The sequence below is a fragment of the Panacagrimonas perspica genome (assembly GCF_004364935.1).
Taxonomy (GTDB): Bacteria; Pseudomonadota; Gammaproteobacteria; order Nevskiales; family Nevskiaceae; genus Panacagrimonas; species Panacagrimonas perspica.
Genome location: NZ_SOBT01000008.1, coordinates 1600150 through 1714172 on the forward strand (window position 1 = coordinate 1600150; position 114023 = coordinate 1714172).

Below are 114023 nucleotides of genomic sequence, written 5' to 3' on the forward strand. Positions count from 1 at the left end.
CTGTTCGAGCGCGGCCTGATTTCCGCCGCGGATCGCGATTCCGTGCGCGCCGCGCAGGAACTCGACGAGGCCTCGCTGCGGCTGGCGCGGGCACAGGCCGCCAAGACCGTGCTGGTCGCACCGTTCGCCGGCAATGCCGGCCTGCGCGGCGCGGCCGTCGGCGATTACGTGAATCCCGGGCAGGACCTGGTTGTGCTCGAGGACCTGGACCGGGTGAAGCTCGAGTTCCGCCTGCCGGAACTGGCGATGCCGGACATCGAGGTCGGCCAGTCGGTGGAGGTCAATCTGGACGCCTACCCCGGCGAGACGTTCAAGGCCCAGCTCTACGCGCTGGACTCGCGCGTGGCCGACGACACGCGCTCGATCGGCGCAAGGGCGCTGCTCGACAACCCGGACGGACGCCTGCGGCCCGGCATGTTCGCGCGCGTGAACCTGGTGGTGTCGCGCAAGGAGAACGCACTGCTGATTCCCGAGCAGGCGCTGCTGGCGCGCGGCGGGAAATCCTTCGTCTACACGATCGACCAGGGCAAGGCGGTGGAGACCGAGGTGCAGCTCGGCCAGCGCCAGCCCGGCCAGGTGGAGATCCTGAAGGGCCTGAGCGCCGGGCAGGTGATCGTCACCAGCGGATTGCAGCGCATCGGCAACGGGGCGGCTGTCAAAACGGCCCCGAAAGCACAGGACGCGGCCCGCGAAAGCGCGAAGCCGCCGGCTGCGGCATCCTGACGGCCACCCGTCCAGCCCCGGCCACCAATGAACCGCAGCTTCGCTGCCCTGTTGTGTGCGGGAATCACCTGTAGCGGAACGCTCGCGCTGGCCAAGGCGCCGCCGGAGCGCGCGGCGGAACTGGGCACGACGCTCACGCCGATGGGCAGCGAGGCCGCCGGCAATGCGGACGGTTCGATCCCGGCCTGGAAGCCGCTGACCGATACCAAATTCAAGCGCGGCGACAATCCTTACGCGGCCGACAAGCCGATCGCGACGATCACCGCGAAGAACGTCGGCGAGTACGAGCCCTTCCTCACCGAGGGGCACAAGGCGCTGTTCAAGACCTTCCCCGACACCTATCGCATCAAGCTCTACCCGAGCCACCGCGGCGCGGCGTATCCGCAATGGTTCCTCGACGCCACCAAGGCCAATGCCTCGACGGTCGAGCTGACCAATTCCGGCCACGGTTTCTGCTGCGCGGCGCAGGGCTTCCCGTTCCCGATTCCGGGCAACGGCACCGAGGTGATGTGGAATCACATCGTGCGTTACAACACGCAGGGCTATCGCGGATACGTGGCGGCTGCGGCCACGACCAGCGCAGGCGACTACGTGGTCGAGCGTTCCTACCTCGAGCTGAGCTACGTCTACAACAGCCCCAAGGCGACGCCCGCGACGCTGAACAACCAGAACCTCTACGTGATGAGCAAGACGGTGGCGCCGGTCAGCAAGGCGGGCACCTCCTACCTGCTGCACGTGCCGCTCGACCGCATCAAGCAGTCGACCGGTGTCTGGTCCTTCATCTCCGGCGGACGCACGTTGCGCATCGGCGAAGTCGGCTACGACAACCCGGCGTTCGAAGGCCTGATGACGCAGGACCAGATCGACATGTTCAACGGCCCGCTGGATCGCTACACGATCAAGCTGGTGGGCAAGCGCGAGATGATCGTCCCCTACGACAGCTACCGGCTGTACGACCCCGACCTGAAGTACAAGGACATCATCACCAAGGGCCACATCAACCAGGACGAGGCCCGCTACGAGAAGCACCGCGTCTGGATCATCGAGGCGACGGTCCGCGAGGGCATCTCGCACCGTTACAAGAAGCGCGTGTTCTACCTCGACGAGGACTCCTGGATCGTCATCGCCCAGGACATCTACGACGAGCGCGACCAGTTCTGGCGCTTCGCCGAGTCGCACTCCATCAACTTCCCGAACGTGCCCGTGATGGTCAACGGCGTGCAGGTCCACTACGACCTGCAGTCGCGCCGCTACGTGATCCTCAATCTCACCAACGAGGAGAAGGAACTGATCGAGTACGACTGGAAGGCGGAACCCTCGTACTTCACACCGGCCAATCTCAAGCGCTTCACGTCGAACCGGCGCTAGCGGCCCGTAGCCCGGACGAAGTCCGGGAGTTTTCCTCCCGTCGGAGTGATATCCCGGACTGCGTCCGGGCTACGGGGGAAACCCTCTGCAAGGCACGCGAAATGCTTAAGGGGCAATTCATGTCATCGGCCCTAGTGTTCGCTCCAGAGTCAGTCCAACTGGGGATCTGACCGACGGAGATTCCGATGAACAAGCTGGCCCTTCCTCTGATGATTGCCGCCGTGAGCCTGGCCGCGACGCAGGCCGAGGCCGGTTCGCGGTACCGCTATGCCGACAACGATCGCAGCGACCGCTGGGAAGAACCCAGCCGCACGCAGTACGAGTATGCGGAGGTCGTGTCGGCCAACCCCATCTACCGCACGGTGCGCGTCGAGCAGCCGCGCCGCGAGTGCTGGGACGAGCGCGTTGTCTACAACGAGCGCCAGGACCGTGACTACTGGATGGACAACGGCACGGCCGGTGGCCTGGTCGGTGCGATCGCCGGTGGCGTGGTCGGCCACCAGTTCGGCAAGGGTCGCGGCAACAAGGCGGCCACCGCGCTGGGTGCCGTGATCGGCGCCGGCATCGGTCAGCGCGCGGCGGTGCAGAACAGCCGCGAGCGCAGCGGCAGCTACGAGCGCGTCGGCTACGAAGAGCGTTGCGAGACGAAGACCGACTACCGCACCGAACAGCGCATCGACGGCTACGACGTGGCCTATCGCTACGGCGGCCGGGTCTACAACACGACCATGCCGTACGACCCGGGCGCCCGCATCCCGGTGGACGTCAACGTCCGCCCGGTGCGGGATTGATCACACTTTGCTCCGCGGCTCGGGCCGCGGTTCCCACTAGAATCCGGCAATGCGAATCCAGGGACTGATGGTGCTGATGATCGTGGCAGGGGGGCTTGCGCTGAGCGAGCCCGCCTTCGCCCGCGATCGCGGCTTCTTCGGGACCGGCCTCGAAGGCCAGGGACGCGATGCCAGTCTGGTCGATCGGCGCGCTTCGCGGATGACCGCGGCACAGGCGGCCCGCGAAGCGCAGCATCGCTATGGCGGCGGCAAGGTGCTCAGCGTGGACCCGGCCAGTGACGGATTTCACGTGAAGCTGCTCAGGGACGGCGATGTTCGGGTTGTATTCATCGCGGATCACTGAGAGTCGCTGCACCGTCTTCGCGGTTCCGTGTCGACGCTTTTTCCAGCACCCGGGCGAACCGGTACAAGGCGAGTTCGCGACCGCGCTGCCACGCGGCGTTTGAGATCCGACGGACCCGCGGTGCCACGCTTCCCTATCGTTAATTTTCAGTTTTCCCCCGAGGTTGACCCAATATGCGCGCTCTAGTGATCGAGGATGACCCGCACCTTCGCGGGCAAGTCACCCAGATGTTTTCGGACGAGGGCTTTGCCGTGGATCAGGCAGCCGACGGCGAGAACGGCCTCTACATGGCGACGGAATATCCGGTCGACATCGCGATCGTCGATCTGGGCCTGCCCGGCACCAGCGGCATCGACATCATCCGCAAGGCACGCAAGGCCGGCCGCAGCTTCCCGATCCTGATCCTGACGGCGCGCGACGGTTGGCAGAGCAAGGTCGAAGGCCTGGAAGCCGGCGCCGACGACTACCTCGTCAAGCCCTTCCACCGCGAAGAGCTGCTGGCACGTGCACGCGCGCTGCTGCGTCGTTCCGGCGGCTGGGCCCAGCCGCAGCTCACCTGCGGCCCGGTCACCGTCGACACGACGGCCAAGACCGTCACCGTCAACGAGCGTCCGGTGGAACTCACCGCGTATGAGTTCAAGGTGCTCGAATACCTGATCCTGCACGCGGGCGAAGTGGTGTCGAAGTCGACGCTCACCGAGCACCTTTACGCCGAGGAAGACGAGCGCGACAGCAACGTCATCGAAGTCTTCATCCGTCGCCTGCGCACGAAGATCGACCCGGACGGCACGCTGGCGCCGATCACGACCTTGCGCGGCAGCGGCTATCGCTGGGACCTTCCGCGAAGCTGAGGGATGCGCCGCAGGCAGACCGGAGCGCTGCTGCCCGGCCTGTCCTGCGGCTTGCGATTTCACATCGGGAATAATGGGCCGTCTTGCGCCGCTTTCCGCGACGGGGCTGGCCACCGGAGGGCGTGCCTCTGAAACTGCGTTTCATGACGTCTCTTCGCGCCCGCCTGCTGGCAGCCGCCTCGGCGGTGCTGGCCGCATTCTTCGTGCTGACCGCCGCCGTGCTCGATGGCGCGTTTCGCGACAGCACCTTGCAGGCGCAGCGCGACAAGCTCGAAGGCCTGGTCTATTCGCTGCTCGCCGCCGCGCGCACGGATGCCAACGGCAATCTCACGGTCGAACCCAACGACATCTCCGACCGCCGCCTCGTGCAGCCCGCGAGCGGCCTGCAGGCGGCGCTGTTCGACGAACAGGCGCGCCTGGTCTGGACCTCCGCGGAATTCCTCGAAGTCCCCCCGCCGCAGATGCCCGGCGTCGGTCAGTGGGCCTTCCACCAGCTGCGCAAGCCGCCGGTGTTCTCGCTGAGCTACGGCCTGCGCTGGATCGACCTGCAGGACGACCCGAAGCGCTACACCTTCGTCGTCCTCGAAGACGCCAGCAGCTACGAGCGGCAGCTGCGCACCTACCGGCGCGAACTCTGGCTGTGGCTGGCGGCCGCCGCGGGAGGCCTGCTGCTGGTGCAGTACCTTGTGCTGCGCTGGGGCCTGGCGCCGGTGCGGCGGCTGGTCAACGAACTCAACGCGGTCGAGCGTGGCGAGCGCGCCGAGATCCACGGCAGCTACCCCGACGAGCTGGTGTCGCTGACGCAGGGCCTCAACGCGATGATCCGCAGCGAGCGCAACCAGCAGACGCGTTATCGCAACGCGCTGGGCGATCTCGCGCACAGCCTGAAGACGCCGCTGGCGGTGCTGTTCGGCATGTCCGAGGAACCGCGCGTTCCCGAAGAGCTGCGCAATCCCCTGCGCGAGCAGGTGGGCCACATGCAGCAGATCACCGACTACCAGCTGCGCAAGGCGGCGACCGCCGGCCGCCGCACGCTGGCCGAACCGATCGCACCGGCGCCGATCGCGGCCAAGATCACGCAGGCGCTGACCAAGGTCTACGCGGATCGTGGCGTGAAATTCGAACTGATCGCACCGCCCCAGTTCCGCATGCGCGCCGACAACGGCGATCTCTTCGAGCTGTTCGGCAACCTGCTCGACAACGCCTGCAAGTACGGCGGCGGACGCATCCGCGTCCGCATCTCGCGTGACGATCAGGACAACGTCATCGAAGTCGACGATGACGGGCCCGGCTTTCCGCAGGATGCGCAGGAACTGCTGCAGCGAGGCGTGCGCGCGGATACGCAGAATCCCGGCCAGGGCATCGGTCTGGCGGCGGTCTACGAGATCGTGAAGGCCTACGAAGGCCGCATCCTGCTCGACCGTTCGGAATGGGGCGGCGGACGCGTGACGGTGCGGCTGCCGATCTGATCTCGAACTGCGGAGTCGCCCCCGTAGCCCGGACGAAGTCCGGGGCTGTGTCCCGACGTCATCCCCGGACTTCGTCCGGGCTACGGGGGCGTTACAACGAATTGAGGAACGCCAGCAGCGCTTCGCGATCCGCCTTCGGCATCTCGACGAACTGCTTCTGCGCAGCGGCCGCCTCACCGCCATGCCAGAGAATCGCTTCCGCCGGCCCGCGCGCGCGACCGTCGTGCAGCAGCAGGTCGTGTCCGTTGACGGCGTGGATCAGGCCCAGACCCCACAGCGGGCTGGTGCGCCATTCGCGGCCATCGGCGTCGAAATCCGGACGACCATCCGCCAGGCCCTCGCCCATGTCGTGCAGCAGCAGATCCGTGAACGGATGGATGACCTGGTGGGCGACCTGCGCCAGCTCGTGCTCGCCCGTCACCACGCGCGGCGTGTGGCACGCCGCGCAGCCGCTCTGCATGAACAGCGCTTCGCCGCGCTGCACCTGCGGATCGTCGACGTTGCGACGGTTGGGCACCGCCAGCGTGCGCGAGTACAGCACCAGCTTGGCGAGGAACTCGTCGCTCATCTCCGGCTCGCCGCCGTTCGGCGAAGCCTTGCAGGCCTTCTGCGGCGGCATGCAGGCATCGTGCGCGAACACGCTGTTGGTGATGCCGATGTCGCCCGCCGCCGCTCCCGCCACCTGCTGACGGATGCTCGGCTGGTTCGACTTCCAGCCGAAACGGCCGATCGCCATCCCCTGCGCGGCGACGTCGTAGACCCGGTTCACGCGGCCCGAAATGCCGTCGCCATTGGCGTCGTCGGGATCGGCCATCGCGAGCAGCGTCGCTTCGGGAATGGCCTCGAGCAGACCCAGGCCGATCATCCCCTGCGCCACGCGCGGCGACATCAGCAGGTCCTTGCCCAGCTTGCCGTAGGCGGGATCGCGCAACTCGATCTTCGGCTTGCGCAGCGAGTAGGCCTCGCCGTCCGCATAGCGGCCGCCGGCCTCGTCCCAGGTCAGCACGACCTTGGCCTCCGGCTTCACGCCGGGTATCGCCCGATCCTGGATCTGGTCGCCGTACACCGGGTGCGGAAGGATGCCGCCGTGATTGTCGCGGCCCGGTTTCGAGATGCGGATCAGCATCGATTCCATCGGCTCGCCCGGCTCGGGCGGACGCCCTCGCCCGTCGCGCACGTGACATCCCGAACAGGACACGCGGTTGAACAGCGGGCCCAGGCCGTCGAACGACGCGGTGGAGCTGCCCGCCTGCACCCAGTTGGTGTTGAACAGGCGATTGCCGAACGCGAAGTCGCGCAGCTGGCGCGCATCCAGGTTCGGCGCCGGCATCGCGAACGCCGTCTGGCCGAACGCCGGACGTCCGGCGTCGCCGCCGAGACGCTCGCCGATCGCGGTCGGGGACGCCGAAGCAACCGGCGTGTCTGCTTCAGCAGCAGGCTGCTGGGCCGATGCCGTGCCCAGCGCGAGCGCCAACCCGAGGGCGACGCAGCAGAGCGTCCCCCCGGTGCGTGAATGAAGACTCATCCCGTAGCCGTCTCCAGTCCGGGAACGATCACCAGCACGCCCAGCCGCTTGCCGACCTTGGCCAGCTGCACGCCCAGCGCCTGGAACGCAGCGACCGCTGCCTCGGCGCGCTGCCGCGGCGGGCTGCCGTTGGGCGCGCGCAGGATCGAGTCGAACGGAACATCCATCAGCGTGACGGCGGCCAGTGCCTGCGTGAACAGGGCATCGGTGCGCGAAGCCAGCGCCGGATCGATGGACATCGTCAGCGCGCGAAGGCTGTCCGGCGCCATCGTCTCGGCGCTGCCGCCGAGCCAGACGTTGTAGGCGCCGCGCAGGTCGTAGAGATGGTCCTGGTGCGTGGTGTCCGAAAAACAGCTGTGCTCGTCTTCCTGGTCGCCGCTGTCGAGGGCCACCGACAGGCGTTCGGTCGCCAGTTCGTGGCCGACCAGGTTGGCCATGCCATTGATTACGCGGCCCAGCGCCTCGCGCGGTTCGAGCGCGAGGAATTTCCTGCGGTAGTTGTCGGCGTCCGGCGCCCACTGGACCTCGAGGCTGCGCAGGTCGTCGACGAGCATGTCGGTGATCGTCGAGAGATAAAGGCGACGGCGATCGTTGCTGGCCTTGCCGGCGACGTAATCCGTGAAGGGACGGTTGCCTGGACCCTTGATGTCCAGGTCCTGTCCCCACAGCAGGAATTCGATGGCATGCCAGCCGGTGGTCACGTCGGATTCGTCGCTGACCTGGTCGCGCGCCAGGATCGACTCGCGCGTGAGCGCCACCTTGGCGTCGCCGATGATCCCGGAGCGCGGCTGTCCCTTCACGTAGTCGATGAAGGCTTCGTTCACCGGCCAGGCATTGATGTGCGGCTCGGGACCGGTCTCGCCGTCGGGGCGCACGTCGATCGGGCCGTCGTAGAAGCGGAACGCCTCGGTGACGATGTAGGCCGGCCGCGCCTCGACCCAGGCCGCGCGCGCAGCGGCCAGCGTCTCGGCGCTGGGCTTCGCGAGCATCGCCTTGATCGCCGTGCGCATGCGATCGGCACCGTTGGCCGACGCCGCGTAGCTCGACTGCACGAGCTTGGCGTAGGCCTGAACCTGCGGACGAACGTCGAACGCGTAGGCCTGCGGATCGTTCGACAGCAGCTTGTACGACGAGGGACGATCTTCTTCCGAACCCTCGCCGCCCTGCGCCAGCATCATCGGCGCGTGGCTGTCGTCGAACACCGTCGCAGCGGTCGCCGAGCCGGCGGCGGCAACGCTCAGAAAGGTGCCGAAGCCCGTCCAGAGCCTGATATGTTTCACCGCCATCGCAGCCTCACCATCCTCGGAATGTTCACGTGAATATTTGTCTGGCCGGCGTCCTGGACGCCGATGCGCTCCAGGCCGTTCGCGCCGCGTTGATGCACGCCAGCTTCGCCGACGGCGCCAGTACAGCGGGATGGCACGCGTCGAAGGTCAAGCACAATCTGCAGGCCACGCACGACGCCGCAGCGCAACGCGTTCACCAGGCTCTGATGCGCCATCCGCTGTTTCGTTCCGCGGTGCTGCCGTCGAAACTGCGTACGCCGCTGTTCTCGCGCTACCTGCCGGGAATGTCCTATGGGCGCCACGTCGACGACGCGATGATGGGCGGCGCCATGCCGTTGCGCACCGACATCGCCATCACCGTCTTCCTGTCCGATCCGGCCAGCTACGACGGCGGCGAACTGATCATCGAAAGCCATTCCGGCGACACCCGCTACAAGCTCGACGCCGGGCAGGCCATCGTCTATCCCGCCACGACGATCCATCAGGTCGCCCCGGTCACGCGGGGCGAACGCCTGGCCGCCGTGCTGTGGGTGCAGAGCCTGGTTCGGGAGCCCTCGCGGCGTGAAATCCTGTTCGACATCGACACCGCCCGCCGGATGCTTTGGGAAAAGGCCGGGAAGCAGGCGACGCCAGAGTTCGACCTGCTGTCGAAGAGCTACGCCAACCTGGTGCGATCCTGGTCCGAGCCCTGAAATCCGCGCTCCCACCCACGCGAGTCCGCCGTCCCGGATGGCGAATGTCGGCTCGCCGGCGGGCGCAGGGGTTGGGGCTCGATTCACGGCCGCCACCTTATTGAGAGCGTTTCGCGTTTGCAAGGAATCAGCGATGCGCGCTACCCACCCCCTTTTCCATCACCCCCGGACCCCGATCCCATGAACCCCAATCCCCTCGCCGTCTGGCACCACGCCGTGAAGACCCGTGATCCCTCCGGCCTCGGCGCGGTGATGGCCGACGATGCGGTCTTCCACTCGCCGGTCGTGCACACGCCGCAGGTGGGCAAGGCGATCATGCACAGGTACCTCTCGGCAGCGCTGGGCTGCCTGATCGACGACTCGTTCCGCTACGTGCGCGAAGTCGTGTCGGGCCGCGATGCGGTGCTGGAGTTCGAGGTCGAGCTCGACGGCATCCGCGTCAACGGCGTCGACATGATCTCGTGGAACGACGCAGGGAAGATCACCGACTTCAAGGTCATGATCCGGCCGCTGAAGGCGATCAACGTCGTCCACCAGCGCATGGGCGCGATGCTGCAGAAGGCGGCGGGCTGAGACCCGTAGCCCGGACGAAGTCCGGGGTTCCCCTCGCATACGGAGCGCAACCCCGGGCTTCGCCCGGGCTACGTTACGGCTTCCCGAATTCCTGGCGGATCACGCGGCGCAGCACCTTGCCGGTTTCGTTGTACGGCAGCGCGTCGCGAAACACGATGGTCTGCGGCACGCGTGAAGAGCGCAGCCGCGTCTTCACGAGTTCCTGCAACTCCTGCGCCGAGGCCCGGGCGTCCGGCTTGAGCACGACGGCCGCGCCCACCCCTTCGCCCCACTGCTCGTCCGGCACCGCGACGACCGCGGCGTCCGCGACGGCGGGATGGCCGAGCAGCACGTCCTCGATCTCGCCCGGCGAAATGTTCTCGCCACCGCGCACGATGACGTCGTCGGCGCGACCATCGAGAAACAGGTAACCCTCGACGTCGAGCCATCCACGATCCCGCGTGGAGAACCAGCCTTCGCCGTCGAGCAGGCTGCCCTGCTGCAGGTACTCGCCGGACACCTGGCCGCCGCGCACGTAGACCAGGCCCGCGGTGTTGGGCGGCACCGCGCGTCCGTCGTCGTCGCGGATCTCGATCTCGACGGCGCCGGTCGCGCGACCTACCGAGATCAAGCGGCGCTGCACATCGGCGTCCTCGCTGGACGCGGCCGCGCGATGATCGTCGGGGCCGAGCACGGCGATCGTCGAACTGGTTTCGGTCAGCCCGTAGGCGTTCGTGAAGTCCACTGCGGGAAACAGGCGCATCGCGCTGACGATGGTGGTCTGCGGCATCTTGCCGCCGCCGTAGGCGAGCGAGCGCAGCTTCGGCAGCCGCGACGCACTGCCGGATTCGCCCAGGTGCTCGACGATGCGCGACAGCATCGTCGGCACGACGAAGGCGTTGCTCACCTGCTCGCGTTCGGCCGACTCGATCCACGATGCCGCGTCGAAGTTCTCGATCTGCACCATGCGGCGACAGGCGTAGGTCGACGACAGCACCGCCGAGATGCCGGCGACGTGGTACGGCGGCACCGAGACCAGCACCGCGTCGTCTTCCTCGGCACAGGCGAACTCCACCGTGCCGACGATGTACGACATCAGGTTCTCGTGGCGCAGGATCGCGGCCTTGGGCTTGCCGGTGGTGCCGCTGGTGAAGAGCTGGACCGCCACGGCGCGCGGATCCTCGTCCGGCTGCGGCGGCTCGGCGCTGTCGTCGACCGGCAACGCGAGGAAGGCCTCGCGGCTCATCACCTGCACGTCGGCGCGCGCATCCAGGCGTGCACGCGTCTCCTCGTTGGCGATCAGCAGCGCCGGCGCCACGCGCTCGACGAGTTCGTTGATCTCGTCACGCGTCAGCCGGTAGTTGATCGGCACGTACGGAATGCCGGCGTACGCCGCGGCGAAGACGGCAATCGGCGCGGCCGGGCTGTTGACGTCGAGCAGCGCGAGGTACTTCGCGTCGCTGTCGCGCAGTACCCGCGCGGCGGCATGGGCCTTCTGGCGCAGCTCGGCGTAGGTCAGCCTCGAATCGCCGGCGATCACGGCCGTGCGATCGCCGAAGGCCTCGGCCGCCATGTCGAGAATCGTCGAGATGTTCATGCGATGCAGGGAAAGAAGAGGCGGGCCGCTCAGCCGAAGCGATAACGCAGGAAGCCGGGCCAGGCCCAGGGACGCAGCCCGACCGCGAGCAGTAGCGGCATCTGGTCGAAGAACACCCATCGCTCGGCGCCCAGCCCGTCGCGCAGCGTGAAGCGATCGACCGCGTGAACGCGCAGCCCGCCGCGACGCACGGGGAACACCAGCGTCCACTCGATGAACACGCGGTCGGCCGAACCCTCGGCCTCGAAATCCTCGCCGTGCAGCTCCGGCAGCCACCGCAGCATCCGCGCCAGCTCGGCGCGTGCGGCATCGCGTCCGTGGATGGCGGACCGGTGCGGTTGCCGCAGGACCACGTCCGGCGTCAGCAGCGCGACCAGCCCGTCCGCGGTCGGCTTCGACCAGGCCTCGGCGAACGCGCGTGCAAAAGGATGGTCGAGCGCCACGGCCGGATCAGTCGGACGACGGCAGCTGCTTGGCCTGCTTGACCTCGAGCGGCGTGCCGTCGAACGTGAGCGTGCCCTTGCCGCCCTTGGTGCAGAGCAGTTCCAGCGACTCGTCGGCGTTGACGTAACGCTTGCCGATCAGCGTGCCGTCCGACAGCGCGCTGTCGAGCGTGCCGGCAGCGGCCGCGGTCGGCGCGATCATGTCGGCGCCGCCGCAAGCCAGCGAGTACTCGCCCGCCGGCGCCTTGATGACCATGACCTGGGCATCGCACACCGCGCTCTTGAAACGGCCGCCTGCTTTCAGGGCGATCTTCGACATCCGGACCTCCAGGGTTCTCGATGGGGCAAGGATGACAGGGCGCCGGGAGGCGGGCCTCACTGTTTTGGGTTAGCTGCCGCAGGAAGTGACGGCGCCCCCAAACAGACCATGTGCCGTCCACCGCCCAGCCCGCATAATCGACTGGAGGCCAACAAAGACGAACACGGGGAGCGATCGTGAAAACCAAGCGCCTGAGTCCGATGGACGCGTCCTGGCTGTACGTGGAGTCGCACCAGACCCCGATGCACGTCGGCGGCCTGATGACGTTCGAACTGCCCAAGGATGCGCCCGCCGATTTCTTCCAGCAGCTCATCGCGGACTTCCGCGAGCACCGCGAATTCCACGCGCCGTGGAACCGCCGGCTCAAGTCGACCAGTCTCAAGGCGCTGGCGCCCGTCTGGGTCGAGGACCAGGACCTGGATCTCGACTATCACCTGCGCCTGTCCGCCCTGCCCTGGCCCGGCGGCGAGCGCGAACTGGGCGTGCTGATCGCGCGCCTGCACAGCCATCCGCTGGACTTCCGCCGCCCGCCCTGGGAGTGCCACATCATCCAGGGGCTGGAGGACGACAAGTTCGCGCTGTACGTGAAGGTCCACCACGCGCTGATCGACGGCGTCAGCGCGATGCGCGAACTCGTGCGCGTGCTCTCCAAGGATCCGGACGATGGCGAACGCCCGCCGTTCTGGGCCGTGCCGCGCGAGAAACGCCCGGTGAACGCCGCGCCCGTGCCGACCACCGAAGCGGCGGTCGGTCAGGCGCTGGCGGCGGTGCCCAAGCAGCCGGGCAGCGCACCGACCTTGATCAAGGCCCTGGTGGAACTGGTGAAGGCCTCGCGCCGCAAGGACGACCCGATGGGCGTGCCGTTCAAGGCGCCCAAGTCGCTGCTCAACGGCCGCATCACCGGCCAGCGCCGCTTCGCCACGCAGAGCTATTCGATCGACCGCATCAAGAAGATCGCGAAGGCCGGCGACGCCACGCTCAACGACGTCGTGCTCGCGGTCTGCGGCGGCGCCTTGCGGCGCTTCCTGAAGGAGGCCAATGCCCTGCCCGCCACGTCGCTGACCGCCGGCATTCCGGTTTCGGTGCGGCCCAAGGACGACCAGGAAACCGGCAACGCGATCAGCTTCATCATCTCGACGCTGGCCACCGACATCGCCGATCCGGTGCTGCGCCTGCAGGCGATCCGGGCCTCGACCAAGCGCGCCAAGGAGCACCTGCAGAGCCTGCCGAAGAACGTCATCGAGGGATACACGATGGCCTTCATGGGGCCGTACATGGTGCAGTTGATGACCGGCCTGGGCGGACGCACGCGGCCGGTGTTCAACATCACGATCTCGAACGTCCCCGGCCCCGATCACGCGCTGTACCTGCGCGGCGCGCGCATGGTCGCGCACTACCCGGTGTCGCTGATCACGCACGGACAGGCGCTCAACATCACCTGCAACGGCTACGCCGACACCTTGAACTTCGGGTTCATCGGATGCCGCACGTCGCTGCCGCACATGCAGCGCATCGCGGTGTACGCGGGTGAGGCGCTGGAGGAGCTGGAGGCGGCGGTGGTCAAGAGCGGGCGCGAGAAGAAGGCGCGGAACACCGCGTAAGACCGTAGCCCGGGTGAAACCCGGGAGCTTTTTCTCCGCCGACGAACCGGGACCCCGGGTTTCACCCGGGCTACGGGGTGCTTCGCGCCCATTCCGCGAGCCGATCGAACAGATCGACTCTCGACGCGAACAGGAAGTGGCTGTGCCCCGCGCCCGCGAACACCTCGAGCCTCACCTGCGGACTCGCCGTGAACGCGCGCGGCGCCTCCGCCGGCGGCCCCGCCATGTCGCGCTCGCCCAGGCCGAGGAACACCGGCACATCGATCTGCGCCGCTTCCAGCGCGACGTTGCCCGGAATCATCGACAGGAACGCCGGCACCGGCAGCAGGCTGTCGGTCGCCGCCTTGAGTGCCGCGACACCCCGCGGATCGGCGGCATCGCTGCCGTAGAGTTCGGCGTTGTTGCCGCCCGAGGAGCGGATGCGTGGGTACGGCACGACGAACAGGCGGCGCGCGAACTCGACGAGGCGCGCGCGCACCGCGACCGGATCGCTTGCGAGCACACGCACATCCTCTGGCACGAACTTCGGCAGCCCGCGCGTCGAGAAGCCCAGCAGCGCGATGCCCGCGTGCCGTCGCGCCTGCGCCTGCTGCAAGGTCGTGAGCATCGCGCCCATCGAGTGGCCGACGCCGAGACTGCGTAGCGCCGGCATCGGCGGCAGGTCCGGCGCAAGCCGACCTTCGCGAAGTCGCGCCAACACGTCCGCCGTGGCGTGAGCGTTGGCGCGTGCGAGCACGTCCGGCGTCAGCGCGTAACCGTCTTGCGGCCGGCTGCTGTCGCCCAGTCCGAGATGATCGATCGTCACGACGATGAAGCCGCGCGCCGTCATCTGCGCGGCGAAGCTGAAACTGTCGTCGCCTTCCGTTTGAAGATCGAAGTAGCGGCGATTCATGTTGCCGCCCGCGAGGCAGACGAGCGCCGTCGATGCGGAGTCGTGGTCGGCCGGCAGGAATACCGTGGCGGCCGAGTGCAGCGCCGGCTCGCCGTCGAGGCGAACGTTCGACGGAATGACCAGATCGATGACCCGCATTCGCGTCACGTCGCCTTGGGAATCCCGCCCCCGTAGCCCGGACGAAGTCCGGGATTCCCCTCGCCCATCGAGGAAAAGCCCCGGACTTCGTCCGGGCTACGGGGGACTTGGAATCTCACGCGCGGCCCAAAACCGCGCCCGCCATTCCCGACGACACGAGCACATTCTCCACGCTGCGCTTCGTCACCTGATTCGCCGACGTTCCACGCAACTGCCGCACACCCTCGATCATGCTGTTCATGCCGTGGATGTAGGCCTCGCCCGACAGGCCGCCGTTCGTGTTCGTCGGCAGCGCGCCGTCCAGCGCCATGCCGCCCGACTTCACGAATCCGGCGCCCTCGCCTGGCTTGCAGAAGCCGAAGGCTTCCAGCTGCAACAGCACGTGCGGCGTGAACGCGTCGTAGATCATCGCGGCCTGCATGTCCTGCGGACCCAGGCCCGTCATCTCCCACAGACGCTTCGCGACGCCCTTGGCCTCGGGCATCTCGGTGAGATCGTCGTGGTAGTAGTTGGAGATGACTTCGGTGTTGTACGGAATGCACTGCGTCGCGCCGAGGATCTTCACCGGCTTCTGACGCATGTCGCGCGCACGATCGAGACTGGTCACGAGAATCGCGACGCCGCCATCGCTCTCCTGGCAGCAGTCGAGCAAGCGCAGCCAGGGCTCCTGGATCCACTTCGAGTTCTGGTGATCCTCGAGCGTGATCGGCTTGCCGAAGAACCAGGCGTCGGGATTGGTCGCGGCGTACGCGCGCTGCTGCACCGACACGTAGCCGAGGTCACGGTTGGTGACGCCGTACTTGTGCATGTAGCGCGCGGCCTGCAGCGCACCCCAGCTCGCAGGCGTCATCGCACCATAAGGCACGCACCAGAGCAGCGAGCCGGTGCCGTTACCGGACTGGAACGCCATCATCTGCTGGTTCGGGTTCTGGCCGAAGCGATACTGGCTGCGCTCGTTCATCGCGCGCCAGATCAGCACGTGCTTGCACAGGCCGGCGTTCACCATCGCCATCGCCTGGTAGATCGTCGCAGCCGCTGCGGCGCCGCCGCCGGGAATGCGCGTGGTGTACGCGAGATCCTTCACGCCCAGGCAGCGCGCGAGCATGACCTCGTCGCTGTTGTCGATCGTGAACGTGATCATGCCGTCGATGTCGTGCGGGCTGATGCCGGCATCGTCGCAGGCGGCCTTGGCGCACTCGGCAGCAAGCTGCAGCTCGCTGCGTCCGGAAGCCTTCGAATACTCGGTGTGTCCGATGCCGGCGATCGCGGCATCCGTGAACTGGCGGGTCATGTCGGTCTCAAGCCTTCTTCGAACGAGGCCGGAACACCGGCACCTTGTGATTGCCCATCGTCGGCTCGAAGAAGACTTCGACCTCCATGTCCTGCTTCACGTCCTCGTAGGCGACGCCGACGAGATTCGAGACCATGCGTGTGCCTTCCTGGAGTTCCACGATGATGACGATCGGCGCTTCCTTGAATCCGAACGGCGGCGGGTGACGCGGAATCGTCCAGCCGTGCACGGTGCCGTAGCCCGAGAGCTTCACTTCCTCGCGCTTGAGGCTGTGGCAGTGCGGGCACATCGGCCGCGGCGGGAAGCGGAACTGCTGGCAGTCGCCGCACTTCTCGCCGAGGAATTCCTCCTTGTCCGAGGCGTCCCAGAAGAACTTGGCGTCGTGCTGGATGATCGGCGCGATGCGCGTGGGCTTGGGCGGCGGCGTGGGGGCGTCGGGGGTCTGGGTCATCGGTCTGGGTTGATCCCTGGATTCTCGTGTCGGTGACGATAGCGGCGCTGGGCGCGCAGCGTCCTGCCGCAAACGGGTGAGCGGGTCAGACGACCGTAGCCCGGGTGCAGCCCGGGGCGCGTACCGCTCGACGGAGCGGCGCATCCCGGGTTGCACCCGGGCTACGGTTTCCTCATCCCAACAGAGGACGCCGCCGCGGCGCGCGCTGAAGATCATGCGCCCGTACCCCACCGCGAGGAGAACGAGAACATGGCACACCCCATCCTGGGCAAGGGCGCCACCGTGGTATTCGGTGGCAGCGGCGGCATCGGCCAGGAAGTGGCCAAGAGTTTCGGCGCCGCGGGCTCCGATGTGGCGGTGATGTATCGCTCGAAGCAGGACGTCGCCGAACGCGTCGCCGGCCAGATCCGCGAGAAGGGACAGAAGGCCACGCTGCACGCGGCCGACGTGACGGACGCCGAGCAGGTGAAGTCGGCCATCGCCGATGTCATCGCCGCGCACGGTCGCATCCACACCGTGGTCTGGGGCGCCGGCCCGGTCGTCGAGCAGGTCCACATCGCCGACACCACGCAGGAGCTGTGGAAGCGCTCGATCGACATCGAGGTGCATGGCTTCTTCAACGCGGTGCAGGCCACGTTGCCGCATCTGCGCGCAGGAGGCGGCGGGTCCTACGTGCACCTGGGTTCGGCGGGCCACGTGTGGTGGCCGGCGAAGGACGGATTGTCGGTTGCGCCCAAGGCGGCCAACGAGGCGCTGGTGAAGGGCATCGCGAAGGAGGAAGGCCGCAACAACGTGCGCGCCAACTCGATCCTGGTCGGCGTCATCGAGGCCGGCATGTTCCTGGAACTGCTCAAGCGCGGCGTGTTCGACGACGTCTGGACCGCCGAAGTGCAGAAGATGCTGGCAATCAAGCGCTGGGGGAAGCCGGAAGAGATCGGATCGGCCGCGCTGTTCCTCGCCACCAACGGTTACGTGACGGGACAGCAGATCAACGTGTCGGGCGGGTTTGGGGTCTGACGTGGCCCGGGTGAAACCCGGGGTTCCCCTCGCCTACGGAGCGCAACCCCGGGTTTCACCCGGGCTACGGGTTACGAGCCCCGGACTTCGTCCTGGCTACTTGAACAATCCGACGAAGCGCACGATGCCGTCGATCAGCTTCACCATCCACGGCGCCAGCGGCTTGCCGTCGATGAGCTGGCCCAGCTGCTTCTTGTACTTGTCCGTGAGCGGCGGAAACATCGAGCGCGGTTCGATCACCGGCGGGCCTTCCTCGACGATCGCGCGGCCGTTCGAGCACTCGTTGAACGTGGCGAAGCCGACCATGCGGCCGATGCCACTGGAATTCACGCCGCCGAACGGCAGCAGCGGGTTGGTCCCGGACTGCACGACGTTGTGGTTGACGACCAGGCTGCCCGACGTCGTGTGCGCGATGTACCAGTCGATCTCGGTGCGGTCCTTGGCGAAGACGTAGGCCGCCAGCGGCTTGGGCCGTGAGCCGATCTCGCGAATCACATCCTCGCGCGTGCGGAACGGAATCACCGCGATCACCGGCCCGAAGATTTCTTCCTGCATGAGCTTCATCGAGCCGGTGACGTTCGTCACCACGGTCGGCGCGATGTAGCGCTCGTCGGCCTTGTACTCGCCACCGCAGACGATCGTCGCACCTTGCGCGCGCGCGTCCTCGACCAGCGCGCGGATGCGCTCGAAGTGCCGCGTGTTGACGATGCGCGGGTACTCGGGATTCTTGTCGTAGCCCTCGCCCTTGGGGTCGTACATGGCCTTGATCTCGCGCACCAGCGTCGAGACGTAGTGATCGATCACCGACTCGTGCACCAGCACGTAGTCCGGCGCGATGCAGGCCTGCCCCGCATTGCACATGCGGCCCCACGAGGTCTTCAACGCCGCGTCCTCGACATCCGCGCTCTTGTCGACGATCGACGGATTCTTGCCGCCCATCTCCAGCGTCACCGACGCGAAATGATCCGCCGCCGCCTTCATGACGATGCGGCCGACGTGGTTGTTGCCGATGTAGAAGATGTGATGGAACGGCTGCGCCAGCAGCGCCTGCGCGGTCTCGGCGCCACCCTCGATGACGATGACTTCGCCGTCCGGGAACGCCTCGCGAACGATGCGCGCGACCAGCTTCGACGAGTGCGGCGAGAGTTCCGAGGGCTTCAGGATCACCGCATTGCCGGCGGCGATCGCGCCCAGCGTCGGCAGCAGGCCGATCACGTACGGCGCGTTCCAGCTCGGCAGCACCAGCACCATGCCCTTGGGCTCGTAGCGCACGTAGCACTTCTTGCCGAGCGTCATCAGCGAATTGGGCGCGCGCTTGGGCGTCATCCAGTCTTCGAGATGCCGCGCGATGTAGTCCGCCTCGAACTTGAGCATCACCAGTTCGCCGTCCATGTCCGGCGGCGACAATCCACGCTCGAGCTTCCCGGTCTCGTAGATCTCGGCGCGGTACTTGAGCACCGTCGCCATCAGACGGCGCACCTTGGCGATGCGTTGCGCCGCCGTGGTGTCGACCAGGTTCGGGGCGATGGCCGCGACCTGCCGGAACAGGGTCGAGACATCGGCCATCGGCGGCGTTTCGATGAGGGGAGCGTTCATGGACACGATGCGACCTAGGGTAGCGAGTGCCGGAATGGTCCGGTCAACGCCACGCCGCGGCATCCCCCAAAGCAAGTACCCCGCAGGCGCCGCCAAGCCCACATCAGCCGGAGGCCAGCCACACGTCCTCAGCGGCTGAACGAGAAGCCCGGGCGCGAACGCCCGGGCTTCGACGCGGGACGGCTACCCGATGCGGCGACACACTTCCTGTGTGGTGGTGCCGCTCTCGACGCGATTCTTGTTCACCTGCTGGCCCGCGATCGCGCCGCCCGCGGCACCGACGCCGGTCGCGATGTCCTTGCCGCTGCCACCGCCGATCTGGTTGCCGACGACACCGCCGATCACCGCGCCGACCACGGGCCCCGCGATCGGATGATTGCCCTTGGTCTGGACCGTCTGCGTCGTGCACTCCATCCGGTTTCCGTCCGAGTCGGTGTAGACCCGCGCCATCGCGCTGGACATCACGGTGCCGAGCACCGCCGCCGTCACCAGACCGCCCAGCATTCGCTTGTTCATCGCTTGCTCCTTGATGCAGGTTTTTGACGATTCCACCATCACCTGCAGGACTGAACTGGCGGTGAACCCTGCGCCGGTCGCGGGATCAATCGTTGCGCTTGCCCTGGCGGCGGACCTCTTCCGGGTTGTCGGTGTCGGTGGCCCAGATGCCGCGCCGCGCTTTCTTGGCTTCCTTCTGCGCATCGGCGTAAGCGCCGTCGCTTTCCGACTTCAGATCCGTCGCCCAGCCCTCGCGCACGAGCAGGGTGTTCAGGTTCTTGCCGTCCGCGCTGCAGTTGGCGCCGGCGTTGCTGCCGTCCTTGCCCGTCACCGCCTCGCAGCTGACGGTCTTGCCATCGATGTGATGACGCAGCGCGGTGGCCGCGGCCTCGCCGCACTTCCAGGGCTTGGCGTCGCGCAGGCAGACCTGGTCGTCGTCCGGCGCCTCGATGCCGTGCAGGCGCACCTTCTTGCCCTGGATCTTCAGCGTGCCGGCATCGACGACCGTCGCGGTTCCGGAGATCGTGTCGGCCGACCTCGCGTTCATCGACGTGAAACTTGCGCCGATTCCCAGCAGCAGGATCGGCAGCAGCAGGGAGCGGGAACCGGAGGGGTGAACCTGGGACGGACGGGTCATGGCACGGACTCTTGGGAGGGTTCCGGGAGAGTCTGCCTTGCCGCCTGAATGCAGACTGTAGAAACCCGCGCCCGGCCTCCGGATCAGCCCAGCCGGTGGACCTCGACGGCCGTCGATATCGAGTGGCCATCGATATCCAGATAGAGCTGTCCCTCCGTGAACGACACCGACAGCTTCGAGCGGCGTTGCAGCCGTTTGGACGCGTCCGCCATGAAATCGCGCGCGAACGCGTGAACCGGGATCTCCTCGGCGCGATGGATGCGCGCACCCGCGTACTGGGCCAGCAGCGGCTCGATCTGGCGATGCGTGTATAGCGCCGCCCGCCCGGCGAGCTTCATCCCGCGGTGCAGGCGATCGGCGTCCGGCGCGCCGACCTCGAACCAGCCGGTGATGCGGCCCGTCAGGTCCCGGACCAGCACGGCCGGTTGGTCGACCGCAGCAACGCCCTCGGTCAGTTCGATGCCCTCGCCGTATTCCAGGCAGTAGGCCAGCAACCGCACCAGCATGAATTCGGCGGTCTCCGACGGCTGCTGCGCGACGCGCAGCTCGAAGTCCGTATAGGTGCCGCGATCCATGTTGGCGAGCTGGATCGTGAAACTGTGCATCGTTGCAGTCAGGGCCATGGCGCTCGGCGTTCCGAAGAGACCGACAGGATACGGATTCGCCACCGCCGCCTGCCCGCCTCCCGAATGGCATCGAACTTGCGGCATGGGGGCATAGGCCGGAGACCTCGATGGACGGTGGAGGAAGCAGCGTTACGAAAGGGAAGGCATCGGGTCCGCAGACGGCGCCCAGGCCGATGACGGGGCTGGTGCTGACGGCCGGCGGCTCGCGCGGCGCCTACCAGGCCGGCGTGCTCAAGCGCATCGGCGAATTGCCCTCGTTGCGCAACAAGCCCTCGCCGTTTCCGATCATCGCCGGAGCGTCCGCCGGCGCCATCAACGGTGCAGCGATCGCCTCGTACGCGTCCAACTTCGGGGAAGGTACGGCGCGACTTGCCCAGATCTGGGCACAGCTGAGCGTCACCGACGTGATGCGCACCGACTTTCGCGCGCTGCTGGGCAACGCGGGACGGCTGACGCTCGATCTGGCGCTGGGTGGCATGATCGGCGCCGGGCGCGTCGAGTCGCTGTTCGATTCCTCTCCGCTGCGCCAGTTCCTGGCGCGGCACCTGCCGATCGCCGGCATCGGCGAAGCGATCGCCCGGCGGCATATCTACGCGGTCGCCATCACGGCGACCGGCTATCACTCCGGCAAGGCTTTCACGTTCATCCAGGGCCATCGCGGTCATCCGATGTGGAACAAGAGCCGGCGCGTGGCGCTCAAGGCAACGCTCGGTATCGATCACGTCCTGGCCTCGTCGTCGATTCCACTGGTCTTTCCTCCGGTCGCACTGAAGACCACCGGACCGAAGGCCTACTTCGGCGACGGCGCGCTGCGTCTGGTGACGCCGCTGTCGCCAGCGATCCGCCTGGGCGCCGATCGCCTGTTCGCCATCGGCGTGCGCTGCCAGGACGCGGCCGACGATCTGGTGCGCTCCGAGCTGTCGGACGATACCGGCGGCGCAGCGCTCAACCGTCCGCCGCTGTCGCAGATCTGCGGCGTGTTCCTCAACGCGATCTTCCTGGATCACCTCAACGCGGACGTCGATCACCTGCTGCGGATGAATGCCCTGGTCGCCGCGTACCAGGCCGCACAGGCCCGGCTGCCGACGTCACCGCAGGTCAGCGAGCCGATGCGGGTCATCGAGCCGCTGGTGGTCTCGCCGTCCGAAGACATCGCGATCATCGCCAAGACGATGGCCCACCGGATGCCGCGCAGCATCCGCTACCTGATGGATGGGCTCGGTACGCCCGACGCCCAGAGCGCCGACCTGATGAGCTACCTGCTGTTCGACGGCGCGTTCTCGCGCGAGCTGATCCAGCTCGGCTATCGCGACGCGCAACAGCGCATCGACGAGATCGAGGATTTCCTGGTGGCGAAGTCGGGTGCCGGTCGCAAGCGCCGGGCGGCGGCTTAGGGCGGCTCGTATTCGGGCCGGGGAAGGAGAAATACGAAGGGACCCGATGCAGCGCGTCCCTAGTCCCTGCTCCGCGCCATGCAGAACGCGCGGAACGCGTCGGGATCGATCGCCGGCGACGTGAGGTGCCCCTGGTAGAGATCGCACTCCCAGTCGCGCAGCAGCGCGAGCTGGCGCTTGTTCTCGACGCCCTCGGCCACGAACAGCAGGCCCAGGCTGTGCGTCATGCCGATGACCGCCTTCACCAGCCGCGCACTGTCGCGATCCTCCACCAGATCGACGACGAAGCTGTGATCGATCTTGATCGAGTTGACCGGAAACCGCTTGAGATAGCCGAGCGACGAATAGCCGGTCCCGAAATCGTCGAGCGACACCGTGATGCCGCGCGCGCGCAGCGTCGTGAGAACCGACACCGCGTGATCCGGCGTCGTCATCAGCGCGCTTTCCGTGATCTCCAGATCCAGATGGGACGCCGGCGTGGAAGAGCCGTCGAGGATCTCCAGGAAGGAACGAAGGAAGTTCTCGTCGAGGAACTGGTTGGCCGACACGTTCACCGAGATGCGCGGCGACTCGAAGCCCTGTGACTTCCAGGTGGCGATCTGCGCCAGCACGCGCATCAGCACCCACCGCCCCAGCGGCACGATCAGCCCGGACTCCTCCGCCACCGGGATGAATTCTCCGGGCGACACCTGGGAGCCGTCCGGCCGCTTCCAGCGCAACAAGGCCTCCGCGCCATCGACCGTGTGTCCGTCCATCTGCAGCTTGGGCTGGTAGTGCACCGACAACTCGTTCTCGTCGATGGCCACGCGCAGCCAGTCTTCGAGTTGCTTGCGCCGGCTCACGGCCTCGCTCATCGCCGCGTCGAACATCGTCACCTGCGCCCGCCCCCCGCGCTTGGCCACGTACATCGCGATGTCGGCATTGCGCTGGGCCTCCGCCAGATCGGCGCCGTGGGCGGGCAGCATGACCACGCCGATCGAGGCGCTGAGCTGGAAGCGGAACTGGTTGTAGCGATACGGCTGCGACAGCGTTTCGAGGATGCGTTGCGCCTGCTCCTGCGCGTCCGAGGTCTTGAGCACGAAGGTCAGGATGACGGCGAACTCGTCACCGCCCAGCCGCGCGGCCACGCAGTCCGCGGCCACCGCGGCCTTCAGACGCTGCGCGAGTTCGGTCAGCAGCGCGTCGCCCTGCGGATGCCCGAAATTGTCGTTGAAGTCCTTGAAGCGATCGAGATCGATGAACAGCAGCGCGGCGCGCGTGCCCTGGTTCGCGCAGTCGTCGATGATCTCGCGCAGGCGCACGTCGAACTGCGTGCGATTGGGCAGGCCGGTCAGCGGATCGTGCTGCGCCTGGTGTTCCAGCGGCAGCATGACCTTGCGGCGCAGCGCGAACACCGTCAGGGCGACCGAGCAGAGCGCCGCCAATAGTCCCAGCAGGCACAGCATGAACAGGTGCGGGTCCGCGGCGTTCATCGCAGGCCGCGTATGGCAGCGCAGGTAGACCCGCCAGGTCCCGTCCGAACGCTGGACGTCGAACGCCACGTCGGAGACGCCATCCTGGTGCTCGATCCGGGTACCCGGCCCCGCCAGTTCCTCGAAATCGAAATCGACGAAGCCGGCCTCCGCGGCGACGTCGCCCCCCTCGGCGCGGATCACGATGCCGAGCAGCAGCGGACGATGCCGGACCTGGTCGGCCGCCACCCGCGGCGGGCCGGTCTGCAGCAGCGCATCGATGCGCGAGGCTTCTTCGCGGATCACGCCCGCGACCTGCTGGTGACGCGACTGCATCAGCAGCGGCACGAAGACGACGGCCTGCACGGCCAGCAGGCCGCACAGCACCGTCAGCACCAGCGACTTTCCGATGCGCGAGCGCCAGATCTTGCGCGCATCGAGCAGGAGCTCCCTCGTATTCACCCCGGCTCTCTCCAGGACGGCGTGGATGGGCGCGTCCTCGTGGTGCGGTACGTCGCCAATATTGTGAGGCGGCCGCAGCGCCGTGGGTACCTGCCTGCGATGTCAGTGCAAGCACCGCGCATGACGTTACCATCGCTCACTGTCACGATCAGAGCCCAGCCAATGCCAGCTCCCGCCCTCACCTTCACCGCTGCCGACCTCGATGGCTTTCGCGAGGTCCAGCGTCTTGCGTACCGGTGTGCGGAGACCATCGCAGCCGAGATGGAACCCGGCATGACGGAGCGCGAAGTCGCCGCCCGGATGAAGGATTTCCTGATGTCCGAAGGCGCCGACGACTGCTTCCACCAGCCGTTCGCGTGGTTCGGCGATCGCACCGCGTTCCGCGGCTTCATCGGCTTCAAGCACCTGGCCGGATTCAACCCCGCGTTCTATCCGAGCAATCGTCGGCTCGAGCGCAACATGCCCTTCATCCTGGACTGCGCGCCGACGCGCAACGGCCACACCGCCGACATCGGCTACTGCGGCGTCGTCGGCGAGAACCGCGCGCTCGATCGCCTGATGGATGACCTGATGGAGTACCGCTTCCTGATCGTCGATCTGGTGCGCCAGCGCCAGTCGCTGGCCGAAGTCAGCCAGGCGGTGGATCGTCTCTGCCTGAAGCACGGCTACGAGCCGCGCCACAAGGCCTACCCGTTCGAAGTGCTCGCGCACCGCGTCGAGAAGCTGCAGGACGACGGGCGACCCCAGCACCTGTCGCTCGCCCGCTTCGGCGTGCGCAATGTCACCGAACTGCTCAAGGATCGCGTCCGCGGCGCGCGCGAGGGCTGGTCGCCGCTGTGGAACAGCAAGGCCGGCTCCGACCACGCACCGACGCCGGGCCTGTGGGCGGTCGAACCTCACCTGGGCTTCCGCGGCGTCGGCGCCAAGTGGGAAGAGCTGCTGGTGATCACCGAAGACGATGCGTTCTGGCTCGATGACGACGTGCCACAGGTGCGTCGCTGGAAGGAACGCGGACTCTGGCCCGCGGACACGGCGCGCAAAGCGGCGTAGCGTCAGCGGCATCAGGGCGGCCCGACCGGGCCGGACAACAGATTCGCTGCGCCGGACCTCGCGCGCAGACGAGGAGGAGAACACGATGAACCCTTCCGAGACCGTGCAGTCGGGCGACCTGTCGCTCGCCGTCTACACCTGGGGCACGCCGGCGCCCGGCAAGCCCAACGTCGTGCTGGTGCACGGCTACCCGGATGCCGCGAGCGTCTGGACGCGGACCGCGGAGATCCTCGCGGAGCGCTACTACGTCATCGCCTACGACGTTCGCGGTGCGGGCCGATCCGATGTGCCGGATCACACCAAGGCCTTCGAACTGGAGCATCTGGTCGAGGACCTCGCGCAGGTCGTCGAGGCCACCAGCCCGGATCAGCCGGTCCACCTGGTCTGCCATGACTGGGGCTCGATCCAGTCCTGGGAAGCGGTGACCACCGATCGCATGGCCGGGCGCATCGCGTCGTACACGTCGATCTCGGGCCCGAGCATCGACCACGCGGCGTACTGGATCATGAGCCGCCTGCGCAGCGGCTCCACGCAGGAGATGGCCACCGTCGCGCGCCAGCTCTCGCACTCCTGGTACATCGGCGCGTTCCAGCTGCCGCTGTTCGGACCGGCGATCTGGAAGCTGGGCATGGACAAGCTGTGGCCGAGCATCCTGTCGAAGGTCGAGGGCGTCCAGGCCGAGGCGAGCCCCACGCAGACCAAGGACGGCAGCATCGGCGTGAACCTGTATCGCGCCAACTTCGTGCAGCGCCTGCTCAAGCCGCAGGAGCGCCGCACCGATCTCCCGGTGCAGGTCATCGTCGCCAAGCGTGACCGCTTCATGCTGCCCGAGGTGCTCGACGATCTGCCGCAGTGGGTGCCCAATCTCTGGCAGCGCGAGATCGACGCCGGTCACTGGGTGCAGATCAGCCATCCGGAACGCGTCGCGGCGATGGCCAGCGAGTTCATCGACTTCGTCGCTGGAGGTGCCGAGACCACCGCGTTGCGCCGTGCGCGCCGCCGTGGCGTGCGCAAACCAATGACGGGCAAGCTCGTCGTCGTCACCGGTGGCGGCGCCGGCATCGGCCGCGAAACGCTGCTCGCCTTCGCCGAACAGGGCGCCGCGGTCGTTGCGGCCGACATCGATCTGGCCGCCGCCGAGCGCAGCGCCGAACTCGCCCGCCTGCTCGACGTGGAAGCCTATGCGCGCCAGGTCGACGTCGGATCGACCGAGCAGGTCGAAGCCTTCGCCCAATGGGTGGAGAGCGAACTGGGCGCACCCGATGTCGTCGTCAACAACGCCGGCATCGGCCTGTCCGGGAAGATGCTCGACACCAGCGTCGCCGACTGGGACAAGCTGCTGCGTGTGAACCTGTGGAGCGTGATCCTCGGCTCGAAGCTGTTCGCCCAGCAGATGGTCGACGCCGGCAAGCGCGGCCACATCGTCAACGTCGCCTCCGCAGCCGCCTTCTCCCCGAACAAGGCGCTGCCCGCCTACTCCACGACCAAGGCTGCGGTGCTGATGCTGTCCGACTGCCTGCGCGGCGAACTCGCGGAGAAGCACATCCGCGTCGTGTCGGTGTGCCCCGGTTTCGTCGACACCGGGATCACGACGGCGACGCGCTTCGTCGGCGTCTCCGCCGACGAGCAGGACAAGCGTCGCGCGCAGGCCAAGAAGGCCTACGGCCGGCGCAACCTCAAGCCCGATGCCGTCGCGCGCGCCATCCTCGACGCCGTGACCAACGACAAGCCGGAGGTCCTGGTCGGCGCCGAGGCGCACGTCCTGCGTTTCGTGTCGCGCTTCCTGCCCGCGCTGTCGCGGCGCATGGCCCGGCTCGACCTCGCCAAGTGACGCCGTATTCATTCAAGCTCAGGCAACAGGAGATCGCACGATGAACAGTCCCGTCATTCCCGAGCTTCCGAAGTTCCCGGGCAAGCGCAACGGCAAGGCCTCGCGCACGCCGCAGCCGCTGATCCCGCGCAAGGTCCAGTTCGACTGGTCGCAGACGCCGCTGGAGTGGATTCCGGGCCAGCCGTTCGTGAGCCACTTCATCAACGAGATCAACCTGCTGTTGCCCGCCGGCGAGTTCTGGTTCTGCAAGCTCTACAACAAGGCGCTGCCGTACATCACCGATCCGAAGCTGCGCGAAGACGTGCAGATGTTCATCCGCCAGGAAGCGATGCATGCGCGCGCGCACGGTGCGGCCATCGCCGAGTACCTGCACGCGCACGGCATCGAGACCGAGAGCAACACGGCGCAGGAGGACAAGCTGTTCGAAGTGCTGCTGGCCGACCAACCCTTCGGAAGGAAGCTGCCGAAGTTCATGGAGAAGCAGTGGCTGGTGTTCCGCCTGGGCATCGTGGCGGCCATCGAGCACATGACCTGCGTGCTGGGCAACTACATCCTCAAGCAGGACAAGTGGGACGGCGCCGACCCGGTGCTGCTCGACCTGCTGCGCTGGCATGGCGCCGAGGAAGTGGAGCATCGCTGTGTGGCGTTCGACGTCTATCAGCATCTCGGTGGCAGCTATCCCTCGCGCTACTACCTGGCCAGCATCGCGATGCCGGCGATCTTCGGCCTGTGGGTGCACGGCGCCGCGCACCTGCTCAAGCAGGACGAGCGCTTCAAGCACAAGAAGCCCAGCATGTTCCGGCCGTGGATCTGGCTCGAATGGCAGCGCCAATCGAAGACAGGAATGCTGCCCTCGCTGTTCTCGCTGATGCGCCAGGAGCTGCCGTTCTTCAGCCCCTGGTACGACCCGGTCAAGGAAGGTTCGACCGAGGAAGCTCTCGCGTATCTCAACGCTTCTCCGGCCGCCGCCCGCGCAGGTCGATCCTCGTAGCCCGGATGAAACCCGGGCTCTCTCTCGACGGGCAATCGGAACCCCGGGTTTCATCCGGGCTACGGCGCCGACTCAACGCGGCGTGTAGAACTTTTCCGCTCCCGGCGGCTGCCGCCGAAAACGCTTGTAGCCCCACCAGTACTGCTCCGGGCACATCCTGACGCACTGTTCGAGGCCGCGGTTCATCGCGGCCGTCGCCGCGCTCACGTCTTCATCGGCGAGACCTTCGAGCGCCGCGATGTAATGCGCGATGTAGCCGCGCGCCCACGGCAGGCGTTCGCCGAACATGAAGACGATCGGCGAGCCCGACTCGCGTGCGAGCCGCGCGATCAAGGTCGGCGTATGCGCGGTCTGCCCCATGAACGGCACGAACACGCCGCGACCGATCGGCGGATCGTGGTCCGGCATGTAGTAGATGCCCTGGCCGCGCGCCAGCAACGGCAGCGCGGCTTTCCGCACGCCCGCTTCGGCGATCTCCAGCCTGCCGCCGAAACGGCATCGACCCCGCAGCGACAGCGCGTTGATCGCGCCCTCCTGCGGCGTGTACAGGCCGTAGAACGGAAAGTTGCCCGACATCGGAATCGCCACGGCCTCGAACGCGCCCTGGTGCAAGGTCAGCAGGATCACGCCGCGGTTGAGTGCGAAGGCCTCTTCGAGCACCTCGATGCCGCGCCATTCGCGCACCGCGTTCTTCACGGATGCCGCGGGTCCGAGCCAGACGCGCGGCGTCTCCAGGTAGGTCGTGATCTCGTTGCGGATCGCGGCGCGCGCGATGCGGCGATGTTCGCTGGCGCTTCGTTCGGGCATGCAGCGCTCGAGATTGCGCAGCGCCACCTGGCGACGCGCCGAGCGGCTGACCCAGAGCCACCAGCCCGCCAATGCACCGATGCCTTGCAGCACGATCAACGGAAGCCACGCCAGAATGAAGAACAGGACACGCATCGGCACGCTCGGTGCCGCGACGCAGGGGACCGGATGGCCGCGCGTGCCGAAGCTCGTTGGGGCGCGGATGGTCGCACGCACGGATGGCGCGCGGATTACGACCGTAGCCCGGCTGAAACCTGGGGTTTCTCTCGACGGGCGACCGGAACCCCGGGTTTCACCCGGGCTACGACGCCTTTTCGTTGACGAACGCTGCGCCCCGCGGCAACGGCTTCCCGCGATACACGCCCCAGCCCTCGGGAATCTCCAGCACGAAGGTCGCGAGCACGCCCAGCGTCGTCAGCGACAGCGCGATCCGGTCCGCGAGATATCGCCCGTCGAGCAGCACGAAGTACAGCGCGACGATGAACACGCTGGCCACGAAGCCGCCCCAGAACATCGCCAGGAACTGGCGCCGATCGTTGACGCCAGTGTCGTAGCGGAACAGCAGCAGCGCCAGCGGTGTCGGCGGGAAATGCACGACGCTGCGGCTGAGCAGGCAGCCGGCGAGATGTCCCCACTCATGCACCAGATAACCGGATACCGGCAGCATCACGCCCGCGAGACACGCAACGAACGTCGCCGCGCCGTGTCTGGCATCCTGCAGATGGTGACTCCAGACCAGCGCCGCGAACGAGCCCGCGACGAGCGCGATGTCGCGCGCCAGCATGTGCAGCGGAATGGGAAACGGGCCCCGCATGTGCGCGGACGAGGCCATGCGATCAGCCGAGGTAGGCCTGGCCGCCGTCCACACCGATCGATTGTCCGTTGATGTAACGGCACTCGTCCGAGCACAGCGTGGCGACGAACACGCCCACGTCGGTCTCGCAGTCGCCGACACGGTTCTGCGGAATGGTCGAGACGAACGCGGCCGCCTCTTCGGGCCGCGCCTGGGTCCAGCCGGCCATCGCCGGCGAGTCCGCCAGCGGCAGCACGCAGTTGGTGCGGATGCCGTCGCGCGCCCACTCGCAGGCCGCAGCACGCGTGAGCTGGCGAATCGCTTCCTTGACCGCGGCATACGCGCCGTAGTTGGCGAGGTCCCAGCGCTTGGCGGCCGACGAACCGAAATTGACGATGCTGCCGCCCTGCTTCGCGAGGTGCGGATGGGCGAGCTTCATCAGCCGGAACGTCGCGAGCGGCCCCGACTCCCAACCCGCGGTGAAGGCCTCGTCGCTGACACCGTTCAAGGGACCCAGCGCGACTTCCTGCGCATTGTTCACCAGGATGTGAAGGCCGCCGAAGAACCCGACCACCTCCGACACGCAGCGCGCCAGCGAAGCCGCGTCCTTGACGTCGCACAGCACGGCGAACGCCTTGCCACCACGTCCTTCGATGGCGCGCACCGTGTCTTCCAGCTTCGACAGCGTGCGCCCCGCGACCGCGATCGCGGCGCCTTCGTTCGCGAGCGCCAGTGCGATACCGCGACCGACGCCCTGCCCCGCACCCGTCACCAGCGCGATCTTTCCGGCGAGCTTCATCGTGCTTCCGATTCCGTGTGAGGGATCAGACCGTGGCGGACTGCGTCGCCCGCGCGATGTCCTTCGCGGCGACATAGCCGAACGTCATCGCCGGGCCGAGCGTGGAGCCCGCGCCCGCATAGGTCGGCCCCATCACGGCAGCCGCCGTGTTGCCGACGGCGTACAGGCCGTCGATCACCGAACCATCGTTGCGCAGCACGCGCGCGCGCTCGTCGGTCACCAGTCCGCCCTTGGTGCCGATCTCGCCGGCATCCAGGCGCACCGCGTAGAACGGCGCCTTCTCGATCGGGCCCAGGCAGGGATTGGGCTTCACGTTGCGATCGCTGTAGTAGCGATCGATCGGGCTGTTGCCCTTGCCGAACTCGGTATCCACTCCGGTCTTCGCAAAACCATTGAGCTTCGACACCGTCGACGCAAGATTCGAGGCATCCACGCCGATCTTCTGCGCGAGCGCGTCGAGCGAATCGGCGCGGTAATAGACGCGGTCGAGCCAGTCCTTCGGCAGCTTTGCGTCCGGTTCGATCTGGCCGGGCAGGAAGATGCCCATCGGATACTTGAAGCGGAACGTCGCGTCGAAGATCAGCCAGCACGGCACGGTGCCGTTGCCCTTGGCATCGTCGGCGTACATCGCCTTTAGGAAGTCCGGATACGTCGCCGCCTCGTTGACGAAGCGCTGCCCCTTGCGGTTCACCGCCACGCAGCCGGGCATGCCGCGCTCGACGAACAACGTGATCTGCTGCGCCGCGCCCGGCTTGTTCACCGTCGGCGAACCCCACACCTGGTCCATGTGCCGAAGACCGGCACCCAGCGCCTGCCCGGCGCGGATGCCGTCGCCGTGGTTGATCGGCGGCACCGCTGTCCAGGCCACGTTCGTCGGCTTGGGCAGGTACTGCTCGCGCATCTCGGGATTCGACTCGAAGCCACCGCAGGCGAGCACGACACCGCGCCGCGCGCGCAGCCGCAGCGTCTCGCCGCGCTGCGTCGCCTCGACGCCGACGACGCGACCGTTCTCGTGGATCAGCCCGGTCATGCCGGTGCCCAGGTACAGCGGCACATCCTTGCGCATCATCGCTTCGCGCAGCGAGCCGGTGAGCGCCTGGCCCAGCGTCTGCCGGCGATCACGGTGCGTGCGACGACGCCAGGCGAAGTCGAACCAGTAGCGCAGCAGCATGCCGAGCATCAGCCGGATCCAGCCCGCGCCGCGCGAGAACAGCGTGTGCGCCTCGACCTGGTTCATCGCGATGCGCCCGAACAGCTGCGTGCCGCGAAACGAGGGGCGCTGCACGTCGAACTCGTCGCCCAGCTTCGAGGCATCGAACTCGACCGGCTCCATCGAACGAAAGCCCGGCTTGCCGCCCGGCAAGTCCGCGTAATAGTCCGGGTACTTCGGCACGCTGCGGAATTTCACGTCGAAGGTCTTGCCGAGATGGCGCACCATCTCGGGCGCGTTCTTCAGGTAGGCCTCGATGTTCGCCTGCGGCACTTCATTGCCGATCAGTCGCTTGAGATAGGTCAGCGCTTCTTCGTAGGTGTCGCTGCCGCCGACACGCGGAATGTCGTCGTTGCAGGGAATCCAGATGCCGCCGCCGGACACCGCGCTGGTGCCGCCGAACAGCAGATCCTTCTCGAGCACGAGCGAAGACAGGCCCTCGGCCTTGGCGCACAACGCGGCCGTCATGCCGCCGGCGCCAGAGCCCACGACGATGACGTCGTGCTCTTCGTCGAAGTGATTGGAGGGTTCGTTCACGCCCATGCGGAGCCTCGAAAGTTGGAGCCATCTGACTCCCTCTCCCTGCTGTCGCGGGGGAGAAGGAGCAAAGCGCGCAGGGTCAGCCTGCGCGGATCTCAGACGAAGTAGTCCGTGTTCTCTTTACCCAGGGTCACGGCGCCGAAGTTGCGACCGAAGATCTCCGGGTTGTTGGCGTAATGCGCGCGCGCCGTCAGCACATCCATGAAGCAGCGCACCAGCGGGAAGTCGAGAAAGATGCCGCGACCGCCGCAGGCCGAATGCAGCTTGTACGCGTGCTGGCAGCAGCGCTCCACGACCAGCGCCGCCTGGTAGCGATACATCAGGCGATCGTTCAGGCTCACCAGCTGGTTCAGCCGGATGCCGTCGAGCAGCGATTCGAAATTGCGCTTGAGCGTCAGGCGCATCTCGTCGATCGCCACCGCAGAATCCGCCACCGCCAGCTGCGCCGGCACCTGCTCGGCGGTCTTCTGGCCCATGTTGCCGGTGTGCGCGGAGCCGAAATCCTTGAAGCAGTTCAGCGCGCCCTGCAGGCCGCCGATGGCCGCCGTGGAGACCGCGCGCACGAAGATCTGGCCGAACGGCAGCTTGTAGAGATTGGCGGTGAATTCCTCACGCCCGGGATTGGTGCCCATGAAGCCGTCGCTGGCCTTGTGCGTGCGGTGCTCCGGCACGAACACTTCCTTGACGACGATGTCCTTCGAACCCGTGGCCTTCAGGCCCATCGTGTGCCAGGTGTCGACGATCTCGTAATCCTTCTTCGGCAGCAGGAAGGTGCGGTACTCGGGCGGAGCCCCTTCGGCGAAGATCAGGCCGCCGAGGAACACCCAGTCGCAATGATCGATGCCGCTGGAGAAGCCCCAGCGACCGGAGAACAGGAAGCCTCCGTCGACCTTCTTCACGTTGCCCTTGGGCATGTACGTGGAGGCGATCAGCACCGAGTGGTCACCGCCGCCCCAGACATCCTCGGCCGCGCGCGGATCGAACAGCGCGATCTGCCAGTTGTGCACGCCGATGACGCCGTACACCCAGGCCGTCGACATGCAACCTTCGGCGAGCGCCATCTGGATGTCGTAGAAGACCTGCGGGTCCATCTCGTAGCCGCCGTACTTCTTCGGCTTGAGCACTTCGAAGAAGCCGGCCGCCTGCATGTCGGCGATGGTCTCCTTGGGCAGGGTGCGCGCCTCGGCGGCCGCATCTGCGCGCTTGGCGAGCACCGGCGCCATCTCGCGGGCGCGCTGGAGCAGCACCTCGGGCGTCACCAATGGGCTCACGGTCTTTCTCTGGGTCTGCATGCCGGGGATCTCCTGACTCTTCGCGTTCCACGTTTTCCCAGACTTCCCGTCGCGCAACATCACCCGAAATGACGACCTGCCCCGCGCGACGCCGAAGCGCCGTCATCCGGCAGCGGTCGAACAAACCGTCGTCCGCGGGTTCGGTTTCATGCAAACGGGTGAAGCCATCGCGCGGCGCGTGCCGATACTGCTCGCATGTTCCGGAGCAGCCACTGATGGCGACGACAAAAGACTACGGTCTGGGCGAATACACCTACCCGCGCGGCTGGTTCATGGTGGCCGAATCGGCCAAGGTCGTGGACAAGCCGCAAGCGGTGCATTTCTTCGGCCAGGAGTTCGCGCTCTATCGCGGCAAGTCCGGCCGCGTCGTATTGCTGGACGCCTACTGCCCGCACATGGGCACGCACCTGGCGCGCAACACCACCAGCTATGTGGCCCAGGACGGCGCCATCGAGGACGACTGCATCCGCTGCCCCTACCACGCCTGGCGCTTCGGCCCGGACGGCAAGTGCAACGAGATCCCGTACTCGAGCGGCCCGATTCCGCCGTCCGCGAAGATCAAGACCTGGAAGGTGCAGGAATACATGGGCGCCGTGTTCGTCTGGCACGACCCCGAGGGCGGCGAGCCCGACTACGTGCTGCCGGTGGTTCCCGAGTGGACCGATCCGGCCTGGGTGTGCGGCAGTTACGACGACCTGGGCGTCGTCAACGTGCATCCGCAGGAAGCCATCGACAACATCACCGACGCCGCGCACTTCGGCCCGGTGCACGGCTCGCGCACGAAGTTCTTCGAGAACGAGTTCCGCGGCCATCGCGTCGTGCAGCGCATGGGCGGCGGGCATCGCACGCTGATCGCCGAAGGCGGCCCGATGCTGGTGACCGAGGCCACGTACCATGGCCCGAGCCTGCTGCTGACGCGCATGAGCGGCCTGTACGACTCGTGGATCGTCATCGCGCACACGCCGGTGGACGACGGCTCGATCTACGTCTGGCATAACCTGATCGTGAAGTCCCCGACCGGTTCGGCCGTGGCGACGGACGAAGACCGGCTGCACGCGCGCGGCTACCAGGACATGGCGCTGGCGGCCTTCGCGCAGGACTTCGAGGTGTGGAAGCACAAGCGGCCCAACGTGCAGGGCCTCTACGTGCAGGGTGACGGCGCGTTCCAGAAACAGCGCAAGTGGTACAGCCAGTTCTACAACCCGCGCACGAAGACGGCGGCGCTGCTGCCGCAGTTCGAAGGCATCCAGGGCGCACGCGGGCTGGACGCGGCGCCGCAGGAGATGCGGGATACGGGATCGCTGTCGCGGCTCGAAGTCGCTTAGCGACGCCTTCGTAGCCCGGACGAAGTCCGGGAGCGTCTTCCTCGGACCCGCACACAGCCCCGGACTTCGTCCGGACTACGGGCTGGAGACAAGAAAGGCGCAAAGGATCATCCCGAAAATCCTTTGCGCCTTTCTTTTTTCCTTTGCGTCCTTTGCGTTCGCCGTTGACGAACAGCGCCGGACGGCAAAACCGCCCGTCAGCGCTGCTTCTGCATCGCCTCGCGCAAGGCCAGCGGAATATTGAAGTCGTAGCTGCGCCGCTCCACCCGCTCGCAGATGCGCCAGCCCGCGGCGGTCCGCACATAGCGATCGTGGTACCAGAACCCGAGGAAGATCGTGTCCTCGCCGTTGTCGTCGGCGCGCGGCAGCACCATCGGATTGAAGCAGGCCACCTTGCCGCTGGCCTCGTCACCCTGGATCTCGAACGACAGGTTGCCGATCAGGTGCATGTAGGCCGGGAAATCCTTCAGCGCCTTGCCGAGCCACTCCCGGATTTCCGGGTAATGCGCCGCCATTCCGCCCATCGCCGAGTAGTCGATCCACGCATCAGGCGTGAACACGTCGTCCAGCCGCTCGAACGCGCGCTCGTCGATGGCATACGCGTAGTCGGTGACGAGCTGTTGCAGCTCCAGCCGGTCCGCCAGCAGCTCGAGCCGCGAGGCGCTCACGACGCGCCCAGCACTTCCATGTCGCTCGGGCCCCAGAACGCGCGCATCGAGCTGAACTTGCCGGCGTCGTCGAACGTCATCACGTCGATGACGCGGATGACGGCGCGCGCGGTCTTGTCGCCCTGGGGCATGTTGAGTTCCACGTCGAAGGCCATCGCCGCGCTGTTGCCGTGCGAGCCGCGGATCGGTGCCGCCAGCTTGAGCCTGGCGCCACTCTTGATCGCGTACGCGTAGAACTCGGCGATCGCCTTGCGCCCCGACTTGAGCGGCGAGCCGACCGGGTCCTCGACCGTCGCGTCGTCGGCGTACAGCGCCACGATGGCGTCGACGTCGACGCGGTTGAAGGCATCGATGTAGGCCTGCATGGCCTGTTTCATCTGTTGCTGGCTGATCATGTCGGCACGCTCCCGGGGACAGTGCGCCGATGATCCTTGCGCGCGGCCCGCCACCGAATCCTCCGATCAGACGACGGGGACGCGCGCACCAGTCCAGGTGCGTCGCCCGGCGAGAGCCAGAAGTCCGCCGCAACCGCTAGGTCGCCGCCGTTTCCTGCGGACGGGCGATCGCCCTCCAGTCCACGCTGGCCGCGACGAACCGGCTTTCCAGACCCTTGAGTTCGAGACTGCGGTCCGGCCCGAACACGAACCGGCCCTCGTGCTCCGTCAACGCCCGCACGGCGCGGGTCGCCAGGATCTCGCCGGCCGTCGCCAGTGCGCTGACGCGAAACGCGACGATCACGGTCTTGCCGAAGAACTTGTCGCGCTCCTGGATCGCCTCGCCCACGTGGACGCCCATGCGCACGTGGATCGGCTGCGTCGGTCGCAGCCGGTTGTGGTCGTCGAACGCGTGCTGGATCGCGACCGCACAGGCCAGCGCCTTGCGCGCCGTCGCGAACGCGATCTGGAAGCCGTCGCCGAGCACTTCGACTTCGTAGCCGTCGTGCTCGGCAATTGCGCTGCGCACGATGCGGTGATGGTCCTGCATCAGCTGGTGCGCACGCGCATCACCGAGCTGCTCGGTCATGCGCGAGAAGCCTTCCATGTCGGTGAACAGCAAGGTGACCGTGCCGTCCGCACCGATCGCATGGCTGGCCTCCGGCCGCTGCGCCAGCAGCGAACTCGCCTCGGATTTCTCCTCGCGCAGGCTCGCCCCGGGTACGCCGATGTCGAATTCCGCGAGCAGCGCGCGCAGCGTCCGCGCATTCGCCGTCTGCTGCGACAGCAGGTCCGGTGCACTGGTCGACACCGGCGCGATGCCGCCGAACATCTCGACCAGCCGCGACGCCAGGGTCAGGTCTCCGCGCACGTCGGTGAGGCCCGCGACCATCGCGGCCACCGACGTGATCTCGCCGAACGAGATGCGCAGCAGCGTCGGTACGCTCATGCGGATGTGCGCCGCCGGATCGTGGCCCGGCCCGCTGCGTGCGCGCGCACGCCGGCCCTTCACGCTCAGCGTCCATGTGGCGGGGTCGCGACCGCGCATCGCGTCGGAGCGATAGCTCAGCTCGTAGGTCACCTCGCCTTCGAAGCCGAAGGCCAGTCGCGGCCGGAACGAGCCAGCCATCATCGTGAACAGCAGCCACTGCACGAGCGGCCGCGCGAACAGGCGCTCGAGCTTCTCGTCCGGAACATCGCGGATGCGCGCGCCCACGGCGCGGATCACGCGGGCGCCGATCGCGGCCCGCCACTGGTCGAGGCGATTGCGCAGGCCGAAGCTCCAGCGGCGCAGCGTCGGCAGAAGTCCATGCCGCCGTCCCCTGCGGGCCGCCGGTGTTTCGCCGGCGCCTGCAAGCGCCTCTTCGGCTGCGGCCTCGTTGCCATTGCGCGCGGCGATCTCCCGGATCCGCGCGCGGAACCAGCGGCGCTGCGACAGAGGCGCCACGCCCAGCGGCTCGCAACTGGCCTCGGCCGCCAGGATCAGCTCGCGCCCACGCGCCGGGTCGCCCCGCGCGGGGCGCACCGCCAGCACCGCGCCCTGGATGCATTGCGCGTAGTACTCGAACGGACGATCGCGCATCCGCCGTGCATTCTGCGCGGCCAGCTCGGCGAAGCGGGCCGTGTCCTCGTAGCGCCGCAGCATCAGCGCGCAGCAGGCCAGCCCGAACGCGATCGGCCCGCGCGCGCCCAGGCCCGGCGGACAGAACGCGTAGCGGTTCGCATACGGCAGCAGCAGGTCGTAGAGCCGCTGCGCGGCGCCGGCGTGTCCGCAGGCCAGCGCGGCGACCGCGAACATCGCCATCGCGTTGAACCAGAGATTGTCCGTGCGCAGGCTCGAAAACGCGGTGGCGCCGAAACGATCCAGCTCGATGCGCGCCTCGTCGGCACGATCGCCTTCGGCCAGCGACAAGGCCAGCGCCGCACTCCAGCCCGGGATCGCCGGGTAGCGCACCGCGAAGCCGCGGAACGGCGATTCGAGTTCGGCGCTGCGTCCCTGGAAGAAGCGGATGATCCCCATCTGTCCGCCGTAGATCATCGCGGAGTTGCGATCCTCGGCACGCTGGCCGATCTCCAGCGCCGCAGCCGCCGCACGCTCGGCTTCCGCCATGTCGCCGTCGAGCATGCGCTGCATCGCGCGCAGCATCAGGCCGTACCAGAGGTGCTGCGCCTCGCGCATCTCGTCGGCGAGTTTCTGGTAGCCGTCGATGCAGGCGTCGAGCGGATCGCGATCGACGCAGGTGCTGAAGTCGAAGAAGTGCAGCACGTGCGCGTTGATCACCGCCACGCGACTGCCGGAGGCCTCGCCCAGCGCCAGGCACTCGCGAACGCGGTCCGCATGCTCGGCGCCGTTGTGCGGACGAACCGCCGCCACGCACTTCACGGCGGCTGCGGTGGCCGCAGCCACCGACGGCCCGAGTCGCGCGCTGTAGGCAACCGCCTCGTCGGCGACGTCGGTGCAGTACTCCCAGGCCTCGGTGCAGTACAGCTCCAGCGAGATGCGCGCTGCGATGCGCGCACGCAGCTCGGGGTGATCGTCGCCTACCGCGCGCCGCGCCTCGCGCAGCAGGCGCAACAGGGTCGGGTCGGCGATCAGGCTGGCCCACCACGAGGCGCCGAAGGACACCGAGCCCAGCCCCAGCGCGGCACGCGCCTGCTCGGGTCCCAGGCCCGCTCCGCGCGCCTCGTCGGCGACCGCGATGTAGGTCTGGCTGGCGCGCTCCGAGTCGCCGGCGCAGCGCAGCGCGTCCGCCAGCCGCAGGCGCAGATCGACGCGCCGCGCCGGATCGTCGCGACACAGCGCCGCCGCCTCGATGGCGGTGGTGAAGTGCGTCACCGCCTCTTCGTGGGCGAATCGCGCCGACGCCGATTCACCGGCCGCGCGGCTGTAGCGCAACACGCGGTCGGCGGTGTCCGCAGCCAGGCACTGGCGGAAGTGGTGCGCGAGTTCGATCACCGGGAGCACCGGGCCGCCGCTCGCCTCGAGCGCGTGGCCGACCTTCCGGTGCGCGGCGACGCGTCCGCCTTCGGGCAGATGCCGGTACAGCGTCTCGCGGATCAGCGCGTGCACGAAGCGCCAGGGATCGCCGGCATTCGACGGCCGCTCGATCACGCGCGCCACCACGGCTTCGTCCAGAAGCGCGAGCAGCGGCGCCATCGCGACACCCGTGACCCGCGCCAGCAGCGCCGCGTCGAACGACCGGCCGATCACCGCGCCGGCTTCGAGCGCACGCAGGCAGGGCCGCGACAGATTGCTCAGGCGCCGCTCGATGACCGCGCTGACGCCCTCCGGCAAGCCGAACGCATGCGAGTCGGCGTCCTGCACCCACATGCTGCGGAACTGCAGCACGCCGCGCTCGATCATGTGGCGGAACAGCTCGCCGGCGAAGAACGGATTACCTTCCGACTCCTTCGCCAAGCCCTGCGAGATCGCGCCGGGCAGCGGACTTCCGGCGAGCACGTCGAGCAGGCGCCGCATGTCGCGCTCGTGCAGGCCGCGCAGCTGCAGCAGTTCGGCGGCCGGCTCGCGCCTCAGGTTCGTCAGCAGGCCGCTCAGCGCATGGCCGGGTCCGACCTCGGCGATGCGATGGGTACCGATGATCAGCAGCCGCATGCCGGCGAGGTCGCGCACCAGGGCGCCGAGCAGGGCCAGCGAAGGCCGGTCCGCCCAGTGGAGGTCGTCGAGGACGAGCATCAGCGGCACATCTCGCGCCGCCTCGCGAAGAAAACCGGCGAAGGCGTCGAACAGGCGGAAGCGCGCGTGTTCGCTGTCCATCGAATCCGGCGGCGTCGCCGCGAGATCCGGCAGCAGATGGCGCAGCTCGGGCAGCATCTGCACCAGGTCCGGCGCACCGGCGCCCATCTGGGCGCGCAGCGACGCGACATCGCGCGACCGCGCGAGCAGGCGCAGGATCTGGATCCACGGCCAGTAGGCCGGCGCGCCCTCGCCTTCGTGGCAGCGTCCGCTGAGCACCTGGAAGCCGGCCGCACGCGACTCGCGCGCGAACTCTTCGGTGAGGCGGGTCTTGCCGATGCCGGGATCGCCGGCCAGCAGGATCAGCCGGCCATGCGCCTTCTGCGCCGCACGCAGGCCCGCTCGCAGCACCGCCAGTTCGCGATCGCGCCCGAAGAAGTCGGCGGCCGCCTCGTCGGCTTCGGACTGTGCCGCGCGCAGTTCGGCGGCAGGACCGGCGATCCGTGCCAGCTGGCTCGCCAGCGCGCAGACCGTGACGGCGTCGCCGCCGGCCGGCGCGGATTCCGGTTCGGCGAGCAGACGATCCAGCGTCTCCACCAGCAGCACGCGGCGCGGCTCCGCCTCCACGCGCACGGCGAGGAATCGCAGCAGTTGCGCCAGCGCACGCACGTCGCCGGCCGCATCGCGGGTGGCCGGAGACGCCAGGCCGGCACCGAAGTCGCCGATCTTGATGCGGCCTTCGGTTGTCAGCCAGATCGTCGCGGCGTCCAGATCCAGTCCGCAGACTTCGCGCGCATGGGCGTGCGACAGCGCATCGCAGAGCTGGCGTGCCAGTCCCAGCACGCTGTCGACCGACTGCGGCAACTGGCGCTGCAGCGGCGCGCCGTCGGCGTATTCGCAGACCAGGAACGGGGCATCGTCGTCGCCGGCCGCATCCAGCAGCGTGAACAGTCCGGGATGATCGCCCAGCCGCGTGGCGGCACGCGTGGCCCTGCGCAGCCATTCCTGCGCGCCGATCTCGGCGGTGAAACGCGTGAGGATGACGTCGCGATCCAGGCGCTGGTCACGCACGACGTAGAGGCGGCGCACGTCGCTGGTATCGAGCAGGCGCAGCACGCGATAGCGGCCGCGACCGAGCAGCACGCCCGGCACCTCGGCGTTCGCATCACCTGCTGCGGGGTCCTGCATCGACACCATCTCGTTCCCCGACTCCGGCCCCTCGCTTCGCAAACCCCCATGGCCTCGCGAATCCGTCGCGCCGATCCGCTGCCGACCCGTTCTTTTCAGTACCCGGCACCGGCAAAAACACAGCGCAACGTTACCCCAATGCCCCGGCGCGCGTCGGTGTTTTCAGGGCTGTTGCCAGGTGACCGGCTCCAGCGCTTTCTTCAGGAACGGGATCATCGCGTCGGCCTGCTGCCAGCCCCACTGGAAAGCCTGGTCGAAGTCCTGCGGCGAAGGCAGCAGGTTGACCGGCGACAGGGTCGGCTCGAAGCGCATCAGCCAGTCGAAATACGGCCGCTGGCTCGGCAGCTGGAGCTGCATGATCTGGGTGACCGGCCACAGCCAGAGATGCTGCGGTTCGAACTGGGGATGGAAGCAGTCGAGCGCCAGGTAGAACGCGTTGCGCGTGCCGATGCGGCCGCCCTCCACGCCTTCCCACGCGATGCGCGCGGGCACGTTGGCGGCGACGCCGCCGTCGACGAACAGTGCGACCTCGTGCTCCTCGCGCAGCCGCGCCAGGATCTCGTCGGTGAGGGCGTCGCGTGCGGGCGGCTCGTACTGCAGCACGGCCGGAATGGCGGCCGACAGGCCCACCGCATCGGCCACGCGAATGCCGCGCGTGCCGACGTCACGGCCCAGCACCAGTGGACGCACGACGTTGGGATTCACGAATGTGCCGAGCATCAGCATGCGTTCGGCGAGCAGCTTCGAGAATCGCGCGCTGCTGTTCTGGCGCGACAGGAACGTGCGGGCGGCAGCCGGCAGATGGTCGTAGACCCGCTTGCGCACGCCGCCGACGACCGCCTCGTACGGAATCTCGAGATCGGACAGGCGCATCGGCGTTCCATCGGGGTGCTGCATCACCTTGTGCATCGCGCGCAAGTGCAGCCGCATCAGGCCCGGCAGCGTGTGCGTCGCGCCGATGTGCGGCCGTCCGAAGATGCTGCGCAGGCTCAGGGCCTTGGCCCAGGCCATCAGCGCATCGATGTCGAGCTGGCGCGAGCGGGCCAGGAAGGCGCCGATCAGCGCACCGATGGACGCACCGACGAGATAGTCGGACGAAAGACCTTCGGCGCGCAGCCGCGCCGCCGCACCGATGTAGACGAAACCCGCACCGCCACCGCCGCCGGCAATCGTCACCAGCGCCTTGCGGCCGACTTCGGCGTCGAGTTCGGCTTCGGAGAAATCCGCGCGGTGATGCGCGAGCAGCCGTGGTCTGGCATCGGCCAGCGCGGCATCGAGCGGCGACAGCACCGCGGCGCTCTGTGCGAGACGTTCACGCAGCGACTCCTCGCGGTGCAGCGGCCGGTACAGGGCGCGCAGCACCAGCTCGCGAAAAGGCTCGACGACCGCGGGATCGACATCGATGTCCGGACGGCGCGGGCCACGCAGCGCGGCGCCCGGCGCGAATCGGTACAGGCGCGCGAATCCGAGGATGTATCGCAGCCGGCGGAAATGACGTTCCGGCATCAGGTCGGGATGCGCCAGCCACGCGCGCACCAGCGACATTTCCATACGCTGCAACTTCAACAGCGTCTTGTTCTTCCCCTGCGCAGCCATCGTCCCCCCGGACCCAGCACCGATTCCGCGATCTCTTTGTCGCGGCATCGTGACGGCTGGCGATGATACTGCGAGTGCACGAGGAGCAATCGCGTGTGACCCCGTTACACTCCGGCTTCGAAGAATCGGCCGCGCACCAAGTCTGCGTCGGCCCTGGCGAGGAGGATCATGGCGATATCGGCGAAATCGCAGGCGTCCGCCGCGACGGCCGCGGGCGCGACGGCGCTCACGGGGACGGCCGCATGGCCGTTGCTCGACCGGCTGTTGTCCGCGATCTACGAAGGCCCGCTCGAATCGCCGCCGTGGCAGTCCGCGTTGCAGATGCTGCGCGACACGCTGCAGGCAGGCCACGTCACCCTGATGCTGCGCCCCCCCTCGCCCGACAGCGCCGGCGTGATGATCAACACCGGCAGCACCACGGTCGAAGCGGTGAAGTCCTACGAGACGCACTTCTTCGCGCTCGATCCCTTCGTGCGCCTGCAGGAAGGTGAAGTCGTGACCGCCGAGGAACTGATCGGCAAGCAGTGGCTCGACAGTCCGGTCTATCGCGAATACCTCAAGCCGCTCGACATCCGCCACCTGCTCGGCGCCGACATGTACACGCGCGACGGCATCGAATGCCGGCTGCGCATCACGCGCGGTCATGACGCCCAGCCGTTCACGGCCGCCGAGAAAGGTCTGTGCAGCACCTTGCTGCCGCACCTGAAGCGCTCGATCCAGCTGCATGCGCGGCTCGACTCGCTCGAGTGCGAACGCCAGCTCTTCGCCGGCACGATCAACCGCATGCTGCTGGGCATCATCAGCTTCACGCAGACCGGGCAGATCCTGGAGATGAACCAGGAGGCCAAGCGCATCCTCGGCGAGAAGGACGGCATCTGGCTGAGCGGCAGCACGCTCACCGCCGACAGCGTCCAGGAAGGCCGCGAGCTGCAGCGCATGCTCAAGCAGGCGTTCTCGGAACACTCGCCCGCCTCCGACGAAGAAGGACCCGGCGTCGTCCAGGCGCTGTCGATCACGCGCCCGTCGGGCCGCGCCAAGCTGGGCGTGCTCATCCGTGCGATCCCGCTCGGGCAGTGGTCCGAGAGCCGACAGCGCCCGGGCACGGTCGTGTTCCTGCGCGATCCCGAGTCCAGCGGCGCACAGCCGTCGCAGGAACTCGTGCGGCGCCTGTTCGGACTCACGCGCATGGAAGCCCAGCTCGCGCTGCTGCTCACCGAGGGCCTGACCCTGGACGAGGCAGCCGAGCAGATGAACGTGCGACGCAACACCGCGCGCACCCACCTGCGCTCGATCTTCTCGAAGACCGGCGTGACGCGGCAGACCATGCTCGTGAGGCTGCTGCTCAACAGCGTGATCTCGTTGGGCTGAGAGGCGCCCCGCGCGGCGCCGATCCCGGGCACTGTCCGGGAGCCCCTCCTTACCTGTCCCCGAATGACGCGCCCGTCCTCCGCCGGCCGGTCGCGCCTCGAATTCGCCGTGCGACCGAAAAAAATACGACATAAAGCTTGAAACAATATGTACACATACAAATAATTGAAATAGATTCTTAAAGTCGGACATGAATAATCGGCCTCGCGCTTCGAGCGCGTCCGAATTCCCAGGGGTCGGCGTCACTACGGGGGTAGGTGATGCTTCACGAGGTCAACAGGTCAGGCGACGAGCCGGATCCGACGCGCGTGGTACGCGGCGCGCTCGGCGATTCCGCGTTCGCGTCGACCTATTCCGAGCGCATGTACCGGCTGCGCTACGAGGTGTTCCACGAACGCCTGCGCTGGGACGTGACGGTTCTCGATGGCCTCGAACACGACCGCTTCGACGACAACGACAGCGTCTACATGCTCACCACCGGAGCGGACGATTCGGTGTCCGGCGGCTGGCGCCTTCGCCCGACCACGCAGGGGTACATGCTGCGCGACGTCTTCCCGGAGCTTTTGAACGGTCATCCTGCCCCCGACGACCCTGGCATCTGGGAGATCAGCCGGTTCGCGGTGGACGCCCCGAGCACTGCACGGCCCGGCGCGCTGTCATTGAGCCGCTCGGCGCGACTGTTGTTCGTGGATGCCTGGAAGTTCGCGACGCAGCACGGGATTTCCCGCTACGTGCTGGTGACCAGCCTGGCCCTGGAGCGGTTGCTGGTCGCGTCCGGGCTCCGGCTGCACCGGTTCGGCCCCCCGCTACGGATGGGACGTTGCATGGCGGTAGCCTGCTGGGTGGACCTGGACGCGCACACGCAGCGGGTCCTGTTCCCGGACACCATTCCGGGCGAAGCACGTCCCGTATCCGAACCACAGAACGATCAGGCCGCGCGGACGGATTCCGACGCCTGATCCATCACGACGGTGCACGCATGGAAACGGGCCGCTGTTCGCGGCCCGTTTCGCATCAGGCGGCGATCACGCCGCCTTCTTCACCTGGGCCTGCGATTCCATGAACGCGGCCCACGCGCCCTGCACTTCCTTCCAGCCGACGACGGCGAGCGGCTGCGCGTCCGGCGAGATGAACACGAGCGGCCCGAGGAAGCTCATGTAGAACTCGCTGTCGACCGGGAAGTTGGTGAGGTCATGGCGCGCGCCGGCCGACTCGTAGCCGTAGCCCGGAGCGACGGCCGTGTCACCGCCGTTGTCCTTGCCGCCACGCACGTCCATGCGACCCTTGGTCAGCACGTACTCGCCGGGGCCCTGATGGATGTGGGCATTGAACGACGACCCTGCCGGGCAATCGAAATAGGCCGTCCACGCGCCCATCTCGGGGCCCACGTGCAGCAGCTTCCAGCGGATGCCGCCCTTCGACAGGGCCTCGGGAAACGGCGCCCACGGAAGCTGGTCGATCTGTGCGTACTCTTCGGTAACCTGGCTTTTCATCTGACGTCTCCTCGTCGTTCGCTCGGTCTGGACAGGCGGCCCTGGCGTCGTTGCGCGGGGCACTTGCGAACTAAATGCCTGAAGGCGGTTTGCGTCAATACGGGACGGCCATACGTAGCCCGGACGAAGTCCGGGGATCCCCCTCGAATACGGAGCGCAACGCCGGACTTCGTCCGGGCTACGTGCGTCTCGACAAGCCCTCGGGTTCCGGCCCCCCGGTCGCCCAATCCAGCAACTCGACCGTGTGCACGACCGGCGCCGGCGCCTTGCCGCGCGACAACTGCGTGAGGCATCCGATGTTGCCGGTGGCCACCACCTGCGGTGCGACCGCGGCGAGCGCGTTCTGCTTGCGCTCGCGCAGCGCCTCTGCGAGATCCGGCTGCAGGATGTTGTAGACGCCGGCCGAGCCGCAGCACAGGTGACTCTCGGCGATGTCGCGCAACTGGAACCCGGCCTCGGTCAGCAGGCGCCGCGGCGCTTCTCGCACACCCTGCCCGTGTTGCAGCGAGCACGCCGCGTGATACGCCACGATGAGGCCCGAAGGATTCGTCACTGCCGGCAACTCGTGGGCCGCCAGCACTTCGCTGACATCGCGTGCCAGCGTCGACACTTTCGCGGCCCGCGCCGCATACGCGGGTTCGTTGCGCAGCATGAAACCGTAATCCTTCAGGCTGGTCCCGCAACCCGACGCCGTGATCACGATCGCATCCAGTCCGCCGTCGTCGATGACGCGGCTCCAGGCATCGACGTTGGCGCGCGCGAACGCAAGGCTGCGCGCTTCCTTGCCCAGGTGATGCACCAGCGCTCCGCAGCAACCCTGCCCAGGCGCCGGCACCACCTCGATCCCCATGCGCGCGAACAGGCGCGTCGCGGCCTGCTGGATGTTCGGCTGCAGCACCGGCTCGGCGCAGCCTTCGAGAAACGCGACGCGTGCCTTGCGGACGGTCGGCGCGGCGATGATTCCTTCGCGCACCGCTCCGGTGGGCGCACGCGACAGCTCCAGCATCGCGCGCAGCGATTTCAGGAAACCGATGTTCGGCAGCAGTCCCACCAGCGGCGAGAACAGGCGCCCCATCGCCAGCGCAAAACGGAAGCGGCGCGGATACGGCAGCAAGCCGGCGAGCAGGCCGCGCAGCATCCGGTCGATCCAGGGACGCTCGTAGCGCTGCTCGATCCACGCGCGCGAGTGATCGACCAGGTGCATATAGTCCACGCCAGAAGGACAGGTCGTCTTGCACGACAGGCAGGACAGGCAGCGATCGATGTGCTTGACCGTCTCGGCACTCGGCGTGCGCTGGTTCTCCAGCATGTCCTTCATCAGCATGATGCGCCCGCGCGGACCGTCGAGCTCGTCGCCGAGCAGGGCGTACGTCGGACAGGTCGCGTTGCAAAAGCCGCAGTGCACGCAGGTGCGGATCGCTTTCTCGGAGGCCGCCAGATGCGGATCGCGCAGTTGCTCTGCGCTGAAGCGGGTCTGCATGGCTATCGATTCGTCCCGAACGAGAAAGGCCCGTCGCCGAGCCGGTTCTGCGGGTCGAAGCCCGACTTGATCCTGCGGCTCAGCGCCGTGGTGCCGGCATCGAGCGGCGGCGCGGTGGCGAGCCGCTCGCGCACGCCGACCGGGGCGCGCATCAACCAGGCATGACCGCCGGCCTTCGATACTTCGCCTCTCACGAGGCCGGCCGGCGCTTCGCCCTCCATCGCCAGCCACACCAGCGAGCCACCCCAGTCGTAGAGCGCGGTGCAGGCGGCCGACTTCGCGATCGTGGCGACGACCGTGGCGGCGGACAGCGAGGGCAGCGACAGCCGCCAGACGACGCGCGCATCCGACGCGAAGACGGCAACATCGCGGATGTCACGCCACAAGGCCGCCGACTCCGCTTCCTCGATGGCACGAACCGATCCGCGCGATTCGAACATCCCGAGGATCTGGCGCTGCCGCTCTTCGACCGAAGCGCGAAAACCTTCGAGTCGTATCGCGCTGCGACCGTCCGCAAGACAGGCCGCGCTACTGACCTCGAGCGGCGACGCCAGCGCGGTGCGGATGCCGGCCAGCGCGACCGACGCATCGCCTTGTTCGACGAGCACCGTCGCCTCGTACTGCGGTCGCGGCAGCACGCGCAGGCTCAGGTCGGTGACGACGGCCAGCGTTCCCCACGAACCGACCATCAGCTTCGCGAGGTCGTAGCCGGTGACGTTCTTGATGACGCGGCCGCCGGCACGGAATTTTTCGCCGCGCCCGGACACGGCATCGAAACCCAGCAGGTGATCGCGCACGTTGCCGGCCGACAGCCGTCGCGATCCGGCGAACCCGCTGCCGATGATGCCGCCGATCGTCGTGCGTGCGCCGCCCGCGCCCAGCAAGGCGGCGTAGTCCGGCGGATCGAACGCGAGCATCTGCCCGCGCTCGGCGAGCGCCGCCTCGACCTCGTGCAGCGGCGTGCCGGCACGCAGGCTCAGGACGAGTTCTTCGGGCTCGTAGTTCGTGATGCCGCTGATCGCGGAGAGGTCGAGTTCGCGCATGGACGCAGCGGCGACGCCCATCATCGAGCGACGCGTGCCACCGCCGATCACGCGCAACGACGAGCCGGCCGCATCGGCGTCCAGCAGTGCCGCCTGGATGTCGTCCGCGCTACCGGGGCGGAGCGCTTCGCGAGTGACGGTCTGCATGAATCAGAAGCGTGGCAGTTCGGGATGCGCCACGCGCCCGGCGTGCACGTGCACGCGTCCGAGTTCGGCACATCGATGCAGCTGCGGAAACACCTTGCCCGGATTGAGCAGGCCTTCCGGATCGAACGCGCACTTCACGCGCATCTGCTGTGCCAGGTCGATCTCGCTGAACATCTCGGGCATCAGGTCGCGCTTCTCGACGCCGACGCCGTGCTCGCCGGTCAGCACGCCGCCGACTTCCACGCACAGACGCAGGATCTCGGCGCCGAAGGCTTCGGCGCGCTCGAGCTGGCCGGGTTCGTTGGCGTTGTAGAGGATCAGCGGATGCAGGTTGCCGTCGCCGGCGTGGAACACGTTGGCGACGCGCAGGCCGTAGCGCTCCGACATCTCGTTCATGCGCTGCAGCACGTGGGCGAGCCGGCCGCGCGGGATCGTGCCGTCCATGCAGTAGTAGTCCGGCGACAACCGCCCCACCGCCGGAAAGGCCGACTTGCGCCCGGCCCAGAAGCGCAGGCGTTCGTCCTCGCTGTTCGACAGGCGGCTGAACACCGCGCCGTTCTTGGTCGCGATGTCGTTGACCAGGGCCAGCACGTGGTCGCACTCGGCATCGATGCCATCCGCCTCGACGATCAGCACGGCTTCGACGTCGAGCGGGTAGCCGACGTGCAGGAATTCTTCCGCGGCCAAGGTCGCGAGCCGGTCCATCATTTCCATGCCGGCCGGCACGATGCCGCCGCCGATGATGTCGGCGACGCATTGGCCGGCGGCCTCCACGCTCGGGAAGCCCAGCAGCGCGGCGCGCGCATGCTGCGGCCGCGGCAGGATGCGCACCGTCACCTCGGTGATGACGCCGAGCATGCCTTCGGATCCGTTGATGATGCCGAGCAGGTCGTAGCCCGGCGCATCGAGCGTCTTGCCGCCCAGGCGCAGGATCTCGCCGTCCATCGTGACCAGCTCGACGCCGAGCACGTTGTTGGTCGTCAGCCCGTATTTCAGGCAATGCACGCCGCCGGAGTTCTCGGCCACGTTGCCGCCGATCGAACAGGCGATCTGGCTCGACGGGTCCGGCGCGTAATAGAAGCCGTGCTTCTTCACGGCCTCGGTGATGCCCAGGTTGGTGACGCCGGGCTGCGCGACGACGACGCGGTTCTCCAGGTCGATGTCGAGAACCCGGTTGAAGCGCGACAGGCCCAGGATCACGCCGTCGGCCAGCGGCAGCGCGCCGCCGGACAGCGAGGTGCCCGCCCCGCGGGCCACAACCTTCACGCCGCGTTCCCTGCAGAACCTCAGGATCTGCGCGACCTGCTGCGTCGTGCGCGGCAGCGCCACCGCCAGCGGCAACTGCCGGTAGGCCGTCAGGCCGTCGCTCTCGTAGGCGATCAGCGATTCGTCGTCGCCGATGACGCCGTCGTTCTCGAGAATCCGGCGCAGGCCCTTGATGACCTCGGCGCGGGCCGACAGCACGGCCGGGTCCGGCGCCGGCATGCGCAGACTCATGCGCGGTTCCCTGCCCGCTCGCCGGCGATCAGCCCGAAACGATCTTGCGCAGGCCCGTCGCCGACAGGATCTCGATCCAGTAGCCGTCCGGATCCTTGATGAAGGCCAGGCCCTTCATCTTGCCGTCGTCGGGGCGCTTGACGAACTCCACGCCCAGCTTCTCGAAACGCTCGCTGGCCGCGTAGACGTCGGGCACCGTGATGCCGATGTGGCCGAAGCCGCGCGGATCGCTGTTGCCGTTGTGATAGCCCGCGAACGCCGGATCGCTCTCGGTGCCGTAGTTGTGCGTCAGCTCGATGGCGCCGCGCTGGCTGAACGTGAACTCGGCGCGCTTGGCCGGATCGGTCGGCAGTTCGCCGTCTTCCGGACGCAGGTAGCCGACGAAGTACAGCGCGAACTTCATCTCGGGGAAATCGAACTTGTTCAGCAGGGTCATGCCCAGAACGTCGCGATAGAACGCGACCGATTTCTCGGGGTCGCGGATGCGCAGCATGGTCTGGCTCATGATGAAGTCGCGGGTGGATTCGACGCCTGTGCTCACGGCCTGCTCCGATGGGATGGGGAATACGCCATCAAACCCGAGCGGGGCATCGCAGCGCAAGCCGGTTGCGCCATCGGTTCGTACAGCTTGCACGGGCAGCACGGTAGCCCGGGTGAAACCCGGGGTGTCATTCCTCATGCGAGCGTAATCCCGGGTTTCACCCGGGCTACGTCGTCGGGAGCTTGCTTCCGTGCTTCGCCAGCCAGTGCGCCGTGATGTTCGGCGGCTCGGTGAACGGCGTGACGATCTCGAAGATGCGCTCGTAGCTGGCGAACTGGATCTTCCATTCGCTGCCGATCTTCACGTAGCGATCGCGGTACAGCGCCGATCCGTCGGTGACGATCTTGTTGCGCAGGTCGCAGAACCAGTCCTTCAGATACCAGGTACCGGTGGCCTCGGTCGGCGACGTCAGCGCGATCTCCGGATGGTTCACGTGGTGGAACGCGATGGCCTCGGCGTGGAACGCATACCCGATCGCCTCGAGGATCTTGTCCCGGCCCTGCACTTCGAAGCGGTAGCTGCCGCCGACATAGCAGACGCCGGCGTCCTCGGTGAACAGCTCGCGCAGCTCGTCGAGACTGGCCGTGTCGATGCAGCGGCAGTAGCGGTATTTGAGCTGGCGGATCAGCTCGTAGTCTTCAAGCGGCAGGCTCATGCGGTTCCCGGGTCAGCGCTGGTAGAAGGTCTTGGGGTCGAAGAACCCGCCGGAGATATCCCCGCCGGGCTTCACCGCGAACACGCGCAGCGTCGTGTGCAGGTCCTGCTTGAGGTCGTGCATCTCGATGACCGAGGCGTACCAGTACGCGTCGACCTGCTTGAGCGTCGCGATCGGGCTGACCAGGCGCTTGCGCACGTCCTTGCCCTCGTGGAACTCCGCCTTCAGCGGCACGCAGGTCTGGGTGTCGACCCAGGTGCGCACCAGCGTATAGCCACCCTTGGTCGTGTCGGCTGGACGAAACGCCAGCACGTGCGTCGGCCGCTTGTCGATCTCGCCGCCGCCCTCGTACGTCGTCCTGGCGCCGCCGAACGTGTTCTGCAGCTGCTTGAAGTCGGCGTAGCTGAAACTCGTGCCCATCAGGCCACCGTCGGCAATGCTGCCGGTGACGCGCCGCACCCGCTTCACGGACGGCAGGTACACGTACATGCCGTCGCGCAGGTCGCCGTCCTTCTCACGAATCAGGTACGCCGCGCCCGAGAGATTCGGTGGCGCCGACAGCAGCAGCATCGCGCGGACGAGTCGGCTGCCGTCGGGGGCCAGTTCACGTTCCGCGTAGAGACGTCCCTTGAGGGTGCTGGCAGTACCCGAGCGATCCGAGGTGCTGAATTCAACCTCCTGCACGCGAAGGCTGGTCGGCACGTTGGCCTGCATGCACTCCAGGACCTTGGCCGCCTCGTCTGCCGCCACGACGAGCGGTGCAGACACCGCCATGGCCAGGGCCGCACCCGCGAGCAGGATTCTCATGGCTTGTTCTCCCGGAGCTCATCCCGATTGGCCGCGGCAGCCGACAGGAACGCCGGCCGTTCTCCGCCTCCGTGCATCACGAGGTTGCTGCCGCTGGCATAGCTGCCGGCGGGCGAGGCCATCCAGAGGCAGGCGTCGCCGATCTCGCGCACCCGGGCCAGACGCCCGGCCGGGATCGTCGCTGCGACGCGGGCCATCGAGGCCTCGTCGCCGTAATGCAGGTCGGATTGCTCGGTGTGCACCAGGCCCGGACTCACGGCGCAGACGCGCACCTTGGGCGCCCACTCCACGGCCAGCGACTGCACCAAGCTCAGAACACCTGCCTTGGCCGCGCCGTAGGCCGCGGTGCCCGGCGAGGGCCGCAGCGCGCTGACGCTGCCGATGAACAGGATCGTGCCACCCTCGGCCTGCGCCTGCATCAGGTGGTTCGCCTTCTGCGACAGGTGCAGCGGCGCCAGCAGGTTCAGCGCGATGATCGATTCGTGGAAACGCGGCGACGCCTTGTCGGCGAGCGCGAACGGCGCGCCGCCGGCGTTGTTGACCAGCACGTCGAGACGCCCGTGACGCTCCGCGATCTGCGCGAACATCGCGTCGACGTCTTCGCGCTTGCGCACGTCGCAGGCGATGAACTCCGCCCCGCCCGTCGGTTCCGCCGGCGCCGTGCGTCCGCAGACGATCACCGTGGCGCCGGACGCCAGGAACGCCTCGCAGATGCCGCGACCGACACCCTTGGTGCCGCCAGTGACGAGGACCGTTCGGGAGTGGGACATGCCGGCTTCTACGCCTCGGCGTCAGGGAGTACGCCATGCTAGGCCAGACCGGCGGCGCCGCTGTCACCCGAAAGGATGAAGCCCGCCCTGCGGCAGGCGCGGACGATGCACGCGCCCCTCGCCGCCCGAACGCCCATGTCCAGCCCCAAGCCCGTCCCCGAAGGCCGCTACCTGTCGCTCGCCAACGGGCACCGCATCCACGCGCTCGACGAGGGCCAGGGACCGGTGGTGGTGTTCCTGCACGGCTCCGGCAATGGCGCCTGCGGCTACAGCAATTTCAAAGGCAACTATCCGGACCTGGTGCAGGCCGGCTATCGCGTGCTGATCCCCGACCTGATCGGCTTCGGCTACTCGGACAAGCCGACCGACGCGCTCTACACGCTCGATTTCTTCGTCGAATGCGTGCAGCAGGCGCTGGAGGCGGCCGGCGTCGAGCGCTGCACCGTGGTCGGCAATTCGCTGGGCGGCGCGGTGGCGCTGGGCCTCGCGCTGGCGCGTCCGCAAACGGTCGAGCGCCTGGTGCTGATGGCGCCCGGCGGCCTCAACGATCTTCCCGACTATCTGGCGATGCCGGGCATGGCCGCGATGTTCGCGCTGTACGGCTCGGGCAAGCCGATCACCCACGAGGCGATGAAGCAGTTCTTCATCGATGCGTTCGTCGTCGATCCGTCCTGTGTCACCGATCAGCTCGTGCACGAGCGCAGCGAACTGATGAAGCTGCAGAACCCGCAGGTCATGAAGACGCTGAAGGTGCCCAATCTCACCGAGCGCCTCGGCGAGATCACCTGCCCGGCGCTGACGCTATGGGGCCTGAACGAAAGGATGATGCCGGACAGCGGCATCCTGCGGCTGGCCAAGGGCCTGAAGAACGGCCGCATGGTGTTGGTCCCCAACTGCGGTCACTGGGTGATGATCGAGCACCGCGCGCTGTTCAATCGAACGGTGCTGGATTTCCTGCGCAACGGCTGAGCCTTCGAGGGTCGGTCGAATCCCAAGGTTGTGCTCGAAATGCGGACGGGATCCCGGGTTTCACCCGGGCTACGGAGTTGCGGGCATCGCGTCGATTTCCTGCGCAACAGCGGAGCCCCTGTAGCCCGGGTGAAACCCGGGGTTCTCCTCGAATACGGAGCGCAACCCCTGACTTCGTCCGGGCTACGGTGATGGCGGGGCGAACGCCGTGCGATTCGCCTTAGACTCGCGCCATCCCATCCCGCTGTCACAAGAACGAGGAGAGACTCGATGAGCAAGATCGAAGGTGGTTGCTACTGCAAGGCCGTGCGTTACGAAGTGACGGCCGACCCGATCATCAACGCGCAGTGCCATTGCCGCGAATGCCAGTACATCACCGGTGGCAGCGCCAACGTGTGCCTGGTCATTCCGCCGGGCGGCTTCAACTACACCAAGGGCGCGCCCAAGCAGTTCGCGCGCAAGGATCTCGAAAACCCGGTGACACGCGAGTTCTGCGCCGAGTGCGGCACGCCGCTGCTCAGCCGCTCGCCCGCCATCCCCGGCGCCGCGATCATCAAGCGCGGCACGCTGGACAACCCGATGGCGTACCCGGAGCCGCAGCTCGCGATCTTCACGATCGACAAGCAGCCGTACCAGAACATTCCGACCGGCATGCCTGCGTTCGAGCGCATGCCGGGCTGAGAGGGATCCCGTAGCCCGGACGAAGTCCGGGGTTTCCGCTTCGGCGGGCGACAACCCCGGACTTCGTCCGGGCTACGGAGACATCAGTGCGCCGTCGCGGGCCTCGCGCCCGACGCGCCCATGATCAGCCGATCGGTCCACGCGATGCCGATGGCCGACACGATGAATGCCATGTGGATGATGGTCTGCCACATCACGCCCTGCGACGTGATCGCGGTGCAGCGCACCCCCGCCTCCACCGCCGAGCACAACGGGTAGGCCCCGATCGATCCGGCCTCGATGAACGTCTTCAGCAGGTGGATCGAGGAGATGCCGATGATGGCCATCGCGAGTTTCACCTTGAGCACCGAGGCATTCACGTGGCTCAGCCATTCCGGCTGGTCGGGATGGCCCTGCAGGCCCAGCCGTGACACGAAGGTTTCGTAACCGCCGACGATCACCATCATCAGCAGGTTGGAGATCATGACCACGTCGATCAGCGCGAGCACGATCAGCATGACCTGCTGCTCGCCGAGCGCGAACGCGCCCTCGACCAGATGCAGCAGTTCCTTGACGAACAGGATCACGTACACGCCCTGCGCCACGATCAGTCCGAGGTAGAGCGGCAACTGAAGCCAGCGCGAAGAGAAGATCAGCCCGGGCAGCAGGCTGAGGGAGGGCGAACCGGGAGGTGACGGGGGAATCAAGGAAGCCATGGGAATCGGATTTTCAGTGGGCGGGGAGTCTAACAACCGGAAGGTTTCACCTGAATGGACTATGACGCCGCTCGCGTGAGCAGCCACCATTGATCGCATCGTGACCGGGCGCGCGCCCGGCGCCAGCCAGAATTGCCAGCACAGGAGAACGTATTGCGATGGGCACCATGAATCTCAAGATGCTGCTGGAATCGAAAGAACTGGAACGCTGCCCGTTCCCGATCCCGGTGGGCTGGTTCCATGTCGATTTCTCCGAGAACCTGAAAGTCGGCGAGATCCGCAACGTCCAGCTGTTCGGCCAGGAGTGGGTGCTGTTCCGCACCGAATCCGGCAAGCCGGGCATGAGCGATCCGTACTGCCCGCACCTGGGTGCGCACATGGGGCACGGCGGCAAGGTCTGCGGCGAGCACCTGCGCTGCCCGTTCCATCACTGGGAATACGACACCTCCGGCTGGTGCAAGAGCATTCCCTACGCGAAGGTGATGCCGCCGGTGGTCAAGAAGCAGGCGATCCTGCGCACGCTGCCGATGGTCGAGAAGTACGGAATGCTGTGGGCCTGGTATCACCCGCAGTGCGAGCCGCCGGGCTTCGAGCTGCCGTACATCCCCGAGATCGAGGACGCCACCGGTTACGCGGGCGCGCGTCGTGGAAGCTGGACTGCGAACACCTGCATCCAGGAAATCGCCGAGAACGGCGTCGACACCGCGCACCTGAAGTTCCTGCACGGCGCGCCCGGCATTCCGCCGGTGGACGCCAGCTACGACGGCCCGATCATGAAGCTGGACATCGGCAAGGGTTACATCGTCGGCACGGCCTACGGACCCGGTCTGAACGTCATGCGCTTCAACCAGCACGGCATCACGGCGACGATGATCTCGTACTCGGTGCCGATCAGCCTCGAAAAGACGCAGATGAACATGTCGTTCCGCCACGTCGATTACGCGGAAGGCACGCCCGAACTGCACGCCTCGAAGAAGGTCATCGATCACATGATCGGCGCCGCCGAGGGCGAGGAGAGCGCGGGCTTCGAGAGCGTCGACTTCGTCGTCTGGAACAACAAGAAGTACCGCCCCAACCCGCTGCTCTGCGACGGCGACGGCCCGGTGCTGCAGTTCCGGAAATGGTTCAAGCAGTTCTATCCGGGTCAGGAAGACTCGACCAAGATCTGAACCATGGCGCGCGTCCACATCAAGGGTCGTGACGGCATCGAGCTCGACATCGATGCCCTGCCCGGCACCGCGTTGATGGACGCGCTGCGCGACGCCAACACCGGCGTCGAAGGCACCTGCGGCGGCATGATGTCCTGCGGTACCTGCCACGTTTACGTGCAGGCCGACTGGCTGGTGCGGCTGCCGGCCAAAAGCCAGGACGAGGCCGACATGCTCGAAGCGATCGGCGAGATCGTGCCGGTGAAGCCGACGTCGCGCCTGTCGTGCCAGATCGCGATGACCGAGGAGTTGTCGGGCCTGCACCTCGAGATCGGCCCACCCACGTAGCCCGGGTGAAACCCGGGAATCGCTCTCGAAATTCGACAGCACACCCCGGGTTTCACCCGGGCTACGGTGGCGCCGGTATCCTTCGCGCATGACCGAAGACCGTTTCATCGACCTCGAGACCCGCCTGGCCTACCAGGACGAATCCATCCGCTCGCTCAGCGATACCCTCGCGCGCCAGCAGAAGCGGATCGACCAGCTCGAAAGCCTGGTGCGGCAGTTGCTGGATCGCGTGAAGTCGATGAACGAGCCCGTCTACAAGGGCACGCCGGCCGACGAAATACCGCCGCATTACTGATGGGTCCTTGGGCCCCTTGAACAGCCTGCCCGATCGCGCCGGCGTCGCCGCCAGCCACATCCAGGTGACCGCCGGACTCGGATCGACGGCGCTCGAATTCCTGCTCGCCCGGTTCCCCGCCATCGAGGCGGAAGAATGGACGCGCCGCTTCGCACGCGGCCTCGTGACCGACGCAAACGGGCAGCCGCTGGCGACCGACGCTCCGGTTCACGTCGGCGCCGACCTTCACTACTACCGCGAGATCGAAGACGAGCCCAGGATCCCGTTCGAGGCGGACGTCCTCTGGCGCGACGAACACCTGCTGGTCGTCGACAAGCCGCATTTCCTGCCGGTCACTCCTTCCGGCCGCTTCGTCCGCGAGACGCTGCTCGCACGTCTGCGTCACCAGCACGATCTGGCCGATCTGGTCCCGCTGCACCGGATCGATCGCGGCACCGCCGGTCTGATCCTGTTCTCGATCAACGCCGCGACGCGCGGCGCCTACCAGGGGCTGTTCCCGCGCCGCCGGATTCTCAAGACCTACGAGGCGATCGCGGCGCATCGCCCGGATCTTTCGCTGCCGCTGCTGCATCGCAGCCGCCTCGTCGACGGCGAACCGTTCTTCCGCATGCGCGAGGTCGACGGCGAACCCAACAGCGAAACCCGCATCGAAGTCGCCGAGCGGCGCGGCGAACACAACCTCTACCGGCTCTTTCCGGTGACCGGCCGCAAGCATCAGCTGCGCGTGCATCTGGCAGCGCTCGGCATCCCGATCGTCGGCGATCCGCTGTATCCCGCGCTGCTGCCGGAAGAGCCGGATGACTACGCGTCACCGATGAAGCTGCTGGCGCGCGCGCTCGAATTCACCGACCCGCTCGACGGCCGGCTGCGGCGCTTCGAGAGCCGGCGCTCGTTATGATCCAGAGACACCCGTAGCCCGGACGAAGTCCGGGATCACTGCTCGATTTGCGAGAGAGACCCCGGACTTCGTCCGGGCTACGCCGACGACATGCCAACCCGTACGACATGACCGCACCCGAACCTGCCGACTGCCTCGCCCCGACCCCCTTCGTCGATTTCGATCATCCGGCCGTCGCTGCCTTCGCCAAGGAAGCCGCCGGCGGACCCGGCAGCGATCGCGAGCGCGCCGTGCGGCTGTACTACGCGATCCGCGACGGCATCCGCTACGACCCCTACATCATCGATCTGAGCGTCGGCGGCCTGCGCGCCAGCCGCGTGCTCGAACTCGGCCGCGGCTGGTGCGTGAACAAGGCCGTGCTGCTCGCCGCGGCGTGCAGGGCCATCGGCATCCCGGCGCGCATGGGTTATGCCGACGTGAAGAACCATCTCTCCACCGAGCGTCTGCGCGAGAGCATGGGCACCGACGTCTTCTACTACCACGGCTACACGTCGATCTTTCTCAACGATCGCTGGGTGAAGGCGACGCCCGCGTTCAACCTGTCGCTGTGCGAGAAATTCAAGCTGCAGCCGCTCGAGTTCGACGGCACCGAGGATTCGATCTATCACCCGTTCGATCTCACCGGGCAGCGTCACATGGAGTACCTGGGTTTCCGCGGCGAGCACGCGGACGTGCCGCTGGACGACATGCTCGCGCTGTTCGAGCGCGAATATCCCGGCATGAAGCGGCTCGACACCGGCGACTTCGACCGCGACGTCGAACGCGAGACGCGCAACCCGTAGCGGGGACCGTTTGTTGCTGGCTGCAGGCATCGCATTGCCTGGAGCCCGCCCGTGTTGCGTGACCGCTATCCGTTCTACCTCGCCAACGCGCCGCAGCAACCCAACGCCGACCTCGTCGTCACCGACAAGTACAGCGGCAAGCCGGCGACCCGCGTCGCGCTGGCCGGCGCCGAACATATCGAAAAGGCGATCGCCGCTGCGCAGCGCGCGGCACCGGCGATGGCACGCTTCCCCGCGTTCAAGCGCCAGGCCGTACTGCGTCATTGCGCCCGGCAGTTCTCCGGCCGCCAGCAGGAACTGGCGCTGTCGCTGTGCATCGAGGCCGGCAAGCCGATCAAGGATTCGCGCGGCGAAGTCACGCGACTGATCGACACGTTCAACCTCGCCGCTGACGAATGCAGCCGCGACCTCGGCGGTGTCATGAGCATGGACGTCACCGAGCGCTCGCAGGGCTATCGCGGCATGCACAAGCGCGTCCCGATCGGTCCGCTGTCGCTGATCTCGCCGTTCAACTTTCCGCTGAACCTCGCCGCGCACAAGGTGGCGCCCGCGATCGCCGCCGGATGCCCGTTCGTGCTCAAGCCGGCCAGCCGCACACCGATCGGCGCGCTGATCATCGGAGAAGTGCTGGCGCAGACCGATCTGCCGAAAGGCGCGTTCTCGATCCTTCCCTGCTCGCGCGACGGCGCCGACCTTTTCACCACCGACGAACGCTTCAAGCTGCTGTCGTTCACCGGCTCGCCGAAAGTCGGCTGGGATCTGAAGGCCCGCGCGGGCCGCAAGAGAGTGGTGCTGGAACTCGGCGGCAACGCAGCCTGCATCGTCACTGCGGACGCCGACGTCGAGAAGGTGATTCCGCGCCTCGTGTTCGGCGCGTATTACCAGTCCGGGCAGAGTTGCATCTCGGTGCAGCGCATCCTCATCCATTCGTCGCGCTATGCGCAGTTCCGCGACAAGTTGACGGCCGCCGTCGAAGCGCTCGTGCATGGCGATCCCCAGGACGAGAAGACCACGATCGGTCCGATGATTTCGGAAGACGAGGCGCGCCGGCTCGAAGGCTGGATCGAAGAAGCGATCGCCAAGGGCGCAAGGAAACTGTGCGGCGGCCCGCGCGAAGGCTCGATGCTGCGGGCGTCGCTGCTCGAGAACGTCCCGTCCGGCTGCAAGCTGGATGCCGAGGAAGCCTTCGGGCCTGTGGCGACGCTCGCGCCCTACGAGGACTTCGACGACGCGCTGGACCGGGTCAACGACACGAAATACGGCCTGCAGGCCGGCGTGTTCACGCGCGACATCGACCAGGCGATGAAGGCGTGGGACCGGCTCGAGGTCGGCGGCGTGATCATTGGCGACGTCCCTTCCTGGCGCGTCGATCACATGCCGTACGGCGGCGTGAAGGAATCCGGGCTGGGACGTGAAGGCGTCCGCTATGCCATCGAGGACATGACGGAGCATCGCCTGCTCGTGATCCGTGATCCTGCGTAATGCGGCCTGGGCTCCGGGCGCGGCGTCAGCAAGCCACGTACGGGCATCAAATCTGCTGATGCCGGTGCCCGACAGCAGTCCCCTTCCAAACGGCGCGACGACCCTGTGGTCGAGTGTCGGGGAAACACGCATGAATCGAGGTCCTCGGCTCACCGGTATTCTTCTGGCGACGACGCTCGCGTGCTTCTGTCTGAGCGCACCCGTCGCGCAGGCCGACGAAGCCGCGCCCTCGTCGCAATCGCTACGTCAGCTCTACACCGATGCAGCGCCCGCGCTGCGCGCCAGCGCGTTCGGCCGCCCGATGCGCATCGAATCCACCGAGGCGCGCGGCAGCTTGCGCGGCGAGGTGCTGGTGGAGATCGATCAGCCGCTGGATCGCCTGGTCGCCACGTTGGAACGTCCAGCGTCGTGGTGCGAGGTGCTGCTGCTGACACCCAATGTCGTGGCCTGCGCACCCGTCGGCGACGGTGATGCGAAGCAGCTGGCGGTGCGCCTGTCGCGCCGCTTCGATCAGCCCGCGAAGGAGGCCTATGCCGCGACGTTCGACTTCAGGCTGACCGCGCGCCAGCCCGATTACGTGCATCTGCTGCTCACGGCGAAGAAGGGCCCGGTCGGCACGCGCGACTATCGTTTCGACGTCGAAGCACTCGCGCTCGATGCCAGGCGCAGCGTGCTGCGCATGGTCTATTCGTACTCCTACGGACTGACCGCCCGCCTCGCGACGCAGGCCTACCTGTCGACCAAGGGAAGCGAGAAGATCGGCTTCAGCACCGAGCCTGGCAAGGATGGAAAGCCCAGGCCCGTGGGCGGCCTGCGCGGCTCGGTGGAGCGCAACGCGATGCGCTACGCGCTGGCGATCGAGGCCCATTCGGCGCAGGCGCCGGACCGTGCGGCGAGCACACGGTTCGACAGCAGCCTGGATCTGTGGCTGACCGCCATCGGCCGCTACGCCGCGCAGATCGGCGAGGACGATGTTGCGGCGTACCGGAAGGAGAAGCAGGCGCAGTTCAAGGCGGCGCCGTCGTCCTGAGCCGGCGCCTCAGACCCCGGCAACCGACGCCGATTGCGCCACCACCTCCTCGATCAGGTGGTCGCGCAGCAAGACCTGTGGCGCGTGGTCCGACCTCACCGCGAACACGCCGTTGCCGTTCGAGAACAGGACCGTGCCGTCGGGCGCGATGTCGAATGAGGACACATGCGTGGCGATGACGTGCTCTTCGCCGCTCTGCCTGCGACAGACCAGCCGCCACGAGGCCGGGACCAGCGAAGGCACGCCGTTGACGAGCGCGCCCTTGCGCAGCGCCTCTTCCGCATCGATGCGCTTGCCCTTGAGCAGAATCTCCTTGAGATCGGCATTCATCGCCGGACCCGATGCCGTCGTCAGCGGCTTTCGCGTGTACATCAGCGAGAAGAAGTTGAGGTAGTGGAACACGGCTCGCAGCAGGCGAAACGGAAACAGCAGCATGTCGAGCAGCATGTTCGACGTTCCGTATCGGGGGACTTCATACGGCCGGCTGATGAAGTACAGCGAACCGTCGACGCCGACCCGCGGCTGCAGAAAATCCTGCTGCGGATCTTCGCGCACCGCCGTGAGCGTGTCCTTCGTCATGTCGCCGAGCTGGATCGACGAGGGGCCCAGGGCCATCACGTAGCCCTGCGCATTGCGCGCCAGGCCGGCCGACTGGAAGACGAACTGGTCGGGCTTGCCCGGAATCCAGGCCGGCGCCGTGTCGGTCGTGTCGCCTCCGGTGATTTCGCGGATCCCGCTGCCGTCGGGATCCATGACGCAGATGTTCGCGGTGCCGTTGGCGGCGCGCTGCGTACACAGCATCCTGGATCCGTCGCCGCTCACACGCAGATCCTCGAACGACAGGTTCTGCTTGTGCAGCAGGCGCCTTTCGGTGCCGTCGGACAGGTTCTGTTCGAACAGGCCGCCGAAACGGTCGTCCTTCAGAAAATAGAGGATGCGATCACCCGGCATGAACTGCGCCGACGTGGCCTGGATGCCCATCTGCGGCGAGGCCTCGTTCGGGTCGCGACGCGCAAACGAGGTTCCGAACGAGGTGCCCTGCTTCCAGCCATGCAGCTGCCTCGACCGCTCCATCCGGTCCATGACGCCTTGTACGTAAGGGCTCTGGATCTCGCGCAATGGCTGCCCCGGCGCCTGATGGAACAGCTTGCCGCGCGAGATGAAGGCCACCGGATGCGCGCCACTGCCATCCGCCAGGGAAGATGTCCCGAGGCTGGCCGCCGCATCGCGTCGCGGCCGCAGGTTCGCGAACAGCAGCGCGATCAGAACGATCACGGCTATCAGGATTACCAGGTGCATCGTCGCTTCCCCGTTGCGCCGCCATGCCGGGTGAATCGCCCTGCTTCACCCGTCCGCAGGAAGTCTAGCAGCGGCCCCCGGACCTCCTTCGTCTGCAGCTGCACCGCTCGCGGGTTGCGCCGATACCACGAGCACGACGCGCACGCCACAGCGGGCACCTCTTCTAGAATGTCGCCACGCGCCCGTAGCTCAGTTGGATAGAGCATCGGCCTTCTAAGCCGAGGGTCACAGGTTCGACTCCTGTCGGGCGCGCCAATTTTCGCGTGTCGATCGTCCCAGCGCGTAAAGGGATGGGGCCGGACCCGACGGCGATATACTGAGGTCGAGCGCGCGCCCACCGCTGGAGAACGCCCTGCGGAAGCGGCCCGCTCTCATATTCACTAGGAGACAAGAACGATGAACGCACCTGCAAATACGTCGCCGGCAACCCTCGATGCCGTGGTCATCGGCGCCGGCTTCGCCGGACTCTACGCACTTCACAGACTGCGCGAGATGGGCTTGAACGTGCATGGTTTCGAAGCCGGTACCGGCGTCGCCGGAACCTGGTACTGGAACCGCTACCCCGGTGCGCGCACCGATTCCGCCTCGGATGTGTACCAGTACTGGTTCTCCGACGAACTTCTCAAGGACTGGAACTGGAGCGAGCGCTTCCCGGCCCAGGAAGAAACGGAGCGCTATCTCAACTTCGTCGCCGATCGCTTGAACCTGCGGCCGATGATCAGCTTCAGCCAGCGCGTGACCGCCGCGAAGTGGGATGCGGCCTCGAACGTCTGGGTGGTCACGACCGACAAGGGTGAATCGGTCCGGTGCCGCTACCTGCTGTCGTGCCTGGGGCCGTTGACCGAGCCCAAGGTGCCGCCGTTCAAGGGACACGAGAACTTCAAGGGACAGTTCATCCACACCTCGCGCTGGCCCAAGGGTGGGATGGACCTGCGCGGCAAGCGCGTCGGCGTCATCGGCACCGGTGCGACCGGCGTCCAGGTGATTCAGACGATCGCCAGCCAGGTCGGCGAGCTGTTCGTCTTCCAGCGCACGCCCACGTACGCGATCGCGATGCGCAACCCGAAGCTGACCGACGCCGACCGCGCGGCCACGCGTGCGCGCCACAAGGAGACCGGTGAAGCGGTCAAGCACTCGCTCGCCGGCTTCGCCTTCAACATGCAGACCACGCCCTGGGCCGACACCACGAAGGAACAGCGGCGCAAGATCTTCGAGGACCTGTACGCCGACGGCTCGCTGATCATGTGGGGCGGCAACTTCGGCGAAGTGCTGGTAGACCCGGTCGCCAACGAAGAGCTCTCGGAGTTCATGCGCGAGAAGATGCGCAGCCGCCTGACCAAGCCCGGCGCCGCCGACAAGCTGATTCCGAAGTACGGCTTCGGCACGCGGCGTCCGCCGCTGGACATCGGCTACCTCGAGGCCTTCAACCGCGAGAATGTCCACATCGTCGACCTGCTGGAATCGCCGATCGAGCGCGTCACCGAGACCGGCATCAAGACCGGCAATGCCGAGTACCCGCTGGACGTCATCATCCTGGCCACCGGCTTCGATGCGGCCACCGGCGCGATCACGGCGATCGATATCCGCGGCCGCGACGGCGTGGCGATCAAGGACCTGTGGGATCGTGACATCACGACGGCAATGGGCCTGCAGAAGCACGGATTCCCGAACTTCTTCACCTCGGCCGCGCCGCTGGCGCCGGCCGCTGCGTTCTGCAACCTGCCGACCTGCCTGCAGCAGCAGGTGGAGTGGATCACCGACTGCATCGGCTACGTCGAGAAGAACGGCAAGGACAAGGTGGTCGAAGCCACCCAGGCCTTCGAGGACAACTGGGTCAAGCATCACGACGAGGTGACCAATGCGACGCTGATCGCGAAGGTCGACTCGTGGTGGACCGGCGCCAACATCGCAGGCAAACCGCGGCGCGTACTGTCGTACGTCCACGTCGGCAACTATCGCCAGGCCTGTGAAGACGTCGCCCGCAAAGGCTACGAGGGATTCGAGATCCGTTGAATCGAAGCGCCCGATCGCGTCCCGGAATACCGGAGACGCCGATCGGGGCTGCGGTACCCGGCGCCGAAGGGTCGGCGCCGGACCGCGATCCGACGAGGCGAACACGGGAGACCGGGCCCCCTCCAGTTCCACGTTCATCGCCGTGCTTGCGCTTCGCAGCAGCCCGAAAAGCCGCGACGGGCTGACCGGCAATTTCGCGGAAGATGCGATGCACCGGAGGACGGGTCGCGTCAGTATTCGGCCATCGCCGCGGGAATCCGCGCCACCAGGAAATCCACCATCGCCCGCACCGCCGGCAACATGCCGCGACGGCTCGCGAACAACAGGTGGATGTCGCGCTCCGACGTGCCCCAGTCCTTGGCCGCGCGCAGCAGCCGGCCGTCGTGCAAGGCCTGCCACACCTGGCGCAGGGGCAGGAACGCGATGCCCACGCCGCCCAGCGCGGCTTCGTACTGCACGACGAAATTGGAACAGAGCAAGCGCGGCCGATGCGTCAGCCGCAGGTCGCGACCATCGGCCGCGGTCAGCGCCCAGGTCTGTTCGGCTCCTTCCGCGAGCGTCCCGATCGTGTCGTGGCCATCGCGCGTGATCTGCCCGGGCTCGATCACCAACGCACGGTTCGCGAAATAGCCCGCACTCGCCACCATGACGCGCCGGCCCGACGTCACGCGACGGGCGACGAGTCCCGGCTCGGCATGGCTCGACCCCGTGGCACGCAATGCGATGTCGATGCGCTCCTCGATCAGGTTGACGATTCGATCGCTGGCGTCGAGTTCGACCCGCACCTTCGGATGCAGACGCATGAACTCCGCGACCAGACCCGCCAGTTGATGCTGTGAGAGCACCATCGGCGCGGTGATGCGCACGGTGCCCGAGGGTTCGCTGCGCAACTGCTCGATGGCGGTCGTGGCCGCATCCGCCTCGACCACCATCGCAGCGCAGTGCTCGTAGAACACGCGCCCCGCATCCGTCAGCGCCAGCCGCCGTGTGCTGCGCTGGAGCAGGCGCACGCCCAGGCGATCCTCGAGCAGCGCGATACGCCGGCTGAGCTTGGACTTGGTGATGTGGGCATGCCGTTCGGCCGCACTGAAGCCGCCGTGGTCGACGACCAGGGCGAAGAACCGAAGGTCGTTGAGGTCCGGGCTCATTGTCCTGTTTTTGAGACGATTTATCGATGTTTCGCCATCTTATCGAGGATTGTCACGAAATCTAAGCTTTCTCTCGCCAAACACCGGGCTCGCCGAGCCCTCGAACCCAGGAGCACCTGCGATGGAAACCACCCGCCTCGACTTCTACAAGAGCAGCCCCGCCGCCATGAAGGCCATGCATGGCCTCGAACAGCACATCGCCAAGTCCAGCGTCGAAAAGCCGCTGGCCGAACTGGTCAGGCTGCGCGCCTCGCAGATCAACGGCTGCGCGTTCTGCGTCGACATGCACTACGCCGATGCGCGCAAGGGCGGCGAAACCGAGCGGCGGCTGGCGGCGGTGACGGTGTGGCGCGAAACGCCGTTCTTCTCGGATCGCGAGCGTGCGGCGCTGGAATGGACCGAGTCGCTGACCTTGGTGGCGCAGACGCGCGTGCCCGACGACGTCTGGAATCGCGTGAAGCCGCACTTCACGCCGGAAGAGATCACGGACCTGAGCTTGCTGATCGGCGCGATCAATACGTGGAACCGGTTCTCGGTGGGCTTTCGCAAGATGCCGGTGTGAACCCATAGCCCGGGTACAACCCGGAGCTCTCCTCCATCAACGAGGAAAAGCCCCGGGTTGCACCCGGGCTACGGCCCTCAGTGCGTGTGCTGGTCGAACGTCGTCAGCTCGGTGTCGGTCGTGTCGACGACGAAGATCGCCAGCAGCGACGCCGGCTCGGTCTTGCTGGCGTTCTCGCTGACGGTGTGGCGCGCACCCGGCGCTTCCGACCAGCTCTCGCCGGCCTTGAAGACCTTGGCGGGCCCGTCGTCGACCTGGCTGCGTATGGCGCCGGACAGCACGTAGGCAGTGACGAACGCCGACTTCGCGTGGTGATGCGCCGGCGAGGTTCCACCGGGCGGATAGGTCACGACGGCCGCGATGATGCTCTTGCCCGGAATGTTCGGGATGGCGTTGGCGAAGGCCGGTGCGATCGTCTCGCGCTTGCCGTCAGCCATCGCCGGCGACGCCGCGAGCAGGGTCGAAGCCAGCAGCAGGCCAGTGGCCACGCGCGTTGCGGCAACCATCGTCTTCTTCATTTTTTCTCTCTCCAGGGATGGGAACTTCGGGACACGTTGTTCAGGCGACGACGAGCCGCGCCGGATCGGCGGCGGCCAGTGCTTCGGCACGGATCGCCGGCGGCGGATAGATCCAGACCGAGTTGATCTGCTGCTTGAGCTGCTTGGCCTCCACGCCTTGCAGCACGACCTTGCGATCCCAGCCCTCGGTCAGCACCGCGCCCCAGGGACCGAGGTCCAGGCAGGTCACGTATTTTTCCTGGCGATACGGACGCGTCGGCTGTCCGAGCAGGTCGCAGGCCGCGTTGTGACCGGCGGATCGTCCGAGACTCATCGCGTGCTGGCAGGACATCGAGGCGTGATGGCCCAGATCGTCCGTCTTCGCCAGTGCAACGTCGCCGGCGGCGAAGACATGCTCCACGCCATCGACGCGAAGATCCGTCGCGGTATGCAGGCGTCCCAGCGCATCGCGACGTCCCGGCACCTGCTGCGTCAACGCACTCGCCACCGGACCGGCCGTCCACACGACGGTGCTCGCCGCGATGCGCTCTCCGTTGGACAGGTTCACGCCGCCCTCGTCCACCTGGGTCACCGAAGCCCCCAGACGAACGACGACCCCGTCGTGCTCGAGCGCTTGCAGGATCACCGGACGCGGACCAGCGCCCAGCTCGGGACCGATCTGTTCGGCGCGCTCGACGAGCACGACGCGAACGTCGGCCTGCGCACCCAGCACGGCGCGAACACGCGACGGCATGTCGGCTGCCGTCTCGATGCCGGTGAATCCGCCGCCGACCACGACCACCGTGTTGCGTGACGCGTCGGCCGGACGCCCGGCGAGCAGGCGCAGGTGCGTTTCGAGTATCACGGCTTCGTCGCGCTGATCCACGTTGAACGCGTGCGCCTTCAGACCGGGAAGATTCGGATTCGCCAGAGAGCTGCCCGAGGCCAGCACGAGGCGGTCGTAGCCCAGCGAGGACGAGCGACCGTCCGCCCCGATGATGTCGACTTCGCGAAGTCCGGTGCGGATGCGCTCGACTTTTCCCGCGATGAAACGCACGCCCGCAACTTCCAGCAGTTCGCCGATCGGCGCGGCCATCGAACCCGGATCGGCCTCGTAATAGCGCGGGCGGATGCCGAGCGTCGCTTCGGGCGCAACGACGGCGATCTCGATGGAACCGTCCGTCTTGCCCGCCAGATCGAGCGCGCGCGCCGCGGCCAGTGCCGCCCACATGCCGCCGAAGCCGGCACCGATGATCAGGATGCGTTGAGTCATGCGCGATCTCCTCGAGAGGCGACGTCGAACGTCGCGGATGTCATGTATCGGTTCTGCGCTTCCTGGGTATCGCACGAGGTGCAATTCGCTTTGCTGCGGGAGCACCCAGCGACGCCAGCCGCACCTCCGTGCGTGCGCCTGCGCGCCCGGATAACCATCCGCGCACCTCGTGCGCGAAGTCGGCCGGCGACTTGCGGCCGACCGTGCGCGCGATGTCCTGCAGGCTGGTGCGGGCCAGTTCGGCGCGCATGCTCTGCTCGGCGCGGATCATCACGGCGTGGATCGCGCAGACGCCGTTCGTGGACCAGGACGGCGGCTTGTCGCCGAACACGGCGCAGCGCCCACGAATCTCCTGGCATTCGAACAGCGGCTTGCCGCCCTCGATCGCATCGACGACGTCGAGCACCGAGATCTCGCCGGCCGGCCGCGCCAGCTGGTAGCCGCCGCGCACGCCGCCCACCGCCACGACGATGCGGGCCTTCTCGAGCTTCGGAAAGATCTTGGCGACGAACGTCGGCGAGATGCCCTGCAGCTCCGCGAGGTCGCGGCTGCTCGCGGGTTCCTCGCGCGGCTCCACCAGCCACAGCAGGCAGTGGAGTCCGTATTCGACCTTGCTCGAGAGGTGCGCCATAACGCGGACCGTATTTGTCCGCGTTAAGAAAGTCAATGCACGAGACGATGCTCAGTGCAGCGACGCGTGCTGGATCAGCGCGTCCCGGCGCGCCTGCTCGAAGAACGACAGCACGCGCTGTTCGTAGGCAGAACCTGCGTATTTCGCGAAGTCGACGTGCCCCGCGCCGCGTACGACCCACAGTGCCTTGGGCTCGGGTGCCGCCGCGAACAGCGCCTCGGATTCGACCACCGTCGTGCGCCGATCCTTGCTGCCTGCGATCAGCAGCAGCGGCGCCTCGACCTGGCGGATGCCGTGCACCGGCGCCAGGCTTCCCGGCACGATGCCCAGACGCGGCGGGAGCTGCGCAAGCAGCAGGGGCGCCAGCCATCGCCCCTTCGGACCGAAGCGAAGATCCAGGCGGTTGCCGAGCGCGCGCTGGATGTCCGGATAGACCGCCTCGAGCACCAAGGCATCGACCGGCAGCGGCTCGCGGCCCAGCACCGCGGCGGCGCCGCCCATCGACGTGCCGATGGCGCCGATGAAATCGTGCGGCCGGCGACGGCGCGCGTAATCCACCGCCGCCGCCGCGTCACGCGCTTCCAGGTATCCCATCGTGATGTGCCGGCCCGGGCTCTGACCGTGTGCCTGGAAATCGAACAGCAACACGGCGTAACCCTGCCGGTGAAGGAACCTTGCGCGATTCACCATGCTCAGGCGATTGGAGCGCGCACCGTGCATCAGCACGACCGTTCCGGCCTTGCCGCTGCCGGGAACGTACCAGCCGTGAAGTGTACTGCCCGACGCGCTCTCGAAGCTCACCTGCTCGTGCGCCATGCCTAGCGCACGCTCCGGAATGGAAGCCGGCTGCGGCCGGACGAGCGTGGAGCCGATGCGCCACAGCACGACGCTCACGCCGATCGCGGCAAGCAGCAGCGCCCAGCGCAGCACGCGTTTCAGGATCCCGAAGAACACTCAGATGCTCCGTCCCGACGAAGGCGTGTGCCGATCGCACTGGAGGCGCTCGAAGTCCGCGGTGTTCCCATGGAACACGTCGAGGTCGACGAAGCCGGTCACGCCCTTCATCCGCCCGCGATTCGCGAACTGCCAGAACAGCCAGTCCTCGCCTCTTCCTTCCGACATCCGGTAGATGTTGCGCAACCAGATCGCCGGGCCGTCGAGACGACCGGCGACGTAGGCGCCGTGGAATTCGGGTGTCACGTAGAAAATCGGGCGGCATCGGAGTGCCGATTCCACGACGACGCTGAATGCGAGCAGCTCGGCGCGGAACACGTCCTGCGTCGGCCGCTTGCTGCAGTTGCCGCCAAACTCGAGGTTCACGGCCGGCGGCAGCATCGGACCGCGCACCTGCGCCATCGCGCCGACGAAGTTTTCGGCTTGCTTGACGCCCGACCGGCACAACGTGAAGAAGTGATACGCGCCCGGCACCACGCCGGCCCGCGATGCCCCGGACCAGTTGGCGATGAAACGCGGATCGCGCAGCGTCGCGCCCTCGCTCGCCTTGATGTAGGCGAAGCGCAAGCGTGGACGTTGCGCCATCCGCGCCCAGTCGATCTCGCCCTGGTGATGCGACACGTCGATGCCTTGCACCGGGAACTGCGAAAGCGCCGGGTGATTGAAGCGGGTCAGGCCGAGATAGAGCGTGCCGACGCCGATACCCGCGATCAGGGCCAGCGACATCCCGATCGCCACCGCTGCCCGCCGCGCGAGCCGTTCCTGTTCCATGTCCCGTCGTCGTGATGGTGATGACGGGAGTCAGTGTGCGAAGCGGATGGTTTCGAAGGGTGGAAGGCCCGCGCAACTTGTGTGCAAATTCTGCGACGCCTGCACGAGCGCCCCCCGGTGACGAAGCGTATCGGCGAAGGGACCGCGCCGAGCCTCCACGCCTATCATGGTCGCAAGCTCTGCCCGAGAAATCCTGGAATGCCCATCACGTCGCTGCGTGAACGCAAATGCCTGATCACTGGCGCCGCCAGCGGCATCGGCCGCGCGGTCGCGATGGCAGCGGCCCGCCAAGGCGCCGCGCTGTTCCTCACCGACGTCAACGGGCCCTTGCTCGACGAGGTCGCGCAACAGATCCGCAGCACCGGTGGCGATGTCCGCATGGTCCGTGCGTTCGACATCAGCGACGCCACGTCCGTCGAGGATTTCGCCCGCGCGGTGCACGAGGCGCACGGCAGCCTCGACGTGGTCATGAACGTCGCGGGCATCGCGATCTGGGGTTCGATCGCCGCGCTCGGCGAAGAACACTGGCGCCGCTGCATCGACGTCAACCTGATGGGGCCTATCCACGTCCTGCGCTGTTTCGTGCCGCCGATGATCGAAGCAAAGCGCGGTGGACATGTCGTCAACGTGTCGTCGGCCGCGGGCTTGTTCGCCCTGCCCTGGCACGCCGCCTACAGCGCCAGCAAGTTCGGCCTTCGTGGCGTCAGCGACGTCCTGCGCTTCGATCTCAAGCGATTCCGCATCGGCGTGACCCTGGTATGTCCCGGCGCGGTGGACACCGGATTGGTCAGAACCGTGCAGATCGTCGGCATCGACACCGCCGCGCCCGACGTCGTGAAGATGCGGACGCGATTCCAGAAGCACGCCATCACGCCGGAAAGGGTGGCCGTGCAGATCCTCGACGGCATCCGCAAGAACCGCTACCTCGTGCTGACCTCGCCGGACGTGCGGATCGGCTACTGGTTCCTGCGCAAGTTCGCGTGGCCGTACGAACTCGTCATGCGGTTCATGAACGACCAGCTCTACGCCATCGCGAAGCGTCAGCGGCGGTCCGCGCCGTGACGCCGGTCGAGCAGCAGATCGCGCCACCGGGTGGATGGCTCGACACCGGCCCGCCGCGCGTGGCGCCGCTCACGCTGTCGCATATCAGCTTTCCGCTGCGCGTGCTGCTGCGAGTGGGGGCGAAGTGGGGCAGCAAACGCACCGGCTCCACCGTCGTGCCCGACGTCTTCCTGTTGCTGCTGCGGCATCCGCATCTGTTCTGGGCATGGCTGCGGTTCGCTTCCAGGCTGATGCCGTTCGGCACGCTGGATCGTCGCGACGCCGAGCTGGTGATCCTGCGGGTGGCGTGGAACTGCCGCTGCCGTTACGAATGGGGTCAGCATGTGGCGATCGGCCTGCGCGCCGGCGTCTCGGTCGACGACATCGGACGGCTGCCGCAGGGCCCGGACGCGTCCGGCTGGTCCGCACGGCAGCGCGCGCTATTGGCGGCCACCGACGATTTGCACCGGCAACGCCAGATCGCCGACGCGACCTGGGCCCTGCTGTGCGAACACTTCGCGACCCGGCAACGCCTCGAGATCACGATGCTGGTGGGTCATTACGAGATGCTGGCCGGCGTGCTCAACAGTGCGTGCCTGCCGCTGGAGGAGGGCGCCGAAGAGCAGCTCGCGCGGGCGCCGATCCACGGACCGGCGAGCCTCGTCCGCCCGTCACCGTAGCCCGGGTGAAAGCCGGGTTCCCCTCGCAAACGGAGCGCAACCCCGGGTTTCACCCGGGCTACGGGATGCCGCTTTACCCGTCCCGCGTGTCTGCGTCATCGTTGACACGTCACTTGCGCCGCCTTGCCGCGGCCCCTTCTCGCGCGGGTCCACATGAGCTTCAATTTCTGGATGTACAGGGCGGCACCTGGTCTGGGTCCTTTCACGCAGTGGCCAGGAATGCTGGCCGAGGACCTCGGGCCTCGAGCCGAGATCCGCCGGGTTCTCGAAACCCTGCTGCATTCGCTGAAGTGGATCTCCGGCGAGGGCACGCAAATCTCGGGTGAAGCGATCGATCCGCGATACGACAGCGCCTACCGGCTTTCCCTGCACGAGAACGAAAGCGGCGCCGTCTGCTTCATCACGACGACGAACCATGCGTCGCCGCAGACCCTGAGCGTGATCATGGATCGCTTTTCGCTCAACTACTGCTGCACGGATTTCGGGGATTTTCGCCAGCCGCACCGCTGCGACGACAACTGGAACGTGGTGAACCCATGAGCGGCCCTTTCCCCGCGCGCCTGCATGTCCTGCTGGCCCGCGACGCGGCAACGGGCGTCGTCATTCGCCGGGGCCCGACGCGCAAGGTGTGCGTCATCGGCTGGAACCGCAGCAACGATTCGTTCGAAGTCGGACAGTGGCTGTATGGCCGCATCTACGAGCGGCGATGCGATCTGTCGCCGGACGGAAAGCACTTCCTTTATTTCGCGATGAACGGCCGCTGGGATTCGGAGGTCCTGGGTTCCTGGACCGCGGTGTCCAGGGCGCCCTACCTGAAGGCGACCGGGCTATGGCCCAAGGGCGATTGCTGGAACGGCGGCGGCCTGTTCATCGACAATCGCGAGTTCTGGCTCAACGACGGCTACGGCCACAAGCAGTTCCTCGACGGCTCGGGCCTCAAGCAGCGCAGGGATTATCCCTGGAAGGACAGCTACGGCGGCGAGTGTCCCGGCGTCTACTACCTGCGCCTCCAGCGTGACGGATGGGAACTGACCGGGCGCGAGTCCAACGGCAAGCGCAGCAGGATCACCACGTTCCGCAAGCGGATCAACGATCGCTGGACCCTGCTCAAGCGGGCTCACGAAACCATCGATCATCCGGTCGGCCGGGGCTGCTATTTCGACGAGCACGCGCTGAAGTCGAAGGACCAGGACACGCCGCTCCCGTTGCACGAATGGGAATGGGCCGACGTCGACGCCGGGCGGCTCGTGTGGGCCGCCGAGGGCAAGCTGTTCTCCGGTCGCCTCGACGCGAAGGGCCTGACCTCGAGCAAGATGCTGCACGACTTCAACGATCTCGCGTACGAGCGCTTGACCGCCCCTTACTAGCCCTGCGCGCGTAGCGCTTCTCAGCTCACCAGCACGTCGTCGTCCGAATTCTTCGGCACACCCGGGACGAGGCTTTCGCGCACGAAGTGGATGTGCCGCCGCAGGATGTAGATCTGGTCGGCGAAAGCGCCCGGCACCTTGACGCTGATGATGGCGCGTTCGATTTCGGCGAGCTGTTCGAGCAGGGCCTTGCGCTGCTCGGGCGTCATCGGCTCCATCGCCACGCGCTCGAGCGCCATCAGTTCTCCATAGCGCTTGTAGATGCGATTGCGGATGCGCCATCCGTACAGGGCCGGTGCGAAGCGCAGGCCCGGAATCAGCACGACGAGAATCGGCAGCATCACCACGCCCGCCCGATTGACCAGGCTCGCCAGCCAGAACGGCAGGAAGCGGTACGCGAAGCCCTTGCCGGACTTGAAGTAGCGCACGGCGTCGTCGCTCATCGGGTAATCGTGTTCGATGGGGTGCGGAAACTCTCCGGGGTTCTGCATCAGCGACGCGCGGCTGTGCACCTCGTGCGCCGCCTCGATCAGCAGATCCGACAACGCCGGGTGCAGGTGGGAGTGCGCGAGCAGTTCGACGGTGGGCGCCATCATCGTGATGCGGTGATCCGGCAGGTTCTCGCCCAGGTCGAACGCACCGGGCGGCAACTCGAGCCGGTTCAGATAACGGAAGCGACGCTCGTAGGCCTCGCCCTGCACGAAGTCGAACAGCCGCACGCCGTCCTCGTGCAACAGGTCGCGCACGGTCTTGATGCTGGCCGAATCGCCGGAGAGGAAGATCGCATCGACCTGCTTGGACAGCAGCGCCTGCTTGGCGCCCTCGCCTTCTAGGTCCAGCAGCTGGCTCGCGCCGCCGGGCTCGATGCCGTTGCCCTTGAGCAGCGCCAGCGCGAGGAAGCGCGTGCCGCTGCCTTCACGACCGATCGAAATGCGCATGCCCTCCATCTCGGAGAGTCGCGTGAACGGCTTGTCCGATCGATAGAAGATCGAGACCGGCTGGCGGAACATCGTGCCCAGCGACACCAGGTCCTCGGGCTTCTTCGCACGCGTGACGCCGGACTGCACCAGCGCGATATCGACCTTGTTCTCCGCCAACTGGTCCAGGTTGTCGGCCGATCCGCGCGACGGAAGGATCACCAGATCCACCTCGTTGCGCGCCAGGATGTCGCGGTACTGCTGTGCGATCGTGCGGAAGTTGCTGCCCTCGGGACCGCCGGCCATCGTCAGCGTGCGCGGCGGGGCAGGCCTGACGAAGTGCAGCGTCGCGACGATGGCGAGGCCGCTGATCAGGATGATCGGACCCAGCGTGGCCACCGCGTCGCGCCAGGACACCAGCGACACCGGTCGCAACGCCAGCAAGCGGCGACGCGCGGCATCGAGACGGGTCTTCTTGGTGCCGGGTTCAGGCTCGGTCATCGGGGAGGCTTCTGCGTGTACGGGATTCAGCGCAGAGCTTGCATCAGATCGGCCCTCGTGGCCCGGGTGAAACGCGGGGCTTTCCTCGATTTGCAAAAGAAGCCCCGGGTTTCACCCGGGCTACCCCGCCAGCCGCATCGCCGCGCGCACCACCATGACGATGCCGACGACGAGCATCCCGTAGAAGAACCATCGCCGGAATGCCGCCGCATCCAGACGGTCGCGCACGCGCTGGCCGATCAGCATGCCCAGCAGCGCCGGCAGCACCGCGAGCAGCGAAGTCGTGGCGACACCCGTGGAATAGCGGCCCGTCATCGCCAGCGCGATGCCGAGCGCGATCGTCGAGACCGTGAACGACAGGCCCAGCGCCTGGATCAGTTCTTCCTTGTCCAGGTTCAGTGCGCCCAGGTACGGCACGACCGGAAAGACCAGCACGCCGGTGGCGCCCGCGAACAGGCCGGTCACCAGGCCCACCAGCGGCGACAGCACCGGCTGCAGTCGCGCGGGGACCGACAGGCGCGGCGCGACGAGACCGAAGACGGCGTAGATCGCCAGCACCACGCCCAGCGCGAACGAAGGCCAATGCGACTCGGAGGCGGTCAGCAGGCTGATGCCCAGCGCGGTGCCGACGCAGATCGCGACCACCATCAGGCCGAGCCGGCGCAGCAAGGGCCAGAATGCGGGCCCGGCGAACAGCTGCCACAGGTTGGTGACCATGCTCGGCACCACCAGCAGCGCCGCGGCTTCGGCCGGCGCCAGCATCAGCGAGAGCAGCGCCATCGCCGTCGTCGGCAGGCCCATGCCGACCACGCCCTTGACCCACCCGGCCAGGACGAAACTCAGCGCGATCATCAGGCCGATCAGGATGCTGTCCGGCAACAGAAGATTCCTTTTGCATGCTGCGGGGCGGATCGACCCGAGGCACCGATCCGGTGCGGGATTTTCTCACCGAATGTCATCGCATCGCGCATGGCCTCACAATCCGCGCCCCCGCGCCTGATTTCCCGGCGCGGTCGCTGTCCCGAACAAGGATGAATCCGTGGAACCCAGGCCGTTCACCCAGTTGCCGCTGAATCCCCTGCTGCTCCAGGCCCTGGCGTCGCTCGAGTACGTGCAGATGACGCCGATCCAGGCGCAGAGCCTGCCGCCGATGCTCGAAGGCCGCGACGTGATCGGCCAGGCGCGCACCGGCAGCGGCAAGACCGCGGCCTATGGGCTGGCGCTGCTCTCGCGCATCGACCCGTCGCTGGTGAAGGTGCAGGCACTCGTGCTGTGCCCGACGCGCGAACTCGCCGACCAGATCTCCAAGGAGATCCGGCGTCTCGCGCGCTGCCTGCCCAACGTCAAGGTCACCGTGCTCAGCGGCGGCATCTCCAAGCGTCCGCAGCTCGCCTCGCTCGAACACGATCCGCACATCGTCGTGGGCATGGCCGGGCGCGTGCGCGAGCATCTGGAGGAGAACACGCTCGACCTGGGCAGCCTGCGTGTGCTGGTGCTCGACGAGGCCGACCGCATGCTCGACGGCGATTTCGAGGAGGCCAGCAACGCGATCGTGAGACTGGCACCGGCCTCGCGACAGACGCTGTTCTTCTCGGCCACGTTCCCCGACGCGGTGCGCGACGTCAGCCGCCGCCTGCAGAAGCAGCCGCTCGAGGTGAGCGTCGATACGGCCGCGGCCGCTCCGGAAGTGGAGCAGACGTTCTTCGAAGTGGACCCCACGCGCCGCCTGGATGCGCTCGCGCACCTGCTCAGCGTGCGCCGCCCCGAGTCCGCGCTGGTCTTCTGCCACACCAAGAAGGACGCGCAGGACGTCGAGCAGCAGCTCGCCGCGCGCGGCTTCTCGGTGCTCGGGCTGCACGGCGACATCGAGCAGCGCGAGCGCGACGAAGTGCTCGTGCGCTTCGCCAACGGCAGCGTGCGCGTGCTGGTGGCCACCGACATCGCGGCACGCGGCCTGGACATCAAGGATCTCGCGGCCGTGATCAGCTACGAGCTGCCGCTGGATCCCGATTCGCATGTGCATCGCGTCGGCCGTACCGGTCGCGCGGGCAAGAGCGGGCTGGCGCTGCACCTGTTCGCGCACCGTGAGGTCAGCCGCCTGCTCGCCGTCGAGACCAAGCTCGGCATCAAGATCGCGACGCAGAAACTGCCGAATACGTTCTCGGCCGATCGTCCGATGACGGCCACCGTCGTGACCCTGTGCGTCGACGGCGGGCGCAGCGACAAGCTGCGGCCGGGCGATCTGCTGGGCGCGCTGACCGGCGACGCCGGGCTGCCGAAGGAAGCGGTCGGCAAGATCAGCACCTTCGATACGCGCACCTACGTCGCCATCGATCGCAAGCACGCGAAGACCGCGCTCGAGCGGCTGCGCGCCGGGAAGATCAAGGGGAAGAACTTCCGCGTCCGGCCGATCGCCTGGACGTAGGGTGGGTTGGCCGCGGCTTCATCGCGGCGTAGCCCGGCGAAGGATTGGAAAAAACCCCGGGTGCAACCCGGGGTTTTTCATCTTTCGGTCCGCGACCCGGACTTCGTCCGGGCTACGGCCGCGTGATTACGCCGCCAGCGCCGCGTACGTCGTCGCCTCGAACTCGAAGAACAGCGGCAGCGACTTGATGTCGCCGAACGGCAGGATCTGCGACAGGTACACGCCGCCGACGCCGCTGGTCGGGTCGATCCAGTAGTACGAGTTCGCCAGGCCCGCCCACATCAGGCTGCCGCCCTTGCGACCCGTCGGCAGCGGCTTGGAGTTGATCATGAACGCCAGGCTCCAGAAGTGCGGGTTGTCCGGCGGCAGCGGAAAGTGGTTCGACAGCGACAGGTCGGCGGACACGATCGACGGCACTTCCATGCCCTCGGGGAACTGGTTCTTCGACATCGCTTCCACGGTCTCGGCCTTGAGTACGCGGCCCTTCTCGCCCTGCCCCTTGTTCAGGATCATGCGCACGAACTTGAGGTAATCGCCGCAGGTGCCGTACAGCGCGTGCCCGCCCATGTCGACTTCCGCGTCCTGCGGAATCTCGAGATCGAGCGGCGCGAGTCCGCCGTCGGGCAGGCGGGCGTGGATCACGGCCAGCCGGCTGCGCATGTCAGCGCTGATCTTCATCGACGTGCTGGTCATGCCCAGCGGCTTCATGACGTGCTCGAGCAGATAGTCGTTGAGCTTCTGGCCGCTCGCCTTCTCGACCAGCAGACCGGCCCAGTCGATGTTGACGCCGTATTCCCAGCGCTCACCCGGATCGAACATCAGCGGCATCGTCAGCGAGGCGTAGGCGCTGCTCGTGAAGCCCGGTGCGCCGGTGGCGGCCTGCCACTTCTGCAGGTTCTCGTTGAAGAACTGGTACGAGAAGCCGGCCGTGTGCGTGAGCAGATGCTTGAGCGTGACCGCGCGCTTGGGCGCACGCAGCTTGGGCTTGCCGTCGGCGTCGAAGCCTTCGAGCACCTGGATCTTGCCCAGATCCGGCAGCCACTTCGAGGCCGGGCTGTCGAGATCCAGCTTGCCCTGCTCGACCAGCTGCAGCGCGGCCGTCGACGTCAGCGCCTTGGTCATCGACGCGATCAGGACGACCGAGTCCTTGGTCATCTTCAGATCGGTGCCGATCTTGCGAACGCCGAACGCACCTTCGTACAGCGTGCCCTCGCGATTGGTGACGCCCGCGACGACGCCCGGCACACCGCCGGGCTGGACACCACGCTGAAGGACGGCGTCGAGTGATTGCTGAAGCGACATGGGATCTCCTCGTGTCTTGTAGGGATTGAACGATGAAGCAAGTGGCCTAGCGTGCCTGCAAACGGGCCGGGCTTGAAGACCGGGCTTGCACCCTGCCCGATCGGACCACAGCGGCCGTAAGCATGCGAGCGCGCGAGCGTTCCGGCACCTAGCCATGTGGGCAGGTCGACCGCTCCGGTGCCCGTGCTACGGGTCCTGCCGTTCTACATCAACGGCTAACGCAACGGAGCTGCGACTGAAGCAGCGACGGCAAAGGAAAAAGAAAGGCGCAAAGGGTTTTCTATTGATCCTCTGCGCCTTTCTTTGCTGTTCTCTGCGCCTTTGCGTTGGCCTTCTTATTTTGTAGCCCGGGTGAAACCCGGGGTTCCCCTCGAATAACGGAGCGCAACCCCGGACTTCGTCCGGGCTACGGCGGTCCCTCATTCCAGCCGCATCGGCTCCGGCTGATCCGGCAAGGCGAGCGTCTGTCGGGGCGTCGCCCGATGCCCCAGGAACATCGGCCGGTTCGCGTGGTTGAACAGCAGCGGCATCACTTCGTGGGCCTGCACGACGCCGAACCAGCCCTGACGCGCGGGGCGCTCGCCGAATTCGACGACCTCGTCCGCGCGCACGGTCGGGCCGACCAGCAGCAGCGGCGTCGGGTCGCCGGTGTGCAGCACGCCATGGACCGACGGGGTCGCGTGATCCCCGGTGACCATGACGATGGCCTGGTCGGCCAGCGCTTCGAGCCCGGCGAGGCCAGGATCCAGCGCTTCCAGCGCATCGCGCTTCGCGAAAGGGTTCTTCGTGTGCCCGGCCTCGTCGGTGACCTTGGTGTGCACGTGGACGAACTGCGCGCCGTCGCGGATCAGTTCCTCTGCGACGCGGATGCGCTCCGCCAGGTCGGCCGCGTAGTCCGCCTTCGGGGCGAGATGCCGCTGCCGCATGCCGAGCAGTCCTGCCAGGCCGCGATACATCCGCGAATCGGTGACCGCGGCCCCGGCGACACCCGTCTGCTCGACGAAATCCGGAATCCGCTCGCGCGCGCCCGACCACTTCGTGCTGAGCACGTCGAGCGCCGGCCGGCCGGCTTCCACGCGCCTGCGGTTCACCGGGCTTTCCATCAGCCGGCAGCGCACGGCGAGCAGCACGCGATTCATGTCGTCGGCGAGGTCCTGCGTCGTCGCGCCGATCGCACGCACCTTCAGCCAGGGATGCAGGTGCTCGAAGAACGGGTCCGAATCGGTGACACCGCCCTTCGCATGCGCGCCGAACTGCATCAGCGCCTCGCCACGCCCCATCGGGTCGAGCCGCACGCCGTACTGCTCGCGCAGGAACGGTGTGAGTTCCGCGAGCAGCGCATCGGCATCCGGCATGTCGTCGCGCGCGGCGCGGCCGGTGATCCAGACACGTCCGTCGGCGACCTCCGAGGTACGCAGCGAGGCGAACGTCGTCGCGACACCGAACGGCACGTCGATTCCGGCGCCGATCGCCTCCAGCACCGCGCGCCCCGGAAACGGCACGTCGCTGAATCCGAACATCGCCCAGTGCGCCAGTTCGGATGACGGCGCGCGCCCCCAGCCCATCGGGATATGCCAGCCGGATGCGCCACGTCGCGTCAGCCGGTCCAGCACCGGGGTCTTGGCCGCCTCGGAGGGCGTGCGGTGATCCAGTTCGGGAATGGGCCGGTCGCCGAGACCGTCCAGCAGCACCAGCACGATCGGCAGCCGGTCGTCGTCGAGCCGCGGCTGGTCTTCGCCGTAGCGGATCGGCTTGTTCGTCATCCGCGTTCTCCGATGGGACGGTCCGCCAGCAGCTCGGCGAGCAGCGCAACCGTCGCCCGCGGCACCAGCGGATGCCAGCGCGCATCGCCCGGCTGCATGCCGGCACGGATGTCGCTGGCGGAGATCCGGTTCGACGGATCGCCGTCGATCACCGTGACCTCGTAGCCGGCGTCGGCGAACCAGCCCGCCTTCTGCCGTTCCCAATCGCTGAACGTGCGCACGAAATGTCGCGCCGTCGTCGGTACGTACTGCGGCCACAGGTCGCGCCGCGTCAGATCGAACGGAACGATCGTGATGCGCTCCGACCCGCCGCGCTCGTGGACGGCTGCCTCGATCAGGCGCACGCGTTCGAAATAGGTGAACGGATTGGCCGACGCCGTGTGGCGATGCGCCGACGTGGGTTCCTGGTGACGCGCACCGGTGTCCGGATTCGTCACGGCGACGATCACGTGACGGCACTGCGCGAGCGCGATGCCGAAGAGTTCGAGGTGTTGCTCATGCACCGGCTGGAAGCGGCCGGTCACGCATCCGAGCGCGATCACGCTGGCCTCCGCGATTCGACGACGCGCACGCAACCGGCCTGCCCGTCGTCCACGAATTCTCCGACGATGGCGGCCATCGAATCGCCGCCTTCACGAATCCGCTCGACCAGCGCATCAGCCTGCTGCGACGGCACCGCAAGCAACAACCCGCCCGAGGTCTGCGCATCCGCGAGCAGCAACTGCCCTGCGAGATCCAGCGATCCGGGATCGAACCAGCCCTGCTCCCGCGCATTCTCCAAGGTGCGACGCGAACCGGTCGGCGCGCAGCCCTGCGCGATCAGGTCCATCACGCCGGGCAGGGCCGGCACATCTTCCATCCAGATGCGCGCGCCAAGGCCAGCCGCCCGGCCCATCTCGTGGAGATGTCCGATCAACCCGTATCCCGTGACGTCGGTTGCGCCGAGCAGTCCCGCCTCGCTCGCAACGCGCGCCGCGCTCGCGTTGAGCCGCGTCATGTTCGCCAGCGCCCGCGAGATCATGTCCCCGCCCGCCTGCCCGCGCCTGATCGCGGTGCCCACGATCCCCACGCCCAGCGCCTTGGTCAGCACCAGCCGGTCACCCGCCCTGCCACCGCCCTTGCGCAGGATGCGTTGCGGATGAACCTCGCCGATCACCACCAGCCCGAACTTTGGCACCGCGTCGACGATGCTGTGACCGCCGACCATCAGCGCACCCGCTTCTGCGACGACGGCTCCGCCGCCACGCAGCACGTCGGCCAGCATGTCCTGCGACAGCTCGGCCGGCCACGCGAGCAAGTTCAGCGCCAGCAGCGGCCGTCCGCCCATCGCGTAGACATCCGACAAGGCGTTGGCCGCAGCCACGCGTCCCCAATCGAACGGAGAATCGACGACGGGCGTCTGGAAATCGCAGGTCACGATCCACGCGCGCGTGGCGTCGACGGCGTACACCGCGGCATCGTCCGGCGCATCGAGTCCCACCAGCAGATCGGCGTCCAGCTTCGGCAGGCCGGCGGCGCGCACCGTCTGCAGGACATTGCCAAGCATCGACTGCGGCATCTTGCAGGCGCAGCCGCCGCCGGCGGCGTACTGCGTCAGGCGGCGCGCCGTCGCGTTCACGGCGCCGGCTGCGGCTTCGTCTTGTTCCGCTGCAACACGCCGCGCGCGATCGCGTTGAACTGGATCTCGGTCGTGCCGGCCGGGATGCGCAGGTTGCGTGCGATGCGGAACAGCTTTTCTTCCGGCGATCCGAGCCGCAGCCCCGAGGCGCCGTGCACCTGGATCGCGTTGTCGCAGACGCGGTAGAAGGCCTGGTCGTTGATGACCTTGATCAGGCTGATCAGGCGATGCGCTTCATTGTCGAGCGGAATCTTGAAACAGCCGATCTGGTCGAGCCGCGTCTGCGCCACCAGTGAAGTGGCGCGCGCCTGGTAGACGTCCATGTCCATGTTCGCGATCAGGTGCTGCACGGCCTGGTAATCCGCGATGGTCTTGCCGCCGGCCTTGCGCGAGTGCGCGCGCTGCACGGCGCGTTCGACCAGCCATTCGCCCCAGCCCGCGCACATGCCGCCACGGCAGACGCGCCGCCAGTTGATGAACGACATGCCGAGCGCGAAGCCGTCTCCGACCTCGCCGACGAGGTTCTCGGCCGGCACACGAACGTCTTTGAACTCGAGCTCGCCGGTGAGGCCGTCGTCGATCATCGTCGGGATGTCGATGCCGCGACTGAAGCCCGGCGTCTTCGCGTCGACGATAAACATCGACAGCGAGCGCGAGCCGGCGCCCGGCTCGGTCACGGCGGTGACGTGGATGAAGTCGGCGAAGTGCGGATTGGTGATCCAGGCCTTGCGACCGTTGATGATCCAGTCGCTGCCGTCGCGCTTGGCGTACGTGTTCATGGCGAGCACGTCGCTGCCGACGCCCGGCTCGGTGTTGGCGAAGGCCGTCGTGATCTGGCCCTTCATCAGCGGCGTCAGGTAGCGCTCGCGCAGCGATGCCGACATGTACGGGCTGGCCGGGTTCGGGCCCTCGGTCCAGGCCAATGCCGCCAGGCCCAGTCCCAGCCCGGACTGGCGATACACGTATTCCTCGACGTGATGCATCTCCACGCGGCTGAAGCCGCCGCCGCCGAATTCCTCTGCGATGTGCGGCGCGTACAGACCGAGCTCGCCGGATCGTCGCTGCACCTTGCGCCGCGCCTCCCAGACCGTCGGATGCATGCGCCCGGCCGCGTCGAGATGCGGCTGCCAGGGCGTTCCCACCTTCTCGTCGGCCAGCGCCTTTTCGAGCGGAGCGACGTCCTCGTCGAGGAAGCGGCGGAAGCGCGCGGTGTAGGCGCGTACGCGCTCGCTGGGTTCGAAGCTCGCGGCGGCGTCGGTCATGCGGTTCTCCTCTGTCACTTTCTATTTCGGGGTTTTCTGCGTCACGGCGCGCAGGAACGTGTTGAGCACGAGTTCCGGTTCTTCCCGGACGGATTTGATGCGGCCCGTGCGCGTCATCAGCAGCAGGCCGAACAGCGAGGTGGCGTAGGCCACGGCCTGGTGATGCGCCTTCTTCGGCGTCGAGAGGCCATCGGACACCAGGCATTCGCCGATGTGGATCATCACGCGGTCGAGCAATGCATTCAGTTCGTGGTCCAGGTCGCGCGTCAGTCCGGCCGGCCGTGCGCCGCCGTGAAGATAGAAACCGAGATCGAAGTCGGCGGGGCGCTGCGTGTAGAAATCCCACAGTCCGCGCAGCGCGGCGACGGCGCGCTGGCCGGTCTTGGATCCGGTGGTCGCGACCATCGCCTCGTACAGCGCGTCGAGCGAGTCGCGCAGGATCTCCGCGTACAGCTCTTCCTTGGTTTTGAAGTACGCGTAGATCAGGCCGGTGGAATATCCGGCCGCCAGTGCGATCTCGCGCATCGACGCCGCCTCGATGCCGTGGTCCGCGAAGATCTGCTTCGCGGCGTCCTGGATCAGCCGCCGCTTGAACTCGCGCACGGCCGTGCGCCGGGAGTCACGCGGCTCGATCGGGACGGTTTCGGAGGGCACGTCGGTTCCGGATTTATAACAGTGTTCACTTTTGGCCAGGGGGATTATTTCTGTACGAGGCCAGCGGGCAAAGTGGGGTGCGCCCCATGCGATGACCGGCGTCATGGCGCCCCCGTAGCCCGGACGAAGTCCGGGTGGCTCGGCCTCTCGTCCAGCCCGTCGGAATCGCCTCGACCGCCGTCACCTAGGCCTGAGAAAGAAGAAAGGCCATCGCAACTCCGTTGCGTTAGCCGTTGCTTCGACCTGTCCAGAAGATCGGAAGCACTCTCTGGGCGAGGGGAACCCCGGACTTCGTCCGGGCTACGGGGCTACGGGGGTTCGCGATGCGTCCCGTATCATGGCCACGCCGAACCGACGACGACCCGCGGCACTCTCACCCGCTTCGTGCCGCAACCCGACCGACCCGTCTTGGATACGCAGCGTCACCTCCCTTCGACCACGAGATCCCGAGATCCCGCCTGCGGAATCGCCAACCCGCTTGCCCACGGCCTCGCCGGCCTGGGCCTGCTGCTGAGCGCCTGCGTCAGCGGCGTCGTGCCGCAGAAACCCGACCTCGCGATGCCGCCGGCTTACGACGTGGCGGCGCAGCAGGCGTTGCCCCCGGCCGAACTCGACCGCTGGTGGCTGCTGTATGAGGACACCCAGCTCACCTCGCTGATCGAGCGCGCGCAGGCGCAGGGCCTGGATGCCCGCAACGCGCTGGCCAAGCTCGAGGAAGCCCAGGCCGTGCGGGCCTCGGCATTGCCGATGTTCAACCCGGATCGCAACCTCGAGGCCAGCGCCGAAGTGCGCAAGACCGAGGAACTCGACGACGCGGACGACGGCACCGTCGTCCCGGCCGGCGGCAGCACGACGGTGATCGGCGCCAGCCGGACGCGCACGGCCAGCCTGACGTTTCCGGTGAGCTGGGAGCTGGATCTGTTCGGCCGGCGCGCCGCCGTACGCCGCCAGTCCGATGCGGATCTCGCAGCCGCCCGCTTCGAGTTCGAGGGCGCGCGCGCCACCTTGGTGGCCGATGTCGCGCGCAGCCTGTTCCAGGCACGCGGCCTGGCCGTGCAGCTCGAGGATGCCCGCGCCAACGCGCGCATCCAGCGCGAGCTGGTGGACCTGCTGACGCGCCGGGTCGAACGCGGCCTCGCCGCAGCCTCGGAGGTCGATCGCATCGGCGCCGACCTGTCGCAGGCCGAGGCGCAGGCGCTCGATCTGGAGAGCCAGCTCAAGGCCGCGCGCCGTTCGCTGCTGGTGCTGCTCGGCGACGGCCTGGCGCCGGTGTCCGACCTCGACGTCAGCGCCGACATCGGCACCGTTCCCGCCATCCCGAACATGCTGCCCGGCGATCTGCTCGCGCGACGGCCCGACGTGCGCCAGGCCGACGCGCGGCTGCGTGCCGCGGCCGGCAACGTGCAGCTTGCAGAAAAAGCGTTCTTCCCCCGGCTGGCGCTGGTGCCCTCGGTGGGCCTGCAGGCGCAGCGCGGCGCCTTCGATTCGACCACCCGGTTCTGGTCCATCGGCGTCGACCTGTCGATGCCCATCCTCGACCGTCCGCGCCTCACGGCGCTGCTGAACGCCGAAAGCGCTCGCGGCCAGCAGTCGGTGGTCGCCTACGAGCGCAGCGTGCAGACGGCGTTCTCGGAAGCCGACCAGGCGCTGACGCGGCTCGAAGCCGATCGCCAGCGTGTGCAGATGCTGGCCGACGGCGAGGCGCGCGGACGGCGCGCCTATGATGCGGCGCTGCGCCGCTTCCAGCTCGGCTTCTCGGATCTGCAGGTCGTGCTCGACTCCGAACGGGTCTGGCGCACGACGCGCACCGCACTCACCGGTGCGCGCATCGATGCGCTGCTGCGCTCGGTGCAGGTCTTCCAGGCGCTCGGCGGCGGATGGCCCGCCTCCCAGACCCCTTTGCCGGACTCCCGATAAATCATGGTCGAAGACCCCGCGCCCTCGATGCACCGCAACCGGGCCAGCCCGTATGTCGTCGCGTTGCTGCTAGTGCCGGTGCTGCTGGCCGCCAACGGCTGCAAGAAGAAGGAAGGCCCGCCCGCCGCCGTGGAAGAGATCGCCCGCGCGGTCACGGTGGCCCAGGTCGAGCTGCGTGCGATCCGCGGCAACGCCGAGGCCGTGGGGCTGCTCGTGCCGCGCGAGGAAGCGGCGGTGAGTTCGGAACTGTCGGGCTATCGCGTCGCCGAGGTGCTGGTCGAAGAAGGCGCGATCGTTCGCGAAGGACAGGTTCTCGCCCGCCTCGACGACACGCTGCTGCGCCCGCGCATCGAGCAGGCGCGCGCCAGCGCCGAGCAGGCGCGCGCCGAGGCGCAGCGCGTGAACGGGCTCGACGGCACCGGCATCCTGTCCGACGAGGACATCGCGCAGCGACGCAGCCAGGCGCGCATCGCCGACGCGCAGTTGAGCGACCTGACGACGCAGGCCGGGCAGATGACCTTGCGCGCGCCCGTCGCTGGCGTCGTGCTGGAGCGCAACGTGCGTCCCGGCTCGGTGGCCAGCGCCGGCGGCGACCCGATGTTCCGCATCGCGCGCGATCGCCTGATCGAGCTCGACGCCGAGATTTCCGAAGCCTCGCTGGCCGGCATCTCGGTGGGTTCGAAGGCCCGCGTCAGCCTGCCCGCGGGCCTCGCGTTCGACGGCGAGGTGCGGCTGATCAGCCCGCGCATCGATCCGCAGACCAAGCTGGGCCGGGTGCGCGTGCGCCTGCCGGTCGACGAGGCGCTGCGCGCCGGCGGCTTCGCACAGGCCACGTTCGAGGCCGCTTCGCAGCCGGTGCCCAGCGTGCCGGAGAAAGCCATCCAGTTCGAAGCCAGCGGGCCGCAGCTGACCGTCATCGGCGACGACAATCGCGCCACGCGGATGCCGGTGCGCACCGGTGCGCGCGGCAGCGGATTCGTGGAGCTGCTCGAAGGGCCGCCGGTCGGCGCGCGCGTCGCCCTGGGCGGCGGCGCCTTCCTGCTCGATGGCGACCTCGTCGACCCCGGAATGGTGAAACCGCTGCCGCCGGCCGCCGCGCCATCGCCGACGCCGTCTCCGTAACGCGAAGCCGGACGCCCTCTTCATGCAGCTTCGCATCTCCGCTTGGTCCATCCAGAACCCGATCCCGGTCGTGGTGCTGTTCATCGCGCTGATGGTGGCGGGTGTCGCGGGTTATCGATCGCTGCAGATCAAGCTGTTCCCGGACGTGTCGTTCCCGATCGTGCAGGTGATCATCACCTTGCCCGGCGCGGCGGCCAGCGAAGTGGAGACGCAGATCACGCGCGAAGTGGAGGCCGTGGTCTCGGACGTGGAGGGCGTGGATCACGTGACCTCCGTCGTCACCCTGGGTCTTTCGGTGACGACGATCGAGTTCGAGATCGGCACCGACGAGACGCAGGCCACCGACGAGGTGCGCGCCGCCGTCGACGGCGTGCGTATCAGCCTTCCGCGTGGCATCGAAGAGCCCGTCGTCAAGCGTTTCGACGTCGACTCGCAGCCCATCGTCACCTACGCCGTGTCCGCGCCCGAGATGACGGACGTGGAACTGAGCCTGTTCGTCGACGAAACCGTCTCGCGTCGCGTGATGCTGGAGGACGGCGTGGCCCAGGTCGCGCGCCTCGGCGGCGTGGACCGCGAGATCAACGTCACGCTCGATCCCTCGCGCCTCGAAGCCCTGGGGCTGACCGCACCGCAGGTCAACGACGCCCTGCGCGGCTTCAGCCTCGACGCCGGCGGCGGCACCGCGCAGATCGGCGGTCGCGACCAGACCGTGCGCGTGCTGGGCGCGGCCAAGAGCGTGGATGAACTTCGCCACACCATCATTCCCACCGGCGATGGCCGCACGGTGCGCCTGTCGGACGTGGCCAACGTCAACAGCGGCGCCGCCGAACGCGTGGGCTTCGCACTGCTCAACGGCATTCCGGTGGTGGGCTTCCAGGTCTCCAAGTCCAACGCCGCGTCCGACGTGCTGGTGGAGACCAACACGGACAAGGCCGTCGCGGACCTGTCGGTGACACATCCGCACGTGAAGTTCCAGCGCATCATCTCCACCGCCACCAACACGCGGAACAGCTTCCACGCCACGGTGGCCTCGCTGCTCGAAGGCATGCTGCTGGCCGCGGTCGTCGTGCTGGTGTTCCTGCGCGACTGGCGCGCCACGATCATCACGGCGCTGGCGATGCCGATCTCGCTGGTGCCGAGCTTCGCGGTGATGGCGGCGCTGGGCTTCAGCCTCAACCTGATCACCCTGCTGGCGCTGACCTTGGTGATCGGCATCCTGGTGGACGACGCCATCGTCGAGATCGAGAACATCCAGAAGCGCATCCAGACGGGACAATCGCCCTACGACGCGTCGATCGAAGGCGCGGACGCGATCGGCCTGGCGGTGCTGGCCACCACGATGACCATCGTCGTGGTGTTCCTGCCGGTGTCGACGATGGGCGGGCTGATCGGGCAGTTCTTCTACGAGTTCGGCCTGACGGTGGCGGTCACGGTGCTGTTCTCGCTGCTGGTGGCGCGCATGCTCACGCCGCTGATGGCCGCGTACTTCATGTCGCCCACGTCGACGCCCCACCCGCGCAAGCCCTTCACCGGCTTCTATCGCCGTGCGCTGGATTTCGCGCTCGATCATCGCTGGCTGTCGATGGCCGCGGGGCTTGGACTGTTCATCGGCTCGCTGTTCCTGGCCACGCTGATCCCGACCGGATTCACGCCGCCCACCGACAACGGCATCGTGCAGATGACCATCGAGAGCGCACCGGGCACCAGCCTGGAGGACACGCGCCACGCCACCGACCTGCTCACGCAGGCGCTGCGCAAGCGTCCGCAGGTCGACACCGTGTTCGCCACCGTCGCACCGCAAGAGAGTTCCGGCGTGGGCCGCGTCACGGTGCTGCTGCATGCGCAGCGCGACATGACGACGCAGGCGTTCCAGGAATCGATCCGGCCGCTGCTGTACGCCGTGCCCGACGTACGGCTCGGCTTCGGCCAGAGCGGTGAAGGCGGCAGCACCACGGTGCAGATCCTGCTGTCGAGCGAGGATGGCGATGCGCTGACGGCCACCGCGCTGCAACTCGAACGCGAGATGCGCAAGCTGCCCGAGCTCGCCAACGTCCACCAGGCGACGCCGCGGCCGGGTACCGATCTGGTCATCACGCTCAAGCCCGCCGAGGCTGCGCGCCTGGGCGTCACGCCGGAGGTCGTCGCGACGATCGCCCGTGTCGCCACCATCGGCGACGTCGACGCCAACACCGCGAAATTCAACACCGGCACGCAGCGCCTGGTGATCCGTGTGCGCCTGCCTGGAAAGGCGCGTGCCGATCTCAACGTGCTCGGCGCGTTGCGCGTGCCGACAACCGGCGGCGGCAGCGTGCCCCTGTCGGCCGTGGCCAATCTGTCGTTCCAGGCCGGCGCCACGCGCATCGAGCGCTTCGACCGCGAACGCCGCGCCACGATCGAGGGCGAATTGAACGGCGTGTCGCTCGGCCAGGCCACCGCGCTGATCGACAAGCTGCCGGTGCTCAAGGCGCTGCCGCCCGGCGTCACCAAGCCCGCCTTCGGACAGAGCGAGGACCAGGCCGACCTGTTCGACAGTTTCGGCAACGCGATCCTGGCCGGCATCGGCATGATCCTCGCGGTGCTGGTGCTGCTGTTCCGCAGCTTCTTCAAACCCGCGACGATCCTCGCGGCGCTTCCGCTGTCGCTGGCCGGCGCCTTCCTCGCGCTGCTGGTCGGCGGCTCCGAACTCGGCCTGCCGGCGCTGATCGGCCTGCTGATGCTGATGGGCGTCGCCGCCAAGAACTCGATCCTGCTGGTCGAATTCGCGATCGAGGCCGAACGTGCCGGCGCGACGCAGCGCGAGGCGCTGATCGAAGCCTGCCGCGAACGTGCCCGTCCCATCGTCATGACCACGTTCGCGATGGCCGCCGGCATGCTGCCGACCGCGATGGGCTTCGGCGAAGGCTCGGAGTTCCGCGTGCCGATGGCGATCGCGGTCATCGGCGGGCTGATCAGTTCGACGGTGTTGTCGCTGGTGCTGGTGCCGGTCGTCTACGAATTGATCGACGATTTCGAGGTCTGGCTGGTGCCGAAGTTGGGAAGGTTGGTGACGGCGCGTGAGTCATCCCGCACCTGACGCACGACGGGTCGATCGTGCACTTCGCAAGAAATGACGCCACGCCATTCGCGCGCAGACGCACGTCGATCCGCCCGGCTGTACATCCGGTCCGCTCAGCCGGCGTCGGTTCGTCCAGACCGCCGCTGATCTAAGCTGGCGTCCGTCGGAACAACGGCGTTCACGCTCTACGCAATGAAATTCCTGCAGGCTCTGCTGTTGCTGGCCGCTTCCTCCTGGTCCGTGCTGGCGCTCGGCGCCGAATGTCGCGAGAGCGTGTTTCCGTTGCGGCTGATGGACAAGGCGGGCGTTGCGTCCCAAGGCTTCGGCGCGGCGGTGCTGCTCGACAAGAAGCGGTGGGTGTACGCGACGCCTGCCAATGTCGTCGCCGACGCCGACCGGATCTTCGTCGTCAGCCTGGTGGAACTGCGCGTTCTGTACGTGGACCGGCAGAGCAACGTCGCGCTGCTGGTTCCGAAAGACCTCGAGACGATGAAGATCTGGAGCGGCTTTCTTCCTCACAACGTGCGCGCCGTGGAACTGGCTCCGGCGAGCCCGTCGACCGGCAATGCACAAGTCTGCATCTATCCGCTTCGATCGCTGCCCGCCGAGCCCACCCGCGTGGTGTCAGGGCTCGAGCCGGGCCCACTCGACAGCGAGGGCCTCATGCGGCTGGACCGGAGCATCCAGGTGGGTGAATCGGGTGGCGCGGTACTGGATGCCGACCATCGATTGATCGGCATGGTGGTGACCCTGCTGGGCCAGGGCGGAACGCCGGTGTATCCGAGCCTCGCCATTCCGGTCGAGAAACTGCGGCAGGCCATGATCAGCGCGTTCGAGCCTGCGCTCCGGGCGGACGTTTCGGTCCCTTCCGGCGTGCCGTCGACGCAAGTCCGCCGTTAGATCGCGCTCGCCCGAGCGTCCGGCGACGCGAGATCCGGGGCCCTTTTCGCCCCGGCCGAGAACGAGTCGAACCGCGTCTCTCCCGGATCCGAGAAGGGGCCAGGCTCGAGATATTCACGAGCAGCGGACGACGGCGCTTGCACCCCTGGACCGGAGCTCACCCGTTTCTGCCAGACTTCCGCCCTACAAACCTACCGGCCGTGGGCAGTCTTCCCAGCCTCGGAGCCAGTACCGATCGCTTTCCGCACAGACCCTTTCATGGCGCCTGCACCCAACAAGGACATCCCCAAGGTCGGCAACAGGCAGCGCATCCTCGACGCGACCATCAAGCTGATGAACGAGCAAGGTGGCGCGATTGGAACCTCGCAGATCGCCGATCACCTGGGCATCAGCCCCGGCAACCTGTACTACCACTTCCGCAATCGCGAGGAGATTCTTCGCGAGCTGTTCGACGAGCTGACGCGGGATCTCGACGACGTGTTGCGCACGGCGCCGGGTGATCCGGTTCCGGTCGAGCGGCTGGTCTCCTGCTACACCGGCGGCACCAAGGTGCTGTGGCGTTACCGCTTCTTCTTCTCGTACGCGGTGGATTTCATGACGCGCGACGACGGGCTGGCGAAGAAGTACCAGGAATTCAGCACGCGGTCGAAAGGCTACATGCGGCTGATCATCCAGGAAGCGGTCGAGACCGCTCCCGGCCTGTGCAAGCCCACCTTGCGCGAGTGCGAGCACCTCGCCGAAACCATGTGGGTGCTGTGGGTGAGCTGGCCGCGCTACTCGGAGCTCAACATGCCCGGACAGCTGATCGGCGAAGCGGACATCGGTCGCGGGCTCGAACAGATCGCGTTCGTGCTCGCGCCTTACCTGGACGCGAAGTACTACAAGAAAACCACGCAACAGCTGCATCGATTCGTTGCGAACCTGAAGCGGACGCAAGCCCGCTGATCCTCAGCGCGAAGCCGCGACGGGCTTCGCCAAACCTCCCGCTGCTCCCTTCCCCGCCACGCCTCGTGGCCAGCCTGCGTGCACGCGGCGTTCCCGTTGACAAGTTCTTTTTTAGAGTACATTCTCTATTTCATTAGAGGCTTTGCTCTATTTTTAATGAGCCATGGCCCTGCCCCACCTCGTGAATCGCTCACGAATGCAAGGAAGGAGATTCGTCATGAGCATGGATTTGAAGGATCGCTGCATCGTCGTCACCGGCGGCGCAACGGGCATCGGGCGTTCTGCCGCAACCGAACTGGCCGCACGTGGCGCGAGCCTGGCGATCTGGGACATCGACGGCGCCGCTGCCGAGGCGGTGTCGGCGACGCTTCGCGCCGCGGGCTCACCGTGCGTTGGCCTGGGCGTGGACGTGAGTTCCGCCTCGCAGGTCGCCGACGCGATGCGCTGCTCGGTGGAATTCCTCGGTCGCGTCGACGGCGCGTTCAACAACGCCGGCATCGGCGTCCCGACGCTGCCTTTCGATCAGGTCGACGAAAGCGATTTCGACCGGATCGTCGCGGTCAACCTGAAGGGCGTCTGGCTGTGCATGAAGGCGCAGGTCCGGCACATGCGCGAGATCGACGGCGGATCGATCGTCAACAACGCATCGGTCTCGGGCCTGGTCGCCCTCGCCGGCCAGGGTGCCTACACGGCGACGAAACATGGTGTCGTCGGGCTGAGCAAGACGGCCGCGGTCGAAGGCGCGGCGAGCAACATCCGCGTGAATGCGATCTGCCCCGGCGCCGTCCGCACGCCGTTGCTGCGCCACCTCGAGCAGGCCGGCATCAGCGAAGCCGCACTCGCCGCCATGTCGCCGCAGAACCGCATCGCGGATCCGCTCGAGATCGCACAGGCGGTGGCATGGCTCCTCTCGAAGCAATCCAGTTTCGTCACCGGCGTGGCGCTGCCCATCGACGGCGGCTGGTCCGCGCAGTAATCCTCAGGAGAGCGGTCATGACATCAGCAATCGATACGAGCATTCCCGTCGACACCGGCGACTGGTGCGGCGCCGATCCATTCGCACCGAACTTCAGGGACGATCCCTATCCCTCGCTGCACGCGCTGCGCGCACGGGACCCGGTCAACCTCACGCCGGTCAACACCTGGCGCATCAGCCGCTACGACGACGTCGCCACGATCTTCCGCAAGGCCAAGACGAGCCAGACGCTCGCCGACGGCACCGCGCCCAACTTCGATCCGCTGGACACGCGCGGCAGCTTCCTCGAGTTCATGCTGAACATGGACGACCCGGAGCATCAGCGCCTGCGTCGCCTGGCCATGCAATCGCTGGGGCCGAACACCGTCCGGCAGATGGAAGACGAGGTCAAGAAGACCGTCGAGCAGACGCTCGACAAGGCGCTGGCCCAGGGCGGCATGGAGATCATCCAGGACATGGCGCATCTCGTGCCGTCGCGGATGGTCTGCCAGATCATGGGCATCCCCGAGAGCGACCGGGAGCTGTTCAACGAATGGACCGGCGCAAGGACGAACGCGTTCTTCGCGCGCTTTCTTCCGCCGGACGTCCAGCAGCGGACGCGCGACGCCGGCAACGCGATGGCCGACTACTTCGAGAACCTGGTGCGCGAACGCCGCGGCAATCTCGGCAACGATCTGATCAGCGCGCTGATCCGCGCCGAGGCCGAGGGCGACAAGCTGCGCGACGGTGAACTCGTCGTGCAGGCCATCGGCATCATCGTGGCGGGTTACGAGACGACGATCGGCCTGATCGGCAACGGCACGCGCGCCTTCCTCGACCATCCCGAGCAGCTCGCACTGCTGCGCGAAGACCCGGGCCTGATCAACAACGCCATCGAAGAGTGCCTGCGCTACGACACGCCGATCCTCTTCAACTGGCGAGTGCTGCAGGAGCCGTTCGAAGTCTCCGGAAAGATCCTGCCGGCCGACGCCGTGCTGTGGATGATGCTGGGCTCGGCCAACCGCGACCCCGCCCGCTTCCCCGAACCCGATCGCTTCGACATCCGTCGTCGCGACGTCGCGCACCAGGCCTTCGGCGGCGGCGTGCACTTCTGCCTGGGCAATGCGCTGGCGCGCATGGAGGCCCGGCATGCGATCGGCCAGTTCGCGCTGCGCACCAAGGGCATCGAAATCCGGCAAGGGAAGCTCGAATGGTCGCATTCATTCTTTCGCGTGATGGCGCAGTTGCCGATCACGTTCCACTAGAAGAGGAGACGCACACGATGTCCGAACCCCAACTCGAAACGCGCTGGCTGATGACGCTGCGCGGGTCCATTCCCGCCCCCACGGTCATCACGCCGTCGCTGTGGGTCTTCAACGTGCTGGAAGCGAGCATCGACAGCCCGCGCATCAAAGCCAAGGTCATCAGCCCCAGCGGCGACTGGGTGCGCGTCCAGGACAACGGCAACTGGAAGCTCGACGTACGCCTGGTCTTCATGACCGACGACGGCGAGCCGATCTACTGCCACTACAACGGCGTGTTCCGGATGGACGAAAGCCTGGGGCCGCGCCTGGCATCCGGCGAGGTCATTCCCGGCAGCGAGATGTATTTCCGCAGCGCGCCGTACTTCGAGACCGCATCGGCGAAGTACGGCTGGCTCAACAACATCCTGGCGATCGGCAAGATCACCCGCTTCGGTGGCGGCCAGGTGGTCTACGACATCTTCGAAGTCCTCTGAGCCCTCGCCCGGCCCCGAACCGATCCGGCCCTGTACGGACGCGATGACACCATGAACCACGCACAGAAAACCGGACGCGCACCGCGCGTCGTGATCATCGGGGCCGGGATGTCCGGCATGTTGATGGCCATCAAGCTACTCGAAGCCGGCATCGAGAATTTCCGGATCTTCGACAAGGCTTCCGACCTCGGCGGAACCTGGCGCGAGAACACCTATCCGGGCATCGCCTGCGATATCGCGTCGCACTACTACACCTACAGCTTCGAGCCCAACCCGGGGTGGAGCAGCCGCCTGCCGCAGGGACAGGAGATCCAGCAGTACCTGCTGCGCGTCGCAGAGAAGTACCGGCTGCGTCGGTACATCTCCTTCAACAAGGAAGTCGTCGATGGGCGCCACGACGGCCAGCGCTGGCACCTGAAGATGCGCGACGGCGAAGCGCTCGAAGCCGATGTCGTGGTCGCCTGCTGCGGACTGCTGCATCACCCGCGATTCCCGAACATCAAGGGACGCGACGATTTCGCAGGCCCGTCGTTCCACTCGGCACGCTGGAACCACCAGGTCGATCTGGACGGCAAGCGTGTCGCGGTGATCGGCAACGGCTCCACCGGCGCGCAGATCATCGCATCGCTGGCGGTCCGGCCGCTGCAGCTCAAGGTGTTCCTGCGCACGCCGCAGTGGATCTTCCCGCTGCCCAACCGGACCTATTCGGCCGTCGAGCGCCGCGTCCTGACCTGGTTCCCGTCGCTGGCCAAACTGACGTACTACTTCTATCGCACGGCCTTCGAACGCACGTTCGCGCGCGCCGTCATCCAGCCGGGATGGCAGCGTCGCCTGCTGAGCCGGGTCTGCCGATGGAACCTGAACCGCGTCAAGGATCCCGACCTGCGTCGCAAGCTCACGCCGGATTACGCGCCGCTGTGCAAGCGCATGGTGATGTCGGTGGATTTCTACCCGGCGATCCAGCGTTCCAACGTGGATCTGGTGACCGACGACATCGATCGCATCGAGGCGCGGGGCGTCGTCACCCGTGATGGACGCCTGCACGAAGCCGACGCGCTGATCTTCGCGACCGGCTTCGATGCGCACGCCTACTTCCGCCCGCTGCAACTGACCAACGCCGGCGGCCAGACGCTGGCGAGCGCATGGTCCGAGGGGCCGGTGGCGCACCGCACGGTGAGCGTGCCGGGCTTCCCGAACTTCTTCATGACGCTGGGCCCGCAGAGCCCGATCGGCAACTTCTCGGCGATCAGCATCGCCGAGACGCAGATCGACTACATCATGAAGTGCATCCGCATGATCCGGACCGGCTCGGTGCGCACGCTGGCGCCGACGCAGGCCGCCACGCACACGTTCAACTCGCGCGTGCGCGCCGCGATGCCCGACACGATCTGGGTCAGCGGATGCACGAGCTGGTACATCGGCGAGAACGGCGTCCCTTCCGCCTGGCCATTCAGCGGCGCGCGCTTCCGTGAAGAACTGCGCGCACCGCGTCTCGAAGAATTCGAAGTCGTCGCCTGACCCTGCGCCATTCCGCCGGCGCCTCTGTCCCATCCATCACCTGAGGAAACTCCCATGTCATCCAGTGCCGTGAAGAGCCAACGCGTCGTTCTCGCCCAGCGCCCCAGCGGTGCTCCCACGCTCGAGCACTTCCGCGTCGAAGAGGCCTCGGTTCCAGCGCCGGGGCCGGGCCAGATGCGCCTGAAGACGCTCTACCTCTCGCTGGATCCGTACATGCGGCTGCGCATGAATGACGGACCTTCCTATGCGGACCCGGTCGGCATCGGCGAACCGATGTGCGGCGGCACCGTCTGCCGCGTCGAGACCTCGAACCACGCGCGTTTCAAGGAAGGGGATCTGGTGCTGGCCTTCACCGGCTGGCAGCAGTACGCGATCTCCGACGGCGTCGGCGTCAACCGGCTGGACCGCGACATGCCGCATCCCTCGTGGACACTGGGCCTGCTCGGCATGCCTGGCTTCACCGCGTACTACGGCCTGCTGAAGATCGGCGAGCCCAAGGCGGGTGAAACCGTCGTCGTCGGCGCCGCGACCGGTGGCGTTGGTGCTGTCGTCGGCCAGATCGCCAAGCTGCGCGGATGCCGTGCCGTCGGCATCGCCGGTGGCGCGAAGAAGTGCCGCCACGCCGTCGAGGAACTGGGCTTCGATGTCTGCATCGATCACCACGCGCCGGATTTCAAGGCGCAATTGAAGGCGGCGTGCCCCAAGGGCATCGACGTGTACTTCGAGAATGTCGGCGGCGCCGTGCTGGAAGCCGCGCTGCCGCTGCTGAACGTCGGCGCACGCGTGCCGCTGTGCGGCCTGATCGCCTGGTACGACGGCCAGAACATCGCGCCCGGTCCCGATCGCACGCCAGCGCTGCTGAGCACGATGCTCGTGCGCCAGATCAAGATCCAGGGCTTCGTGATCATCGACTACTACGAGCGCTACTACGCCGAGTTCCTGGCCGAGATGGGTGCGTGGCTGGCCCAGGGAAAGCTGCGCTTCACCGAACACGTGATCGAAGGCCTGGAGCACTCCCCGCAGGCCTTCATCGACCTGCTGCGTGGCGACAACTTCGGCAAGGTCGTCGTGCGCGTCTCCACCTGATCCATCGCGGGGCGGCCGTCCGCCTCCTCACCTACACACGACCATGGGCAGAATCATCTTCATCGCGCACGACGGCGAACAGCACGCCGCCGATGCGCAACCGGGCGAAAGCCTGATGCAGTGCGCGGTCAACAACCTGGTGCCGGGCATCTTCGGCGACTGTGGCGGCTGTGCGACCTGCGGGACCTGCCATGCGTACATCGACGATCGCTGGCGCGCTGCCGCCGGCGAGGTCAACGAAGACGAGCTGCTGATCCTCGACGGATCCGAACACGCCCGGCCCAACAGCCGCCTGACCTGCCAGGTGACGTTCACCGAGGAACTCGACGGCGTGATCGTGCGGCTTCCCCCCGTACAGCGCTGACGCTTCCACACGACGCCGGCCTGACCTTCCACCTTCCTTCGAAACGTGCCCATTTCCTTCCCGATGAGCCTGGCGTCATGACGAGCGCGAGCCAATCCCTGCTGCTGTCCCGTCGCGACCTGGAGTTCATGCTGTTCGAGTGGCTCGATGTCGAGGCGCTGACGCAGCTTCCGCGCTTCCGCGATCACGAGCGTGCAACCTTCGAGGCCGTGCTCGATACCTACGAGCGCATCGCCACCGAGCTATTCGCGCCGCACTACCAGAAGTCGGATCGCGAAGAGCCCTCGTTCGATGGCCACACCGCGCACGTGATTCCCGAGGTGGGCGTGGCTCTGAAAGCCGTGGCCGAATCCGGGCTGTTCGCGGCGACGCAGGATTACGCGTTCGGCGGCATGCAACTGCCCTGCGTCATGGAGAAGGCCGGCCTCGCCTACCTGCTGGCAGCCAACGTCGGAACCGCGGCCTACCCGTTCCTGAGCATCGGCAACGCCAACCTGCTGCTCGCGCACGGCAGCGCCACCCAGATCAAGACCTTCGTCGAGCCGATGCTGCGCGGGGCGTTCTTCGGAACGATGTGCCTGTCCGAACCGCAGGCCGGTTCATCGCTGGCCGATATCGCGACGCGCGCCGCGTACGAGGCAGACTCCGTCCTCGGTCCGCAGTACCGGATCTCCGGCAGCAAGATGTGGATCTCCGCCGGCGAGCACGAGCTCTCCGACAACATCGTCCATCTCGTTCTCGCGCGCATTCCCGGACCCGACGGCGCGCTGATCCCCGGCGTCAAGGGACTCTCGCTGTTCATCGTGCCGAAATTCCTGGTGCGCGACGACGGTTCCCTGGGCGAGCGCAACGACGTCGTGCTGGCAGGCCTCAATCACAAGATGGGCTGCCGCGGTACGACCAACTGCCTGCTGAACTTCGGCGAGGGCACGCGTCACCGGCCCGGCGACCGCGCCGGCGCAGTCGGCTACCTCATCGGTCGCCCGCACCTCGGCATGTCGTACATGTTCCACATGATGAACGAGGCCCGCATCGGCGTCGGGCTGGGCGCGACCGCGCTCGGCTACACCGGTTATCTGCACGCGCTCGACTACGCACGCAACCGTCCTCAGGGCCGTGCAGGCAAGGATCCCCTCGCCCCTCAACGACCCATCGTCGAGCACGCGGACGTCAGGCGCATGCTGCTGGCGCAGAAGGCCTACGCCGAGGGTGCACTGGCACTGAACCTCTACTGCGCGCGCCTGATCGACCAGATGCAGGCCGAGACCGATGAAGCCGCGCGCACCGAACTGGACGTGCTGCTGGAGATCCTGACGCCGATCGCCAAGAGCTGGCCCTCGCAGTGGTGCGTGGCGGCCAATGACCTGGCGATCCAGGTGCACGGTGGCTACGGCTACACGCGTGAATACAAGGTCGAGCAGTTCTACCGCGACAATCGTCTCAATCCGATCCACGAAGGCACGCACGGCATCCACGGCCTGGATCTGCTCGGCCGCAAGGTGGCCATGAAACAGGGCGCGGCGCTCGACGTCCTGCGCAACCGGATCCAGCGCACGATCGAGCGGGCGGCAACGACCGACGACGAAAGCCTGCGCACGTCGGCCGGTGCGCTCGGCGTGCAGCTCGTCCGCCTGCTGCTGGTGACGCGTCGCCTGTGGGAAGCGCCGGACGCGAGCGTGACGCTCGCCAACGCGAGTCTTTACCTGGAGGCCTTCGGACACGTTGTGATGGCCTGGATCTGGCTGGAACAGCTGCTCACGGCTCAGGGCAAGTCCGGCGATTTCTACGAGGGCAAACGCGCCGCGGCCCGATATTTCTTCCGCTACGAACTGCCCCGGATCGGTCCGCAGTTCGATCTGCTGACGAGTCTGGACACGACGACGCTGGACATGGCCGACGCCTGGTTCTGAGGCGTTTCGCTGCTCGTCCTGACATCCTTTTTCATCGCGCACTTTCAATGAGCATCAAACGACCCTCTCTCTTCGATCTGCGCGGCCGCACCGCGCTGATCACCGGCGGCTCGCGCGGTCTGGGCCTGCAGATGGCCGAGGCCCTGGGCACGCACGGCGCGCGCATCCTGTTGTCCGCCCGCAACGCCGACGAACTGCGGCGCGCGACTGCGCACCTGGCCGCGCTCGACATCGACGCCGACTGGATCGCCTCGGACGCCTCGCAGGAGTCCGACATCGACGACCTGGCCGATCAGGCCATCCGTCGCGCAGGCCGCGTGGACATCCTGGTCAACAACGCCGGCAGTTCCTGGGGCGCAGCGGCCGAGGACTATCCCGTCGAGGCCTGGGACAAGGTGTTCGATCTCAACATCCGCGGCCCGTTCCTGCTGACGCAGAAGATCGGCAAGCGTTCGATGATTCCCAACCGCTACGGCCGGATCGTCAACATCGCGTCGACGGCCGGACTGCAGGGCACGTCACCCGACATCCTGCAGGCGATCGCGTACAACAGCAGCAAGGGTGCGCTGATCAATTTCACGCGGGCGCTGGCCGCCGAATGGGGTGGCTACGGCATCACCGTCAACGCGCTGGCGCCGGGCTTCTTCCCGTCAAAACTGACGAACCGGCTGATCGACGCCGTCGGCGACGAGCGGATGGCCGCGCTCTCACCGCTGAATCGCCTCGGCGACGACGAGGATCTGAAGGGCGCCGCGCTGCTCTTCGCATCCGATGCATCGAAACACATCACCGGCCAGGTGCTGGCGATCGACGGCGGCGCGACGATCGTCTGAGGTCGCGCGGCGCTCAGGCCTTGAGCGCCGACTCGATCAGCGGCAGATAACGCCGGACCTGATCGCGATCGCTCTGCTTCTCCTCTTCGTCGAGGTCCGCATACGCCGTCGCGATCTGCCGCTCCCAGCGTGTGACGAACTCGGCCGGTAACCGCAGCGATCCATCGGGCAGGCGCTCGCACTTCGCGTGCAGGTGACGCTGCCAGTCGGCCCAGCGCTGATGCTCGATGGCGGCGAGCGCTTCCTCAAGTCCGCCCAGGATTCCGATCGCTCCCCCGCCTTCGTTCGTGCTCATGCCAGTTCTGGCTCCGTGATCTAAAGTCGACGGCGAGTCTTTCCGCTAGCGCGCTTCTTCCGCAATCGGCCGCGGCGCATCTTCGTCGTCGTGAGCTGCCGGCCGCGGCTTGCGCTTGAACACGCTGCGGATCGCCACGAAGAAGACCGGCACGAAGAACACCGCGAGAATCGTCGCGCTGATCATGCCGCCGATGACGCCGGTTCCGATCGCGATACGTCCGCCGGCTCCAGCGCCGGTGGCGACGGCCAGCGGCATCATGCCGAGGATGAAGGCCATCGAGGTCATCAGGATCGGCCGCAGACGCTGACGCGCGGCGTGGACGGTGGCTTCGAACAGGTCCATGCCCTGGTCGTGGTTCTCCTTGGCGAACTCGACGATCAGGATCGCGCTCTTCGCAGACAGGCCCACGGTGGCCAGCAGGCCCACCTGGAAGAACACGTCGTTGGCCAGATCCCGGAACAAGGTGGCCGTCACGGTGCCGATGATGCCCAGCGGCACGACCAGCATCACCGACACCGGGATGGCCCAGCTCTCGTAGAGCGCGGCCAGGCACAGGAACACGATGATCAGCGAGATCGCATAGAGCGCCGGCGCCTGCGAGCCCGAGCGTCGCTCTTCATAGGACAAGCCGGTCCATTCGAATCCGAAACCCTTGCTCGGCAACTTCGCGACGGCGGCTTCCATCGCGGCCATCGCCTCGCCGGTGCTGTGACCCTTGGCGGGCTCGCCGAGGAACTGCAGCGCCGACATGCCGTTGTAGCGCTCGAGCTTGGGCGATCCATTGCCCCACTTGGCCGTGGAGAACGCGGAGAACGGCACCATCTGGCCCGCCGCGTTGCGCACGTGCCAGCGATCGAGATCCTGCGGCAGCATGCGCGACTCCGCGGCGCCCTGGATGAAGACCTTCTTCACTCGCCCGCGATCGATGAACTGGTTGACGTACGACGAGCCCCAGCCGGCGCCGAGCGTCTGGCTGACGTCGGCGATCGACAGGCCCAGCGCGCTGGCCTTCTCCCAGTCGATCTCGAGCTGGTACTGCGGCTCGTCGGGCAGTCCGTTGCCGCGCAGCGCGCCGATGGCCGGGTCCTTGCCCGCGATCTCCAGCAATTGCTCGCGCGCTTCCATCAGCTTCTCGTGGCCCAGGTTCGCGCGATCCAGGAGCTCGAAGTCGAAGCCCATCGCGTTGCCCAGTTCCAGCACCGCCGGCGGCGCGAACGCCGCGACCTTGCCGGTGATGATCGTCTTGAAGTGCTCCTGTGCACGCTCGGTGATCGCGAACACGCTCTGGCCGTCGCCGTCTCGCTCTTCCCAGTCCTTGAGCTTGACGAACACCAGGCCCGAGTTCTGGCCGCGGCCGCCGAAGCTGAAGCCGTTGACGGTGAACACGCCGGTGACCGCTTCCTTCTCTTCGCGCAGGAAGTAGTCGCGGACCTCGTTCAAGGTCTGTTGCGTGACTTCGCTGGCCGTGCCCGGCGGCTGGTCCACCTGCACGAACAGGATTCCCTGGTCCTCGTCGGGCAGGAAGGCGCTGGGCACCATCGTGAACAACCCGGCCATGGCGAGCACGATCAGCGCATAGACGCCGAAGTAGCGGCCGCGACGCCGCGTCACGTGGACGACGCTTTTCTCGTAGCCGTGGTTCATGCGCTCGAAGCCGCGGTTGAACCAGGCCAGCGGGCCGCGCTTGGGCTTGTGGTGCTCGCCGGCCTTGACCGGCTTGAGCATCGTGGCGCACAGCGAAGGCGTGAACAGCATCGCCACCAGCACCGACAGCGAGATGGCCGACACCACGGTGATCGAGAACTGACGGTAGATGACGCCGGTCGATCCGCCGAAGAACGCCATCGGCAGGAACACGGCGCCGAGCACCAGCGCGATGCCGACGAGCGCGCTGGTGATCTGCTTCATCGATTTGCGCGTGGCCTCGCGCGGACTCAGGCCTTCCTCGGCCATCACGCGCTCGACGTTCTCGACGACGACGATGGCGTCGTCCACCAGCATGCCGATGGACAGCACCATGCCGAACATCGTCAGCGTGTTGATGGAGTAACCGGCCGCGGCAAGGATGCCGAAGGTGCCGAGCAACACCACCGGCACGGCGATCGTCGGAATCAGCGTGGCGCGGAAGTTCTGCAGGAAGAGGTAGATGACCAGGAACACCAGCACGGTCGCTTCGAACAGCGTCTTGATCACCTCGCGGATCGACACGCGCACGAACGGCGTCGTGTCATACGGCGACACCACTTCCAGGCCCGGCGGGAAGAACGGCGTGAGCTGGTCCATCGTCGCGTGGATGGCAGCCGCGGTATCCAGCGCGTTGGCGCCGGTGGCGAGCTTGATCGCGAGGCCCGTCGCCTGCTGGCCGTTGTATTCGGTGTTGACCGCGTAGGTCTCGCCGCCGAGCGCCACGGTGGCCACGTCGCTCAGGCGCACCTGCGAACCGTCGCCTCTGACCTTGAGCAGCACGCGCTCGAACTCCTCGACGCTCTGCAGACGTTGCGGCCCGACGATCGTGGCGTTGAGCCGCTGCCCCGCCACCGACGGCAGGCCGCCGAGTTCGCCCGATGCGATCTGGACGTTCTGCGCCTGCAGCGCCGCGGATACGTCCGATGGCGTCAGGCCGAAATTGGTGAGCTTGGCCGGATCCAGCCAGATGCGCATCGCGTACTGCGAGCCGAACAACTGCACGTCGCCGACACCCGGCGTGCGGCTGATCGGATCCTTCACGTTGGACGCCACGTAGTCGGCGATGTCGGTGCCGCTCATGCCGCCGTCGCGCGACACGAAGCCGATCACCAGCAGAAAGTTCACGGTGGCCTTGGCCACGCGCAGGCCCTGCGCCTGCACTTCGATGGGCAGCAGCGGCGTGGCGAGCTGCAGCTTGTTCTGCACCTGCACCTGCGCGATGTCGGAATCCGTGCCCTGTTCGAAGTACAGCGTGATCAGCATGCTGCCGTCCTTGTTGCTCTCGGAACGGAAGTACATGAGGCGGTCGATGCCGCTCATCTGCTGCTCGATGACCTGCGTGACGGTGTTCTGCACCGTCTCGGCCGACGCACCCGGATACGCCACTTCGATGGAGATGGCAGGCGGAGCGATGCTGGGGTACTGCGACACCGGCAAGGTCAGCACGGCCAGGCCGCCGGACAGCATCACGACGATCGCCAGCACCCAGGCGAAGATCGGCCGATCGATGAAGAAATTGACCACGTCGTGCGCCGATCAGGACTGGGGAGCGTCGCTGCGCGGCGCGGGCGCCGCAGCAGCCTCTGCCGGCGTCGCGCCCGGTGCAGGCGCCACCTTGCCCGGCTTGTACTCGGAGACGTCGACGGCATCACCGGGCTTCACGTACTGCAGGCCTTCGACGATCACGCGGTCACCCGCAGCCAGGCCCTTCGACACGAGCCACTGGTCGCCGACGGCGCGGTCGGTCACGAGCTGTCGCATCTCGACCTTGTTCCCGGCGCTGACCACGAGCGCGGTCGGCTCGCCTTTGCGGTCGTGCGTGATGCCGAGCTGCGGCACCAGGATGGCGTCCGGCCGCACGCCTTCCTCGATGATGCCGTGCACGAACATGCCGGGCAGCAGCACACCGTCCGGATTCGGGAACACAGCGCGCAGCGTCACCGAGCCGGTGCCCTCGTCCACCGTGAGCTCCGAGAACTGCATCGTGCCGGCGTGCGGGTACTCGTTGCCGTCCTCGAGCGCGAGCTTCACCCGCGCGCCGCCATCTTCTCCCTGCTTGAGATGACCGTCCGACAGCTCGCGCTTGAGGCGCAGCAACACGCGGCTGGGCTGCGTGACGTCGACGTAGATCGGGTCGATCTGCTGCACCACGGCCAGCGCGCCCGGCTGTCCGGCCGTCACGAGCGCGCCTTCGCTGATGGCCGAGCGACCGATACGTCCCGAGATCGGCGACAGCACCTTGGTGTAGACGAGGTTGATGCGCGCAAGCTTCAGCGCCTCCTGCGCCTGGATGTGACCCAGGCGGCCCTCGTCGTAGGCCGAGCCGCTGATCACTTCCTGCTGGTAGAGCCGCTCGACGCGCTCGGCGTGCCGCTGACGTCCCGCCGCGATGTCGATCGCGGCCTGGAGTTGCGCCTCGTAAGGCGCAGGATCGATCTGGTAGAGCTGCTGGCCGGCCTTGACCTCGCCGCCTTCGGTGAAGAAGCGCTTCTGCACGATGCCGTTGACCTGCGGCCGCACTTCGGCCGTACGCATCGCGGTCACGCGGCCTGGCAGTTCCGCAGTGACCGCGACGGATTGCGTGCCGACGGTCACGACCGAAACCTTCGGCGGTGCAGCGGGCGCTGCTTCGGCTTCCGTCCTGCCGCAAGCGGCAAGCGCGACGGCCAGCACGAGGCTCGACGCACGAAGAGCGAGGGAAAGACGTCCAGCGTTGTTCATCGTCACGGCAACATTTCCTGATGGATCGCCGTAGCCAGCACACGGCGGGTCACGGTGACGTTCGCCTGCATCGATAGCAGCTGGAGCGAAAGCCCCGGCCTCGATCAGGCCACCTGCAATCGTTTCTTTCTCGCCGTGGCGGCGCGGCGGCGACGCTCGTGCTCGACCATGCCCCAGCCGGTGTACGACAGGTGCGTAGCCAGACGTTCGAGCCAGTTCGGGCCATCCATCTGGCCCGGCAGCGCCTGCGCGATGCTGCGTCCCTTGACGATGTAGATCAGCGCGAGCCCGTGGATGCCCAGCACCAGGCGGTGCAGCGACGCGTCGGGCTTGCGCATGTTGAGTTCGCGCTGCAGCAGCTCGCCGAGCAGTTCGAACTGCAGCAACAGGCTGCGCGGCTGCAGGTCGTCGACGATGCCGCTGGGCTGGAATTCCTCGCGCAGGTGCAGGTAGACCTGGTTGGCGACGTGCGTGTCCTCGGCCAGCGGGCGCATCAGCGCCATGAAGTACGCGAACAAGGCGTCGCGTCCGCTCAGGTTCTCGATGCCGACGCCGCGCATGCGCGCCTCGAAATCGTCGAGCAGTCGCAAGTACAGCTCGCGATAGATCGTTCGCTTGTCGCCGAAGTGATAGTGGATCGACGCATTGCCGACGTTCGCCAACTGGCAGATCTCGCGAGTCGAGGCGCCCAGGTAACCATGCGTCGCGAAGATGTCGATCGCGGCGCAGAGCAGGCGCTCGCGGGTGAGGTCGGGTTCGAGCATGGCCCGATCATAGGCAGCTCGAAGCGAGTGTTTCAAGCAACTGCTTTGAGCGGGCGCTCCACTCAGTAATTGCACCCCACTCCGACGGGTAGGTTTTCGATTTTCAGCGTCCGCTCGACCTCCGGAAACGACTCGGGGCCGGGCATCCTGCAATGCCCGGCCCCGATTTCTTTCGTGCAGCGCGTCCGCGCCATTTTCAGAACACGTGCGACAGCACCCAGTACAGCGAACCGGCGAGCGCGATCGACACCGGCAAGGTCAGCACCCAGGCCATCAGCAGGTTTCGCACGGTCGACATCTGCAGGCCCGACTTGTTGGCCGTCATCGTGCCGGCGACGCCGGACGACAGGACGTGTGTCGTCGACACCGGGAGTCCGAACACGTCGGCGGCGCCGATGGTGCACATCGCGACGAGTTCGGCCGAAGCGCCCTGCGCATAGGTCAGGTGCGACTTGCCGATCTTCTCGCCCACCGTGATGACGATGCGCTTCCACCCCACCATCGTACCCAGACCCAGCGCGAACGCGACCGCGACTTTCACCCACGTGGGAATGAAGCGCGTCGCCTTGTCGAGCGAGGCCTTGTACTCGGTCAGCGCCTTGCCGTCGGCATCCGACAACGCGAGCGAGGATTCCTTGCCGAGCCGCTTCACCGCTTCGGCGGCGAGATACATGTCGTTGCGCATGTTGCGCGTGGCTTCGGCCGGCACCTTGGCCAGCGTGCCGTACTCGCTGACCTGCTGGTCGATGTCCACGACCAGCGCCGAGAGCGCCGGCACGGTCTGCGGGGCGAGCTGCTTGTCGGCGATGTAGCGCGTAATCGTCGCGCGCGGATCGCTTTCGGACAGCGCCTCGCCGCCATGTGTGCCCAAGGCCTGCACGACCATCGACGAGTGGCTGTGGAAATCGGCCACGTACTGCGGCGGAACCGCACGGTTCAGCGCATACGCCGTGGGCACCGTGCCGATCAGGATCAGCATGATCAGGCCCATGCCCTTCTGCCCGTCGTTGGAGCCGTGCGCGAAGCTCACGCCGCTGCAGGTGAACACCAGCAGGCCACGGATCCACCACGGCGGCGGCAGGCCGTTCTTCGGTTCCTCGTACAGCGCCTTGTTGCGCACCAGCACCTTCAACGTCAGGAACAGCAGTGCCGCCACCGTGAAGCCGAGCAGCGGCGACAGCAGCAGCGCCTTGCCGATGTCAGCGGCCTTGGTCCAGTCCACGCCGGCAGTGCCGCTGCGGCCATGCATCAGCGCGTTGGCAATGCCCACGCCGATGATCGAGCCGATCAGCGTGTGCGAACTCGACGACGGGATGCCGAGATACCAGGTCGCGAGGTTCCAGACGATGGCGGCGGTGAGCAGCGCGAAGACCATCGCGAAGCCGGCACTGGAACCGACCTGCAGGATCAGCTCCACCGGCAGCAGCGAGACGATGCCGAAGGCGACCGCGCCGCTGGAGAGCAGCACACCGAGGAAATTGAAGAAGCCCGACCAGACGACGGCGACATTGGCCGGCATCGAGTTGGTGTAGATCACGGTGGCCACGGCGTTGGCCGTGTCGTGAAAGCCGTTGACGAATTCGAAGCCGAGCGCGACGAGCAGCGCGATGAACAGCAGGATGAACGGAAGGTACGTGTTGGCGTGGATGCCGGCAGCGCTGGCGTCGACGAAGATGCTGTAACCGACGTAGACGATCGCCGTGACGATCGCGGCTGCGAATCCGATCTTGCCGGCGTTGCCGAGCCCCTGGTCGAGTTTGGGTTTCTGGACGACTCCGGGGGAGTCGATGGCGGCTGTCGTGGAGCTCATGGTGTGCACCCTTGCGTGGATGCGGCGACGCTAGAGCTTGCGCGTGACAGATTCGTGGCGACGTCACGGAACATCGTCGAATGACGCACCTGTAGCCCGGACGAAGTCCGGGATTCCCCTCGAAATGTGGAACGCGATCCCGGACTTCATCCGGGCTACGTCGGGATGTCCAGACCCGGTCAGTACGCCGACGGCACGAACATCGACTCCGGCACCGGATTGCGCAGGTAGTCCGGGTTGTGTTCCCGCGCCGGCAGCGTGATCGCTGGATGCTCGACCTCGGCGTACGGGATCTGCGCCAGCAGATGACGGATGCAGTTGAGGCGGGCCTTCTTCTTGTCCACCGCCTCGACGATCCACCACGGCGCTTCGGGAATGTGCGTGCGCTCGAGCATCACTTCCTTGGCCTTGGTGTAGGCCTCCCAGCGGCGGCGCGACTCGAGATCCATCGGGCTGAGCTTCCACTGCTTCAGCGGATCGTGGATGCGCGCAAGGAAGCGGCGATGCTGCTCGTCGTCGGTGATCGAGAACCAGTACTTCACGAGGACGATGCCGGAACGCACCAGCATGCGTTCGAACTCCGGTACGGTGCGGAAGAACTCCTCGTACTCCTCGTCGTTGCAGAAGCCCATCACGCGCTCGACGCCGGCGCGGTTGTACCAGCTGCGATCGAACAGGACCATTTCGCCGCCGGCCGGCAGATGGCTGACGTAACGCTGGAAGTACCACTGCGTGCGTTCGCGATCGTTCGGCGCCGGCAGCGCGGCGACGCGGCAGACGCGCGGATTCAGACGCTGCGTGATGCGCTTGATGGCGCCGCCCTTGCCCGCCGAGTCGCGCCCCTCGAACAGCACCACCACCTTGAGCCGGTTCTTGACGACCCAGTCCTGCAGCTTGACCAGCTCGGTCTGCAGCCGCAGCAGTTCGCGAAAATAGAAATGACGGTCGATGTCGAAGCCTGCCTCCGTCGTCGACCCGGCGACGAGATCGTCGAGGCGCGAATCGTCGAGCTCCATCTCCAGCTCTTCGTCCAGGCTGTCCTGGAACTCGGCCTCGAGCAGGGCCTGCTGGTCTGACGTCGGGTTCTTGAGGGTCACGGCAGGGCTCCGATCGGGCGGCCGGCGGACGCGGCATGGAAGTGCCGGGATCGTGGGCCGCCGACGTGACAGCGGCGTTAAGGACATCCCGCTCGAGCAACCGGCACTCCGCATCGAATCAGGGCGCCATCGGCGGAGCCGGCGTCAGCTTTTCATCGACGGCGGTCGCCGCGTCTTTTTCCGCAGCGGCGGCGGCCGCCAGTTTCTCGCCAGCATCCGCCGCCAGCTTTCTTTCCGCGTTCCTCGCCACCTGCCCGGCTTTCCATCTGGCCCTGGCCGCGTCGGCAGCAGACGTGGCGCACGACGGGCTTGCACCCTGACTGCAACTGAGCGACGCGAACGTCGCCAGCAGGTCGCGCGCGACGGCGCCGTGGCGGCCGGGTTCGTTTTCCATTGCCGCCGCCAGTTCCAGGCCGCGCAGGGCGTCCGGCCGCGGGCCGGGTCTGGACAGCGATCCATACGCGGGCGCGCCCGGTCCGGCCAGGTACAGCGACAGCAGCAGCAGCCCGCCGTCGCGGCTGCCGTTGGCCCAGGCGTCCTGCGCATACGACACGGCCTTTGCGTAGTCCGGCGGCGTGCCGAAGCGCGCGTCGACGTGGGTTTCCGCCAGCATCACCTGCGCCTGGACATCACCGCGGTCGGCCAGCTGAGCCAGCATCGTGCGCGCCTGCGCGAACTGCTTTGCGCCGATGGCCTTTTGTACCGCCTCCACGGACACGCCCTTGGCGGCGCTGTCCACGAAGCTGCCCCGGCGCTTCAGCAGGCCTATCAACTTTGGATGCGGCTCGTGACGGACCAGCTGCGTGAAGAAGTGGATGACCTGCGCCTTGCCAGGCCGGTTCTGGACGTGGCCGTAGTCACCTATCACCAGCCCCCACTTCCTGCCGAAGGTCGCGAGGTCTTCACCTTCGGGCTCGGACGAGTACTGGAGCCAATCGCCGTCGACGAGGCGAAACAGGACCAGCGAGGCGGGCCGCGTCTTGTCCTTCTGCAGGACTTCCGCCTGCGCGAGGTAATAGCCCGGCTGCGCCGGCAGCGGAATGAACATCAGGTTCTCGAACGCGCCCTCGGCGTCCTTGGCCTCGTCCGCGTCCCGCATCTCGTAGGTCTTGGCTCCCGTCTTCAGGACGCGATTGCCATCTCCGTCCTGGTTTTCCCAGAAACCCGCCATGCCGGGCATCGCCACGGCGTCGTCCACCGTGAACACCGGCTTGTCGAACTCCAGGCAGGAAGCCAGCAGCAGGCAGGCCGGGACGATGAGAAGCGGCCTGACGATCTTGTGGGTCACGGCGAGCAGCAGCATCTTCCGACCTCCGAACCCGGGTTCCGGATCCATCCTAGCCCGCATTCCTCATGAGTCGCGGGGCGCCGCGGAACAGCGAATCCGCAGGCCCGTCCATTGGCCAGGACCGAATGGGAGCAGCCGGCCCTCGGACCTGTCGACTACCTCACGCCGCTCGGAATTTGCTCGGAGTTTGCCCATGGACCCGATGCGGGCGGAGGGCCACTGTCCTTTCCATGGCACGACACCGCGGGGATGCGGATTTCACCGGGGGCCCAAGCCCTCGGGACGAAAAAGTGCCGGACATGGGGCGGGCCGCAAGGCCCATTCACGACAGGGGTGGCATGAAAAACTCGTCTTCATCGGGTCTGGAATCTCGCGAGGTCGTGATCGAGGCCGCGGGACACGCGGCGCCGTCCGAGTTCGTGCTCCGGATCCGAAGGCTCAGCGCCGGGTTCAGCAGCCGGCTCAGCGGCACGGTCGAGCACCCTGCATCGGGCACGGCCGACGGCTTCAACTCGCTCGGCGAACTCGCCGCCTTCATCGATCGCGCGCTGACGAGATCCGCCAAGGCGGCTGCGCCTGCTCGCGCCGTGAGCCGTCGCGCTCGATAGCGATCTCGCGCGACGTCAGTTCAGGGAGAGTCCTCATGTCAAAAATATCGAATCCGTTCAAGTTCAATTCACGCTACAAGCCGGAACCGGTGGCGTTCGACAACAAGTGGAACAGCGACGTCGGTTATCTCGTCACCGAATTCGAAGCCTTCAATCCCAATCCGGATTACGGTTGGAAAGATGCGCAACGTGGATCGGCCCCCAATAAAGGGGCCTGGCCGATCATCGAACCCAAGCATGCGCCGCCGGCAACGAACGTGTTTCCGGACGTCGTCGCGCGCGTTCTGTCGTCATGCTGGAAGGCGACCGAGCCGAAGAGCCAGCGCGGTGATGTGGTGATGGGCGCACGTGACATGAGCGCCCGCAGTCAAGCTGCCTTGCAGGGCCAGAACTACGCCCCTCAGGTTCGTCCGACAAAGTCGAGTATCGAAACCGTGATGGGGAACAAGGACAAGATCGCATCCGACTGGAACAGGTTCGGCGGGATCGACCGCGCCAATGCCGTGGCCTTCCGTGGCGACAGCCGCAAGCCGGTCGAAGTCTTCAAGGCCGGCGGCTTCACGCCGCCCTCGTCGCGCAACGACGCCTGGTACCTGGAAAACGCGGTTTTCGAGGCCTTCGACTGGTACTTGTTCGAACGCTACAAACGACACATCACGAAGGCGGAATTCCTGTGGGCGGTCAGAGACGGCGGCGCATGGGCCTCTGACAGCAAGCTGCTGATCGAATACACCGTCTGGCGACGAATCGTCGACAACGAGTCGTCCCATCTGGGACGAATGGTCGAGAACGAATGCCTGAAAGGCTATATCTCCTGCTCGACGTCGATCGACAGCTCCCTGGCATTCGCGACCGACAAATACAACAGGCCCGGTTGGCTCTACCTGGCGATCGTTCACGGCGGCTTCATCGTTCCCTTCAAGGTCAAACCGAAATTCAAGGCGCTCTGGAACAGCGGCGAAGCGGAGATCGCCCAATGGGGCACCATTCCAGCCGAGCGCATCGTCGGCTTCACGCACGTACAGCAGTTCGCCAAGCCCGACGGGCCGATCTTCATCCGGAAGAGCTTTCGCAAGAGTGATCCGAAGGCCTTCGAAACCATGTTCAACGTGATGAGCGGCTGCAAACCGGGCGGGTGATTTCCCTTTCTACCGACGCGTCTTCGACAACCGAATCCCACGGAGGCCTTCATGACTGAGTACATCTACCTGCCGGTTCCGTCCAGCGAGATGGAGCAGATGGCCCGGGACATGCAGAAAACGCGGCTGCGAGAAAAAGCGAACCTGCCGTTCCTGGTCCACAACGCGCATCTCTCCGGCTATCGCAAGGGCATGGCCCACATCCTCGGCGACGGATGCCTGAAGAAGGTGCAAGGCGGCGACACGGTGTACCTGCTGATCCACGGAACCGGCGCCGCCGACTCGGAAACCATTTCCGCGAAGCGGATCCTGCCCAACGGCGTCGAGGAGCGGAAGCGGTACACACCCAAGGAAATTGCCCACACGCTGGAAAAGGAAGGCCTGACGAAGAGCCTGGTGGATCTGAAACTGCTGGTGTGCGGCGCCGGCCTGGTCGGCACCAAGTCGTCGATGGGACAGCGCATTTTCGAGGCGCTCAAGAAACGCGGATATGGCCGCATCCGGGTGACCGCGTATCTGGGCAACGTCAAGGTCGGCAGCAGCAGCGGCTACATGGTCAACCGTCAGACCACTCCCGGTAATTGGGAACTGATCTCGGCGGACCAGGGCCAGGTCGTCTACGGCTGATCCAGCGCTCGCGCCATCCGGAACCTCAGGGCCTGGATCCGATCTCTTCGTTGAGCATCAGCAGGCGCAGGTCGAATTCCACCTGGTGGTAGTCCGGCATCATGTGCCTGCACAGCTGGTAGAAGGCCTTGTCGTGGTCGCGCTCGCGCAGATGCGCCAGCTCGTGCACGACGACCATCTCGAGGAATTCCGGCGCCGTGCGCTTGAACAGGCTCGCGATGCGGATTTCCGCCTTGGCCTTCAGGCGCCCTCCCTGCACGCGGGAGATCGCGGTGTTCAGGCCCAGCACCTTCTGCATCACGTCCATCTTGTTCTGCCAGATGACCTTGTGCAGCGGGCCCGAGCTGCGAAGATGCGCCTGCTTGAGATCGAGGGCGTACTCGTAGAGCGCACCGTCGGTCTGCACGTCGTGCGTACCGGGATACTTGCGCTGCAGGTATTCCGCCAGCCGGTTTTCCACGACCAGGCGCCGCACCTGTTCCTGCGTCGCGGCCGGATAGGCCCCGACGTAACGCAGGACGATCTGCGGATCCGGCCCCTGTTCGCGAACGGCCATCCGGCGTCGCTCAGGCAGGTCCGGCGACCACCCGGATGCGCAGGTCGTCGCAGTTCACGATCTGGCCCGCCCGGATCTTGGCCGTCTTGCGGCTCTCGACCTTGCCGTCGACCGACACCCTTCCCTCCGCCACCAGCATCTTGCCGGCGCCACCGCTTTCGCAGGCGCCGCACAGCTTCAGCAGCTGGTTGAGCTCGACGTAGTCGGCTTCGAGGGTGAACGTGGTGGTTTGCATGAGGCGAATCGTCGGGAAGAACCGGAAGCTTAGACGCCTTGCGCAGGCTCCGGCATCCCGGGTGAAGCCGGTCACGCCGAGCCGCTGCATGGTTCCGGGCCGCATTCCGGGGCCGCCGCGCCCGCCCTACACTGCTCCGAAGTGATCGCGCGTCACGACGACAAACAAGGAGCGCCATGATGGCAATGCTGCGGGGACTCGTATGTGCGGCCGGCATCGGCGGGATCGTCGGCACCTGTGCCGCGGCGCCCCCGGAGCCGCGCCTCTGGCCGATCGAAGTCGGCGGCAAGCACGGCGCGATCGACATCGAGGGCAAGGTCGTCATCGAGCCGCAGTACGACGCGTCGATCAAGTTCGCCGGTGGATATGCCCGCGTCTACCAGAACGGCAAGGCCGGCTTCGTGGATGCCAGCGGACAGCTGGTCATCTCGCCGAAGAAGACGATCACGCGCGGCAGCGGCGATTTCGCCGCCGAGATCAGTGTCGCCAGCCTAATGGGGACCGAATTCTCCGAAGGCCTCGTCGCCTTCGGCCTGGACGGCAAGCAGGGCTATGTCGATGCCAGCGGCAGCATCGTCATTGCGCCGAAGTTCGACGAAGCCTTCGCGTTCAAGGACGGCCTCGCGATCGTGCGCAGCGGCTCCAAGTACGGGTGGATCGATCGCAGCGGCGAGTTCGTGATCCCGGCGGCCTACGACAAGGTGCATCCCTTCAGCGACGGCCTGGCCTGCGTGCTCGTCTACGACAAGCGCGGCTACGGCTACATGGATCGCAAGGGCAAGTGGGTGATCGAGCCGCAGTTCAACTACGCCTATCCGCATGTCGAGGAGCGCGCGCGTGCCCAGGTCAAGGGCGGCTACGCGTACATCGACACGCACGGCAAGGTCGTCGTGCCGCCGTCGGAGGACTTCAAGATCTCGAGCGACTACGCGGACGGACGCGCCGTGTTCAACAAGACCGGCACCGGCTGGGGCTATCTCGATCCGGCCGGCAAGATCGCCATCGAGCCGAAATTCTTCGGCGGCTACGCCTTCCGCGAAGGCCTTGCCCGCGCCACGCTCACCGGCGGCATGAACGCCCAGGGCAAGCGCTCCGACAAGCTGTTCGGCTACATCGACCGCGACGGCCGCTTCGTCATCGAGCCGCAGTTCGACGACGCCGGCGATTTCAGCGAAGGACTGGCCGGCGTGCTGGTGAAGGGCAAGGGTTACGGCTACGTCGACAAGAAGGGAAAGCTGCGCGTGGCGCCGCAGTACGCCGGCGTCGAGATGTACTACGGCGGCCTCGCACGGGTCTGGCTGCAGCAATCCGGACGCGGGCCGCACGCGTATCTGAATACGGACGGCAAGGAAGTCTGGCGCTCGCCGTGAAGCCCTCGTTGGTCGCCCGAACTCAGGTTTTCTGCTTTTGGTCGCAACGAAACACCGCGTCTTCATCCCGGTAGAACGTGCAGCGGTTTGCGAGTGCGTCCTTCAGACGCTGGCGGGCGCGATGAATCCGGATCTTGGCCGTGGCCAGCGAGCAATCACCGATCTCCGCCACCTGCTCGGCCGTCAGGCCCTCGAGGTCGTGGAGAATCAGGGCGGTGCGGTAGCTGTCCGGCAAGGTGTCGATGGTGCGGCGGATGCACGCATCCATCTCGCCAATGACGAGGCGCTCATCGGCGCCCGTCGCAGGATCCGCGACAGCCTCCGCCTCTTCCAGCTCCACCACCTGGGTCTGCCGCTCCGGATGACGTAGATAGTCCGCGGCGACCCGGCTGGCGATGGAGAATGCCCAGGTCTTGATCGATGCGCGGCCTTCGAAGCTCCCCAGA

At 67.0% G+C, this 114023-nt stretch carries 106 protein-coding genes and 1 tRNA gene (2 of these 107 only partly in view); 51 read left to right on the top strand and 56 right to left on the bottom strand.

Annotation, left to right across the window (positions count from 1 at the left end):
- The 6 genes from DFR24_RS07210 to DFR24_RS07235 all read left to right on the top strand — a co-directional run.
- A protein-coding gene (locus DFR24_RS07210; RefSeq protein ID WP_133880612.1) for an efflux RND transporter periplasmic adaptor subunit crosses the window boundary here: on the top strand, positions 1-723 show its 3' portion. 384 nt of this gene lie to the left of the window's left edge; the window shows 723 of its 1107 coding nt (coding positions 385-1107); the start codon falls outside the window, past its left edge; its stop codon occupies positions 721-723.
- Between the two features lie 27 nt (positions 724-750).
- Positions 751-2091, top strand: coding sequence for a DUF1329 domain-containing protein (locus DFR24_RS07215; RefSeq protein ID WP_133880613.1), 1341 nt, complete (start codon positions 751-753; stop codon positions 2089-2091).
- Positions 2092-2276: 185 nt separating this feature from the next.
- Positions 2277-2882, top strand: coding sequence for a glycine zipper 2TM domain-containing protein (locus DFR24_RS07220; protein WP_133880614.1), 606 nt, complete (start codon positions 2277-2279; stop codon positions 2880-2882).
- A 67-nt stretch (positions 2883-2949) separates the two neighbouring features.
- Positions 2950-3225: a hypothetical protein gene (locus tag DFR24_RS07225; RefSeq protein WP_133880615.1), complete on the top strand. Its 276-nt coding sequence runs from the start codon at positions 2950-2952 to the stop codon at positions 3223-3225.
- Positions 3226-3398: 173 nt separating this feature from the next.
- Positions 3399-4076: a response regulator transcription factor gene (locus DFR24_RS07230; RefSeq protein WP_133880616.1), complete on the top strand. Its 678-nt coding sequence runs from the start codon at positions 3399-3401 to the stop codon at positions 4074-4076.
- 143 nt (positions 4077-4219) lie between these two features.
- On the top strand, positions 4220-5545 hold the full coding sequence (locus DFR24_RS07235) for an ATP-binding protein (protein WP_133880617.1): 1326 nt from the start codon (positions 4220-4222) through the stop codon (positions 5543-5545).
- A 91-nt stretch (positions 5546-5636) separates the two neighbouring features.
- On the opposite strand, the gene DFR24_RS07240 is transcribed toward DFR24_RS07235, so the two are convergent.
- Both DFR24_RS07240 and DFR24_RS07245 read right to left on the bottom strand, forming a co-directional pair.
- Positions 5637-7070: a di-heme oxidoreductase family protein gene (locus DFR24_RS07240; RefSeq protein ID WP_133880618.1), complete on the bottom strand. Its 1434-nt coding sequence runs from the start codon at positions 7068-7070 to the stop codon at positions 5637-5639.
- Positions 7067-8356, bottom strand: coding sequence for an imelysin family protein (locus DFR24_RS07245; RefSeq protein WP_133880619.1), 1290 nt, complete (start codon positions 8354-8356; stop codon positions 7067-7069). Before DFR24_RS07245 ends, DFR24_RS07240 begins: the two co-directional genes overlap by 4 nt.
- Before the next feature lie 29 nt (positions 8357-8385).
- On the opposite strand from DFR24_RS07245, the gene DFR24_RS07250 reads away from it, so the two are divergent.
- Together DFR24_RS07250 and DFR24_RS07255 are read left to right on the top strand one after the other, a co-directional pair.
- A complete protein-coding gene (locus tag DFR24_RS07250) occupies positions 8386-9048 on the top strand; it encodes a Fe2+-dependent dioxygenase (protein WP_133880620.1) in 663 nt (220 codons plus the stop codon).
- 180 nt (positions 9049-9228) lie between these two features.
- Positions 9229-9621 (top strand): nuclear transport factor 2 family protein, encoded by a 393-nt coding sequence (locus DFR24_RS07255; protein ID WP_133880621.1) that lies wholly within the window; start codon positions 9229-9231, stop codon positions 9619-9621.
- Positions 9622-9694: 73 nt separating this feature from the next.
- Here the strand turns inward: DFR24_RS07255 and DFR24_RS07260 are convergent, their stop codons facing one another.
- From DFR24_RS07260 to DFR24_RS07270, 3 genes are read right to left on the bottom strand one after another with little or no spacing between them, the layout of a single operon-like run.
- Positions 9695-11197, bottom strand: a complete 1503-nt coding sequence (locus DFR24_RS07260) for a class I adenylate-forming enzyme family protein (protein ID WP_133880622.1) — start codon at positions 11195-11197, stop codon at positions 9695-9697.
- Between the two features lie 29 nt (positions 11198-11226).
- Positions 11227-11640 (bottom strand): nuclear transport factor 2 family protein, encoded by a 414-nt coding sequence (locus DFR24_RS07265; protein WP_133880623.1) that lies wholly within the window; start codon positions 11638-11640, stop codon positions 11227-11229.
- A gap of 7 nt (positions 11641-11647) precedes the next feature.
- Positions 11648-11959, bottom strand: coding sequence for a hypothetical protein (locus DFR24_RS07270; RefSeq protein ID WP_210772607.1), 312 nt, complete (start codon positions 11957-11959; stop codon positions 11648-11650).
- 176 nt (positions 11960-12135) lie between these two features.
- Here DFR24_RS07270 and DFR24_RS07275 point away from each other — a divergent pair, with 176 nt between their 5' ends.
- Positions 12136-13560 carry a WS/DGAT/MGAT family O-acyltransferase gene (locus DFR24_RS07275; protein ID WP_246051543.1) on the top strand — a complete coding sequence of 475 codons (1425 nt, stop codon included), beginning with the start codon at positions 12136-12138 and terminating at the stop codon, positions 13558-13560.
- Positions 13561-13630: 70 nt separating this feature from the next.
- Here the strand turns inward: DFR24_RS07275 and DFR24_RS07280 are convergent, their stop codons facing one another.
- The 3 genes from DFR24_RS07280 to DFR24_RS07290 all read right to left on the bottom strand — a co-directional run bounded on the left by DFR24_RS07280 (position 13631) and on the right by DFR24_RS07290 (position 16332).
- Complete coding sequence (locus DFR24_RS07280) at positions 13631-14590, bottom strand: alpha/beta fold hydrolase (protein WP_136249404.1); 960 nt, start codon at positions 14588-14590, stop codon at positions 13631-13633.
- Between the two features lie 115 nt (positions 14591-14705).
- Positions 14706-15881 carry a thiolase C-terminal domain-containing protein gene (locus tag DFR24_RS07285; RefSeq protein ID WP_133880625.1) on the bottom strand — a complete coding sequence of 392 codons (1176 nt, stop codon included), beginning with the start codon at positions 15879-15881 and terminating at the stop codon, positions 14706-14708.
- Between the two features lie 7 nt (positions 15882-15888).
- Positions 15889-16332, bottom strand: coding sequence for a Zn-ribbon domain-containing OB-fold protein (locus DFR24_RS07290; RefSeq protein ID WP_133880626.1), 444 nt, complete (start codon positions 16330-16332; stop codon positions 15889-15891).
- 249 nt (positions 16333-16581) lie between these two features.
- Here DFR24_RS07290 and DFR24_RS07295 point away from each other — a divergent pair, with 249 nt between their 5' ends.
- The gene (locus tag DFR24_RS07295; protein WP_133880627.1) at positions 16582-17349 is read left to right on the top strand and encodes an SDR family NAD(P)-dependent oxidoreductase; all 768 of its coding nucleotides are present in this window, start codon (positions 16582-16584) and stop codon (positions 17347-17349) included.
- A 96-nt stretch (positions 17350-17445) separates the two neighbouring features.
- Here the strand turns inward: DFR24_RS07295 and DFR24_RS07300 are convergent, their stop codons facing one another.
- The 4 genes from DFR24_RS07300 to DFR24_RS07315 form a co-directional block, all read right to left on the bottom strand.
- The gene (locus tag DFR24_RS07300) at positions 17446-18945 is read right to left on the bottom strand and encodes an aldehyde dehydrogenase family protein (RefSeq protein WP_246051544.1); all 1500 of its coding nucleotides are present in this window, start codon (positions 18943-18945) and stop codon (positions 17446-17448) included.
- Positions 18946-19128: 183 nt separating this feature from the next.
- Positions 19129-19461, bottom strand: coding sequence for a glycine zipper 2TM domain-containing protein (locus tag DFR24_RS07305; protein WP_211346588.1), 333 nt, complete (start codon positions 19459-19461; stop codon positions 19129-19131).
- 85 nt (positions 19462-19546) lie between these two features.
- Positions 19547-20077 (bottom strand): thermonuclease family protein, encoded by a 531-nt coding sequence (locus DFR24_RS07310; protein ID WP_133880629.1) that lies wholly within the window; start codon positions 20075-20077, stop codon positions 19547-19549.
- An 83-nt stretch (positions 20078-20160) separates the two neighbouring features.
- A complete protein-coding gene (locus DFR24_RS07315; protein WP_133880630.1) occupies positions 20161-20700 on the bottom strand; it encodes a YaeQ family protein in 540 nt (179 codons plus the stop codon).
- A gap of 110 nt (positions 20701-20810) precedes the next feature.
- On the opposite strand from DFR24_RS07315, the gene DFR24_RS07320 reads away from it, so the two are divergent.
- The gene (locus tag DFR24_RS07320; RefSeq protein ID WP_246051545.1) at positions 20811-22097 is read left to right on the top strand and encodes a patatin-like phospholipase family protein; all 1287 of its coding nucleotides are present in this window, start codon (positions 20811-20813) and stop codon (positions 22095-22097) included.
- Positions 22098-22156: 59 nt separating this feature from the next.
- Here DFR24_RS07320 and DFR24_RS07325 read toward each other — a convergent pair whose 3' ends face one another.
- On the bottom strand, positions 22157-24010 hold the full coding sequence (locus tag DFR24_RS07325; protein WP_133880631.1) for a putative bifunctional diguanylate cyclase/phosphodiesterase: 1854 nt from the start codon (positions 24008-24010) through the stop codon (positions 22157-22159).
- Positions 24011-24172: 162 nt separating this feature from the next.
- On the opposite strand from DFR24_RS07325, the gene DFR24_RS07330 reads away from it, so the two are divergent.
- From DFR24_RS07330 to DFR24_RS07340, 3 genes are all read left to right on the top strand, one after another.
- Positions 24173-25060: a M24 family metallopeptidase gene (locus DFR24_RS07330; protein ID WP_133880632.1), complete on the top strand. Its 888-nt coding sequence runs from the start codon at positions 24173-24175 to the stop codon at positions 25058-25060.
- 85 nt (positions 25061-25145) lie between these two features.
- Positions 25146-26891 (top strand): SDR family oxidoreductase, encoded by a 1746-nt coding sequence (locus DFR24_RS07335; protein ID WP_133880633.1) that lies wholly within the window; start codon positions 25146-25148, stop codon positions 26889-26891.
- A 40-nt stretch (positions 26892-26931) separates the two neighbouring features.
- On the top strand, positions 26932-27882 hold the full coding sequence (locus DFR24_RS07340) for a metal-dependent hydrolase (RefSeq protein WP_133880634.1): 951 nt from the start codon (positions 26932-26934) through the stop codon (positions 27880-27882).
- A 72-nt stretch (positions 27883-27954) separates the two neighbouring features.
- Here DFR24_RS07340 and DFR24_RS07345 read toward each other — a convergent pair whose 3' ends face one another.
- The 5 genes from DFR24_RS07345 to DFR24_RS07365 form a co-directional block, all read right to left on the bottom strand.
- Entirely contained in the window at positions 27955-28824 is an 870-nt protein-coding gene (locus tag DFR24_RS07345; RefSeq protein ID WP_133880635.1) for a lysophospholipid acyltransferase family protein, read from the bottom strand.
- Between the two features lie 166 nt (positions 28825-28990).
- Complete coding sequence (locus DFR24_RS07350; RefSeq protein WP_133880636.1) at positions 28991-29521, bottom strand: hypothetical protein; 531 nt, start codon at positions 29519-29521, stop codon at positions 28991-28993.
- A gap of 4 nt (positions 29522-29525) precedes the next feature.
- Entirely contained in the window at positions 29526-30281 is a 756-nt protein-coding gene (locus tag DFR24_RS07355; RefSeq protein WP_133880637.1) for an SDR family NAD(P)-dependent oxidoreductase, read from the bottom strand.
- Between the two features lie 25 nt (positions 30282-30306).
- The gene (locus DFR24_RS07360) at positions 30307-32034 is read right to left on the bottom strand and encodes an FAD-dependent oxidoreductase (RefSeq protein ID WP_133880638.1); all 1728 of its coding nucleotides are present in this window, start codon (positions 32032-32034) and stop codon (positions 30307-30309) included.
- Between the two features lie 92 nt (positions 32035-32126).
- Positions 32127-33323, bottom strand: coding sequence for an acyl-CoA dehydrogenase family protein (locus DFR24_RS07365; RefSeq protein ID WP_133880639.1), 1197 nt, complete (start codon positions 33321-33323; stop codon positions 32127-32129).
- Between the two features lie 215 nt (positions 33324-33538).
- Between DFR24_RS07365 and DFR24_RS07370 the strand changes: the two genes are divergently transcribed.
- Entirely contained in the window at positions 33539-34648 is a 1110-nt protein-coding gene (locus tag DFR24_RS07370) for a Rieske 2Fe-2S domain-containing protein (RefSeq protein ID WP_133880640.1), read from the top strand.
- 197 nt (positions 34649-34845) lie between these two features.
- Here DFR24_RS07370 and DFR24_RS07375 read toward each other — a convergent pair whose 3' ends face one another.
- From DFR24_RS07375 to DFR24_RS07390, 4 genes are all read right to left on the bottom strand, one after another.
- Positions 34846-35316 carry a nuclear transport factor 2 family protein gene (locus tag DFR24_RS07375; protein ID WP_133880641.1) on the bottom strand — a complete coding sequence of 157 codons (471 nt, stop codon included), beginning with the start codon at positions 35314-35316 and terminating at the stop codon, positions 34846-34848.
- A complete protein-coding gene (locus tag DFR24_RS07380; RefSeq protein ID WP_133880642.1) occupies positions 35313-35711 on the bottom strand; it encodes a nuclear transport factor 2 family protein in 399 nt (132 codons plus the stop codon). Before DFR24_RS07380 ends, DFR24_RS07375 begins: the two co-directional genes overlap by 4 nt.
- A gap of 136 nt (positions 35712-35847) precedes the next feature.
- Entirely contained in the window at positions 35848-40632 is a 4785-nt protein-coding gene (locus DFR24_RS07385) for an AAA family ATPase (protein ID WP_162851094.1), read from the bottom strand.
- Positions 40633-40794: 162 nt separating this feature from the next.
- Positions 40795-42198, bottom strand: a complete 1404-nt coding sequence (locus DFR24_RS07390; RefSeq protein ID WP_211346589.1) for a patatin-like phospholipase family protein — start codon at positions 42196-42198, stop codon at positions 40795-40797.
- A 198-nt stretch (positions 42199-42396) separates the two neighbouring features.
- On the opposite strand from DFR24_RS07390, the gene DFR24_RS07395 reads away from it, so the two are divergent.
- Together DFR24_RS07395 and DFR24_RS07400 are read left to right on the top strand one after the other, a co-directional pair.
- Positions 42397-43596: a helix-turn-helix transcriptional regulator gene (locus DFR24_RS07395; protein ID WP_133880645.1), complete on the top strand. Its 1200-nt coding sequence runs from the start codon at positions 42397-42399 to the stop codon at positions 43594-43596.
- Between the two features lie 308 nt (positions 43597-43904).
- Complete coding sequence (locus tag DFR24_RS07400; RefSeq protein WP_162851096.1) at positions 43905-44555, top strand: acyl-homoserine-lactone synthase; 651 nt, start codon at positions 43905-43907, stop codon at positions 44553-44555.
- A 66-nt stretch (positions 44556-44621) separates the two neighbouring features.
- Here the strand turns inward: DFR24_RS07400 and DFR24_RS07405 are convergent, their stop codons facing one another.
- The 8 genes from DFR24_RS07405 to DFR24_RS07440 all read right to left on the bottom strand — a co-directional run bounded on the left by DFR24_RS07405 (position 44622) and on the right by DFR24_RS07440 (position 52029).
- The gene (locus DFR24_RS07405; RefSeq protein ID WP_133880647.1) at positions 44622-45089 is read right to left on the bottom strand and encodes a 2,4'-dihydroxyacetophenone dioxygenase family protein; all 468 of its coding nucleotides are present in this window, start codon (positions 45087-45089) and stop codon (positions 44622-44624) included.
- Positions 45090-45267: 178 nt separating this feature from the next.
- Positions 45268-46569 (bottom strand): glycolate oxidase subunit GlcF, encoded by a 1302-nt coding sequence (gene glcF / locus DFR24_RS07410; protein ID WP_133880648.1) that lies wholly within the window; start codon positions 46567-46569, stop codon positions 45268-45270.
- A gap of 2 nt (positions 46570-46571) precedes the next feature.
- Positions 46572-47759 (bottom strand): FAD-binding protein, encoded by a 1188-nt coding sequence (locus DFR24_RS07415; protein ID WP_133880649.1) that lies wholly within the window; start codon positions 47757-47759, stop codon positions 46572-46574.
- A 3-nt stretch (positions 47760-47762) separates the two neighbouring features.
- Positions 47763-49256 (bottom strand): FAD-linked oxidase C-terminal domain-containing protein, encoded by a 1494-nt coding sequence (locus tag DFR24_RS07420; RefSeq protein ID WP_133880650.1) that lies wholly within the window; start codon positions 49254-49256, stop codon positions 47763-47765.
- Between the two features lie 28 nt (positions 49257-49284).
- Entirely contained in the window at positions 49285-49761 is a 477-nt protein-coding gene (gloA, locus tag DFR24_RS07425; RefSeq protein WP_211346598.1) for a lactoylglutathione lyase, read from the bottom strand.
- Between the two features lie 202 nt (positions 49762-49963).
- Positions 49964-50452: a nuclear transport factor 2 family protein gene (locus DFR24_RS07430; protein ID WP_133880652.1), complete on the bottom strand. Its 489-nt coding sequence runs from the start codon at positions 50450-50452 to the stop codon at positions 49964-49966.
- A 12-nt stretch (positions 50453-50464) separates the two neighbouring features.
- A complete protein-coding gene (locus tag DFR24_RS07435) occupies positions 50465-51259 on the bottom strand; it encodes an outer membrane lipoprotein-sorting protein (protein ID WP_133880653.1) in 795 nt (264 codons plus the stop codon).
- Positions 51256-52029, bottom strand: coding sequence for an SDR family oxidoreductase (locus DFR24_RS07440; RefSeq protein WP_133880654.1), 774 nt, complete (start codon positions 52027-52029; stop codon positions 51256-51258). Before DFR24_RS07440 ends, DFR24_RS07435 begins: the two co-directional genes overlap by 4 nt.
- Before the next feature lie 135 nt (positions 52030-52164).
- Here DFR24_RS07440 and DFR24_RS07445 point away from each other — a divergent pair, with 135 nt between their 5' ends.
- Together DFR24_RS07445 and DFR24_RS07450 are read left to right on the top strand one after the other, a co-directional pair.
- A complete protein-coding gene (locus DFR24_RS07445; RefSeq protein WP_246051547.1) occupies positions 52165-52998 on the top strand; it encodes an alpha/beta fold hydrolase in 834 nt (277 codons plus the stop codon).
- A gap of 270 nt (positions 52999-53268) precedes the next feature.
- Entirely contained in the window at positions 53269-53679 is a 411-nt protein-coding gene (locus tag DFR24_RS07450) for a GFA family protein (RefSeq protein ID WP_133880656.1), read from the top strand.
- An 83-nt stretch (positions 53680-53762) separates the two neighbouring features.
- Here DFR24_RS07450 and DFR24_RS07455 read toward each other — a convergent pair whose 3' ends face one another.
- Positions 53763-54374 carry a TIGR00645 family protein gene (locus DFR24_RS07455; protein ID WP_133880657.1) on the bottom strand — a complete coding sequence of 204 codons (612 nt, stop codon included), beginning with the start codon at positions 54372-54374 and terminating at the stop codon, positions 53763-53765.
- A 158-nt stretch (positions 54375-54532) separates the two neighbouring features.
- On the opposite strand from DFR24_RS07455, the gene DFR24_RS07460 reads away from it, so the two are divergent.
- The 7 genes from DFR24_RS07460 to DFR24_RS07490 all read left to right on the top strand — a co-directional run bounded on the left by DFR24_RS07460 (position 54533) and on the right by DFR24_RS07490 (position 60357).
- Positions 54533-55543 (top strand): aromatic ring-hydroxylating oxygenase subunit alpha, encoded by a 1011-nt coding sequence (locus tag DFR24_RS07460; RefSeq protein ID WP_133880658.1) that lies wholly within the window; start codon positions 54533-54535, stop codon positions 55541-55543.
- Between the two features lie 3 nt (positions 55544-55546).
- Positions 55547-55870, top strand: a complete 324-nt coding sequence (locus tag DFR24_RS07465) for a 2Fe-2S iron-sulfur cluster-binding protein (RefSeq protein WP_133880659.1) — start codon at positions 55547-55549, stop codon at positions 55868-55870.
- 88 nt (positions 55871-55958) lie between these two features.
- A complete protein-coding gene (locus DFR24_RS07470) occupies positions 55959-56165 on the top strand; it encodes a SlyX family protein (protein ID WP_133880660.1) in 207 nt (68 codons plus the stop codon).
- Between the two features lie 7 nt (positions 56166-56172).
- Positions 56173-57063, top strand: coding sequence for a pseudouridine synthase (locus DFR24_RS07475; protein WP_246051548.1), 891 nt, complete (start codon positions 56173-56175; stop codon positions 57061-57063).
- 107 nt (positions 57064-57170) lie between these two features.
- Positions 57171-57845: a transglutaminase-like domain-containing protein gene (locus DFR24_RS07480; protein WP_133880661.1), complete on the top strand. Its 675-nt coding sequence runs from the start codon at positions 57171-57173 to the stop codon at positions 57843-57845.
- A 51-nt stretch (positions 57846-57896) separates the two neighbouring features.
- A complete protein-coding gene (locus DFR24_RS07485; protein WP_133880662.1) occupies positions 57897-59327 on the top strand; it encodes an aldehyde dehydrogenase family protein in 1431 nt (476 codons plus the stop codon).
- 130 nt (positions 59328-59457) lie between these two features.
- Positions 59458-60357 (top strand): hypothetical protein, encoded by a 900-nt coding sequence (locus DFR24_RS07490; protein WP_133880663.1) that lies wholly within the window; start codon positions 59458-59460, stop codon positions 60355-60357.
- A gap of 9 nt (positions 60358-60366) precedes the next feature.
- Here DFR24_RS07490 and DFR24_RS07495 read toward each other — a convergent pair whose 3' ends face one another.
- On the bottom strand, positions 60367-61656 hold the full coding sequence (locus DFR24_RS07495) for a TolB-like translocation protein (protein ID WP_133880664.1): 1290 nt from the start codon (positions 61654-61656) through the stop codon (positions 60367-60369).
- Between the two features lie 178 nt (positions 61657-61834).
- On the opposite strand from DFR24_RS07495, the gene DFR24_RS07500 reads away from it, so the two are divergent.
- Together DFR24_RS07500 and DFR24_RS07505 are read left to right on the top strand one after the other, a co-directional pair.
- A tRNA-Arg gene (locus DFR24_RS07500) sits at positions 61835-61911 on the top strand.
- A gap of 141 nt (positions 61912-62052) precedes the next feature.
- Positions 62053-63669, top strand: a complete 1617-nt coding sequence (locus tag DFR24_RS07505; protein ID WP_133880665.1) for a flavin-containing monooxygenase — start codon at positions 62053-62055, stop codon at positions 63667-63669.
- Between the two features lie 230 nt (positions 63670-63899).
- On the opposite strand, the gene DFR24_RS07510 is transcribed toward DFR24_RS07505, so the two are convergent.
- Positions 63900-64817, bottom strand: a complete 918-nt coding sequence (locus DFR24_RS07510) for a LysR substrate-binding domain-containing protein (protein WP_133880666.1) — start codon at positions 64815-64817, stop codon at positions 63900-63902.
- A gap of 121 nt (positions 64818-64938) precedes the next feature.
- Here DFR24_RS07510 and DFR24_RS07515 point away from each other — a divergent pair, with 121 nt between their 5' ends.
- Positions 64939-65379, top strand: a complete 441-nt coding sequence (locus tag DFR24_RS07515) for a carboxymuconolactone decarboxylase family protein (protein WP_133880667.1) — start codon at positions 64939-64941, stop codon at positions 65377-65379.
- 77 nt (positions 65380-65456) lie between these two features.
- Here DFR24_RS07515 and DFR24_RS07520 read toward each other — a convergent pair whose 3' ends face one another.
- The 5 genes from DFR24_RS07520 to DFR24_RS07540 are packed head-to-tail and all read right to left on the bottom strand — an operon-like array spanning position 65457 to position 69505.
- Positions 65457-65897, bottom strand: a complete 441-nt coding sequence (locus DFR24_RS07520) for a cupin domain-containing protein (RefSeq protein ID WP_210772619.1) — start codon at positions 65895-65897, stop codon at positions 65457-65459.
- 40 nt (positions 65898-65937) lie between these two features.
- Positions 65938-67149, bottom strand: a complete 1212-nt coding sequence (locus DFR24_RS07525; protein ID WP_133880668.1) for an NAD(P)/FAD-dependent oxidoreductase — start codon at positions 67147-67149, stop codon at positions 65938-65940.
- A gap of 40 nt (positions 67150-67189) precedes the next feature.
- Positions 67190-67780: an RrF2 family transcriptional regulator gene (locus DFR24_RS07530; RefSeq protein WP_133880669.1), complete on the bottom strand. Its 591-nt coding sequence runs from the start codon at positions 67778-67780 to the stop codon at positions 67190-67192.
- A 51-nt stretch (positions 67781-67831) separates the two neighbouring features.
- Positions 67832-68734: an alpha/beta hydrolase gene (locus tag DFR24_RS07535; RefSeq protein ID WP_133880670.1), complete on the bottom strand. Its 903-nt coding sequence runs from the start codon at positions 68732-68734 to the stop codon at positions 67832-67834.
- The gene (locus DFR24_RS07540; RefSeq protein ID WP_133880671.1) at positions 68735-69505 is read right to left on the bottom strand and encodes a GH25 family lysozyme; all 771 of its coding nucleotides are present in this window, start codon (positions 69503-69505) and stop codon (positions 68735-68737) included. It abuts the gene before it with no gap.
- A 198-nt stretch (positions 69506-69703) separates the two neighbouring features.
- Between DFR24_RS07540 and DFR24_RS07545 the strand changes: the two genes are divergently transcribed.
- From DFR24_RS07545 to DFR24_RS07560, 4 genes are all read left to right on the top strand, one after another.
- Complete coding sequence (locus DFR24_RS07545) at positions 69704-70567, top strand: SDR family oxidoreductase (RefSeq protein ID WP_133880672.1); 864 nt, start codon at positions 69704-69706, stop codon at positions 70565-70567.
- Positions 70564-71226 carry a carboxymuconolactone decarboxylase family protein gene (locus tag DFR24_RS07550; RefSeq protein WP_133880673.1) on the top strand — a complete coding sequence of 221 codons (663 nt, stop codon included), beginning with the start codon at positions 70564-70566 and terminating at the stop codon, positions 71224-71226. The genes DFR24_RS07545 and DFR24_RS07550 overlap by 4 nt, the downstream gene beginning before the upstream one ends.
- Positions 71227-71379: 153 nt before the next feature.
- Positions 71380-71766 (top strand): hypothetical protein, encoded by a 387-nt coding sequence (locus DFR24_RS07555; RefSeq protein WP_133880674.1) that lies wholly within the window; start codon positions 71380-71382, stop codon positions 71764-71766.
- Positions 71763-72593 (top strand): hypothetical protein, encoded by an 831-nt coding sequence (locus DFR24_RS07560; RefSeq protein WP_133880675.1) that lies wholly within the window; start codon positions 71763-71765, stop codon positions 72591-72593. Before DFR24_RS07555 ends, DFR24_RS07560 begins: the two co-directional genes overlap by 4 nt.
- A 20-nt stretch (positions 72594-72613) precedes the next feature.
- On the opposite strand, the gene DFR24_RS07565 is transcribed toward DFR24_RS07560, so the two are convergent.
- Together DFR24_RS07565 and DFR24_RS07570 are read right to left on the bottom strand one after the other, a co-directional pair.
- Positions 72614-74011: a TAXI family TRAP transporter solute-binding subunit gene (locus DFR24_RS07565; protein ID WP_133880676.1), complete on the bottom strand. Its 1398-nt coding sequence runs from the start codon at positions 74009-74011 to the stop codon at positions 72614-72616.
- A 120-nt stretch (positions 74012-74131) separates the two neighbouring features.
- On the bottom strand, positions 74132-74890 hold the full coding sequence (locus DFR24_RS07570; RefSeq protein ID WP_210772618.1) for a sulfite exporter TauE/SafE family protein: 759 nt from the start codon (positions 74888-74890) through the stop codon (positions 74132-74134).
- Positions 74891-75050: 160 nt separating this feature from the next.
- Between DFR24_RS07570 and dbpA the strand changes: the two genes are divergently transcribed.
- A complete protein-coding gene (gene dbpA / locus DFR24_RS07575) occupies positions 75051-76436 on the top strand; it encodes an ATP-dependent RNA helicase DbpA (protein WP_246051549.1) in 1386 nt (461 codons plus the stop codon).
- A 126-nt stretch (positions 76437-76562) separates the two neighbouring features.
- On the opposite strand, the gene DFR24_RS07580 is transcribed toward dbpA, so the two are convergent.
- From DFR24_RS07580 to DFR24_RS07605, 6 genes are all read right to left on the bottom strand, one after another.
- On the bottom strand, positions 76563-77738 hold the full coding sequence (locus DFR24_RS07580) for a serine hydrolase domain-containing protein (protein ID WP_133880677.1): 1176 nt from the start codon (positions 77736-77738) through the stop codon (positions 76563-76565).
- Between the two features lie 419 nt (positions 77739-78157).
- Positions 78158-79501: an alkaline phosphatase family protein gene (locus DFR24_RS07585; RefSeq protein WP_133880678.1), complete on the bottom strand. Its 1344-nt coding sequence runs from the start codon at positions 79499-79501 to the stop codon at positions 78158-78160.
- Positions 79498-80043: a cytidyltransferase gene (locus tag DFR24_RS07590; RefSeq protein WP_133880679.1), complete on the bottom strand. Its 546-nt coding sequence runs from the start codon at positions 80041-80043 to the stop codon at positions 79498-79500. Before DFR24_RS07590 ends, DFR24_RS07585 begins: the two co-directional genes overlap by 4 nt.
- Positions 80040-81119, bottom strand: a complete 1080-nt coding sequence (gene selD, locus DFR24_RS07595) for a selenide, water dikinase SelD (protein WP_133880680.1) — start codon at positions 81117-81119, stop codon at positions 80040-80042. Before selD ends, DFR24_RS07590 begins: the two co-directional genes overlap by 4 nt.
- A complete protein-coding gene (locus tag DFR24_RS07600; protein ID WP_133880681.1) occupies positions 81116-82381 on the bottom strand; it encodes an acyl-CoA dehydrogenase family protein in 1266 nt (421 codons plus the stop codon). The genes selD and DFR24_RS07600 overlap by 4 nt, the downstream gene beginning before the upstream one ends.
- Positions 82382-82402: 21 nt before the next feature.
- Entirely contained in the window at positions 82403-83035 is a 633-nt protein-coding gene (locus DFR24_RS07605) for a TetR/AcrR family transcriptional regulator (protein ID WP_162851097.1), read from the bottom strand.
- A 408-nt stretch (positions 83036-83443) separates the two neighbouring features.
- Between DFR24_RS07605 and DFR24_RS07610 the strand changes: the two genes are divergently transcribed.
- The 13 genes from DFR24_RS07610 (at position 83444) to DFR24_RS07670 (ending at position 99378) form a co-directional block, all read left to right on the top strand.
- Positions 83444-84952: an efflux transporter outer membrane subunit gene (locus DFR24_RS07610; protein WP_210772617.1), complete on the top strand. Its 1509-nt coding sequence runs from the start codon at positions 83444-83446 to the stop codon at positions 84950-84952.
- A 3-nt stretch (positions 84953-84955) separates the two neighbouring features.
- A complete protein-coding gene (locus tag DFR24_RS07615; RefSeq protein ID WP_210772616.1) occupies positions 84956-86074 on the top strand; it encodes an efflux RND transporter periplasmic adaptor subunit in 1119 nt (372 codons plus the stop codon).
- A 22-nt stretch (positions 86075-86096) separates the two neighbouring features.
- Positions 86097-89147, top strand: coding sequence for an efflux RND transporter permease subunit (locus DFR24_RS07620; RefSeq protein WP_133880683.1), 3051 nt, complete (start codon positions 86097-86099; stop codon positions 89145-89147).
- Between the two features lie 174 nt (positions 89148-89321).
- Positions 89322-90029, top strand: coding sequence for a S1 family peptidase (locus tag DFR24_RS07625; protein ID WP_133880684.1), 708 nt, complete (start codon positions 89322-89324; stop codon positions 90027-90029).
- A 258-nt stretch (positions 90030-90287) separates the two neighbouring features.
- Positions 90288-90974 carry a TetR/AcrR family transcriptional regulator gene (locus tag DFR24_RS07630; RefSeq protein WP_133880685.1) on the top strand — a complete coding sequence of 229 codons (687 nt, stop codon included), beginning with the start codon at positions 90288-90290 and terminating at the stop codon, positions 90972-90974.
- 217 nt (positions 90975-91191) lie between these two features.
- On the top strand, positions 91192-91950 hold the full coding sequence (locus tag DFR24_RS07635) for an SDR family NAD(P)-dependent oxidoreductase (RefSeq protein WP_162851098.1): 759 nt from the start codon (positions 91192-91194) through the stop codon (positions 91948-91950).
- A gap of 17 nt (positions 91951-91967) precedes the next feature.
- Positions 91968-93194: a cytochrome P450 gene (locus DFR24_RS07640; RefSeq protein WP_162851099.1), complete on the top strand. Its 1227-nt coding sequence runs from the start codon at positions 91968-91970 to the stop codon at positions 93192-93194.
- A gap of 17 nt (positions 93195-93211) precedes the next feature.
- Positions 93212-93667: a DUF3237 domain-containing protein gene (locus DFR24_RS07645; RefSeq protein WP_133880688.1), complete on the top strand. Its 456-nt coding sequence runs from the start codon at positions 93212-93214 to the stop codon at positions 93665-93667.
- 51 nt (positions 93668-93718) lie between these two features.
- The gene (locus DFR24_RS07650; protein ID WP_133880689.1) at positions 93719-95185 is read left to right on the top strand and encodes a flavin-containing monooxygenase; all 1467 of its coding nucleotides are present in this window, start codon (positions 93719-93721) and stop codon (positions 95183-95185) included.
- 54 nt (positions 95186-95239) lie between these two features.
- Positions 95240-96271, top strand: a complete 1032-nt coding sequence (locus tag DFR24_RS07655; protein WP_133880690.1) for an NADP-dependent oxidoreductase — start codon at positions 95240-95242, stop codon at positions 96269-96271.
- Between the two features lie 43 nt (positions 96272-96314).
- Positions 96315-96635 (top strand): 2Fe-2S iron-sulfur cluster-binding protein, encoded by a 321-nt coding sequence (locus DFR24_RS07660; protein WP_133880691.1) that lies wholly within the window; start codon positions 96315-96317, stop codon positions 96633-96635.
- 77 nt (positions 96636-96712) lie between these two features.
- Entirely contained in the window at positions 96713-98545 is a 1833-nt protein-coding gene (locus DFR24_RS07665) for an acyl-CoA dehydrogenase (RefSeq protein WP_133880692.1), read from the top strand.
- Positions 98546-98592: 47 nt separating this feature from the next.
- The gene (locus DFR24_RS07670; RefSeq protein WP_133880693.1) at positions 98593-99378 is read left to right on the top strand and encodes an SDR family oxidoreductase; all 786 of its coding nucleotides are present in this window, start codon (positions 98593-98595) and stop codon (positions 99376-99378) included.
- A 13-nt stretch (positions 99379-99391) separates the two neighbouring features.
- Here the strand turns inward: DFR24_RS07670 and DFR24_RS07675 are convergent, their stop codons facing one another.
- The 7 genes from DFR24_RS07675 to DFR24_RS07705 all read right to left on the bottom strand — a co-directional run bounded on the left by DFR24_RS07675 (position 99392) and on the right by DFR24_RS07705 (position 109057).
- Positions 99392-99673, bottom strand: coding sequence for a hypothetical protein (locus DFR24_RS07675; RefSeq protein WP_133880694.1), 282 nt, complete (start codon positions 99671-99673; stop codon positions 99392-99394).
- Between the two features lie 45 nt (positions 99674-99718).
- Positions 99719-102886: an efflux RND transporter permease subunit gene (locus tag DFR24_RS07680; RefSeq protein ID WP_133880695.1), complete on the bottom strand. Its 3168-nt coding sequence runs from the start codon at positions 102884-102886 to the stop codon at positions 99719-99721.
- Between the two features lie 12 nt (positions 102887-102898).
- A complete protein-coding gene (locus DFR24_RS07685) occupies positions 102899-104083 on the bottom strand; it encodes an efflux RND transporter periplasmic adaptor subunit (protein ID WP_133881520.1) in 1185 nt (394 codons plus the stop codon).
- A gap of 104 nt (positions 104084-104187) precedes the next feature.
- The gene (locus DFR24_RS07690) at positions 104188-104847 is read right to left on the bottom strand and encodes a TetR/AcrR family transcriptional regulator (protein ID WP_133880696.1); all 660 of its coding nucleotides are present in this window, start codon (positions 104845-104847) and stop codon (positions 104188-104190) included.
- A gap of 196 nt (positions 104848-105043) precedes the next feature.
- Positions 105044-106657: an inorganic phosphate transporter gene (locus tag DFR24_RS07695; protein WP_133880697.1), complete on the bottom strand. Its 1614-nt coding sequence runs from the start codon at positions 106655-106657 to the stop codon at positions 105044-105046.
- Between the two features lie 179 nt (positions 106658-106836).
- Positions 106837-107673 carry a polyphosphate kinase 2 gene (gene ppk2 / locus DFR24_RS07700; protein WP_366518906.1) on the bottom strand — a complete coding sequence of 279 codons (837 nt, stop codon included), beginning with the start codon at positions 107671-107673 and terminating at the stop codon, positions 106837-106839.
- A 199-nt stretch (positions 107674-107872) separates the two neighbouring features.
- Positions 107873-109057 (bottom strand): SEL1-like repeat protein, encoded by a 1185-nt coding sequence (locus tag DFR24_RS07705; protein WP_133880699.1) that lies wholly within the window; start codon positions 109055-109057, stop codon positions 107873-107875.
- 323 nt (positions 109058-109380) lie between these two features.
- Here DFR24_RS07705 and DFR24_RS07710 point away from each other — a divergent pair, with 323 nt between their 5' ends.
- The 3 genes from DFR24_RS07710 to DFR24_RS07720 are packed head-to-tail and all read left to right on the top strand — an operon-like array spanning position 109381 to position 111416.
- Complete coding sequence (locus DFR24_RS07710; protein ID WP_133880700.1) at positions 109381-109650, top strand: hypothetical protein; 270 nt, start codon at positions 109381-109383, stop codon at positions 109648-109650.
- Positions 109651-109685: 35 nt separating this feature from the next.
- A complete protein-coding gene (locus DFR24_RS07715) occupies positions 109686-110789 on the top strand; it encodes a hypothetical protein (protein ID WP_133880701.1) in 1104 nt (367 codons plus the stop codon).
- 51 nt (positions 110790-110840) lie between these two features.
- The gene (locus DFR24_RS07720; protein WP_133880702.1) at positions 110841-111416 is read left to right on the top strand and encodes a hypothetical protein; all 576 of its coding nucleotides are present in this window, start codon (positions 110841-110843) and stop codon (positions 111414-111416) included.
- 25 nt (positions 111417-111441) lie between these two features.
- Here DFR24_RS07720 and DFR24_RS07725 read toward each other — a convergent pair whose 3' ends face one another.
- Both DFR24_RS07725 and DFR24_RS07730 read right to left on the bottom strand, forming a co-directional pair.
- The gene (locus DFR24_RS07725) at positions 111442-111972 is read right to left on the bottom strand and encodes a M48 metallopeptidase family protein (protein ID WP_133880703.1); all 531 of its coding nucleotides are present in this window, start codon (positions 111970-111972) and stop codon (positions 111442-111444) included.
- Positions 111973-111982: 10 nt separating this feature from the next.
- A complete protein-coding gene (locus DFR24_RS07730) occupies positions 111983-112207 on the bottom strand; it encodes an RNA-binding S4 domain-containing protein (RefSeq protein WP_133880704.1) in 225 nt (74 codons plus the stop codon).
- Positions 112208-112383: 176 nt separating this feature from the next.
- Between DFR24_RS07730 and DFR24_RS07735 the strand changes: the two genes are divergently transcribed.
- Positions 112384-113577 (top strand): WG repeat-containing protein, encoded by a 1194-nt coding sequence (locus tag DFR24_RS07735; RefSeq protein WP_133880705.1) that lies wholly within the window; start codon positions 112384-112386, stop codon positions 113575-113577.
- Between the two features lie 22 nt (positions 113578-113599).
- On the opposite strand, the gene DFR24_RS07740 is transcribed toward DFR24_RS07735, so the two are convergent.
- Positions 113600-114023, bottom strand: partial view of an RNA polymerase sigma factor gene (locus DFR24_RS07740; RefSeq protein ID WP_133881521.1) — the 3' portion only. The gene runs 140 nt beyond the window's last position; the window shows 424 of its 564 coding nt (coding positions 141-564); its start codon lies beyond the right edge, outside the window; it ends in the stop codon at positions 113600-113602.

Coding starts and splice junctions, on each gene's coding strand:
- DFR24_RS07215 (WP_133880613.1), top strand. CDS start 751: ATGAACCGCAGCTTCGCTGCCCTGTTGTGTGCGGGAATCACCTGTAGC.
- DFR24_RS07220 (WP_133880614.1), top strand. CDS start 2,277: ATGAACAAGCTGGCCCTTCCTCTGATGATTGCCGCCGTGAGCCTGGCC.
- DFR24_RS07225 (WP_133880615.1), top strand. CDS start 2,950: ATGGTGCTGATGATCGTGGCAGGGGGGCTTGCGCTGAGCGAGCCCGCC.
- DFR24_RS07230 (WP_133880616.1), top strand. CDS start 3,399: ATGCGCGCTCTAGTGATCGAGGATGACCCGCACCTTCGCGGGCAAGTC.
- DFR24_RS07235 (WP_133880617.1), top strand. CDS start 4,220: ATGACGTCTCTTCGCGCCCGCCTGCTGGCAGCCGCCTCGGCGGTGCTG.
- DFR24_RS07240 (WP_133880618.1), bottom strand. CDS start 7,070: ATGAGTCTTCATTCACGCACCGGGGGGACGCTCTGCTGCGTCGCCCTC.
- DFR24_RS07245 (WP_133880619.1), bottom strand. CDS start 8,356: ATGGCGGTGAAACATATCAGGCTCTGGACGGGCTTCGGCACCTTTCTG.
- DFR24_RS07255 (WP_133880621.1), top strand. CDS start 9,229: ATGAACCCCAATCCCCTCGCCGTCTGGCACCACGCCGTGAAGACCCGT.
- DFR24_RS07260 (WP_133880622.1), bottom strand. CDS start 11,197: ATGAACATCTCGACGATTCTCGACATGGCGGCCGAGGCCTTCGGCGAT.
- DFR24_RS07270 (WP_210772607.1), bottom strand. CDS start 11,959: ATGTCGAAGATCGCCCTGAAAGCAGGCGGCCGTTTCAAGAGCGCGGTG.
- DFR24_RS07280 (WP_136249404.1), bottom strand. CDS start 14,590: ATGCGGGTCATCGATCTGGTCATTCCGTCGAACGTTCGCCTCGACGGC.
- DFR24_RS07285 (WP_133880625.1), bottom strand. CDS start 15,881: ATGACCCGCCAGTTCACGGATGCCGCGATCGCCGGCATCGGACACACC.
- DFR24_RS07290 (WP_133880626.1), bottom strand. CDS start 16,332: ATGACCCAGACCCCCGACGCCCCCACGCCGCCGCCCAAGCCCACGCGC.
- DFR24_RS07295 (WP_133880627.1), top strand. CDS start 16,582: ATGGCACACCCCATCCTGGGCAAGGGCGCCACCGTGGTATTCGGTGGC.
- DFR24_RS07300 (WP_246051544.1), bottom strand. CDS start 18,945: ATGAACGCTCCCCTCATCGAAACGCCGCCGATGGCCGATGTCTCGACC.
- DFR24_RS07305 (WP_211346588.1), bottom strand. CDS start 19,461: ATGAACAAGCGAATGCTGGGCGGTCTGGTGACGGCGGCGGTGCTCGGC.
- DFR24_RS07310 (WP_133880629.1), bottom strand. CDS start 20,077: ATGACCCGTCCGTCCCAGGTTCACCCCTCCGGTTCCCGCTCCCTGCTG.
- DFR24_RS07315 (WP_133880630.1), bottom strand. CDS start 20,700: ATGGCCCTGACTGCAACGATGCACAGTTTCACGATCCAGCTCGCCAAC.
- DFR24_RS07320 (WP_246051545.1), top strand. CDS start 20,811: ATGGACGGTGGAGGAAGCAGCGTTACGAAAGGGAAGGCATCGGGTCCG.
- DFR24_RS07330 (WP_133880632.1), top strand. CDS start 24,173: ATGCCAGCTCCCGCCCTCACCTTCACCGCTGCCGACCTCGATGGCTTT.
- DFR24_RS07335 (WP_133880633.1), top strand. CDS start 25,146: ATGAACCCTTCCGAGACCGTGCAGTCGGGCGACCTGTCGCTCGCCGTC.
- DFR24_RS07340 (WP_133880634.1), top strand. CDS start 26,932: ATGAACAGTCCCGTCATTCCCGAGCTTCCGAAGTTCCCGGGCAAGCGC.
- DFR24_RS07345 (WP_133880635.1), bottom strand. CDS start 28,824: ATGCGTGTCCTGTTCTTCATTCTGGCGTGGCTTCCGTTGATCGTGCTG.
- DFR24_RS07350 (WP_133880636.1), bottom strand. CDS start 29,521: ATGGCCTCGTCCGCGCACATGCGGGGCCCGTTTCCCATTCCGCTGCAC.
- DFR24_RS07355 (WP_133880637.1), bottom strand. CDS start 30,281: ATGAAGCTCGCCGGAAAGATCGCGCTGGTGACGGGTGCGGGGCAGGGC.
- DFR24_RS07360 (WP_133880638.1), bottom strand. CDS start 32,034: ATGGGCGTGAACGAACCCTCCAATCACTTCGACGAAGAGCACGACGTC.
- DFR24_RS07365 (WP_133880639.1), bottom strand. CDS start 33,323: ATGCAGACCCAGAGAAAGACCGTGAGCCCATTGGTGACGCCCGAGGTG.
- DFR24_RS07370 (WP_133880640.1), top strand. CDS start 33,539: ATGGCGACGACAAAAGACTACGGTCTGGGCGAATACACCTACCCGCGC.
- DFR24_RS07380 (WP_133880642.1), bottom strand. CDS start 35,711: ATGATCAGCCAGCAACAGATGAAACAGGCCATGCAGGCCTACATCGAT.
- DFR24_RS07385 (WP_162851094.1), bottom strand. CDS start 40,632: ATGCAGGACCCCGCAGCAGGTGATGCGAACGCCGAGGTGCCGGGCGTG.
- DFR24_RS07395 (WP_133880645.1), top strand. CDS start 42,397: ATGGCGATATCGGCGAAATCGCAGGCGTCCGCCGCGACGGCCGCGGGC.
- DFR24_RS07405 (WP_133880647.1), bottom strand. CDS start 45,089: ATGAAAAGCCAGGTTACCGAAGAGTACGCACAGATCGACCAGCTTCCG.
- glcF (WP_133880648.1), bottom strand. CDS start 46,569: ATGCAGACCCGCTTCAGCGCAGAGCAACTGCGCGATCCGCATCTGGCG.
- DFR24_RS07415 (WP_133880649.1), bottom strand. CDS start 47,759: ATGCAGACCGTCACTCGCGAAGCGCTCCGCCCCGGTAGCGCGGACGAC.
- DFR24_RS07420 (WP_133880650.1), bottom strand. CDS start 49,256: ATGAGTCTGCGCATGCCGGCGCCGGACCCGGCCGTGCTGTCGGCCCGC.
- gloA (WP_211346598.1), bottom strand. CDS start 49,761: ATGAGCCAGACCATGCTGCGCATCCGCGACCCCGAGAAATCGGTCGCG.
- DFR24_RS07430 (WP_133880652.1), bottom strand. CDS start 50,452: ATGAGCCTGCCGCTTGAAGACTACGAGCTGATCCGCCAGCTCAAATAC.
- DFR24_RS07435 (WP_133880653.1), bottom strand. CDS start 51,259: ATGAGAATCCTGCTCGCGGGTGCGGCCCTGGCCATGGCGGTGTCTGCA.
- DFR24_RS07440 (WP_133880654.1), bottom strand. CDS start 52,029: ATGTCCCACTCCCGAACGGTCCTCGTCACTGGCGGCACCAAGGGTGTC.
- DFR24_RS07445 (WP_246051547.1), top strand. CDS start 52,165: ATGTCCAGCCCCAAGCCCGTCCCCGAAGGCCGCTACCTGTCGCTCGCC.
- DFR24_RS07450 (WP_133880656.1), top strand. CDS start 53,269: ATGAGCAAGATCGAAGGTGGTTGCTACTGCAAGGCCGTGCGTTACGAA.
- DFR24_RS07455 (WP_133880657.1), bottom strand. CDS start 54,374: ATGGCTTCCTTGATTCCCCCGTCACCTCCCGGTTCGCCCTCCCTCAGC.
- DFR24_RS07460 (WP_133880658.1), top strand. CDS start 54,533: ATGGGCACCATGAATCTCAAGATGCTGCTGGAATCGAAAGAACTGGAA.
- DFR24_RS07465 (WP_133880659.1), top strand. CDS start 55,547: ATGGCGCGCGTCCACATCAAGGGTCGTGACGGCATCGAGCTCGACATC.
- DFR24_RS07470 (WP_133880660.1), top strand. CDS start 55,959: ATGACCGAAGACCGTTTCATCGACCTCGAGACCCGCCTGGCCTACCAG.
- DFR24_RS07480 (WP_133880661.1), top strand. CDS start 57,171: ATGACCGCACCCGAACCTGCCGACTGCCTCGCCCCGACCCCCTTCGTC.
- DFR24_RS07490 (WP_133880663.1), top strand. CDS start 59,458: ATGAATCGAGGTCCTCGGCTCACCGGTATTCTTCTGGCGACGACGCTC.
- DFR24_RS07495 (WP_133880664.1), bottom strand. CDS start 61,656: ATGCACCTGGTAATCCTGATAGCCGTGATCGTTCTGATCGCGCTGCTG.
- DFR24_RS07505 (WP_133880665.1), top strand. CDS start 62,053: ATGAACGCACCTGCAAATACGTCGCCGGCAACCCTCGATGCCGTGGTC.
- DFR24_RS07510 (WP_133880666.1), bottom strand. CDS start 64,817: ATGAGCCCGGACCTCAACGACCTTCGGTTCTTCGCCCTGGTCGTCGAC.
- DFR24_RS07515 (WP_133880667.1), top strand. CDS start 64,939: ATGGAAACCACCCGCCTCGACTTCTACAAGAGCAGCCCCGCCGCCATG.
- DFR24_RS07520 (WP_210772619.1), bottom strand. CDS start 65,897: ATGAAGAAGACGATGGTTGCCGCAACGCGCGTGGCCACTGGCCTGCTG.
- DFR24_RS07525 (WP_133880668.1), bottom strand. CDS start 67,149: ATGACTCAACGCATCCTGATCATCGGTGCCGGCTTCGGCGGCATGTGG.
- DFR24_RS07530 (WP_133880669.1), bottom strand. CDS start 67,780: ATGGCGCACCTCTCGAGCAAGGTCGAATACGGACTCCACTGCCTGCTG.
- DFR24_RS07540 (WP_133880671.1), bottom strand. CDS start 69,505: ATGGAACAGGAACGGCTCGCGCGGCGGGCAGCGGTGGCGATCGGGATG.
- DFR24_RS07545 (WP_133880672.1), top strand. CDS start 69,704: ATGCCCATCACGTCGCTGCGTGAACGCAAATGCCTGATCACTGGCGCC.
- DFR24_RS07555 (WP_133880674.1), top strand. CDS start 71,380: ATGAGCTTCAATTTCTGGATGTACAGGGCGGCACCTGGTCTGGGTCCT.
- DFR24_RS07560 (WP_133880675.1), top strand. CDS start 71,763: ATGAGCGGCCCTTTCCCCGCGCGCCTGCATGTCCTGCTGGCCCGCGAC.
- DFR24_RS07565 (WP_133880676.1), bottom strand. CDS start 74,011: ATGACCGAGCCTGAACCCGGCACCAAGAAGACCCGTCTCGATGCCGCG.
- DFR24_RS07580 (WP_133880677.1), bottom strand. CDS start 77,738: ATGTCGCTTCAGCAATCACTCGACGCCGTCCTTCAGCGTGGTGTCCAG.
- DFR24_RS07585 (WP_133880678.1), bottom strand. CDS start 79,501: ATGACGAACAAGCCGATCCGCTACGGCGAAGACCAGCCGCGGCTCGAC.
- DFR24_RS07600 (WP_133880681.1), bottom strand. CDS start 82,381: ATGACCGACGCCGCCGCGAGCTTCGAACCCAGCGAGCGCGTACGCGCC.
- DFR24_RS07615 (WP_210772616.1), top strand. CDS start 84,956: ATGGTCGAAGACCCCGCGCCCTCGATGCACCGCAACCGGGCCAGCCCG.
- DFR24_RS07620 (WP_133880683.1), top strand. CDS start 86,097: ATGCAGCTTCGCATCTCCGCTTGGTCCATCCAGAACCCGATCCCGGTC.
- DFR24_RS07625 (WP_133880684.1), top strand. CDS start 89,322: ATGAAATTCCTGCAGGCTCTGCTGTTGCTGGCCGCTTCCTCCTGGTCC.
- DFR24_RS07630 (WP_133880685.1), top strand. CDS start 90,288: ATGGCGCCTGCACCCAACAAGGACATCCCCAAGGTCGGCAACAGGCAG.
- DFR24_RS07635 (WP_162851098.1), top strand. CDS start 91,192: ATGAGCATGGATTTGAAGGATCGCTGCATCGTCGTCACCGGCGGCGCA.
- DFR24_RS07640 (WP_162851099.1), top strand. CDS start 91,968: ATGACATCAGCAATCGATACGAGCATTCCCGTCGACACCGGCGACTGG.
- DFR24_RS07645 (WP_133880688.1), top strand. CDS start 93,212: ATGTCCGAACCCCAACTCGAAACGCGCTGGCTGATGACGCTGCGCGGG.
- DFR24_RS07650 (WP_133880689.1), top strand. CDS start 93,719: ATGAACCACGCACAGAAAACCGGACGCGCACCGCGCGTCGTGATCATC.
- DFR24_RS07655 (WP_133880690.1), top strand. CDS start 95,240: ATGTCATCCAGTGCCGTGAAGAGCCAACGCGTCGTTCTCGCCCAGCGC.
- DFR24_RS07660 (WP_133880691.1), top strand. CDS start 96,315: ATGGGCAGAATCATCTTCATCGCGCACGACGGCGAACAGCACGCCGCC.
- DFR24_RS07665 (WP_133880692.1), top strand. CDS start 96,713: ATGACGAGCGCGAGCCAATCCCTGCTGCTGTCCCGTCGCGACCTGGAG.
- DFR24_RS07670 (WP_133880693.1), top strand. CDS start 98,593: ATGAGCATCAAACGACCCTCTCTCTTCGATCTGCGCGGCCGCACCGCG.
- DFR24_RS07675 (WP_133880694.1), bottom strand. CDS start 99,673: ATGAGCACGAACGAAGGCGGGGGAGCGATCGGAATCCTGGGCGGACTT.
- DFR24_RS07685 (WP_133881520.1), bottom strand. CDS start 104,083: ATGAACAACGCTGGACGTCTTTCCCTCGCTCTTCGTGCGTCGAGCCTC.
- DFR24_RS07690 (WP_133880696.1), bottom strand. CDS start 104,847: ATGCTCGAACCCGACCTCACCCGCGAGCGCCTGCTCTGCGCCGCGATC.
- DFR24_RS07695 (WP_133880697.1), bottom strand. CDS start 106,657: ATGAGCTCCACGACAGCCGCCATCGACTCCCCCGGAGTCGTCCAGAAA.
- ppk2 (WP_366518906.1), bottom strand. CDS start 107,673: ATGGAGCTCGACGATTCGCGCCTCGACGATCTCGTCGCCGGGTCGACG.
- DFR24_RS07705 (WP_133880699.1), bottom strand. CDS start 109,057: ATGCTGCTGCTCGCCGTGACCCACAAGATCGTCAGGCCGCTTCTCATC.
- DFR24_RS07710 (WP_133880700.1), top strand. CDS start 109,381: ATGAAAAACTCGTCTTCATCGGGTCTGGAATCTCGCGAGGTCGTGATC.
- DFR24_RS07715 (WP_133880701.1), top strand. CDS start 109,686: ATGTCAAAAATATCGAATCCGTTCAAGTTCAATTCACGCTACAAGCCG.
- DFR24_RS07720 (WP_133880702.1), top strand. CDS start 110,841: ATGACTGAGTACATCTACCTGCCGGTTCCGTCCAGCGAGATGGAGCAG.
- DFR24_RS07725 (WP_133880703.1), bottom strand. CDS start 111,972: ATGGCCGTTCGCGAACAGGGGCCGGATCCGCAGATCGTCCTGCGTTAC.
- DFR24_RS07730 (WP_133880704.1), bottom strand. CDS start 112,207: ATGCAAACCACCACGTTCACCCTCGAAGCCGACTACGTCGAGCTCAAC.
- DFR24_RS07735 (WP_133880705.1), top strand. CDS start 112,384: ATGATGGCAATGCTGCGGGGACTCGTATGTGCGGCCGGCATCGGCGGG.